The organism is Obesumbacterium proteus, assembly GCF_001586165.1.
GTDB classification, from domain to species: Bacteria; Pseudomonadota; Gammaproteobacteria; order Enterobacterales; family Enterobacteriaceae; genus Hafnia; species Hafnia protea.
Map to the genome: position 1 here is coordinate 1,438,071 of NZ_CP014608.1, position 115,343 is coordinate 1,553,413.

Annotated in this window: 89 protein-coding genes, 1 tRNA gene, 3 rRNA genes, 1 other RNA gene, 2 pseudogenes and 1 other annotated feature (2 of these 97 cut by a window edge); of the genes and pseudogenes, 55 read left to right on the forward strand and 41 right to left on the reverse strand. The window is 50.2% G+C overall.

Annotated features, from left to right (window positions below; all coding sequences use genetic code 11):
* Together sltY and trpR are read left to right on the forward strand one after the other, a co-directional pair.
* On the forward strand, positions 1-362 hold the 3' end of the coding sequence (gene sltY, locus DSM2777_RS06690) for a murein transglycosylase (RefSeq protein WP_061553497.1). Its footprint begins 1,567 nt before the window's first position; only the last 362 of its 1,929 coding nucleotides appear in the window; its start codon lies beyond the left edge, outside the window; it ends in the stop codon at positions 360-362.
* A gap of 94 nt (positions 363-456) precedes the next feature.
* Positions 457-783, forward strand: a complete 327-nt coding sequence (gene trpR, locus DSM2777_RS06695; RefSeq protein ID WP_040046167.1) for a trp operon repressor — start codon at positions 457-459, stop codon at positions 781-783.
* Positions 784-864: 81 nt separating this feature from the next.
* On the opposite strand, the gene yjjX is transcribed toward trpR, so the two are convergent.
* On the reverse strand, positions 865-1,398 hold the full coding sequence (yjjX, locus tag DSM2777_RS06700; RefSeq protein WP_025801167.1) for an inosine/xanthosine triphosphatase: 534 nt from the start codon (positions 1,396-1,398) through the stop codon (positions 865-867).
* 52 nt (positions 1,399-1,450) lie between these two features.
* Between yjjX and gpmB the strand changes: the two genes are divergently transcribed.
* A complete protein-coding gene (gpmB, locus tag DSM2777_RS06705; protein ID WP_061553498.1) occupies positions 1,451-2,098 on the forward strand; it encodes a 2,3-diphosphoglycerate-dependent phosphoglycerate mutase GpmB in 648 nt (215 codons plus the stop codon).
* Here gpmB and robA read toward each other — a convergent pair.
* Positions 2,095-2,973 carry an MDR efflux pump AcrAB transcriptional activator RobA gene (gene robA, locus DSM2777_RS06710; protein WP_046459226.1) on the reverse strand — a complete coding sequence of 293 codons (879 nt, stop codon included), beginning with the start codon at positions 2,971-2,973 and terminating at the stop codon, positions 2,095-2,097. The genes gpmB and robA overlap by 4 nt on opposite strands.
* A gap of 244 nt (positions 2,974-3,217) precedes the next feature.
* On the opposite strand from robA, the gene creA reads away from it, so the two are divergent.
* On the forward strand, positions 3,218-3,694 hold the full coding sequence (gene creA / locus DSM2777_RS06715) for a protein CreA (protein ID WP_061553499.1): 477 nt from the start codon (positions 3,218-3,220) through the stop codon (positions 3,692-3,694).
* Positions 3,695-3,767: 73 nt separating this feature from the next.
* Here creA and proS read toward each other — a convergent pair whose 3' ends face one another.
* The 6 genes from proS to metN form a co-directional block, all read right to left on the reverse strand.
* Positions 3,768-5,486, reverse strand: a complete 1,719-nt coding sequence (proS, locus tag DSM2777_RS06720; protein ID WP_025801171.1) for a proline--tRNA ligase — start codon at positions 5,484-5,486, stop codon at positions 3,768-3,770.
* 119 nt (positions 5,487-5,605) lie between these two features.
* Entirely contained in the window at positions 5,606-6,313 is a 708-nt protein-coding gene (gene tsaA, locus DSM2777_RS06725) for a tRNA (N6-threonylcarbamoyladenosine(37)-N6)-methyltransferase TrmO (RefSeq protein WP_061553500.1), read from the reverse strand.
* The gene (gene rcsF, locus DSM2777_RS06730) at positions 6,310-6,729 is read right to left on the reverse strand and encodes an Rcs stress response system protein RcsF (RefSeq protein WP_046459223.1); all 420 of its coding nucleotides are present in this window, start codon (positions 6,727-6,729) and stop codon (positions 6,310-6,312) included. Before rcsF ends, tsaA begins: the two co-directional genes overlap by 4 nt.
* A 115-nt stretch (positions 6,730-6,844) precedes the next feature.
* Positions 6,845-7,660, reverse strand: coding sequence for a MetQ/NlpA family lipoprotein (locus tag DSM2777_RS06735; protein ID WP_025801174.1), 816 nt, complete (start codon positions 7,658-7,660; stop codon positions 6,845-6,847).
* Between the two features lie 108 nt (positions 7,661-7,768).
* Positions 7,769-8,422: a methionine ABC transporter permease MetI gene (locus DSM2777_RS06740; protein WP_025801175.1), complete on the reverse strand. Its 654-nt coding sequence runs from the start codon at positions 8,420-8,422 to the stop codon at positions 7,769-7,771.
* Complete coding sequence (metN, locus tag DSM2777_RS06745) at positions 8,415-9,446, reverse strand: methionine ABC transporter ATP-binding protein MetN (RefSeq protein ID WP_061553501.1); 1,032 nt, start codon at positions 9,444-9,446, stop codon at positions 8,415-8,417. Before metN ends, DSM2777_RS06740 begins: the two co-directional genes overlap by 8 nt.
* A 191-nt stretch (positions 9,447-9,637) precedes the next feature.
* Between metN and gmhB the strand changes: the two genes are divergently transcribed.
* The 5 genes from gmhB to rrf all read left to right on the forward strand — a co-directional run bounded on the left by gmhB (position 9,638) and on the right by rrf (position 15,783).
* Positions 9,638-10,201, forward strand: coding sequence for a D-glycero-beta-D-manno-heptose 1,7-bisphosphate 7-phosphatase (gmhB, locus tag DSM2777_RS06750; protein ID WP_046459222.1), 564 nt, complete (start codon positions 9,638-9,640; stop codon positions 10,199-10,201).
* Between the two features lie 417 nt (positions 10,202-10,618).
* Positions 10,619-12,161 (forward strand): 16S ribosomal RNA (locus DSM2777_RS06755).
* A 138-nt stretch (positions 12,162-12,299) separates the two neighbouring features.
* Positions 12,300-12,375, forward strand: a tRNA-Glu gene (locus tag DSM2777_RS06760).
* Positions 12,376-12,637: 262 nt separating this feature from the next.
* A 23S ribosomal RNA gene (locus DSM2777_RS06765) occupies positions 12,638-15,547 on the forward strand.
* Between the two features lie 120 nt (positions 15,548-15,667).
* Positions 15,668-15,783 (forward strand): 5S ribosomal RNA (rrf, locus tag DSM2777_RS06770).
* The 16S, 23S and 5S rRNA genes sit together here with 1 tRNA gene alongside, the layout of an rRNA operon.
* Positions 15,784-16,253: 470 nt before the next feature.
* Here rrf and pssA read toward each other — a convergent pair.
* The 4 genes from pssA to trxC all read right to left on the reverse strand — a co-directional run bounded on the left by pssA (position 16,254) and on the right by trxC (position 21,696).
* Complete coding sequence (gene pssA, locus DSM2777_RS06775) at positions 16,254-17,609, reverse strand: CDP-diacylglycerol--serine O-phosphatidyltransferase (RefSeq protein ID WP_025801388.1); 1,356 nt, start codon at positions 17,607-17,609, stop codon at positions 16,254-16,256.
* A 147-nt stretch (positions 17,610-17,756) separates the two neighbouring features.
* On the reverse strand, positions 17,757-20,417 hold the full coding sequence (locus DSM2777_RS06780) for a bifunctional acetate--CoA ligase family protein/GNAT family N-acetyltransferase (protein WP_061553502.1): 2,661 nt from the start codon (positions 20,415-20,417) through the stop codon (positions 17,757-17,759).
* Between the two features lie 44 nt (positions 20,418-20,461).
* Positions 20,462-21,154, reverse strand: coding sequence for a tRNA-uridine aminocarboxypropyltransferase (locus DSM2777_RS06785; protein ID WP_061553503.1), 693 nt, complete (start codon positions 21,152-21,154; stop codon positions 20,462-20,464).
* A gap of 110 nt (positions 21,155-21,264) precedes the next feature.
* Positions 21,265-21,696, reverse strand: coding sequence for a thioredoxin TrxC (trxC, locus tag DSM2777_RS06790; RefSeq protein WP_025801390.1), 432 nt, complete (start codon positions 21,694-21,696; stop codon positions 21,265-21,267).
* A gap of 339 nt (positions 21,697-22,035) precedes the next feature.
* On the opposite strand from trxC, the gene DSM2777_RS06795 reads away from it, so the two are divergent.
* The gene (locus tag DSM2777_RS06795) at positions 22,036-23,151 is read left to right on the forward strand and encodes a tRNA/rRNA methyltransferase (protein WP_061553504.1); all 1,116 of its coding nucleotides are present in this window, start codon (positions 22,036-22,038) and stop codon (positions 23,149-23,151) included.
* 155 nt (positions 23,152-23,306) lie between these two features.
* Here the strand turns inward: DSM2777_RS06795 and arcA are convergent, their stop codons facing one another.
* A complete protein-coding gene (gene arcA / locus DSM2777_RS06800) occupies positions 23,307-24,023 on the reverse strand; it encodes a two-component system response regulator ArcA (RefSeq protein ID WP_004089205.1) in 717 nt (238 codons plus the stop codon).
* Between the two features lie 121 nt (positions 24,024-24,144).
* Here arcA and yjjY point away from each other — a divergent pair.
* The 6 genes and pseudogenes from yjjY to thrC all read left to right on the forward strand — a co-directional run.
* Positions 24,145-24,284, forward strand: a pseudogene (gene yjjY / locus DSM2777_RS24880) (YjjY family protein); the annotation flags it as partial.
* 415 nt (positions 24,285-24,699) lie between these two features.
* The gene (locus tag DSM2777_RS06805) at positions 24,700-25,386 is read left to right on the forward strand and encodes a tRNA/rRNA methyltransferase (RefSeq protein WP_061553505.1); all 687 of its coding nucleotides are present in this window, start codon (positions 24,700-24,702) and stop codon (positions 25,384-25,386) included.
* 241 nt (positions 25,387-25,627) lie between these two features.
* Complete coding sequence (gene thrL, locus DSM2777_RS25155) at positions 25,628-25,711, forward strand: thr operon leader peptide (RefSeq protein ID WP_071603088.1); 84 nt, start codon at positions 25,628-25,630, stop codon at positions 25,709-25,711.
* Positions 25,647-25,770, forward strand: a sequence feature (Thr leader region). (Overlaps the previous gene by 65 nt.)
* Positions 25,771-25,795: 25 nt before the next feature.
* Entirely contained in the window at positions 25,796-28,255 is a 2,460-nt protein-coding gene (gene thrA / locus DSM2777_RS06810) for a bifunctional aspartate kinase/homoserine dehydrogenase I (protein WP_061553506.1), read from the forward strand.
* Position 28,256: 1 nt separating this feature from the next.
* Positions 28,257-29,186 carry a homoserine kinase gene (thrB, locus tag DSM2777_RS06815; RefSeq protein ID WP_046459884.1) on the forward strand — a complete coding sequence of 310 codons (930 nt, stop codon included), beginning with the start codon at positions 28,257-28,259 and terminating at the stop codon, positions 29,184-29,186.
* A gap of 3 nt (positions 29,187-29,189) precedes the next feature.
* The gene (gene thrC / locus DSM2777_RS06820) at positions 29,190-30,479 is read left to right on the forward strand and encodes a threonine synthase (RefSeq protein WP_061553507.1); all 1,290 of its coding nucleotides are present in this window, start codon (positions 29,190-29,192) and stop codon (positions 30,477-30,479) included.
* Between the two features lie 50 nt (positions 30,480-30,529).
* On the opposite strand, the gene yaaA is transcribed toward thrC, so the two are convergent.
* Together yaaA and DSM2777_RS06830 are read right to left on the reverse strand one after the other, a co-directional pair.
* A complete protein-coding gene (gene yaaA / locus DSM2777_RS06825; RefSeq protein ID WP_061553508.1) occupies positions 30,530-31,309 on the reverse strand; it encodes a peroxide stress protein YaaA in 780 nt (259 codons plus the stop codon).
* Between the two features lie 132 nt (positions 31,310-31,441).
* Positions 31,442-32,875 (reverse strand): alanine/glycine:cation symporter family protein, encoded by a 1,434-nt coding sequence (locus DSM2777_RS06830; protein ID WP_061553509.1) that lies wholly within the window; start codon positions 32,873-32,875, stop codon positions 31,442-31,444.
* 462 nt (positions 32,876-33,337) lie between these two features.
* Here DSM2777_RS06830 and tal point away from each other — a divergent pair, with 462 nt between their 5' ends.
* The 13 genes from tal to DSM2777_RS06895 all read left to right on the forward strand — a co-directional run bounded on the left by tal (position 33,338) and on the right by DSM2777_RS06895 (position 49,434).
* On the forward strand, positions 33,338-34,291 hold the full coding sequence (gene tal / locus DSM2777_RS06835) for a transaldolase (RefSeq protein WP_025801399.1): 954 nt from the start codon (positions 33,338-33,340) through the stop codon (positions 34,289-34,291).
* A gap of 309 nt (positions 34,292-34,600) precedes the next feature.
* On the forward strand, positions 34,601-35,578 hold the full coding sequence (gene glaH, locus DSM2777_RS06840) for a glutarate dioxygenase GlaH (RefSeq protein ID WP_061553510.1): 978 nt from the start codon (positions 34,601-34,603) through the stop codon (positions 35,576-35,578).
* An 85-nt stretch (positions 35,579-35,663) separates the two neighbouring features.
* Positions 35,664-36,923 carry an L-2-hydroxyglutarate oxidase gene (gene lhgO / locus DSM2777_RS06845; RefSeq protein ID WP_061553511.1) on the forward strand — a complete coding sequence of 420 codons (1,260 nt, stop codon included), beginning with the start codon at positions 35,664-35,666 and terminating at the stop codon, positions 36,921-36,923.
* A 49-nt stretch (positions 36,924-36,972) separates the two neighbouring features.
* Positions 36,973-38,421 carry an NADP-dependent succinate-semialdehyde dehydrogenase gene (gabD, locus tag DSM2777_RS06850; RefSeq protein ID WP_061553512.1) on the forward strand — a complete coding sequence of 483 codons (1,449 nt, stop codon included), beginning with the start codon at positions 36,973-36,975 and terminating at the stop codon, positions 38,419-38,421.
* A gap of 73 nt (positions 38,422-38,494) precedes the next feature.
* On the forward strand, positions 38,495-39,778 hold the full coding sequence (gene gabT / locus DSM2777_RS06855) for a 4-aminobutyrate--2-oxoglutarate transaminase (RefSeq protein ID WP_061553513.1): 1,284 nt from the start codon (positions 38,495-38,497) through the stop codon (positions 39,776-39,778).
* Positions 39,779-39,920: 142 nt separating this feature from the next.
* A complete protein-coding gene (gabP, locus tag DSM2777_RS06860; RefSeq protein WP_061553514.1) occupies positions 39,921-41,321 on the forward strand; it encodes a GABA permease in 1,401 nt (466 codons plus the stop codon).
* 129 nt (positions 41,322-41,450) lie between these two features.
* The gene (gene csiR / locus DSM2777_RS06865) at positions 41,451-42,122 is read left to right on the forward strand and encodes a DNA-binding transcriptional regulator CsiR (RefSeq protein WP_061553515.1); all 672 of its coding nucleotides are present in this window, start codon (positions 41,451-41,453) and stop codon (positions 42,120-42,122) included.
* Between the two features lie 845 nt (positions 42,123-42,967).
* Positions 42,968-43,624, forward strand: a complete 657-nt coding sequence (locus tag DSM2777_RS06870) for an HAD family hydrolase (protein ID WP_040045428.1) — start codon at positions 42,968-42,970, stop codon at positions 43,622-43,624.
* Positions 43,621-44,208, forward strand: a complete 588-nt coding sequence (gene mog / locus DSM2777_RS06875; RefSeq protein WP_040045427.1) for a molybdopterin adenylyltransferase — start codon at positions 43,621-43,623, stop codon at positions 44,206-44,208. The genes DSM2777_RS06870 and mog overlap by 4 nt, the downstream gene beginning before the upstream one ends.
* Positions 44,209-44,373: 165 nt before the next feature.
* Positions 44,374-45,708 (forward strand): MFS transporter, encoded by a 1,335-nt coding sequence (locus DSM2777_RS06880; protein WP_046359712.1) that lies wholly within the window; start codon positions 44,374-44,376, stop codon positions 45,706-45,708.
* 212 nt (positions 45,709-45,920) lie between these two features.
* On the forward strand, positions 45,921-46,685 hold the full coding sequence (locus DSM2777_RS06885) for a transcriptional regulator NanR (protein ID WP_025801409.1): 765 nt from the start codon (positions 45,921-45,923) through the stop codon (positions 46,683-46,685).
* A 201-nt stretch (positions 46,686-46,886) separates the two neighbouring features.
* Entirely contained in the window at positions 46,887-47,786 is a 900-nt protein-coding gene (gene nanA, locus DSM2777_RS06890; protein WP_046359710.1) for an N-acetylneuraminate lyase, read from the forward strand.
* 154 nt (positions 47,787-47,940) lie between these two features.
* Positions 47,941-49,434 (forward strand): MFS transporter, encoded by a 1,494-nt coding sequence (locus DSM2777_RS06895; RefSeq protein ID WP_061553516.1) that lies wholly within the window; start codon positions 47,941-47,943, stop codon positions 49,432-49,434.
* Between the two features lie 93 nt (positions 49,435-49,527).
* Here the strand turns inward: DSM2777_RS06895 and satP are convergent, their stop codons facing one another.
* Positions 49,528-50,127, reverse strand: a complete 600-nt coding sequence (gene satP / locus DSM2777_RS06900) for an acetate uptake transporter (RefSeq protein ID WP_061553517.1) — start codon at positions 50,125-50,127, stop codon at positions 49,528-49,530.
* Between the two features lie 448 nt (positions 50,128-50,575).
* Between satP and dnaK the strand changes: the two genes are divergently transcribed.
* The 4 genes from dnaK to nhaR all read left to right on the forward strand — a co-directional run bounded on the left by dnaK (position 50,576) and on the right by nhaR (position 56,266).
* Positions 50,576-52,486 carry a molecular chaperone DnaK gene (dnaK, locus tag DSM2777_RS06905; protein WP_025801413.1) on the forward strand — a complete coding sequence of 637 codons (1,911 nt, stop codon included), beginning with the start codon at positions 50,576-50,578 and terminating at the stop codon, positions 52,484-52,486.
* A 121-nt stretch (positions 52,487-52,607) separates the two neighbouring features.
* Positions 52,608-53,738 (forward strand): molecular chaperone DnaJ, encoded by a 1,131-nt coding sequence (gene dnaJ, locus DSM2777_RS06910; RefSeq protein ID WP_061553518.1) that lies wholly within the window; start codon positions 52,608-52,610, stop codon positions 53,736-53,738.
* Between the two features lie 222 nt (positions 53,739-53,960).
* Positions 53,961-55,145: a Na+/H+ antiporter NhaA gene (gene nhaA / locus DSM2777_RS06915; protein WP_061553519.1), complete on the forward strand. Its 1,185-nt coding sequence runs from the start codon at positions 53,961-53,963 to the stop codon at positions 55,143-55,145.
* A 218-nt stretch (positions 55,146-55,363) separates the two neighbouring features.
* Positions 55,364-56,266 (forward strand): transcriptional activator NhaR, encoded by a 903-nt coding sequence (nhaR, locus tag DSM2777_RS06920; protein ID WP_025801416.1) that lies wholly within the window; start codon positions 55,364-55,366, stop codon positions 56,264-56,266.
* Positions 56,267-56,334: 68 nt separating this feature from the next.
* Here the strand turns inward: nhaR and rpsT are convergent, their stop codons facing one another.
* Positions 56,335-56,598 (reverse strand): 30S ribosomal protein S20, encoded by a 264-nt coding sequence (rpsT, locus tag DSM2777_RS06925; protein WP_008814663.1) that lies wholly within the window; start codon positions 56,596-56,598, stop codon positions 56,335-56,337.
* A 441-nt stretch (positions 56,599-57,039) separates the two neighbouring features.
* Here rpsT and ribF point away from each other — a divergent pair, with 441 nt between their 5' ends.
* The 5 genes from ribF to ispH all read left to right on the forward strand — a co-directional run bounded on the left by ribF (position 57,040) and on the right by ispH (position 62,826).
* A complete protein-coding gene (ribF, locus tag DSM2777_RS06930) occupies positions 57,040-57,978 on the forward strand; it encodes a bifunctional riboflavin kinase/FAD synthetase (protein ID WP_046460120.1) in 939 nt (312 codons plus the stop codon).
* An 85-nt stretch (positions 57,979-58,063) separates the two neighbouring features.
* The gene (ileS, locus tag DSM2777_RS06935; protein ID WP_061553520.1) at positions 58,064-60,913 is read left to right on the forward strand and encodes an isoleucine--tRNA ligase; all 2,850 of its coding nucleotides are present in this window, start codon (positions 58,064-58,066) and stop codon (positions 60,911-60,913) included.
* A gap of 11 nt (positions 60,914-60,924) precedes the next feature.
* Positions 60,925-61,416 (forward strand): signal peptidase II, encoded by a 492-nt coding sequence (lspA, locus tag DSM2777_RS06940; RefSeq protein ID WP_025801419.1) that lies wholly within the window; start codon positions 60,925-60,927, stop codon positions 61,414-61,416.
* Between the two features lie 5 nt (positions 61,417-61,421).
* Complete coding sequence (gene fkpB, locus DSM2777_RS06945) at positions 61,422-61,892, forward strand: FKBP-type peptidyl-prolyl cis-trans isomerase (RefSeq protein ID WP_038502460.1); 471 nt, start codon at positions 61,422-61,424, stop codon at positions 61,890-61,892.
* A complete protein-coding gene (gene ispH, locus DSM2777_RS06950) occupies positions 61,873-62,826 on the forward strand; it encodes a 4-hydroxy-3-methylbut-2-enyl diphosphate reductase (RefSeq protein ID WP_061553521.1) in 954 nt (317 codons plus the stop codon). The genes fkpB and ispH overlap by 20 nt, the downstream gene beginning before the upstream one ends.
* A gap of 86 nt (positions 62,827-62,912) precedes the next feature.
* Here the strand turns inward: ispH and xdhC are convergent, their stop codons facing one another.
* From xdhC to xdhA, 3 genes are read right to left on the reverse strand one after another with little or no spacing between them, the layout of a single operon-like run.
* Complete coding sequence (gene xdhC / locus DSM2777_RS06955; RefSeq protein WP_061553522.1) at positions 62,913-63,389, reverse strand: xanthine dehydrogenase iron sulfur-binding subunit XdhC; 477 nt, start codon at positions 63,387-63,389, stop codon at positions 62,913-62,915.
* The gene (xdhB, locus tag DSM2777_RS06960; RefSeq protein WP_061553523.1) at positions 63,386-64,264 is read right to left on the reverse strand and encodes a xanthine dehydrogenase FAD-binding subunit XdhB; all 879 of its coding nucleotides are present in this window, start codon (positions 64,262-64,264) and stop codon (positions 63,386-63,388) included. Before xdhB ends, xdhC begins: the two co-directional genes overlap by 4 nt.
* Before the next feature lie 2 nt (positions 64,265-64,266).
* Positions 64,267-66,552, reverse strand: coding sequence for a xanthine dehydrogenase molybdenum-binding subunit XdhA (gene xdhA, locus DSM2777_RS06965; RefSeq protein WP_061553524.1), 2,286 nt, complete (start codon positions 66,550-66,552; stop codon positions 64,267-64,269).
* 519 nt (positions 66,553-67,071) lie between these two features.
* Between xdhA and dapB the strand changes: the two genes are divergently transcribed.
* The 5 genes from dapB to kefC all read left to right on the forward strand — a co-directional run bounded on the left by dapB (position 67,072) and on the right by kefC (position 75,505).
* Positions 67,072-67,893, forward strand: a complete 822-nt coding sequence (dapB, locus tag DSM2777_RS06970) for a 4-hydroxy-tetrahydrodipicolinate reductase (protein ID WP_061553525.1) — start codon at positions 67,072-67,074, stop codon at positions 67,891-67,893.
* Between the two features lie 468 nt (positions 67,894-68,361).
* Complete coding sequence (gene carA, locus DSM2777_RS06975) at positions 68,362-69,534, forward strand: glutamine-hydrolyzing carbamoyl-phosphate synthase small subunit (RefSeq protein WP_061553526.1); 1,173 nt, start codon at positions 68,362-68,364, stop codon at positions 69,532-69,534.
* An 18-nt stretch (positions 69,535-69,552) separates the two neighbouring features.
* A complete protein-coding gene (gene carB, locus DSM2777_RS06980; RefSeq protein ID WP_061553527.1) occupies positions 69,553-72,777 on the forward strand; it encodes a carbamoyl-phosphate synthase large subunit in 3,225 nt (1,074 codons plus the stop codon).
* Positions 72,778-73,053: 276 nt separating this feature from the next.
* Positions 73,054-73,626 carry a glutathione-regulated potassium-efflux system oxidoreductase KefF gene (kefF, locus tag DSM2777_RS06985; RefSeq protein WP_025801428.1) on the forward strand — a complete coding sequence of 191 codons (573 nt, stop codon included), beginning with the start codon at positions 73,054-73,056 and terminating at the stop codon, positions 73,624-73,626.
* Entirely contained in the window at positions 73,619-75,505 is a 1,887-nt protein-coding gene (gene kefC / locus DSM2777_RS06990) for a glutathione-regulated potassium-efflux system protein KefC (RefSeq protein ID WP_025801429.1), read from the forward strand. The genes kefF and kefC overlap by 8 nt, the downstream gene beginning before the upstream one ends.
* A gap of 42 nt (positions 75,506-75,547) precedes the next feature.
* On the opposite strand, the gene DSM2777_RS06995 is transcribed toward kefC, so the two are convergent.
* Positions 75,548-76,162, reverse strand: coding sequence for a LysE family translocator (locus tag DSM2777_RS06995; RefSeq protein WP_061553528.1), 615 nt, complete (start codon positions 76,160-76,162; stop codon positions 75,548-75,550).
* Between the two features lie 161 nt (positions 76,163-76,323).
* Here DSM2777_RS06995 and DSM2777_RS07000 point away from each other — a divergent pair, with 161 nt between their 5' ends.
* From DSM2777_RS07000 to folA, 3 genes are all read left to right on the forward strand, one after another.
* A complete protein-coding gene (locus DSM2777_RS07000; protein ID WP_061553529.1) occupies positions 76,324-77,100 on the forward strand; it encodes a threonine/serine exporter family protein in 777 nt (258 codons plus the stop codon).
* Complete coding sequence (locus tag DSM2777_RS07005) at positions 77,100-77,564, forward strand: threonine/serine exporter (RefSeq protein WP_174521869.1); 465 nt, start codon at positions 77,100-77,102, stop codon at positions 77,562-77,564. Before DSM2777_RS07000 ends, DSM2777_RS07005 begins: the two co-directional genes overlap by 1 nt.
* Before the next feature lie 156 nt (positions 77,565-77,720).
* Positions 77,721-78,203, forward strand: a complete 483-nt coding sequence (gene folA, locus DSM2777_RS07010; protein WP_046457390.1) for a type 3 dihydrofolate reductase — start codon at positions 77,721-77,723, stop codon at positions 78,201-78,203.
* A gap of 69 nt (positions 78,204-78,272) precedes the next feature.
* Here the strand turns inward: folA and apaH are convergent, their stop codons facing one another.
* The 6 genes from apaH to lptD form a co-directional block, all read right to left on the reverse strand.
* The gene (gene apaH, locus DSM2777_RS07015) at positions 78,273-79,112 is read right to left on the reverse strand and encodes a bis(5'-nucleosyl)-tetraphosphatase (symmetrical) ApaH (RefSeq protein ID WP_046457391.1); all 840 of its coding nucleotides are present in this window, start codon (positions 79,110-79,112) and stop codon (positions 78,273-78,275) included.
* A gap of 17 nt (positions 79,113-79,129) precedes the next feature.
* Entirely contained in the window at positions 79,130-79,507 is a 378-nt protein-coding gene (gene apaG, locus DSM2777_RS07020; RefSeq protein WP_025801435.1) for a Co2+/Mg2+ efflux protein ApaG, read from the reverse strand.
* Positions 79,508-79,583: 76 nt separating this feature from the next.
* A complete protein-coding gene (gene rsmA / locus DSM2777_RS07025) occupies positions 79,584-80,396 on the reverse strand; it encodes a 16S rRNA (adenine(1518)-N(6)/adenine(1519)-N(6))-dimethyltransferase RsmA (protein WP_025801436.1) in 813 nt (270 codons plus the stop codon).
* Positions 80,389-81,396: a 4-hydroxythreonine-4-phosphate dehydrogenase PdxA gene (pdxA, locus tag DSM2777_RS07030; RefSeq protein ID WP_061555344.1), complete on the reverse strand. Its 1,008-nt coding sequence runs from the start codon at positions 81,394-81,396 to the stop codon at positions 80,389-80,391. The genes rsmA and pdxA overlap by 8 nt, the downstream gene beginning before the upstream one ends.
* Positions 81,386-82,684, reverse strand: a complete 1,299-nt coding sequence (surA, locus tag DSM2777_RS07035) for a peptidylprolyl isomerase SurA (protein ID WP_061553530.1) — start codon at positions 82,682-82,684, stop codon at positions 81,386-81,388. Before surA ends, pdxA begins: the two co-directional genes overlap by 11 nt.
* A 108-nt stretch (positions 82,685-82,792) precedes the next feature.
* Complete coding sequence (lptD, locus tag DSM2777_RS07040; protein WP_061553531.1) at positions 82,793-85,183, reverse strand: LPS assembly protein LptD; 2,391 nt, start codon at positions 85,181-85,183, stop codon at positions 82,793-82,795.
* A 159-nt stretch (positions 85,184-85,342) separates the two neighbouring features.
* Between lptD and djlA the strand changes: the two genes are divergently transcribed.
* On the forward strand, positions 85,343-86,176 hold the full coding sequence (gene djlA / locus DSM2777_RS07045) for a co-chaperone DjlA (RefSeq protein ID WP_061553532.1): 834 nt from the start codon (positions 85,343-85,345) through the stop codon (positions 86,174-86,176).
* A 55-nt stretch (positions 86,177-86,231) separates the two neighbouring features.
* Here djlA and DSM2777_RS07050 read toward each other — a convergent pair whose 3' ends face one another.
* From DSM2777_RS07050 to DSM2777_RS07075, 6 genes are all read right to left on the reverse strand, one after another.
* Positions 86,232-86,480, reverse strand: coding sequence for a putative Se/S carrier protein (locus DSM2777_RS07050; protein ID WP_061553533.1), 249 nt, complete (start codon positions 86,478-86,480; stop codon positions 86,232-86,234).
* Entirely contained in the window at positions 86,470-87,258 is a 789-nt protein-coding gene (locus tag DSM2777_RS07055; RefSeq protein ID WP_061553534.1) for an acyl-CoA dehydratase activase, read from the reverse strand. Before DSM2777_RS07055 ends, DSM2777_RS07050 begins: the two co-directional genes overlap by 11 nt.
* Before the next feature lie 10 nt (positions 87,259-87,268).
* Entirely contained in the window at positions 87,269-88,420 is a 1,152-nt protein-coding gene (locus DSM2777_RS07060; protein WP_061553535.1) for a double-cubane-cluster-containing anaerobic reductase, read from the reverse strand.
* A gap of 165 nt (positions 88,421-88,585) precedes the next feature.
* Complete coding sequence (rluA, locus tag DSM2777_RS07065) at positions 88,586-89,239, reverse strand: bifunctional tRNA pseudouridine(32) synthase/23S rRNA pseudouridine(746) synthase RluA (protein WP_046359736.1); 654 nt, start codon at positions 89,237-89,239, stop codon at positions 88,586-88,588.
* Between the two features lie 83 nt (positions 89,240-89,322).
* Positions 89,323-92,229, reverse strand: a complete 2,907-nt coding sequence (gene rapA, locus DSM2777_RS07070) for an RNA polymerase-associated protein RapA (RefSeq protein WP_061553536.1) — start codon at positions 92,227-92,229, stop codon at positions 89,323-89,325.
* A 230-nt stretch (positions 92,230-92,459) separates the two neighbouring features.
* Positions 92,460-94,814 (reverse strand): DNA polymerase II, encoded by a 2,355-nt coding sequence (locus DSM2777_RS07075; RefSeq protein ID WP_061555345.1) that lies wholly within the window; start codon positions 94,812-94,814, stop codon positions 92,460-92,462.
* A 914-nt stretch (positions 94,815-95,728) separates the two neighbouring features.
* Between DSM2777_RS07075 and DSM2777_RS07080 the strand changes: the two genes are divergently transcribed.
* Positions 95,729-96,496 (forward strand): DedA family protein, encoded by a 768-nt coding sequence (locus tag DSM2777_RS07080; RefSeq protein ID WP_046457399.1) that lies wholly within the window; start codon positions 95,729-95,731, stop codon positions 96,494-96,496.
* A 54-nt stretch (positions 96,497-96,550) separates the two neighbouring features.
* The gene (locus DSM2777_RS07085; RefSeq protein ID WP_156473623.1) at positions 96,551-96,838 is read left to right on the forward strand and encodes a hypothetical protein; all 288 of its coding nucleotides are present in this window, start codon (positions 96,551-96,553) and stop codon (positions 96,836-96,838) included.
* A 5-nt stretch (positions 96,839-96,843) separates the two neighbouring features.
* Here DSM2777_RS07085 and thiQ read toward each other — a convergent pair whose 3' ends face one another.
* From thiQ to thiB, 3 genes are read right to left on the reverse strand one after another with little or no spacing between them, the layout of a single operon-like run.
* Positions 96,844-97,539 (reverse strand): thiamine ABC transporter ATP-binding protein ThiQ, encoded by a 696-nt coding sequence (thiQ, locus tag DSM2777_RS07090; protein ID WP_061553538.1) that lies wholly within the window; start codon positions 97,537-97,539, stop codon positions 96,844-96,846.
* A complete protein-coding gene (gene thiP, locus DSM2777_RS07095; protein ID WP_046457401.1) occupies positions 97,536-99,140 on the reverse strand; it encodes a thiamine/thiamine pyrophosphate ABC transporter permease ThiP in 1,605 nt (534 codons plus the stop codon). Before thiP ends, thiQ begins: the two co-directional genes overlap by 4 nt.
* Positions 99,116-100,084 carry a thiamine ABC transporter substrate binding subunit gene (gene thiB / locus DSM2777_RS07100; RefSeq protein ID WP_418009393.1) on the reverse strand — a complete coding sequence of 323 codons (969 nt, stop codon included), beginning with the start codon at positions 100,082-100,084 and terminating at the stop codon, positions 99,116-99,118. The genes thiP and thiB overlap by 25 nt, the downstream gene beginning before the upstream one ends.
* 192 nt (positions 100,085-100,276) lie before the next feature.
* Here thiB and DSM2777_RS07105 point away from each other — a divergent pair.
* A non-coding RNA gene (locus tag DSM2777_RS07105) (sX9 sRNA) lies at positions 100,277-100,352 on the forward strand.
* Between the two features lie 93 nt (positions 100,353-100,445).
* Here the strand turns inward: DSM2777_RS07105 and sgrR are convergent.
* Positions 100,446-102,164: an HTH-type transcriptional regulator SgrR gene (gene sgrR / locus DSM2777_RS07110; RefSeq protein WP_061553540.1), complete on the reverse strand. Its 1,719-nt coding sequence runs from the start codon at positions 102,162-102,164 to the stop codon at positions 100,446-100,448.
* A 236-nt stretch (positions 102,165-102,400) separates the two neighbouring features.
* On the opposite strand from sgrR, the gene DSM2777_RS07115 reads away from it, so the two are divergent.
* Both DSM2777_RS07115 and DSM2777_RS07120 read left to right on the forward strand, forming a co-directional pair.
* A complete protein-coding gene (locus DSM2777_RS07115) occupies positions 102,401-103,579 on the forward strand; it encodes a sugar efflux transporter (RefSeq protein WP_061553541.1) in 1,179 nt (392 codons plus the stop codon).
* Positions 103,580-103,827: 248 nt separating this feature from the next.
* Positions 103,828-105,301: pseudogene (locus DSM2777_RS07120) on the forward strand (DASS family sodium-coupled anion symporter).
* A gap of 140 nt (positions 105,302-105,441) precedes the next feature.
* Here the strand turns inward: DSM2777_RS07120 and leuD are convergent.
* The 4 genes from leuD to leuA are packed head-to-tail and all read right to left on the reverse strand — an operon-like array spanning position 105,442 to position 110,155.
* A complete protein-coding gene (gene leuD / locus DSM2777_RS07125) occupies positions 105,442-106,044 on the reverse strand; it encodes a 3-isopropylmalate dehydratase small subunit (RefSeq protein ID WP_061553542.1) in 603 nt (200 codons plus the stop codon).
* Between the two features lie 15 nt (positions 106,045-106,059).
* Complete coding sequence (gene leuC, locus DSM2777_RS07130; protein WP_061553543.1) at positions 106,060-107,472, reverse strand: 3-isopropylmalate dehydratase large subunit; 1,413 nt, start codon at positions 107,470-107,472, stop codon at positions 106,060-106,062.
* A gap of 2 nt (positions 107,473-107,474) precedes the next feature.
* Complete coding sequence (leuB, locus tag DSM2777_RS07135; RefSeq protein WP_025800378.1) at positions 107,475-108,566, reverse strand: 3-isopropylmalate dehydrogenase; 1,092 nt, start codon at positions 108,564-108,566, stop codon at positions 107,475-107,477.
* 2 nt (positions 108,567-108,568) lie between these two features.
* Positions 108,569-110,155: a 2-isopropylmalate synthase gene (leuA, locus tag DSM2777_RS07140; RefSeq protein ID WP_046457407.1), complete on the reverse strand. Its 1,587-nt coding sequence runs from the start codon at positions 110,153-110,155 to the stop codon at positions 108,569-108,571.
* A gap of 783 nt (positions 110,156-110,938) precedes the next feature.
* Between leuA and leuO the strand changes: the two genes are divergently transcribed.
* The 3 genes from leuO to ilvI all read left to right on the forward strand — a co-directional run.
* Complete coding sequence (leuO, locus tag DSM2777_RS07145; RefSeq protein ID WP_061553544.1) at positions 110,939-111,892, forward strand: transcriptional regulator LeuO; 954 nt, start codon at positions 110,939-110,941, stop codon at positions 111,890-111,892.
* Between the two features lie 377 nt (positions 111,893-112,269).
* The gene (locus tag DSM2777_RS07150; RefSeq protein WP_046457410.1) at positions 112,270-114,072 is read left to right on the forward strand and encodes an AMP-dependent synthetase/ligase; all 1,803 of its coding nucleotides are present in this window, start codon (positions 112,270-112,272) and stop codon (positions 114,070-114,072) included.
* A 334-nt stretch (positions 114,073-114,406) separates the two neighbouring features.
* Positions 114,407-115,343, forward strand: the 5' portion of a protein-coding gene (gene ilvI / locus DSM2777_RS07155) for an acetolactate synthase 3 large subunit (protein WP_025800374.1). 782 nt of this gene lie beyond the right edge of the window; 937 of the gene's 1,719 nt are visible here — the first part of the coding sequence; the start codon lies at positions 114,407-114,409; the stop codon falls past the right edge of the window.

Consider the following 115,343-nt stretch of genomic DNA (forward strand, 5'->3'; position numbering starts at 1 on the left):
CTAAAACGGCTGAACACACGGCGCAAATGTTTAATTTGAGCAACTACGTCAACAGCAGCCAGCTGCTCGATCCTATTACCAATATTCAGATTGGCACCAGCTATTTGGAATATGTGTATCAGAGTTTGGGACGTAACCGTATTTTATCGAGCGCTGCTTATAACGCGGGGCCGTCTCGCGTGACTACGTGGCTCGGAAATACCGGCGGCCGCGTGGATGCAGTCGCCTTTATCGAGAGTATTCCTTTCTCGGAAACTCGTGGCTATGTGAAGAACGTCTTGGCTTATGATGCCTACTATCGTTACTTCATGAAGCGCCCAACCAAAATCCTGACCGATGCAGAATGGGGGCGCCGTTACTGATTTCTGTTCTGGATATCTTTGACTGCGCCAAGTTTATGGTATGCTGCCGTACTAGTTAATGAGTATTTTCTCACCAAGAGTATGGCAGCTAATCATGACAACGCGATCCCTGAATGATCCCGCGCTAAGCGCACAAGAAAATGATGACTGGCAACGTTTTGTTGAATTGCTACGGCAGGCGTTTGCCGAAGATTTGCAAGGCCCAATGCTACAGCTTTTTTTGACGCCGGATGAAAGAACAGCGTTGGCGACGCGGGTGCGAATTATCGAAGAGTTGATGAAAGGCGAGATCAGCCAGCGTGAGCTGAAAAGTCAGTTAGGCGCAGGCATTGCAACCATCACTCGCGGATCGAATAGTTTGAAAACAGCGCCCGCAGATCTGAAACAATGGCTAGAGCAGCAGCTACTGGCAGATAAGTAATACGGCGTTAGACAAATTGTTCTGCGATGGCTCGTTTGGGAGCCATCGTCAGACCGCTAGAGCATATAGCTAGTTGTATCGCTATTTTGTTTCTGCGCGCTTCTGGAAGATTTCATTATGAAAAGGGACCAGAGCTAAAACTAACGCTTGGTGATAAACACTGGTGCGGGTCAGTACGCCGTTGGTAAAGACACCGATAGCGCCTTCGCGACGGCCAATATCATTTGTGCCTGTGATTGCCTTCATTTCACTGCCTAAGGCTTTACCTTCTGCGATACCTTGCAGGATAGATTCCGGCAGCATCAGGCTCGCTGAGCGAGATTCTCCGCGCATATGATGATTCTCAATCGTCATCCATGCGAAAGTCATATTCTCTTCAATACCCGCTTCAACACCGACCCAAAAATCAGCTTCTGGGCAAACTTGGCGTGCACACATCACTCTATGACGTGAGCCGGTTCGCGTTTCGTGATTTCCAATGGGTTGTTCAGGTACTCCGCTATCAACTTCAATGCCTTCAATGCGATACTGGTCGGGACCAAAAACATCATCGAACGCCAGAGAAATAGCCTTAATTTTTGCGGGGTTGGTAGTTGCTGCTACAACATGGTACATATTATTTCCAGCTTCTTATTAGCGCATTTCTCGCAGTATACGGAAAAAGTACATGACACAGGTATATCTTACTCGCCACGGTGAAACCGAGTGGAACGCAGAACGCCGGATTCAGGGACAATCCAACAGCCCATTGACCGAGTTAGGGGAACTTCAAGCGCGTCAGGTTGCGGCACGTTTGAGCCAGATGGGGATCACGCATGTGATTGCCAGCGATCTGGGGAGAACTCGCCAAACAGGGCAGGCTATCGCTGATGCCTGTGGATGTGAGCTCATTCTCGATTCGCGCCTGCGTGAACTGCATATGGGCGTATTAGAAGAGCGCTTGCTCGATTCGCTTTCCCCAGCGGAGGAGAAGTGGCGTAAGCAGATGGTTGATGGTACGCCAGATGCACGTATCCCTGAGGGAGAAAGCATGGCTGAACTGGCCACGCGTATGCGTGCCGCGTTGAATAGCTGTCTTGATTTACCTGAGGGAAGTCAGCCCGCATTGGTGAGCCATGGGATTGCCTTGGGCGCGTTGTTAGGGACTATTTTAGGGTTACCGCCACACGCTGAGCGACGTTTGCGCCTGCGCAACTGTTCGTTATCGCGGGTCGATTATCAGCAAAGTCCTTGGCTGGCACCGGGGTGGGTCGTTGAAAGTGCAGGTGATATCCATCATCTGGATAGACCTGCACTTGATGAGATCCAGCGTTAATCTTCTTCGCGACGGGTCGGAATCAGATACTCGCAGCAGATATGTTTAGGCGGTCGCTGCGAGGAATCGTTCTGAGGATGGAAGCGCTCGATATCGTAACCTTTACGACGCACCAGATTTAGCGTTGGTAATGTGGTGCCGTAAAGGTTCAGGATAAATTCCTGGAATCCTTCAGCCGGGCCGTTATAGCAAAACTGGGCATATTCACCGCCGAGAAGAGTTATAGACTGCACTTCTTTCGTTACATCGGGCGGCAAATGCTCAATTTCTAGCGCGGTGGTATACAACACTTCTTGCTCGTCGTCTTTATCTAAACTTGGGCGAGAGTGGTGTAAGCCATACAGAACCGGCGGGATGTTTTTCACATCGTGCAGGAAATCGTGCCAGAATTGGCTACGCAGCTCGGTACGGACTTTGCTGATTTGCTCCAGCGTGCAGGTATAACATTGCGTGATACCTACCAAGGATATGCTAGGCAACGTTATAAACTCTGGTTGAATCAAATTGCTCAGGCCCAGACGAATCGGCGGGCACATTCCGTAAGCATGCCAATCTTCCGCGCGGCGATAAAGCGCAGGAGTTTGATTAAACTGCTTCTTAAAGGCGCGAGTGAACGTCTGCTGCGAGTCAAAACGGTATTGCAGAGCGATATCTAAAATTGGGCGACTGGTCAATCGAAGTGCGACGGCGGCCTTAGATAAACGGCGTGCGCGTATATAGGCACCGATGGCTTGACCAGTGACTTCCTTGAACATCCGTTGCAGGTGCCATTTAGAATATCCCGCTTTGGCTGCGACGTTATCGAGCGATAGTGGTTGGTCTAGGTGTCCTTCCAACCAGCTTAACAGGTCACGAATAATACTGGCCTGATCCATATAGCATCCTCAAAAGCAGTAATGATCGTATACAGCAACTAAACGGCATAATAGCAATTTTTTGCGCCTTAAACTTATATTAAGGTTTTTTCAGCGCAAAGAGTGCTATGCAGGTGTGAGCCGTGCTGTAAGATTTAGATCTTTTATATAGTATGGAATTGCGTTTGTTTTATTAATAACTGGCGTGATTATAATTATCCGAGGTACTTAGGTGAACAAATTTTTTGTAGGGTTATGTTTCACAATGACTGCGATGCTTTCTGCCGCTCATGCAGAACAGATCGGTTCAGTTGATACGGTGTTTAAAATTCTGGGGCCTGACCATAAAATTGTGGTTGAGGCATTTGACGATCCAGACATTAAAAATGTGACCTGCTACATCAGTCGAGCTAAAACCGGTGGCATTAAAGGCGGCTTAGGATTAGCAGAAGATACCGCCGATGCTGCGATCTCTTGCCAGCAGGTCGGGCCAATCGCAATAAGCGAAAAGATTAAGAATAAGAAATCTGATGGAGAAGTTGTTTTCCGTAAACGCACTTCATTGGTGTTTAAAAAATTACAGGTGGTACGTTTTTACGACCCTGCCCGCAACGCTTTAGTCTATTTGACGTATTCCGACAAAGTTGTGGATGGTTCTCCGAAGAACGCCATCAGCGCAGTGCCTATTATGCCTTGGGCTACTCCTGAGACGAGCGTTCCGGCTGCCGCTGCGGCACAGTGATTTAATGTTGAATCATCTAGTTACAAAAGGCCGACATTGCTGTCGGCCTTTTTTCATTCTCTAACTAACGGCTTTAGCGTTTGATTCGCGCCAGCAAGAAATCTTCGATTTCGCCGGTTTTAATCATTTGCTTATCGCCGCTGCGACGATGCTTATATTCAATTTCATCGCTGTCGAGATTACGGTCGCCGATAACGATGGTGTGCGGTACACCAATCAGTTCCATATCGGCAAACATCACGCCTGGACGCTCTTTGCGGTCATCCATAATCACGTCGATGCCTTTAGCGCGCAGGCTATCGTACAGAGATTCCGCCAAATCTTTCACGCGGAAAGATTTATGCATATTCATTGGCAGAATAGCAACTTGGAACGGTGCAATCGCGTCTGGCCAGATAATGCCACGGTCGTCATGATTCTGCTCGATAGCGGCAGCAACAACGCGTGTTACCCCAATTCCGTAGCAGCCCATGGTCATTAACTGATTACGGCCATCTTCGCCTTGGACAGTCGCTTTCAATGCTTCGGTATATTTAGTGCCAAGCTGGAAAATATGGCCAACTTCGATACCGCGTTTGATCAGCAAGGTGCCTTTGCCATCTGGGCTTGGATCGCCTGCAACCACGTTACGGATATCCGCAACCTGTGGCAACGGCAGATCGCGTTCCCAGTTGATGCCAAAGTAATGTTTACCGTCAATGTTTGCGCCTGCGCCAAAATCACTCATCATGGCAACGGTGCGATCAACGACGACTGGCACAGTCATATTAATTGGGCCTAAAGAACCTGGACCCGCGTTTACGACTGCACGAATTTCGGCTTCGGTTGCAAACGTCAGTGGGCTAGCAACCATTTCCAGTTTTTCAGCTTTCACTTCGTTCAGTTCGTGATCGCCACGAACCAACAGAGCAACTAACGCATGACCGCTCTCTTTGGTGGCATGAACCAGCAGAGTTTTAACGGTTTTTTCCACCGGCAGATTAAACTGTTCGGTTAATTCAGCGATGGTTTTCGCGTTTGGTGTATCAATGATACGCAGCTCTTCCGTTGGCGCAGCGCGTTCACCTTTAGGTGCCACGGCTTCAGCCAATTCGATGTTTGCCGCATAGTCAGATTCATTGGAGAAGATAACATCATCCTCACCGCTCTGTGCCAGCACTTGGAATTCGTGAGAAGCGCTACCGCCAATCGAGCCGGTGTCTGCTTGAACTGGACGGAAATCCAAATCCATACGGCTGAAGATTTTGTTATAAGCAGCAAACATCTTGTCGTAGGTTTCTTGCAATGATTCCTGAGAAGTATGGAAAGAATAAGCATCTTTCATCAGGAATTCACGCGAACGCATAACGCCAAAACGTGGGCGAACTTCGTCACGGAATTTGGTCTGAATCTGGAAGAAGTTCAGTGGCAGCTGCTTATAAGAGCTGATCTCATTGCGCACCATATCGGTGATAACTTCTTCGTGGGTTGGACCCAATACAAATGGACGTTCGCCGCGATCGACGAAGCGCAGCAGCTCAGGGCCATACTGTTCCCAACGACCGCTTTCCTGCCACAGATCCGCAGGCTGAACTACGGGCATGGACACTTCGATTGCGCCGGCGTTGTTCATCTCTTCACGGACGATGTTTTCAACTTTTTTCAGAACACGCAGACCGGTAGGCATCCAGGTATAAAGACCGGAGGCCAGTTTGCGGATCATACCGGCACGTAGCATCAGTTGGTGACTGATAACTTCGGCGTCGGCTGGAGTCTCCTTCAGAGTGGAGAGCAGATATTGGCTTGTACGCATGTGTATTGTTCCGTTAGAACGCAATATGTATCAGACCGTCGGGAAAGGCGGCCAAAATAAAGAAAAGTGGCTTAGTTTACCAGTGACGGCGAGTTGTCAAAAGAGAAGGGCATGAAATTCTAGACTGAATTCAGGTCGATCACTTCGGTTATGCCATTTTTCACCTGCCAACGCACGTTAAAATCGAGCAGATGCACGGCATAAATGCGATCTTCGCTCTCTCCCTTGCGGTAGGCCGGACGAGGATCCTGCGCTAGCACCTGTTGGATAAATCGTTGCAGATGAGGATAGCGCTGCTGGTGTTGCTGGATTTGCTGTTGGGCAACATCCGAGAAACTGACGTGCATATCTGCCAGAGGCGCGTCTTGAGCAAAACCGCCGCGAGCCTGAGGCTGGCTTTCAGCAAAAGGCAGGTAAGGCTTGATATCGATGATCGGCGTGCCGTCGACCAAGTCGAGGCTACCCAGCTTCAATATAACTTTGCCACCTTTAGTCTCTATAGATTTTAGTTCAACTAACGACATACCAATCGGATTCGGGCGAAACGTGGAGCGTGTGGCGAACACGCCCATACGTGCATTTCCCCCTAGGCGCGGCGGGCGAACCGTGGGGCGCCATCCGCCGTCCATCGTTTGATGAAAGACAAAAACGATCCACAAATGACTAAACGCTTCGAGACCACGTACCGCTTCGGGCTGGTTATAAGGCGCGATGAGCTCCAGCTCACCGCCGCCGTCCTCAATGAGCCCAGGCTGTCGAGGGATAGCAAATTTCTCTTTATACGGAGAGCGAATAAGCCCGATCGTATCGAAGGTAAACTGACTCATTGCTTGGAAACGTTTAACGCAGAGCCTTTACACACCGCTTGTTGATAGCAGCCTTGTACATCGGTGACCACTTGGCATTGATGTAGTAACACCGCATTGGCTTTCATGGTTGAAGCTTTAATCTGCATGCGCTTGCGCGCCGTGGCCAAATTCGGTGGTGAGTCTTGCTCTGTTGCTTGGCAAACACTGCCTGTTACTTCGCCTAAATCACGGAAAGGCTTACCTACCAAGTCTTCGGCATTGTCATACACTTTCACCGGACGCGGCTTTGGCTGAGTAGGCTTGGTGGTTTTTGTTGTGCTTACCTGTGTTTTTGCCGGTTCAACGGGCGTTGTATTTTCTGATTTTGAGTGCAGTAAAGAACAACCGGACAAAGCCAAAGTGGCAGCGAGCAAGCATAAAGGTAATGCACGCATAAATGTTTCCTGATTTTTATAAAAGTGGATGCTATTGAATCAAGGTATGGCAGAAATGACAAGACGGGCATTCGCCCGTCTTGAAGATATTACGTACTATAACTGCGAGAGGCAATTACCAGCCTTTAACTGCGCCGCCGTTAAAGATTTTATTGGCAGCGTTGTAAACTTCGTCAGATTGATAAGCCTGAACGAATTTCTTCACGTTCTCTGCATCTTTGTTGTCTTCACGAGCTACGATCAGGTTAACGTATGGAGAATCTTTATCTTCAACGAAGATACCGTCTTTGGCTGGAGTCAGGCCAATCTGGCTTGCATAGGTCGTGTTGATAACCGCCAGAGCAATTTGCGCATCGTCCAGTGAACGTGGCAGCTGTGGTGCTTCCAGCTCAACCAGCTTCAGTTTTTTCGGGTTCTCGGTCACGTCCAACACGGTTGGCAGCAAGCCAATGCCGTCTTTCAGTTTAATCAGACCCACTTTTTGCAGCAGTAACAGTGAACGGCCAAGGTTAGTTGGGTCGTTTGGTAAAGCAACCTGAGAGCCATCTTGCAGTTCGCTCAGAGATTTGATTTTCTTCGAATAGCCTGCAATTGGGTATACGAAGGTGCTGCCGACTGGAACCAGTTTGTAGCCACGATCTTTGATCTGCTGATCCAGATAAGGTTTATGTTGGAAAGCATTCGCATCAATATCGCCTTTGCTTAATGCTTCGTTAGGCAGTACATAGTCGTTAAATGTGACCAGCTCAACGTCCAGACCGTATTTATCTTTAGCAACTTTCTGTGCAACTTCGGCAACCTGCTGCTCTGCCCCGACAATAACGCCCACTTTAATATGGTTTGGATCTTTTTCTTCCTGACCACAGCCCGCCAGCGCCAGAGAACCCAGAAGTGCGCCAACGACAGCAATCGACTTAAACTTTAATGACATACCCTTATCCTTCTTTTGACTTGTTCTTGAGACATTGTTGTTGAGACGTTGTTTTTGAAACATTGGGTGGCGCACCATAGCGAGCGCCGTTTTTATTATTAGACTGCTTTATTTGCGGCTAACCGCTTTAACAATGCGATCGCCACTAAACTGGATCAGATACACTAAAATCACTAACAATACTAATACCGTATTCATCACGGTTGCGTTATATCCGATATAACCGTACTGATAACCAATCTGTCCTAGACCGCCAGCGCCCACTGCGCCGCCCATTGCAGAGTAACCCACTAAGGTAATCAATGTGATGGTTGCCGCATTGACCAAGCCTGGAAGTGCTTCCGGTAATAAGATTTTATTGATGATTTGCATCGGTGTTGCACCCATGGCTCGTGACGCTTCAATCAGTCCTGTTGGGATTTCTAATAGCGCGTTTTCAACCATACGAGCAATAAACGGTGCTGCGCCAACGGTCAATGGCACTAATGCTGCCTGCAAACCGATAGATGTGCCTACGATGACGCGGGTAAAAGGGATCATCCATACCAAGAGAATAATGAACGGTATGGAACGGAAGATGTTAACCAGTGCGGAAAGCAGGTTATACAGCTTGGCGTTTTCCCAAATTTGCCCCGGACGCGTTATATAAAGAAGCACGCCGACCGGAAGACCGATAACAAAACCAAAGAAGCCGGATACAAAGGTCATGACGACGGTTTCCCAAATGCCTCGGCCCATTAACCACATCATTGCCTCAGACATAACCCAGCACCTCTACTTTTACTTGATGATTCTTGAAAAACTCAATAGCAGATAACGCATCTGCGTCATCACCGTGCAGCTCAGCTAACATCACGCCAAATTTAACGCCACCGGCATAATCCATTTGAGAACTTAAAATACTGATATCGACATTAAAACGACGAACGGCCTGAGAGATTAACGGCGCGTCGACGGACTGACCGGTAAATTCAAGGCGCAACAGCGGTTGCGTATCAGGTTTGCGATCTGGCGTCATACGAGCAGCAAAATCGTCTGGAATATCTAAATGCAGCGTGGAGTGAATGAACTGCTGCGCCAGCGGTGTTTTCGGGTGAGAGAACACTTCGCCAACGGTGCCTTGCTCAATCAGTTGGCCATCGCTAATTACGGCTACCTGATCGCAAATGCGCTTCACGACGTCCATTTCGTGAGTGATCAGGAGAATTGTCAGACCCAGACGACGGTTAATGTCTTTCAGCAGTTCCAGAATTGAGCGCGTGGTTGCAGGATCAAGCGCGCTGGTGGCTTCATCACACAGCAGGACTTTTGGGTTGCTCGCTAATGCACGGGCAATTGCCACGCGCTGCTTCTGCCCGCCAGACAGATTCGCGGGATAGGCATCTCGTTTATCGCTAAGGCCGACCAGATCTAATAGTTCGCTGACGCGACGCGTGATTTCGCTGCGCGGCGTGTTATCTAGTTCCAGCGGCAGAGCGATGTTCCCTGCAACAGTTCGTGATGAGAGTAAGTTAAAATGCTGGAAGATCATGCCGATCTGACGGCGCGCTTTAGTCAGTGCGCTTTCGGAAAGCGCAGTCATATCCTGATCGCCAACCAAAACGGTGCCGCTGGTTGGGCGTTCGAGCAGGTTGACGCAACGAATCAGTGTACTTTTACCGGCACCGGATGAACCGATGACGCCATAAATTTGCCCGGCAGGGACGTGTAATGACACGTCAGACAGCGCTTTGATCTGGCGCTGGCCCTGCTGAAAAACCTTGGTGATATTTATAAGTTTAATCATTTTTATATTTTTACTTTTGGTGTTGCCCGTGGCAGATAAAAAGCAAACTTTGGGAAAGCCCAAAGTATTAAACTGGATGTTAAGGCGTCTAGACGTCCAAGTCAACAAGTGTCGAGTGCGCTAGAGACTCTCCCTTTCATGTAAATCGTGCGATACTGAGCGGCATCTAACGCCATAAGGAGTGAATATCTGTGGCCCAGCTTGTTCCCGCAATTTTTTTAGATCGTGATGGCACGATTAACGTCGATCACGGATATGTCCATGAAAGCGATAACTTCCAGTTTATAGATGGTGTCATTGACGCCATGGCTGAGCTGAAAAAAATGGGGTATGCCCTCGTACTGGTTACTAACCAGTCTGGTATTGCTCGCGGTATGTTTACCGAAGATCAGTTTATGCACCTCACCGAATGGATGGATTGGTCTTTGGCCGATCGCGGCGTTGATTTGGACGGCGTCTACTATTGTCCGCATCACCCAGAGGGAACGGTAGAAGAATTCCGTCAGGTATGTGATTGCCGCAAGCCGCAGCCAGGTATGCTGCTATCCGCTAAAGAAGAACTAAATATCGATATGAGCGCTTCTTATATAGTAGGTGACAAAATCGAAGACCTATTGGCGGGTGAAGCCGCTAGCGTGGGAACTAAAGTATTGGTTCGTACCGGCAAACCGGTCACACCAGAAGCCGAGGCCAAGGCGGATTTAGTGATTAAGAGCCTTGCTGACTTGCCAAAAGCGATAAAACAGCGGGTTTAGTGCACTAAATGGCTGAAAATAAGCCAAACAGAAAAAAAAATGTAATTAGGGGTTGTCAGCCCGCGAGAACTCCCTATAATGCGCCTCCATCGACACGGAACATGTGAATCACTTCACACCGTATCGGCGGTTTCGATAAGAAATCGCAAGAGAAAAAATCCTGAAATTTAGGGTTGACTCTGAAAGAGGAAAGCGTATTATACGCCACCTCGAGTTAGCAAGCTTAGTCTCCTAACTCACTGCTCTTTAACAATTTATCAGACAATCTGTGTGGGCACTCACAAGACAATATCTAACGTCCTCGGACGATAAAATATTAAAGTCTTGAAGAGTGACCAAGCAGTAATTCATTTAGTTGAATTATTACGAAAGTTAATTTTCGAGCATCGCTTAACTTGTTTAAGCAAATCAAGCTTTTAATTGAAGAGTTTGATCATGGCTCAGATTGAACGCTGGCGGCAGGCCTAACACATGCAAGTCGAGCGGTAGCACAAGAGAGCTTGCTCTCTGGGTGACGAGCGGCGGACGGGTGAGTAATGTCTGGGAAACTGCCTAATGGAGGGGGATAACTACTGGAAACGGTAGCTAATACCGCATGATGTCTTCGGACCAAAGTGGGGGACCTTCGGGCCTCACGCCATCAGATGTGCCCAGATGGGATTAGCTAGTAGGTGGGGTAATGGCTCACCTAGGCGACGATCTCTAGCTGGTCTGAGAGGATGACCGGCCACACTGGAACTGAGACACGGTCCAGACTCCTACGGGAGGCAGCAGTGGGGAATATTGCACAATGGGCGCAAGCCTGATGCAGCCATGCCGCGTGTATGAAGAAGGCCTTCGGGTTGTAAAGTACTTTCAGCGAGGAGGAAGGCATTGTGGTTAATAACCACAGTGATTGACGTTACTCGCAGAAGAAGCACCGGCTAACTCCGTGCCAGCAGCCGCGGTAATACGGAGGGTGCAAGCGTTAATCGGAATTACTGGGCGTAAAGCGCACGCAGGCGGTTGATTAAGTCAGATGTGAAATCCCCGAGCTTAACTTGGGAACTGCATTTGAAACTGGTCAGCTAGAGTCTTGTAGAGGGGGGTAGAATTCCAGGTGTAGCGGTGAAATGCGTAGAGATCTGGAGGAATACCGGTGGCGAAGGCGGCCCCCTGGACAAAGACTGACGCTCAGGTGCGAAAGCGTGGGGAGCAAACAGGATTAGATACCCTGGTAGTCCACGCTGTAAACGATGTCGACTTGGAGGTTGTGCCCTTGAGGCGTGGCTTCCGGAGCTAACGCGTTAAGTCGACCGCCTGGGGAGTACGGCCGCAAGGTTAAAACTCAAATGAATTGACGGGGGCCCGCACAAGCGGTGGAGCATGTGGTTTAATTCGATGCAACGCGAAGAACCTTACCTACTCTTGACATCCAGAGAATTTAGCAGAGATGCTTTAGTGCCTTCGGGAACTCTGAGACAGGTGCTGCATGGCTGTCGTCAGCTCGTGTTGTGAAATGTTGGGTTAAGTCCCGCAACGAGCGCAACCCTTATCCTTTGTTGCCAGCACGTAATGGTGGGAACTCAAAGGAGACTGCCGGTGATAAACCGGAGGAAGGTGGGGATGACGTCAAGTCATCATGGCCCTTACGAGTAGGGCTACACACGTGCTACAATGGCATATACAAAGAGAAGCGAACTCGCGAGAGCAAGCGGACCTCATAAAGTATGTCGTAGTCCGGATTGGAGTCTGCAACTCGACTCCATGAAGTCGGAATCGCTAGTAATCGTAGATCAGAATGCTACGGTGAATACGTTCCCGGGCCTTGTACACACCGCCCGTCACACCATGGGAGTGGGTTGCAAAAGAAGTAGGTAGCTTAACCTTCGGGAGGGCGCTTACCACTTTGTGATTCATGACTGGGGTGAAGTCGTAACAAGGTAACCGTAGGGGAACCTGCGGTTGGATCACCTCCTTACCTAAAGATAGCGTTAAGTGCAGTGTCCACACAGATTGTCTGATGAAATTAATGAGCAAGAGCACCTGTTGATGTTGTGAGTTTTAAGACTCATGCTGATACGAAACGAGAAAGTGAAAGCTTTGTCGGTATTTTCGTGTCCCCATCGTCTAGAGGCCTAGGACACTGCCCTTTCACGGCTGTAACAGGGGTTCGAATCCCCTTGGGGACGCCATTCCGATAATGAGTGAAAGACATTATCACCCGTTCTGATGAACGAAAAATCTTAAAGATGATTCTAACGAGTCGTGTTTAAGATATTGCTCTTTAACAATCTGGAACAAGCTGAAATTTGAAAGCTTAAGCAACTGTGAGAATGACTTCGGTCAAACACTGACACAGTTAGCATTAAGCAGTCTCTCAATTTTTTGCAATCTTGAATGCTGTCTTGAACCGGTTCGTAACCGTGTTCATTAAGAGACACCTTCGGGTTGTGAGGTTAAGTGACTAAGCGTACACGGTGGATGCCTAGGCAGTCAGAGGCGATGAAGGACGTGCTAATCTGCGATAAGCGTCGGTAAGCTGATATGAAGCGTTATAGCCGACGATTTCCGAATGGGGAAACCCAGTGCAATTCGTTGCACTATCGTTAAGTGAATACATAGCTTAACGAAGCGAACCAGGGGAACTGAAACATCTAAGTACCCTGAGGAAAAGAAATCAACCGAGATTCCCCTAGTAGCGGCGAGCGAACGGGGAACAGCCCAGAACCTTAATCAGCGTATGTGTCAGAGGAACGGTCTGGAAAGTCCGGCGATACAGGGTGATAGCCCCGTACTTGAAAATGCATATGTTGTGAGTTCGATGAGTAGGGCGGGACACGTGACATCCTGTCTGAATATGGGGGGACCATCCTCCAAGGCTAAATACTCCTGACTGACCGATAGTGAACCAGTACCGTGAGGGAAAGGCGAAAAGAACCCCGGCGAGGGGAGTGAAATAGAACCTGAAACCGTGTACGTACAAGCAGTGGGAGCCTCTTTTATGGGGTGACTGCGTACCTTTTGTATAATGGGTCAGCGACTTATATTTTGTAGCAAGGTTAACCGAATAGGGGAGCCGTAGGGAAACCGAGTCTTAACTGGGCGTCAAGTTGCAAGGTATAGACCCGAAACCCGGTGATCTAGCCATGGGCAGGTTGAAGGTTGGGTAACACTAACTGGAGGACCGAACCGACTAATGTTGAAAAATTAGCGGATGACTTGTGGCTGGGGGTGAAAGGCCAATCAAACCGGGAGATAGCTGGTTCTCCCCGAAAGCTATTTAGGTAGCGCCTCGTGAACTCATCTTCGGGGGTAGAGCACTGTTTCGACTAGGGGGTCATCCCGACTTACCAACTCGATGCAAACTACGAATACCGAAGAATGTTATCACGGGAGACACACGGCGGGTGCTAACGTCCGTCGTGAAGAGGGAAACAACCCAGACCGCCAGCTAAGGTCCCAAAGTCATAGTTAAGTGGGAAACGATGTGGGAAGGCATAGACAGCCAGGATGTTGGCTTAGAAGCAGCCATCATTTAAAGAAAGCGTAATAGCTCACTGGTCGAGTCGGCCTGCGCGGAAGATGTAACGGGGCTAAACTATGCACCGAAGCTGCGGCAGCGACACTTAGGTGTTGTTGGGTAGGGGAGCGTTCTGTAAGCCGTTGAAGGTGGCCTGTGAGGGTTGCTGGAGGTATCAGAAGTGCGAATGCTGACATAAGTAACGATAAAGCGGGTGAAAAACCCGCTCGCCGGAAGACCAAGGGTTCCTGTCCAACGTTAATCGGGGCAGGGTGAGTCGACCCCTAAGGCGAGGCCGAAAGGCGTAGTCGATGGGAAACAGGTTAATATTCCTGTACTCGGTGTTACTGCGAAGGGGGGGACGGAGAAGGCTAGGCTATCCGGGCGACGGTTGTCCCGGTTTAAGCGTGTAGGGGGAAAGCGTTGGTAAATCCGCGCTTTTATTAACCCTGAGGCGTGATGACGAGTCACTACGGTGATGAAGTAGTTGATGCCAAGCTTCCAGGAAAAGCCTCTAAGCTCTAGGTAACATTGAATCGTACCCCAAACCGACACAGGTGGTCAGGTAGAGAATACCAAGGCGCTTGAGAGAACTCGGGTGAAGGAACTAGGCAAAATGGTGCCGTAACTTCGGGAGAAGGCACGCTGGCGCGTAGGTGAAGTCCCTTGCGGATGGAGCTGAAGCCAGTCGAAGATACCAGCTGGCTGCAACTGTTTAATAAAAACACAGCACTGTGCAAACACGAAAGTGGACGTATACGGTGTGACGCCTGCCCGGTGCTGGAAGGTTAATTGATGGGGTCAGCCGCAAGGCGAAGCTCTTGATCGAAGCCCCAGTAAACGGCGGCCGTAACTATAACGGTCCTAAGGTAGCGAAATTCCTTGTCGGGTAAGTTCCGACCTGCACGAATGGCGTAATGATGGCCAGGCTGTCTCCACCCGAGACTCAGTGAAATTGAACTCGCTGTGAAGATGCAGTGTACCCGCGGCAAGACGGAAAGACCCCGTGAACCTTTACTATAGCTTGACACTGAACATTGAGCCTTGATGTGTAGGATAGGTGGGAGGCTTTGAAGTGTGGACGCCAGTCTGCATGGAGCCAACCTTGAAATACCACCCTTTAATGTTTGATGTTCTAACTCCGGTCCCTAATCGGGATTGAGGACAGTGTCTGGTGGGTAGTTTGACTGGGGCGGTCTCCTCCTAAAGAGTAACGGAGGAGCACGAAGGTTAGCTAATCACGGTCGGACATCGTGAGGTTAGTGCAATGGCATAAGCTAGCTTGACTGCGAGAGTGACGGCTCGAGCAGGTACGAAAGTAGGTCATAGTGATCCGGTGGTTCTGAATGGAAGGGCCATCGCTCAACGGATAAAAGGTACTCCGGGGATAACAGGCTGATACCGCCCAAGAGTTCATATCGACGGCGGTGTTTGGCACCTCGATGTCGGCTCATCACATCCTGGGGCTGAAGTAGGTCCCAAGGGTATGGCTGTTCGCCATTTAAAGTGGTACGCGAGCTGGGTTTAGAACGTCGTGAGACAGTTCGGTCCCTATCTGCCGTGGGCGTTGGAAGATTGAGAGGGGCTGCTCCTAGTACGAGAGGACCGGAGTGGACGCATCACTGGTGTTCGGGTTGTCATGCCAATGGCATTGCCCGGTAGCTAAATGCGGAAAAGATAAGCGCTGAAAGCATCTAAGCGCGAAACTTGCCTCGAGATGAGTCTTCCCTGAGACCTTGAGTCTCCTAAAGGAACGTTTAAGACTAAGACGTTGATAGGCTGGGTGTGTAAGCGTAGCGATACGTTGAGCTAACCAGTACTAATGATCCGTGAGGCTTAACCTTACAACACCCAAGGTGTTTTAAGACGCAGAGACGCGAAACTCAAAGAGTAGGCTTGTTGAACAGATTGGATTGACTGGTGAGCTGTAGAGATACGGAGCACGGGTTAATTAACAGAATATGCCTGGCGGCGATAGCGCGGTGGTCCCACCTGACCCCATGCCGAACTCAGAAGTGAAACGCCGTAGCGCCGATGGTAGTGTGGGGTCTCCCCATGCGAGAGTAGGGAACTGCCAGGCTTTAATTAAAACGAATAGGCCATCCGAAAGGATGGCCTTTTTGTTTTGTGTAAATTTTGTCGGTAAGCGTCTCGATAGAGTAGGACAACATCGTCGGGAACGATGTTGAACAATGCGCAGCGTTGGCCCGAAGGGCGCTGGGCAGGAAGCCCAGCGTAAACTGCCAGGCTTTAATTAAAGTAAAGAACCTCAGCCGAAAGACTGGGGTTTTTTGCTATGGGAAATATGAACTCGAATACATGAAGTGTATTTTTATAATGTAAGCATCCACTTATTATCGTCATTACCATTCTGCCTCTTAGGCTAATTAGATAGCAAGTCTCTTATATATTAATAATGAAAAGTCAGAGTGTTAATAGCATCTAGGTTATTTTCTAGCTGTTTTGATAAGTTGGAAAATGTATTTATCGCAGAATAAGCTAGACAATTTTAGATATAAAAAAACCTCCCAGAAGGAGGTTTTTATCTTATTAAAGAATTCGGCTTATTAGCCTATCAATACGAATTCTGCGCAGTCTTCTTATCAGCTTGCGGACTTTCAGAGGGTACTGCTGAATAGTTTCAAGCTCAAGATAGCTACGAACGACGTGAGTATTAGTACGGATGCACTCTAACTCTTTCTGACGTTGCTCATGCAGCTGATGCTTAGGATCGTGGATAAGTATTGCGTTCTCAAGATCGAGACGCCAAGCGCGCGGATTCAGGTTATTCCCCGTAATCAGCTGCCATTGATCATCAATCCACATGCCTTTTAAATGATAAGTATTGTCTTCATCTTTCCATAAACGAACGGTCAGTTGACCATTGTCGACGAAACGCTGTAAGCGGCTCATGAAACGACGAAGGTTTATTTCATAAAGATAAGGCAATGCGCCGATAATCTTGAACGGTTCATCTTCAGGAATATAGAAGTCATTTGCCTTCTTATCGCCGACAATAATTTCAACCTGCTTCCCTTGGCGTAATAAATAAATGATATTACGTACCAATAATGCAGGCATGTTGAAATAAGGTGTGCACAGCGTGACTTTTTCTTCAGTGCTGCACATTAAGTGATGAATCGTTTTATTCAGAACACTATGTTTGCCTAGCCCTGCTAATGGCGTCACTGCTAATTCATCGTTACCAGCAATTGCCGCAACATCATAACCACAGCTGCGTAAACCATGGCGGAACTGGCGTGTTTCATTACGGATTTCAGGACTTTTCGGACGATCGTCACGATCGAGTCGTTGAACCGCAGGATCGGTTAGAAGCTTATTCTGAATATAAGCTGACATGGTATCAGCTAAGCGGCTGTTCTGGATGAAGTGATAGCGGTCATAACGATACTTATCGTGGCGATGTAGATATACATCGTTCAGACTTGCGCCGCTGTAAATCACTCGGTCATCAACAATAAAGCCTTTAAGATGCAAAACGCCCAGCGCTTCACGGGTATTAACCGGAACGCCGTAGACAGGAACGGATACACCAGGATGCTGATCGGCCATAGCGCAGTACCAATCGGCGTTTGTATTTGTCGCCGCGGCGCCAATACGTCCACGTTGTGCACGATGCCAATCGACGAGAACGTAGATTTCTAAATCTGGATGCTGCTGCTTTGCGCTATACAAGGCATTGAGGACATCGCGTCCGCCGTCATCGTTTTCCAGATACAGCGCCGTGATATAGATACGGCGAGAGGCGTTAGAAATCGCGTCAATTAGCGCCAGACGAAAAGCCTCTGGCGTAAACAGCGTCTGAACATCCTCAACTGTCTGGGGAAGTTTTGGCAGTTGTGCAAGGTGTTGTTGATGTTTCGTTCGTTTAAATTTAGACAACATCACAGTGCGCTTCTTCTCTCATCATTGTGTAGCAAAACGCTACATACAGTTATATTAGCCTATGGAATCGGGCGATAATAACACTACTTTCCATCTATTGCGTATGTTTTGCCTCGATTTGTCGCCATCCTCTCAGCAAAATTGCGTTTAAGCCGGCAATGAATTGTTCAACGGCAAGCGCAAATTGACGATGCCGTCTTCAATTTGAAGATCGACTTGAAACCCCAGTTTTTTAGCGAGTCCAATCATTCCCTGATTGTTTGGCATCGTGATACCTACCAGCCTTTCAAGCCCATGCTGAGTTGAATAAGCGATCAACTTACCCAACAGCGTCTTTCCAAGCCCTAAACCGTTACTGTCTGAGCGAACCAATACGGCAAATTCACCTTCAAGATTGTCGGGATCGGATAGCGCACGCGTTACGCCAATGATGGCATCTTTGCCTTGCTCCTGAATAACGGCCACGAAAGCCATTTCGCGGTCATAATCGATTTGAGTCATCTTAGCGAGGTCTTCATGCGTAAATTCATTGATCTCGCTGAAGTAACGATAGTACAAATCTTCTTTGGTTACTTTCTGAATGAACTGCTGCAGCAAAGGTTCATCTTCAGGGAGGATGGGGCGCAGCAAGCAAGTCACCCCATTTCGCAATATCACTTGTTCTTCAAGGTGCTGAGGATATGGGCGTATGGCGAGCCTATTTTCGGCTAAACCAGAGAACGGAGTGAGCTGGAGTGATACGTCTAACAGCGTGAAATCTTCAGCCGAGGCTAGAACCGGATGGATATCTAACCGACTTATCTCTGGGCAGTCGACAATGAGATCGGAAACCTGCACCAGCAACTGACTAAGCCCGTCAATATTAAGTGGCTGCAAAGGACTTCGGCTACGGATTTTGCCGCCTTTGATCGCCTGCATAATCAGATATCGCGCCAAGGTCATATTCAGCGGAGGTAAAGCAACGGCAGCGTCGTGGTCTGGATTCCAAGCCCCTCCGCCTTCGCCCAGCATAATTAATGGCCCAAATACGGGGTCTTGTTCGACTAGCACTCGTAGTTCTTGAGCACCCGCTCGGTTAGCCATGCTTTGAACTAACAGGCCGTGAATGCGCGCCTGAGGAAAAGAGTGCTTCACGCGATCAATGATGGCATTTGCCGCTTGTTCTACTTCGGCGGCGTTGCGTAGGTAGAGCATAACTCCCTGCACATCCGACTTATGTGGAATATCAGGAGAGCGAAGCTTTAATGCAACCGGATAGCCAACCTGTTCGGCGATATGCACGGCCTCTGTGCTGTCGTTGGCAATCCATGTTGGCAATGTTTGTAAGCCGTAGCTGGATAGAATCGATCTGACTTCGTGCGTATCAAGGTGGTAGATCTCTTCTTTAAGTGCTTGCTGAATAAGGTCGTGAGCCTGAGTGGTGTTTGCGGTGAGATCGGTTGGTAAAGCCGGTGTTTCCATTAATTGGCGCTGATTGCGACGATATTCAACCATATGCATAAAGGCAGTAACCGCGCCTTCAGGCGTTCTGTAAGTCGGAATACCCGCTTCGCTAAATAACCTGCGTGCTTCTTGCGATGAATATTCGCCGCTCCAGTTAGTGAGCACAGAAATACGTTTGCCACGCGGATGCTGTTTTAGCGTTTGAATCACTATTTCGGCCGTTGTGGTCGCTGGTGCCGCTGCGCTCGGTGCATGGATAATCAAAACCGCATCATAGCTGTGGCTATCAAGTAACGTGTTGATGGCGGATTGATAGCGGGCTGGCGTCGCATCATCGCGAAGATCGATTGGATTCTGGAGATACACATCATCCGGCATCTTACTGCGTAACGCGGTGAGAGTGTCTTCATCTAAGGTTGCGAGCTTTCCATTACGCCGCAGGAGTTCATCCACCGACATGGCCGCAGGTGCCGCCCCATTGCTGACGATCAGGATTTTCTCTCCACGCAGTGGATGCATATGGCTGAGCGTTTCTACCGCAGAGAAAAGTTCATGCGTATCTTGCACACGCAATAGGCCTGCGCGTTGGATCGCGGCGTCATAGGCAACATCTAGCCCTTGTACGCTGTTGAGCAGCTGCTGAGCCCGCGGGCTGCGACCACTCTTGATAACCAGTATAGGTTTGTTTCGCGATGCGCTGCGTGCCGCTGACAGAAAACGTCGCGCATCATGCAGATGTTCTAAGTAAATCAAGATTGCGCTGGTCTTGCTGTCTCGAGCGAGAAAATCTAAAAGATCGTCCACGTCGATATCCAAGCTGTCCCCCAATGCGATAAAGAGGGAAAAGCCTATTTCTCGCTGTTGAGCCCAATCTAAAATCGTGTTTGAAACGGCTGCTGATTGAGAAATAAAGGCTAGTTTGCCGGGAATAATCGGCACCGGAGAAAAACTGGCGTTTATTTTTTGCCATGGGGCTAAAAGACCCAAGCTATTTGGCCCTAATAAACGCACGTTATGCTGCTGGGCACAGGCTTTTAACTCGGCAGATTGGGCGTTTGGCGACGAGAGCACAATGGCTGCTCGGCATCCTTTATCACCTAATGAGGCGATTATCTCTAGGTTGCGCTGCGCGTTGACGCACAGGATAGCCAAGTCTGGGGCAAAAGGCAGGGATTCGATATCAGCATAGGCCAGTACGCCGCATACGGCCTGATAACGAGGAGTCACGGGCATAATCGGCCCAGAAAATCCTACTTTAAGCAGGTTCTGCATCATTAGGTGGCCGTTACGCCCAACTTTATTCGATGCACCAATTACGGCGATAGACTTCGGACGTAACAACGATTCCAGACTGCGCTGACTCATAGCTAAAACTCCTTGCCGAAGCAGATAGCCTGAGTCTAATGCCCCTAGATATTTTCTGCAGTGACCTCTTCACGGTGATGAGGCTTGCCTAGCAAATATTGACGACGAAAATAGCTAAAGTGTTGTTGTAGCCCCTGAGCGGCTTCGTGATCGCCGGCGATATCTAATAGCGCAGCAGCGACTTCTGCGGTGCAGTGCTGCTCGTCACGGGCTGATTCTCGCAGCGTATAGTCACTCTCAAGCTTAGTTTCTAAAGAAAATACCGGAAACTTATTGAGATAAGGGCTTTTGCGGAACATCTTTGTCGCTTCACGCCAGGTGCCGTCGAGCATGATGAATAACGGAGGCTTAGCCAAACTATCCTGCGGTAAAGCTGATACGGCACGCTCAGGCGCATAAGAGCCGGGGAAAACCACATAAGGCTGATAGTTAGGATCGCTTAAAAGCGCCAGTAGTTCTGGATCAACTTCGGTTCTAGCCCATTGAAAAGCTGCTGTTTCAGGCAATACATCAGCAATCAAACGCCCCGTGTTGCTAGGCTTCATCGGCTCGGTATCATACATCATTAGACAAAAGCGACTTTTAGCCGATTGGGTAGAAATTGTGTCGCACAGGCAGCGAGTTTCAGGGAGTAGGCAACGCTGGCAGCGCGTTACGCGTCCTCCTCGAGTAAGGAAGGGTTTGGTCGCTTTCGCAAGACGTAGCTCGCGCAGGCGCAATACGGCGTTAGGGGACATCGACTTCTCTGATGAGGCAAAAGCGCTATTTTAAACAAGCGGACTTATAGGGTACAGCGGCGAAAGGGAAAAAAGAAAAGCCCAGCATCATGCTGGGCTTAGAATCGGGATTATGCTTTTGCAGCAAGCTGTTCATTCAGCCAGCTATCAAAAGGCGCTTTTGGCATTGCACCACTTAACATGTCTACCAACTGGCCATTTTGGTACAGCATAATGGTTGGAATGCTGCGAATGCGGAAACGTGCGCTAAGTTCCGGCTCTGCCTCGGTATTGACCTTCACGCAGCGGATCTGGCCTGCGCGTTCTTCTGCGACATCTTCAAATACCGGAGCAAAGCCCTGACACGGTCCGCACCATGGCGCCCAGAAATCAATAAGCACCGGTTGGTCGTCTTGCAGGATTTTATCCAGCGTGGCTGAAGTCGCATTAATGACTTCGCCGTCGAACAACTCATGACCGCAGCGACCGCATTTAGCCTGATCCTCAATGCGCTCTTCTGGTAAACGATTGGTAGTTTGGCAGGACGGACAAACGGTATTCATGGGCAACCTCGGTATTGGGATAAAGAATCCGCGCTTTTTTACTGTAAAAGCAACGTTAATGTTTAATTTATGTTAAGCATTATCGTGTATAGGGATATTAATCACAATCAGGTTTCTTCAATGGTTATAATAGATATCAGCTTTTGTCGAAGCTTATATACCCGTCGTACTTCAAGCTGCATGTGCGTAGGCTGCGCTTAATGACCCGAGTCACTTACCTGTGTAAGCCCATCGGGATACTTTCTCTTGCCGCCTTCCTGCAACTCGAATTATTTTGGGTATAGCTTAGTGGTCACACATCAGGTAATCTTCGCGCCCTGCGCGTTGGTGGAGATAGCAATGAACGATTCTTTTAATGGCAAAAATGGCAAGGTCAAAGTGATGTACGTCCGCAGCGAGGACGACAACAAAGACCGTGACCAAAAATCACGTCCGGAAGGTAAAGGGCGTCAAGGTGAACGAGGTGGTCGTCAGGGCCGTAGTGCTCAGGATGGAGACCGTCGCAACGATCGCCGTGGTGGCCAAGGCCGTAGCCAGGAAAACGATCGCTCTCGCCGTCCTGCTGGTGCGAGCCGCAGTGAAGGCCGTAGCGAAGGGCGTAATGAAGGCCCTTATGATCGTTCGCCTTGGAAAACGGTATCTCGTGCTCCAAATGAAGAAGATAAGCCAGATCATGGCGGTATCGCTGGTAAGAGCTTTATCGATCCTGAGCAGCTGCGTCGTCAGCGTGCTGAAGAAACCCGTGTTTACGGCGAGAATGCCTGTCAGGCGCTGTTTGCCAGCCGTCCTGATGCCATTGTCCGTGCATGGTTTGTTCAGTCTGTAACGCCACGCTTCCGTGAAGCGCTGCGCTGGATGGCAGCAAATCGCAAAGCCTACCACGTGGTTGATGATGAAGAGCTGGCGAAAGCCTCAGGCACCGAACATCACGGCGGCGTTTGCTTCCTGATTAAAAAGCGTAATGGCCTCGATGCTGCTACTTATCTGAAAACAGCTGCAGATACCGATTGTGTATTGGCGCTGGAAGATGTTGGCAACCCGCATAACCTCGGCGGCATCATGCGTACCTGTGCGCACTTTGGCGTGAAAGGTTTGATGGTGCAGGATGCTTCGATGCTGGAGTCCGGTGCCGCTGTGCGTACCGCTGAAGGCGGCGCTGAGCATATTCAGGCGATTGATGCAGATGGTTTTGACGGTGCGCTGGATGAGTTCCGCCGCGCAGGTTACATCATCGTGACGACTTCCAGCCATAAAGGTACGACACCGCTGACCAAGGCTTCATTGCCGAAGAAAATGGTGTTGGTATTAGGTCAGGAACGCGATGGTCTGTCTGAAACCGTGATGCAGAAAGGTGATTTAAGCTTGTCTATCGGCGGTACGGGGCAGGTCGAAAGTTTGAACGTTTCCGTTGCTACCGGTATTTTGCTGGCAGAATGGTGGCGTCAAAACGCGTAATGCGTTAGATGTCAGTCAGACTTCAAGCTGTATGAGAAAGCGGGGCGAGCCCCGCTTTTTTGTGCCTGTCATGTGTACATAAATAAAAATCGCTAAACGACAGATAAGCAAAAGGCCGGATTATCCGGCCTTTTTGTCTATATGCGAAGGAAAGATTACTCTTCCAGATCGCCACAGAAACGATAGCCTTCACCGTGGATGGTCGCGATGATTTCCGGAGTATCTGGCGTAGACTCAAAGTGCTTACGGATACGACGGATTGTCACGTCAACGGTACGGTCGTGTGGTTTCAGCTCACGGCCGGTCATTTTCTTCAGCAGTTCTGCACGGGACTGAATTTTGCCCGGATTTTCGCAGAAGTGCAGCATGGCGCGGAATTCGCTGCGTGGTAGCTTGTACTGTTCGCCGTTAGGGCTTACCAGTGAGCGGCTATTGATGTCCAGCTCCCAACCGTTGAAGCGATAGCTCTCAACCAGTTTACGCTCTTCTGTGCCGCCACCGAGGTTCATGGTGCGGGACAGCAGGTTGCGAGCACGGATAGTCAGCTCACGTGGGTTGAATGGCTTGGTGATGTAATCATCGGCGCCGATTTCCAGGCCAAGGATTTTATCCACTTCATTGTCACGGCCGGTCAGGAACATCAGCGCTACATTTGCTTGTTCACGCAGCTCGCGAGCCAACAACAGGCCATTTTTACCAGGCAGGTTGATATCCATGATAACCAGATTGATGTCGAATTCAGACAGGATCTGGTGCATTTCTGCGCCATCATTGGCTTCATGAACGATATAACCTTCCGCCTCAAAAATACTTTTAAGTGTGTTTCGAGTGACGAGTTCGTCCTCGACGATAAGAATGTGCGGGGTCTGCATGTGTTTGCTACCTAAAATTGCCAACAAAATAGAAATAGGGAAGTACAGTAGTCTTGATTCCTAAAACATCAAATCGAGAGTGTGGCTGTTTCGATGATGTAACAACATAGAGATTCAATAGACTAAGGTACGTAAACTCGTTCTTGATGCACTTTCCATCAACGTCAACAACATCGCTAGGTTGGTCAGGGGATGTTACTCCCTACAGCCCCGGTGGTGCCAAAAGCGGCGCACATCCTAACCCTATTAACAGCAATATAACAGCACACACCGCAATTGCCATCCAACAAAACTACGCTTTGTTGACATATATCAAATCCAATTGTAGCACGTTAACAGATTTGTGAAAAACACTTACAAGTATGTGAGCCTGATAATGAAGTTAAGTGAGTTTGTTCCTGATTAAGCTCGGGAAAATCTCATATCAGAGTAAAACTTTATTCTATATTTATGGAAAATTTAATTAATTGATTATAAGAATGAATTTATTGAATTAGTGCTAAATAGATTAGTCTTTGAGTGTTTTTTGATTAAAATGCCTTTTTCCTTTTTTATCTAATAGAAAAGTCCGTATTTTTGTTAAATAAATGTAACTTTACAGCTAATGGAAAAACCCTCGCGAGCAGGATAAAGTGTGCACCTGTTTATTATTAATTGTTAAAAATCGGGCATTTCTATGCAAATTCATATCGTACTGGTTGCTCCAGCCAGACCTGAAAATATTGGCGCTGCGGCAAGAGCGATGAAAACCATGGGATTTTCATCGTTACGCATTGTTGATAGCCAAGCATACCTAGAGCCGGCCGCTCGCTGGGTTGCTCACGGTTCCGCTGATATTCTGGATAATGCCCAGCATTTTGACACGCTAGAAGCCGCATTGGCTGATGTGGACTTCACGGTTGCCACTACGGCAAGAAGTCGTGCCAGATTTCACTATTACTGCTCGCCTTCAGAACTTACGAATATTTTGCATGAAAAGCAGAGTTGGACCTCCAACTGTGCGCTGGTCTTTGGGCGTGAAGAGTCAGGGTTATCAAATGAAGAGTTAGCCTTGGCGGATATTCTCACCGGCGTGCCAATGGTGGCGGATTATCCTTCGCTCAATCTTGGGCAGGCCGTGATGGTTTTCTGTTATCAGCTATCGTCATTAGTTCAAAACAGTGTGGAGCCTGAAGCACTGGCTGAAGAGAATCAGCTGGTGGCACTGCGCCAACGTGTGCATCGTCTGTTAGGAACGCTTGATGTTGCCGATGATCAAAAGCTCACCGACTGGCTCGATCAGCGCCTTGGATTGCTCGCTCAGCGTGATACTTCTATGCTCCACACCTTGCTGCATGACATCGAAAAAGTGCTGAAAAAATAGGCTGTCGAAGAAAAAAACTGAAAACGACGATTGCTCGGCAAAGGTGGATAAATTTCTCTTAGATAACGTGCGCTAAAAGTGTGACTCAGCGCACTTTTGCTGATGTGCTGTTTTTCTATAGATTTTTATGCTGTCGAGGTTATCGAAATGTTGCTGGTTAAAAACAGAATTTCGTTGACTTAGTTTTGCCTTTGCTTTAACCAATATAGGGCAGACACAAGAATTTATTGGACAGACAGAGATGCGTATTAGTTTTCATAACTACAGCCTGAACACCACAACAATTATTACCACCACCGATACGACATGTAACGGGGCGGGCTGACGCGTACAGAAAAAGAGAAAGAAAAAAGCCCGCACCTAAACAGTGCGGGCTTTTTTTTAAGCCTAATTCGGGAGAGTGTGACAAATGCGAGTGCTGAAATTTGGTGGTACCTCGGTGGCGAATGCAGATAGGTTTCTGCGCGTTGCTGACATATTAGAAAATAATGCCCAACAGGGGCAGGTTGCGACCGTGCTGTCTGCGCCGGCAAAGATCACCAACCATCTGGTCGCGATGGTGGAGAAAACCATTGCAGGGCAAGAGATACTGCCAAATATCAGCGACGCTGAGGCTATCTTTACCGATTTGCTAACGGGCCTGCAGCAAGCGCAGCCGGGCTTTGACGCGGGGCGTCTAAAGCAGGTGGTTGACGCTGAGTTTGCTCAAATCAAACAGGTTCTTCATGGTATCTCTCTGTTAGGGCAATGCCCCGACAGCGTCAATGCGGCAATGATTTGTCGTGGTGAAAAGCTCTCGATTGCCATTATGGCTGAGTTGCTCAAAGCGCGTGGCTATGGCGTAACCGTCATTAATCCGGTTGAAAAACTCTTGGCTCATGGCGGTTATCTTGAATCAACCGTTGATATTGCGGAGTCGACTCGGCGTATCGCCGCTGACCCGATCCCCGCCGATCATATGGTGCTGATGGCGGGTTTCACCGCGGGTAACGACAAAGGTGAGCTGGTAGTGTTGGGCCGCAATGGTTCTGATTACTCTGCTGCCGTACTGGCCGCTTGCTTACGTGCAGACTGTTGTGAGATATGGACTGACGTGGATGGCGTTTATACCTGCGACCCACGCACTGTGCCCGATGCCAGATTGCTTAAATCGATGTCGTATCAGGAAGCCATGGAGCTTTCGTATTTTGGCGCCAAAGTTCTTCACCCTCGCACCATCTCTCCTATCGCCCAGTTCCAAATTCCCTGCCTAATCAAAAATACCGCCAACCCTCAAGCGCCGGGAACGCTCATCGGACGTGAAAGTGGATCTGACGGCGTGCCGGTGAAAGGGATCACTAACCTGAACAATATGGCGATGATTAACGTTTCAGGTCCGGGGATGAAAGGGATGGTTGGTATGGCGGCGCGCGTGTTTGCCGTTATGTCACGCAGCGGTATTTCGGTGGTCCTTATCACGCAATCCTCTTCGGAATACAGCATCAGTTTCTGTATCCCGCAGGGCGAGCTGGATCGCGCACAGCGGGCGTTGAATGAAGAGTTCTATCTAGAGCTGAAAGACGGTTTGTTGGAAGCGCTGGATGTGACCGAGCACTTAGCGATTATCTCGGTGGTAGGCGATGGTATGCGCACCATGCGCGGTATCTCCGCAAAATTCTTCTCGGCTTTGGCGCGCGCTAATATCAATATTATTGCGATTGCGCAGGGCTCTTCCGAGCGCTCGATTTCCGTTGTCGTCAACAATGACTCAGCGACTACGGCTGTGCGCGTTAGCCACCAGATGCTGTTCAATACCGATCAGGTTATCGAAGTCTTCGTGATTGGTTCCGGCGGCGTGGGCGGGGCTCTGTTAGAGCAGATCCACCGCCAGCAGTCATGGCTGAAGAACAAGCATATCGATCTACGCGTTTGCGGCATTGCGAACTCTCGTGCGCTATTAACCAATGTGCACGGTATCGATCTGTCCCGCTGGCAGGATGAATTGGCCGATGCGAAAGAGCCGTTTAATCTTGGCCGCCTGATCCGTTTAGTGAACGAATACCATCTGCTGAATCCAGTTATTGTGGATTGCACGTCGAGTCAAGCCGTTGCCGATCAGTACGCAGATTTCCTCAGCAACGGTTTCCACGTCGTGACGCCAAACAAAAAAGCCAACACCGGTTCAATGAACTACTACCATCAACTGCGTCAGGCTGCCGCAGGATCACGCCGTAAATTCCTTTACGATACCAACGTAGGTGCGGGGCTGCCGGTTATCGAAAACTTGCAGAATTTGCTGAGTGCGGGTGATGAGTTGGTTCAGTTTTCAGGGATTTTGTCGGGCTCGCTGTCGTTTATTTTTGGCAAGCTTGAAGAGGGGATGTCGTTATCCGCTGCAACGCTGGAAGCGAAAAAGCTGGGCTATACCGAGCCCGATCCACGCGACGATCTGTCGGGGATGGATGTGGCGCGCAAGCTTCTGATTTTGGCGCGCGAAGCGGGTCACGTTATGGAACTGGATGATATCGACGTAGAGTCCGTGCTGCCTGCTGATTTCGACGCCAGTGGCGATACCGCATCATTTTTGGCGCGTTTACCTCAGTTGGACGATCTGTTTGCGGCACGCGTGGCTAAAGCGCGTGAGAACGGTGCGGTATTGCGCTACGTTGGACAAATTGTCGACGGTCGCTGTCAGGTCAAGATTGTTGAAGCCGACGGTAACGATCCGCTTTATAAAGTGAAGAACGGTGAGAACGCGCTGGCGTTTTACAGCCGCTATTACCAGCCAATTCCGTTAGTTCTGCGCGGCTATGGTGCAGGTAACGACGTCACCGCAGCCGGTGTATTTGCAGATTTGCTGCGCACCTTGTCATGGAAGTTGGGAGTTTAATATGGTTAAGGTTTATGCACCGGCCTCAATTGGGAATGTGAGTGTGGGGTTTGACGTGCTGGGCGCCGCCGTTTCGCCGGTCGATGGCCAGTTTCTTGGCGACTGCGTGAGCGTTGAAGCCGCAGAGGCTTTTAGCCTAACGTCTAAAGGCAGTTTTGTGAGTAAGCTCCCAAGCGATCCTAAAGAAAATATTGTCTATCAATGCTGGGAGCGTTTTTGCCAAGAGATCGGACAAGAATTATCGGTCGCCATGGTGCTAGAAAAGAATATGCCGATTGGTTCAGGGCTCGGTTCTAGCGCCTGTTCGGTGGTCGCGGCGCTGATGGCGCTTAATGAATTTGCTCAGCAGCCACTCGATCAAACTCAGCTCTTAGCGCTGATGGGCGAAATGGAAGGGCGTATTTCAGGCAGCGTGCATTATGACAACGTGGCCCCGTGCTACCTCGGTGGACTACAGCTGATTTTGGAAGAGAACGGTATTATTAGCCAAACCGTTCCCTGCTTTGATGACTGGTTTTGGGTTATGGCTTATCCGGGAATTAAAGTCTCGACCGCCGAAGCTCGAGCCATTTTACCGGCACAGTACCGTCGTCAGGACTGCATCAGCCACGGACGCTATCTGGCTGGATTTATACATGCATGCCATACCCGCCAGCCAATTTTAGCGGCTAAGTTAATGCATGATGTAATTGCTGAACCTTACCGTACTCGCCTGTTACCTGGGTTTGCTCAGGCTCGTCAGGCTGCTCACGACATTGGCGCTTTGGCCTGTGGAATTTCGGGCTCCGGTCCAACGCTGTTTGCCATCTGCGATCGCCAAGATACCGCGCAGCGTATGGCGCAATGGCTGCAAGAAAACTATCTGCAAAACGACGAAGGTTTTGTACACATTTGCCGTCTGGACAATGCAGGCGCACGACGACTGGGATAACGCATGAAACTTTATAATCTGAAAGATCATAACGAGCAGGTCAGCTTTGCGCAGGCAATTAAACAGGGGCTGGGCAAAAATCAGGGACTATTTTTTCCCTTAGAGCTTCCAGAATTTGAGCTCACTGAAATTGATAGCTTACTGAAGCAGGATTTCGTGACCCGCAGCGCGAATATTTTATCCGCCTATTTGGCGGACGAATTTGCTCCAGAGGTTATCTATGAACGCGTAAAAGCGGCTTTTGCGTTCCCTGCGCCGGTTGCACCGGTGGAACCGGACATCGCCGCGCTTGAGCTATTTCACGGACCAACGTTAGCGTTTAAGGATTTCGGCGGGCGCTTTATGGCGCAGATGCTACAGGAAGTGGCGGGCAATGAGCCTGTCACTATTCTAACAGCTACCTCCGGTGACACCGGCGCGGCGGTAGCTCACGCATTTTACGGCTTAGAGAACGTGCGCGTTGTCATTCTCTACCCTCAGGGGAAAATCAGCCCGTTACAGGAAAAACTGTTCTGTACGCTGGGCGGAAACATCCAGACGATTGCTATCGACGGTGATTTTGATGATTGTCAGGCCTTGGTGAAACAAGCCTTTGATGATGAAGAGCTTAAAAATGCGGTTGGATTGAACTCCGCTAACTCAATTAATATCAGCCGCTTGCTGGCTCAGATCTGCTACTACTTCGAAGCCGTAGCGCAACTGCCTCAAGAAGCACGCAATCAGCTGGTGGTTTCTGTACCTAGCGGCAACTTTGGTGATTTAACCGCAGGGTTACTGGCGAAATCGCTGGGCTTACCGATTAAGCGTTTTATTGCGGCGACCAACGCCAACGACACCGTGCCGCGCTTCCTTGCCACCGGTGAATGGCAGCCGCATAACACCGTGGCGACGCTATCGAATGCGATGGACGTTAGCCGCCCAAATAACTGGCCACGCGTTGAGGAATTATTCCGCCGTAAAATATGGCAGCTCAAAGAGCTGGCTTATGGGCACGTTTCTGATGATGTGACGCGCCAAACGGTGCGCGAAATGGCACAGCTTGGTTATATCTCTGAGCCTCATGCGGCGATTGCCTATCGTGTTTTGCGTGACACCTTACAGCCGGGAGAGTTTGGTCTGTTCTTAGGTACTGCGCATCCGGCGAAGTTTAAAGAAGTGGTGGATGAGATCTTATCCAGCGATCTGCCTCTGCCAGCCGAACTGGCAGAACGCGCCGATTTGCCTCTGCTTTCGCATCATATGGCGGCGGATTTCGTTCCGCTTCGCGCTTTTATGATGCAATGGGCAAAGTAACCGCTTGAAAATGAGTGATAAAAAAACCGGCGATAAGCCGGTTTTCTTTTTTACGCTTCGTGGCGTTTAAAAATCAGTTCGCTGCCTGATTTATACGGCTTCTCTTCTTCGAAGAAATACCCTTCCAAATTGAAATCTTTCAGCTGTTCAGGTTTGGTTAACTGATTCTGAACGATAAAGCGGCTCATCAGGCCACGCGCCTTTTTAGCGTAGAAACTGATGACTTTAAACTTGCCGCCTTTCTCATCCAAAAATACCGGCTTAATTAGCTGCCCGTCTAACTTGGCGGGTTTTACGGCTTTAAAGTATTCATCAGACGCAAGGTTAATCAGCACGTTATCGCCTTGTGCTTTCAACTGCTGATTTAATTTCTCGGTGAGCAAATCGCCCCAGAAACTATACAAATCATTGCCTTTGCCGTTATGCAGTTTAATGCCCATCTCCAGACGATACGGCATCATCAAATCGAGTGGGCGAAGCAAACCGTACAGGCCAGAAAGCATGCGTAGATGCTGCTGAGCAAAGTCGAAATCTTGCTCGCTAAAGTCTTCGGCTTGCAGACCTGTGTAGACGTCGCCTTTAAAGGCCAGAATAGCCTGACGTGCATTTTCAGGCGTGAAATTCGGCTGCCATTCGGCAAAGCGTGCGGCGTTCAACCCTGCTAGCTTATCGCTGATTTTCATCAGGCTGCCAATCTGCGCCGGTGTTAATTCACGGCAATATTCCATGAGCTCAGCAGAGCGATCGAGCAGTTCAGGTTGAGTAAAGCGCGTTGTTGCCAGCGGGCTTTCATAATCCAGCGTTTTGGCAGGTGAAATAATAATCAGCATGGATTGATCCTGTTATGAGAGTTGGCGACTAATGTAACAAATTTAATCTTGAGAGGGGATTAATCAGTGCGATAGGGGCATCGTATTATACCGACGCCCCCTAATTTTTCAGGGAACTACTTTTTCGGGGAACTACTCAGATTTCGGTTTATCCCAAATTCCTGGTTCAACCTGCTGCTGAATTTCAGGGTATTGGCTGATATCAAAGGTCGGCAAGCGTCCGATGCTTCGCTGGTGGTTATAATCTTTGGCCAACTTCAGCGCTACACCGGAGAGCAGTAAAATCGCGATCAGGTTAGTAATGGCCATCATTGCCATGGAAAGATCGGCCATTTTCCATACCAGCGGCAGTTCAGCGAGCGTACCAAACATCACCATGCCCAACGTACAGCAGCGGAACAGCATGAGTCCGGCGGGATGGTTGTGCTCGAGAAACACCAGATTGCTTTCGGCATACGAATAGTTGGCAATAATCGAGGTAAAACCAAAGAAAAAGATGGCGGTAGCGATAAAGATAGAACCCCATCCGCCCACCGAGGACGCCAGCGCTCGCTGGGTGAGTTCAATCCCGCTAATCGTGCCCGGCGCGTGGTCTAATGCGCCAGATGAAAGAATAATGGCCGCTGTGGCGCTACAGATAACCAGCGTATCGACAAACACACCGAACATTTGCACATAGCCCTGTGATGCCGGATGCGGCGGGTATGGCGTGGCAGATGCCGCGGCATTAGGCGCTGATCCCATACCGGCTTCGTTTGAAAATAGGCCTCGCTGAATACCTTGTGTCATGGCCTGTGCGATGCCGTACCCGACTGCGCCAGCGGCCGCTTCCTGTAGGCCGAAAGCGCTTTTGAATATCAGCAAAAGAACTTCGGGCATGCGGCCCAGATTATGCCCAACTACCCAGAATGCCAGCGCCAAATAGGCGATAGCCATAAACGGCACAATCAGTTCTGCCGTTTTGGCAATTGAACGTAATCCGCCAAAGATGATAGCGCCGCTGAGCAAAACCAAAGCGATGCCGACATAGAGTGGCTTCACGCCAAAGGCAACGGCGGTAGCCTGAGCAATGGAGTTAGACTGCACGGCGTTAAATACCAAACCAAATGCGATGATTAAGAAGATCGAAAATAGAACGCCCATCCACCGCATACCCAGCCCTTTCTCCATGTAATAAGCGGGGCCGCCACGGTAGTTTCCCTGATCGTCTTTGGTTTTGTATAACTGCGCCAAGGTACTTTCAATAAAAGAGGTAGCCATGCCAATCACGGCAACCACCCACATCCAGAAAATGGCGCCGGGCCCGCCTGCGGTAATCGCAATGGCGACGCCGGTTAAGTTGCCTGTGCCTACGCGGGCGGCAAGGCTGGTACATAGCGCCTGAAAGGAAGAAATACCTGAGCTGTCGGCCTTATTGCTGTTCTTTAAAACCGAAAACATATGGCCGAAATGTCGAAACTGAATGAAGCCGGTTCGGATCGTGAAAAAGATCCCCGTACCGATCAAAAGATAGATCAGCACCGATCCCCATAATATGTTGTTAATAAAGTTAATTAGATCCGTCAAAACGCTCTCCTAGTGTTCAATAACATGGCGTATATGCTTAAAAGCACAACGCAAATTTCACCGCGCCGATAATATTTTTATAGTGACAACTGGGCTTTGGTGTTGCGCAACTCGCGCAAATTTTGGGTCTGAAAAAACGGCAAGAATGTAACATAAGTTTGAAAAACGATGACGATTTATTCTCATTTCCGTCCGTGCACCGTTTTTATTGAAGCCGAAAACGGTTGCCTGCTGTTTCTGCGTTAGAACCAATAAAAGTGATAGGTTTTATGACGAGTTTAGTGCATTGCGCAACAGTGGATGCGTGTTATTATCAGCTACAGGCACGTCATAAACCGCCAACAGTTCATGCACAATGGCGTTATTCACTTGAGAATATCCGTGTTATAGCTCAAAAAGTGACAAGCAAAACCATTGCTGCATCAATTCTGGTTTTATGCACCAATAATGGAAACGCTAAAAATGACCGATAAACTGACATCCCTACGCCAGCTGACCACCGTTGTGGCCGACACCGGCGATATCGCTGCAATGAAGTTGTATCAACCACAAGATGCAACGACCAACCCTTCTCTGATTCTGAATGCAGCACAAATTCCTGAATACCGTAAGCTGATCGATGAAGCGATTGCTTGGGCGCGTAGCCAGAGCAGCGACAAAGCTCAGCAGGTTGTGGATGCTTCAGATAAGCTGGCCGTCAATATCGGTCTGGAAATTTTGAAACTGGTCCCAGGCCGCATCTCTACCGAAGTTGATGCGCGCATGTCTTACGACACCGAAGCTAGCGTTGCGAAAGCTAAACGTCTGATCAAAATGTATAACGATGCTGGCATCAGCAACGATCGTATCCTGATCAAACTGGCTTCAACCTGGCAGGGTATCCGCGCTGCGGAACAGCTGGAAAAAGAAGGCATCAACTGTAACCTGACGCTGCTGTTCTCCTTCGCTCAGGCGCGTGCTTGTGCTGAAGCCGGTGTATACCTGATTTCTCCGTTTGTTGGTCGTATCCTTGACTGGTACAAATCAAACACCGACAAGAAAGAATACGCGCCAAACGAAGATCCAGGCGTTGTATCCGTGACCGAAATCTACGAATACTACAAACAGCACGGTTATGAAACCGTGGTTATGGGCGCAAGCTTCCGTAACATGGGCGAGATTCTGGAACTGGCTGGCTGTGACCGTCTGACCATCGCTCCAGCGCTGCTGAAAGAGCTGTCTGAAGCTCAGGGCGACGTTGAGCGTAAGCTGAGCTACACCGGTGAAATCAAAGCGCGTCCAGCGCGTCTGACCGAAGCTGAGTTCTACTGGCAGCACAATCAGGATCCAATGGCGGTTGATAAACTGTCTGACGGTATCCGTAAGTTTGCCGTAGACCAAGGCAAACTGGAAAAAATGATCGCTGACCTGCTGTAATCAAGCCGCTCAGTTTATGAAACCAGCCTTATGGCTGGTTTTTTTACATTTAAATAACACTGGAATGTTCTCCGCTCGTTAGGTTTTAATTAAATTGTTTAATTTTCATTATCTTAAATAAACCTCTCTATTTATCCCCTCTTATAAATGTAAAATAATTGTGTATTCTTGATCACAAAAAATAAACATTTCTGCTTTTTTTATACGCAATTTTCCAAAATGTAGATATTTTTAAATTATGGCTACGAAATGAGCATGTCTGGAAATTGCTCTGCCGATATTAATTTTCTGCAATGAGGATACTTTCTGATGAATGCGTTAACCGCCGTAAAGCAGGATATCTCTGAAGCTAAAACCAAAGGGCAGGGCTTTACCGTTCGCCCGTCGGCACAGTCGCCACGCATGCTTGAACTCAATTTCGATGCCGCTACCACGCAACGTTTTTTAGAACTGGTGGCCGAATGGCCCGTGCAAGCGCTGGAGTACAAATCATTCCTGCGTTTTCGCGTGGCGAAAATCCTTGATGAACTCTGTGGCAACCAGCTTCAGCCGCTGCTGCTCAATACCATTCTGGCGCGAACTCAAGGTGCGTTGCTTATTGGTGCTGAGGGTATCGACCACGTCGAGCAGGCGGATGAGATGGTTAAAATTGCTACCGCGGTGGCGCATCTTATCGGGCGTTCCAACTATGACGCCATGAGCGGCCAGTTCTATGCGCGTTTTGTGGTTAAAAACGTGGATAGTTCAGATAGTTACCTGCGTCAGCCTCATCGCGTATTGGAATTACACAACGATGGCACCTTCGTTGATGAAGTGACTGACTATGTGCTGATGATGAAAATCGACGAGCAGAATATGCAGGGCGGCAATTCCCTTTTGCTGCATCTGGATGACTGGGAGTCACTCGATAAATTCTTCAGCCACCCGTTGGCGCGTCGCCCAATGCGCTGGACTGCGCCGCCAAGCAAAAATGTCACCCAAGATGTTTTCCACCCGGTATTTGATGTTGATGGGCAAGGGCGTCCGGTAATGCGCTATATCGATCAGTTCGTTCAGCCAAAGGATTTTGAAGAAGGTAATTGGTTGAGTGAGCTGTCAGATGCGCTCGAAGGCAGTCGCAATATCGTTTCGGTTCCGGTTCCGGTCGGCAAATTCCTTTTGATTAATAATTTGTTCTGGCTGCATGGTCGCGATCGCTTTACCCCACACCCAGATTTGCGCCGCGAACTGATGCGTCAGCGCGGATATATCAGCTATTCCACCTCGCACTATCAGGCTGGGCAATAAGCTTCGGCTTCATTTTTGATTAACCGAGCGTGCTCTTGTTAGAGCCAGAGAGCACGCAAGAGAGTCTGAGGAAGGAATGAGCCGGATGTATGACTTTGTGATCGTTGGCGGCGGCATCATTGGGATGTCGACTGCCATGCAGTTGATCGGCGTCTATCCAGATGCCCGCATTGCTTTGCTGGAAAAAGAGAGCGGCCCTGCGTGCCATCAGACCGGCCACAATAGCGGTGTGATTCACGCGGGGGTTTATTACACGCCCGGTAGTTTAAAAGCCAAATTCTGTTTGGAAGGTAATCGGGCGACCAAAGCCTTTTGTGATGAAAACGGCATTCGCTATGACACCTGCGGGAAAATGCTGGTGGCAACGTCCGAGCTAGAAATGCAGCGTATGCGTGCGCTGTGGGATCGCACTGAAGCCAACGGCTTAGAGCGCTACTGGTTGAGCGCGGAAGAACTGCATGAGCGCGAGCCCAACATCGTCGGGCTGGGCGGTATTCTGGTTCCCTCCAGCGGGATCGTTAGTTACACCGAAGTCACACAGGCAATGTCAGATCGTTTCCGTGCCGCAGGTGGCGAGATCGTCTATAACGCCGAAGTTACCGCGCTGCGGGAACATGCGCAGGGCGTGATCGTAACGACGACGGCGGGCGATTATGAAGGATCTAACCTGATCACCTGTTCAGGGCTGATGGCAGATCGTTTGGTGAAAATGCTGGGTGTCGATCCCGGTTTTATTATCTGCCCGTTCCGCGGCGAATATTTCCGTCTAGCGCCGCAGCATAATCATATTGTTAATCATCTCATTTATCCGATCCCCGATCCGGCAATGCCGTTTCTCGGCGTGCATCTGACTCGCATGATCGACGGCAGCGTAACCGTGGGGCCAAACGCCGTGCTGGCATTTAAGCGCGAAGGCTATCGCAAACGTGATATTTCACTGAGCGATACGCTGGAAATATTTGGCTCTTCCGGTATTCGCAGCGTGATGCGGCAAAACTTCAAATCCGGTCTGGATGAGATGAAAAATTCTCTGTGCAAAGGCGGCTATCTCAAACGCGTGCAAAAGTATTGCCCAAGCTTGACCAAACAGGATCTTCAGCCCTATCCCGCCGGTGTGCGTGCTCAGGCCGTTTCCCCCGATGGCAAACTGATTGATGATTTTCTGTTTGTGACCACCCCTCGCAGCATTCATGTCTGTAATGCGCCGTCACCAGCGGCAACCTCGGCGATCCCGATTGGCACGCATATTGTAGGCAAAGTTCAGGCGCTACTGGCAGGGCAAACCCATAACGGTCGCACCTTAACCTCGGCAATTAACGATAAATCGTCTTTGGCCACCGTATAAACGTCATCGAATAACAAAAGCTAATTTACTGATGAATAAGGAATTCGCTATGCAACTTAACGACCCAACGCTTTTTCGCCAGCAGGCTTTTATCCAAGGAAAGTGGTGTGACGCAGAAAGTAAGAAAACCATCGATGTGACAAACCCCGCTAATGCTCAGCTTTTGGGCACCGTGCCCAAAATGGGGGCAAATGAAACGCGCACGGCGATAGAAGCGGCGAATCAGGCGTTGCCTGCATGGCGTGCCTTAACCGCCAAAGAACGTGCGACGATCCTGCGCCGCTGGTTCGATCTCATGATGGCTAACCAAGACGATCTCGCCAAGCTCATGACGCTAGAGCAAGGCAAGCCGTTGGCTGAGGCCAAGGGTGAGATTGCCTATGCCGCCTCTTTTATTGAGTGGTTTGCCGAAGAAGGTAAACGCATTTATGGCGATACCATTCCAGGCCATCAGGCAGACAAACGCCTTATTGTGATCAAACAGCCGATTGGCGTTACCGCTGCGATCACCCCGTGGAATTTTCCAGCGGCAATGATCACGCGCAAAGCAGGACCTGCGCTTGCCGCTGGCTGCACCATGGTGCTCAAACCCGCGAGCCAAACGCCGTTTTCAGCATTGGCACTTGCTGAGTTGGCCCAGCGCGCAGGGATCCCAGACGGCGTATTTAACGTGGTGACAGGCTCGGCCAGCGAAGTGGGGAATGAGCTCACGGGCAACCCGCTAGTGCGCAAGCTTTCGTTTACCGGATCGACCGAAATTGGTCGTCAATTGATGCAACAGTGCGCTAAAGACATCAAAAAAGTCTCGCTGGAGCTGGGCGGAAATGCGCCATTCATCGTGTTTGATGATGCTGATTTGGATAAAGCAGTTGAAGGTGCGCTGGCCTCTAAGTTTCGTAATGCAGGACAAACCTGCGTGTGTGCCAACCGCCTCTATGTTCAGGATGGGGTTTATGACGCTTTTGCTAAAAAGCTACAGGCTGCGGTTGAAAAACTTACGTTGGGCGATGGCTTAGCGCAGGGCGTAACAACCGGCCCGCTGATTGATGAAAAAGCGGTGGCGAAAGTGAAAGAGCACATTGAAGACGCGCTGTCGAAAGGGGCTCGCATTATTACCGGCGGTCAGCCACATGAATTAGGCGGTAATTTCTTCCAGCCCACCATTTTAGTGGATGTTCCTGCGAGCGCTAAAGTTGCCAAAGAAGAGACTTTTGGCCCGCTGGCTCCGTTATTCCGTTTTAAAGATGAAGCCGATGTGGTTGCGCAGGCCAATGATACCGAATTTGGCTTGGCGGCTTATTTTTACGCGCGCGATCTCAGCCGCGTATTCCGCGTGGGCGAAGCGCTGGAGTACGGCATCGTAGGGATCAACACCGGCATTATTTCGAATGAAGTCGCGCCTTTTGGCGGGATCAAAGCCTCTGGCCTTGGCCGCGAAGGCTCGAAGTATGGCATCGAAGATTATCTCGAAATCAAATATATGTGCATCGGCTTGTAAATAGAACTGATCTTACTTTTTAACACCAACAGAGCGGCATCAGCCGCCTACCCGAACACTGAGAGGACACCTGATGAGCACAAATAAAGAACTGATGCAGCGCCGCAGTAATGCCATTCCACGCGGCGTGGGGCAGATTCATCCCATTTTTGCCGAGCGAGCAGAAAACTGTCGCGTATGGGACGTCGAAGGGCGCGAATATCTGGACTTTGCCGGTGGGATTGCGGTTCTGAATACGGGCCATTTGCATCCCAAAGTGGTCGCTGCGGTTGAAGCTCAGTTGAAAAAACTGTCGCACACCTGCTTCCAAGTGTTGGCCTACGAACCGTATTTAGAACTGTGCGAAATCATGAACAAGCGCGTTCCGGGCGATTTTGACAAGAAAACGCTGCTGGTGACGACGGGCTCTGAAGCGGTAGAAAACGCGGTGAAGATTGCCAGAGCTGCCACTAAGCGCAGCGGAACCATCGCTTTTAGCGGTGCTTATCACGGACGTACTCATTACACCTTGTCGTTGACCGGCAAAGTAAACCCTTACTCAGCGGGCATGGGCTTAATGCCTGGGCACGTATTCCGTGCTTTGTATCCTTGTGAATTACACGGCGTCAGCGACGATGATGCCATCGCCAGTATCCATCGCATCTTCAAAAACGACGCTGCGCCGGAAGATATTGCCGCCATCGTTATCGAACCGGTGCAGGGGGAAGGAGGATTCTATTCAACCTCACCTGCCTTTATGAAACGCCTGCGCGAACTGTGTGATGAGCACGGGATCATGCTGATTGCTGATGAAGTACAAAGTGGTGCCGGGCGCACCGGAACGTTGTTTGCGATGGAACAGTTAGGCGTTGCTGCCGATCTCACCACCTTTGCGAAATCTATCGCGGGCGGTTTCCCTCTCGCTGGCGTGACAGGCAAAGCCGAGATTATGGATGCCATCGCGCCGGGCGGACTGGGTGGAACCTATGCCGGTAGCCCCATTGCCTGTGCGGCAGCCCTAGCGGTGCTTGAAACCTTTGATGAAGAAAATCTGTTGCAGCGCGCCAACGATGTGGGGCAGAAGCTGAAAGATGGCCTGCTCAACATCGCTGAAATTCATCCAGAAATTGGTGATGTGCGTGGTCTTGGCGCAATGATTGCGATTGAGCTGTTCGAAAACGGCGATGTGCATAAACCGAATGCCAAACTGACGGCAGAAGTGGTGGCGCGGGCGCGTGATAAGGGGCTCATCCTGCTGTCATGCGGGCCTTACTATAACGTGCTGCGTATTTTGGTTCCGCTCACGGTGAGTGACGCGCAGATCAAACAGGGTCTGGATATTATCGCCGAATGTTTTACCGAGGCTAAGAAAAACTAAGCGCAACGAGGTGCTTGTAGTTATGCGAGTAGCACCCGTCATAAAGGAAGTCTGATGGCTAAATAATAACAATGCGCGTGCTCCGGCGCGGGAATGCCGGAGCGCTCTCCCTAAGTGCAAAACTTTCGAGAGGGTTCGAATTATGGGTCAGATTGCAGAAACAAACTCGCTGGGAGGCGGGCTGAAGTCCCGCCATGTCACCATGCTGTCCATTGCTGGTGTTATCGGTGCTAGCCTATTTGTTGGCTCAGGCGTTGCGATTTCACAGGCGGGGCCAGCGGTATTACTGTCTTATCTTTTCGCTGGTTTGCTGGTGCTGTTGATTATGCGCATGCTGGGTGAAATGGCGGTGGCGTCGCCGGATACCGGCTCCTTCTCAACCTACGCCGAACGATCTATTGGCAAGTGGGCAGGATATACCATCGGTTGGCTCTACTGGTGGTTCTGGGTTTTGGTGATCCCTTTGGAAGCCAATATCGCCGCTATCATTCTTAATTCTTGGCTCCCTGTGGTGCCTATCTGGCTATTTTCATTACTCATTACCGTGGCATTAACCGGCAGTAATTTGCTCAGCGTTAAAAACTACGGCGAGTTTGAATTTTGGTTGGCGCTGTGCAAAGTGGTCGCCATTCTGGCCTTTATCGTGGTGGGCACGATTGCCATCACCGGATTTTATCCGCATGTTCAGGTTAGCGGCGTATCTCGACTTTGGGATCACGGCGGCTTTATGCCAAATGGTTTTGGGGCAGTGATCAGCGCCATGTTGATCACCATGTTTTCTTTTATGGGCGCGGAGATCGTAACGATCGCGGCGGCTGAATCAGATACCCCAGACAAGCATATTGTGCGGGCGACCAACTCTGTGATTTGGCGTATTGCGATCTTCTATCTGTGTTCGATCTTTGTGGTGGTGGCGCTGGTGCCTTGGAACGCGCCGGAGCTGAAAACCGTGGGATCTTACAGCTCGGTGCTGCAACTGCTGCATATTCCGCACGCTAAATTGATCATGGACTGCGTGATCCTGCTATCGGTCACCAGCTGTTTAAATTCGGCGCTGTATACCGCTTCGCGCATGCTCTATTCACTGAGCCATCGTGGTGATGCACCCGCCTTCATGGGAAAAACTAACCGCAGTAAAACGCCTTATGTGGCGGTTTTATTGTCTACCGGCGCGGCGTTTTTGACGGTCATTGTTAACTATTATGCCCCCGCCAAGGTGTTTAATTTCCTGATCGCCAGTTCTGGCGCGATTGCGTTGCTGGTGTATTTAGTGATTGCGGTTTCTCAACTGAGAATGCGTAAGATCCTGTTAACACAAGGCAACGAGCTTAAGCTTAAAATGTGGCTGTATCCCTATCTGACTTGGACGGTGATCCTGTTTATCACCTTCGTGTTAGTGGTAATGATGTTTAGGCCAGAGCAGCGTATTGAAGTCGTTTCTACCGTACTGTTGGGGATTGCTATCATCTGCACGGTGCCGATTATGACTCGCTGGAAGGCGCTGTTTCAGTGGCAAAAACAGCCTCAGCAGAGTTTGAGGTAACGAAGGGGCTTGCTAATAATCTTGATGCGCCGGTTCGGTCAGTACTGAAACGGCGCATTTTCGTATAAGAGATCCTGCAACTTTGGTAGGTTATTCTTTTTGCTTAGTGGCTATTTGGGAGCTATGCCTATGACCGCCTCTTTACCTTATTCCACGTTTGACGGTTATCAATGGCTGAAAAGAGACATCATCCGCGGTATCTATCAGCCGGATGAAAAGTTACGCATGAGTCTGCTGACGAGCCGCTATGGGCTGGGCGTCGGCCCGCTTCGCGAGGCGCTCTCGCAGCTGGTGGCAGAACATTTGGTGACGGTGGTTAGCCAAAAAGGCTATCGCGTTGCCTCGATGTCGCAGGCCGAGCTGCTCGATATTTTCGATGCTCGAGCCAATATGGAATCGATGCTGGTGCAGTTGGCGATTGAGCGCGGCAAAGATGATTGGGAAGCGGAGATCCTTGCGCGTTCCCATATGCTTGCCAAACTAGAGGCCAGTGATGCCAGCGAAGATTTGCTGGATGAATGGGATCAACGTCATCAGGCATTTCATACGGCGATTGTTGCCGGATGCGGATCGCAATACCTGCTGCAAATGCGCGCCAGATTGTTTGATCTCGCGGCGCGCTACCGCTTCATTTGGCTGCGCGAAACCGTGCTTTCCGTGGAGATGTTAGAGAATAAACATCATGAGCATGATGAACTGGTGAAGGTGATTTTAGCCCGTGATGGAAAACGCGCCGGTGAACTGATGAGACAGCATTTGCTCACGCCGATACCGATTATTCGGGAGGCAATGCGGGGATAAGTGTTTTAGATATGGGGTAAGTTACATCCGCCTAAAATACTGAACTCCATATTTAAACTGTGCAGGCGTCCGAGGAAAGGTTGCTAGCGCAATCTCTCAATTATTCATGCTTGAATATTTTTATATTGGGGTAAGTTACGTCCGCCTAAAATCCCGAATTCTACCTGTGCATGGTGCAGACGTCCGTGTTAGGGGGCCAATCGCCGCCCCCTAACAACCCGGCTTGGCACCCCCTTCCAGCCCGCTACGCGGGTGCCCTCATTTCATCATTCCGGTCTTAACGGAACGAACGGCAATCGCCATCCTGGCTCCTCCGTTCTTTCGCCGACGTCCCTGTCGGCGAATCCTAACCGGCATGATTCACTCGGCTGTCCGGTAATGTGCCAGATAAGGTCAAACCCAAAAGACAAAAGACAAAAACTCTATCTGTTTTTAAGTTTAAGTTATGGCATTTAGAGCAGTGAAAACAGGATGTTTTCACGAGGGGAGGAGGCGCCAAGGATGGCGCATGCCGACCCGACGCGGAGATGGCGTCTCGGATAAAAGCGCGAGGATTGAAGGGGCGCGCGCTGGCGCCCCTCATCGGACGCCTTCATTGATGTATCAATGGAGTTCGGTATAAATCGGCGGACGAAACCTTACACCGTATTTGCATGCATGTTTAACGGACGAAATCTTGCACCGTAACCACATACACCTCTGGTGAATAGGCGAGAAAGGAATACCCTGTCATCACTCCTTGCCACCTCTCCCCCCACAGTTTATTCCGAATTTTTGATTCACAAACCAGACGGATCTACCGTAACTCTTATACTTGGTTAATCGTTCTCTAAGAGGAATTCGCTATGTGGAAAAAACAATTTGCCGCCGTTTTTCTGGATATGGATGGCGCTCTTTTGGATTCAGGTAACCATGCTCAGCAGGTGTGGATGCAGTGGGCGCAGCAGCACGGCATTGATGAGGCATTGCTGGGAGAACAGATTCATAGCCAACGCGTGCAGGAAATCGTGCGCCGTTTAGCTCCTCACCTTGATACCCTGCAAGAGGTGAATGCGCTGGAGGCGGCGCTGTTGCAAATGACTCAGCGTCATCAAAGCCAATTGCAGCAAGGCGTTTCTGAGCTGCTACAGGCGCTAGGTGAAACGCCGTGGGGCGTGGTGACACAGTCCCATCGTGCACGTGCAGAAGCACAGTTGCAGCAGGCCGGTATGCAGCGTCCACCGCTGATGGTGGGGGCTGAGCAGGTGTCGAGCGGTCGGCCAGATCCTGAACCGTACCTACTCGCCGCCAGTTTTTACGGCGTAGATCCGCGTGATTGCCTGGTGTTTGAAAGCGATGAGGCTGGAATTAAAGCCGCACAAGCGGCCGGAATGACGGTTATTGCTATCACCAATCGCCATCAACGACATCATTTACAGCGTGCAGATGTGGTTATTAGCGGCTGGCGTAGTATTATTCTGCATCCCCAGCGTCAAGGAATAGTCATAGAGGTAGTTGCATGAATGCATTGCGTATAGGTCTGGTCTCGATTTCCGATCGTGCTTCCAGCGGTGTTTATCAGGATAAAGGTATTCCAGCTTTACAAGAGTGGTTGGAGCAGGCGCTCACCACGGAGTTTACGCTGGAAACGCGGTTAATCCCCGATGAACAAGTCATGATCGAGCAGACTTTGTGCGAGCTGGTTGATGAAATGGGCTGTCACTTAGTGCTGACCACCGGTGGAACTGGCCCTGCTCGCCGCGATGTGACGCCGGATGCAACGTTAGCGGTCGCCGATCGCGAAATGCCGGGGTTTGGCGAACAGATGCGTCAAATCAGTTTGCACTATGTACCGACGGCGATTTTGTCGCGTCAGGTGGGCGTGATCCGCAAGCAGGCGTTGATCATCAATTTGCCGGGGCAGCCTAAGTCGATCAAAGAAACGCTGGAAGGCGTGAAGGATGAAAACGGTAAACCCATTGTGCATGGTATTTTCGCGAGCGTGCCTTATTGCATCCAGCTATTAGACGGTCCGTATGTGGAAACCGATCCGCGTGTAATAGCAGCTTTTCGCCCTAAAAGTGCGCGCCGCGAAACAATCGACTGAAATTGAACTCATTGCGGCATAAGATTCAGTACGACTAGCCAGTCACCCAGTAACGTTATATTAATTATTTTGCATTACAACTTTGTAACACGAAGCCGTGATGCCGGTTTATAACCACACAACATCGCAAAATAATATGAAAAATAACGTACTGGGCTGGATCTTATGGAACAAAATCATAATCGCCGTTTAAATCGGCAGGACTACAAGACTTTGACGTTGGCAGCCTTGGGCGGCGCGTTAGAGTTCTACGACTTCATCATTTTCGTGTTCTTCGCGGCGGTTGTCAGCGATCTCTTCTTCCCAGTCGATATGCCCGAGTGGCTGCGTCAAGTGCAGACCTTCGGGATTTTTGCCGCCGGTTATCTGGCTCGCCCGCTTGGTGGGATCATCATGGCGCACTTTGGTGACAAAGTCGGGCGTAAAAAAATGTTCTCTCTCAGTATCTTGTTGATGGCATTGCCAACGCTGGCGATGGGGATGCTGCCGACTTATCAAAGTATTGGTATTGCCGCACCGCTGTTGCTGTTGCTGATGCGCGTGCTTCAGGGAGCAGCGATTGGTGGTGAAGTGCCGGGCGCTTGGGTATTTGTGGCCGAGCATGTGCCGCGTAAACGCGTTGGATTTGCCTGCGGCACCTTAACCGCCGGATTAACCGCCGGTATTTTGTTGGGATCGCTGGTGGCAACTCTGCTCAATACGGTGATGAGCCAAGACGCTATTCTGGCCGGTGGCTGGCGTATCCCGTTCTTCTTAGGTGGGATCTTTGGCCTGTTTGCGATGTATCTGCGCCGCTGGTTACAAGAAACGCCGATTTTTGTCGAAATGCAGGCGCGTAAAGCGTTGGCCGAAGAGATGCCGTTGAAAACGGTGGTGAAAAATCACCGCACCGAAGTGGCTATTTCAATGCTGCTCACGTGGCTGTTGTCGGCCGGTATTGTGGTGGTGATCCTGATGACGCCAACCTATTTGCAAAAACAATTTGGCATTTCACCGGCGCTGGCGTTGCAGGCTAACTGCTTAGCGACGATTGCATTGACGGTGGGCTGCGTGATTGCAGGGCGTTTAATCGATCGTTTTGGCGCCAGCAAAACCTTTATCGTTGGCAGCTTATTTTTAGCTGTGTGCAGCTGGACGTTTTACCACTCGGTAGCCGCTGGCGTCAGCGCTGAGCACTTATTCCTGGGCTATGCGTTGGCGGGATTCAGTGTGGGTATCGTGGGCGCGGTGCCTTATGTCATGGTCAGAGCGTTTCCTGCCGAGGTGCGTTTTAGCGGAATTTCATTCTCCTATAACGTGGCCTACGCCATCTTCGGGGGATTAACGCCGATTTTTGTTACGCTAATCATGAAAGTGACGCCGATGGCTCCGGCATATTATGTGTTGGCGCTGTCACTGGTTGGATTGTTGCTGGGGCTCTATTTACAGCGTGATTTAAACAGCGAGGCTCATGCCGAAAATAAGCCGTTAGTGCCATCGGGGCACCAAGAACACAGCTAAATCACCATCGTAAACGCTCTGCCACCGTGGCAGGGCGTTTTTGCTTAGGGTGAACATCACGCTTTCAACATTCCTGCTTGCTTAGCCGCCTCATTTTTCCTATGTTATGATTCAAGCGAACTTTCTCTTCTCGGCCCAGTAGGTTTATTGAAATATCATAGACTTCCTGCGATTGGATTTATTACTGACGGAACCAGCCAGAACGTTAATTTATGAGCACATCAGACGATCGTCCTTTTGAAAAACCTGAAGCTATCGGGCATGCAATGCGCCGACGCCCAGTGCCTCGTAAAAAGCTGTCGGATGTGGTGGAAGAAGAGTTGGAGCAAATGATCCGTCGGCGTGAATTTGCCGAAGGTGAGCAGTTGCCTTCAGAGCGTGAACTGATGGCCTTTTTTAATGTGGGTCGTCCTTCCGTGCGAGAGGCGCTAGCTGCGCTAAAGCGCAAAGGGCTGGTGCAAATTAATAACGGCGAACGCGCCCGCGTTTGTCGTCCATCCGCAGATACCATCATTTCTGAACTTTCAGGCATGGCGAAAGACTTTCTCACCAAGCCTGGCGGTATCGCTCATTTTGAGCAGCTGCGTTTGTTCTTTGAGTCCAGCTTAGTGCGCTATGCCGCTGAATTTGCGACCGATGAGCAGATTGCGCGCTTGGGCAAGGCGCTGGAAATGAACAGCCAGTCGCTGGACGATAACGATCTATTTATTCGATCCGATATCGAGTTTCATCGTGAGCTGGCTGAGATCCCCGGCAATCCGATCTTCATGGTTATTCACGTAGCGCTGCTAGATTGGCTGATTGCCGCACGCCCAACGGTGTCGCTGGCTGAACTGCATGCCCACAACAATATTAGCTATCAGCAGCATATCGAAATCTATCAGGCGATCTGCAAGCGAGATCCCGACGCTGCGGATAAGGCTCTCAAATCCCATCTCAATAGCGTTTTTGCCGCCTATTACCCTGCCAAAAAATAACGATCTTTTTATTCCTCGCCGAGAATGACCTAAACGAGATCTTGTTCATCTTTAATCTTGAAAGAAGATCTTCTTCACTCGGCTTTATCTGAGATTGATCACATATCAAAGCGAATATCGCGCCAGTTCGTTTTTTAGGCTGGTATAACAGGTATAAAGGTATATCTTTGTGTGTATCAAATAAACAAATCAGAGGGTCTTATGTCGAAAAATCTCCATGGGGTGATGCCTGCGTTACTTACGCCGTTTAATCCACAACAGCAGTTGGATATTCCAAGCCTGCGCCGATTGGTGCAGTTCAACATTGCTCAGGGCGTAGATGGACTCTATGTGGGTGGGTCTACCGGTGAGGCATTTATCCAAAACTTGCAGGAGCGCGAGCAGGTATTAGAAGTCGTGGCGCAGGAAGCGAAAGGTAAGCTGACGCTGATCGCCCACGTGGGTGGGATCAGCACGCATGAAAGTCAAATATTGGCGGGCGCGGCAAAACGCTATGGTTTCGATGCTGTATCTGCTGTGACGCCGTTCTATTATCCGTTCAGCTTTGGCGAACATTGCGATCACTATCGCGCCATCATTGACGCGGCTGAAGGATTGCCGATGGTGGTGTATAACATTCCGGCATTAAGCGGCGTGAAACTTTCACTCGATCAAATCTCAACTCTGATTACCTTGCCTGGCGTTGCTGCGCTGAAACAAACTTCCGGTGATTTATATCAGATGGAACAAGTTCGTCGGGCGCATCCAGATAAAGTTATTTATAACGGCTATGATGAAATTTTCCTATCAGGGCTGTTAGCCGGTGCGGATGGCGGGATCGGCAGTACCTATAACGTGATGGGCTGGCGCTATAAAGGCATTATGCAAGCTCTCAAAGAAGGCAATATTTCTCAGGCTCAGTCGCTGCAAACCGAGTGTAATAAGGTGATTGATGTGCTGATTAAAGTCGGCGTATTCCGTGGGTTGAAAACCATTCTGCACTATATGGATGTTGTTGATACGCCGATATGTCGCAAACCTTTTGCACCGGTAGAAGAGCAGTATTTACCTGAGCTTCGCCAATTAGCCGCACAGCTGAGTGCAGAAAGAGCAGCACAATAACGCTGAACTTATTCTTATGCCTGTTAATTTCAATATGTGGGCCATAGGCTTCATCTTGAAATTTCAGGTATACCGAAAGAACTCTTACCCTACGATATAGAGCGCGGGCAATTTGATCGACTTTAAATAATTAGACCTGCGCCGGGAGTGCTTTATGAATAACACTACCCAAGATCTTCCGTGGTACCGACATATCAGCAAGTCACAATGGAAAGCGTTTTCAGCCGCATGGATTGGCTATTTGCTTGATGGTTTTGATTTTGTATTAATCGCTCTAGTATTAACTGAAATCCAAAGCGAATTTGGATTAACCACCGTAGAAGCAGCAAGTCTTATTTCAGCCGCCTTTATATCCAGATGGTTTGGCGGGTTATTATTAGGTGCTATGGGCGATCGCTATGGACGAAAATTAGCGATGATCACCAGCATCGTTTTATTTTCCGTGGGCACATTAGCCTGTGGTTTTGCTCCGGGTTTCACCACCATGTTTATTGCTCGACTCATGATTGGCATGGGCATGGCAGGTGAATATGGTTCCAGCGCAACCTATGTGATCGAGAGTTGGCCAAAACATTTGCGCAATAAAGCCAGCGGCTTTTTGATCTCTGGGTTTTCCATCGGTGCCGTTATTTCCGCGCAGGTATATAGCGTAGTTGTGCCTGTATGGGGATGGCGTGCGCTGTTCTTTATTGGCATTTTGCCAATTATCTTTGCGCTCTGGCTGCGTAAAAATATTCCTGAAGCAGAAGATTGGGAAAAGAAATTTGGTGATAAACAACCGGTAAAAACCATGGTTGATATTTTATACCGTGGCCCGCGTAAAGTGATGAACGTAATGATGACCGTGGTTGCATCGTTAGCGCTCTATTTATGCTTTACCGGAGATATTGGCAATCCATTTATTATCACGGTACTTGGTCTGATTTGCGCGGCTATCTTCATCAGTTTTATGGTGCAAAGCAGCGGCAATCGTTGGCCAACGGGCGTGATGCTCATGGTGGTTGTGTTGTTTGCCTTCCTTTACTCATGGCCAATTCAGGCGCTGCTGCCAACCTATTTAAAAACCGAGCTGTTATATGACCCGTCCACCGTGGCGCATATCTTGTTCTTTAGCGGATTTGGTGCAGCGGTTGGCTGTTGTGTCGGTGGTTTTCTCGGTGACTGGTTGGGTACGCGTAAAGCCTATGTCTACAGTTTGCTGCTTTCCCAGCTGTTAATTATCCCGGTATTTGCCATCGGTGGCGGAAGTTTGTGGACGCTTGGCATTCTGCTGTTCCTGCAACAAATGTTAGGGCAGGGGATTTCTGGGATTTTGCCTAAGCTGATTGGTGGATATTTTGATACTGAACAGCGCGCGGCGGGGCTTGGTTTTACCTATAACGTCGGGGCGCTAGGCGGAGCTTTAGCACCGATTCTTGGCGCAACGATAGCACAGCGTTTGGATCTGGGTACTGCGCTGGCTTCACTTTCCTTTAGCCTGACCTTTGTTGTTATTCTGCTGATTGGTTTGGATATGCCATCGCGCGTGCAGCGCTGGCTGAAGCCGGAAGGAATAAGAACGCATGATACGATTGATGGAAAACCATTTAGCGGCGCCATTGGGCGTACAGCAAAGAAAGTTTTAGCTGTGCCCGTTCCGCATAAGTAATTTCACATAAATTATGATGATAAAAAAAGCCCCGTATTGATTACGGGGCTTTTTGTTTTCTCGCGTTCTTTATATCAAGAAACGTACTGGAGATTACAGCTCAGCGGGGTGTGCGTTCGCTTTCGGGCATTTGCACTCGCCGATTGGCAGTACGGTGCGTCCAGCCTGTTCGTTGATCACTTCAGCCATGGCTAAGTAGATTGCGCTCGCGCCACACACGATGCCTTCAAAACCAGCAAAATGCAGAACCGCAGCGTTGCCGGTGATGTTGCCGTAGGCCAGCAGGAAGAACAGCACGGTCAGGCTCGCGAATACGAATTGCAGAACGCGGTTAGCGCCTAAAGTACCGAAGAACATGAACAGGGTGAAGATGCCCCACAGCGCCAGATAGGTGCCGAGGAAGCTTGCATCGCTGGCATCGGCCAGACCCATTTTTGGCAATAAGAGAATACCGACCAAAGACAGCCAGAAAGCGCCGTAGGACGTGAATGCGGTTAAACCGAAAGTATTGCCTTTTTTGTACTCAAGCAGCCCAGCTAAGATCTGAGCAAACCCTCCAAAGAAAACCCCCATAGAGATGATCACGGAAGTTAGAGGGAAAAAGCCTGCGTTGTGCAGGTTCAGCAAGACGGTGGTCATCCCGAAGCCCATCAGGCCTAAAGGACCGGGATTCGCCAACTTGTTGGTGTGCATAGAGCCTCTGTAATAAGAGAAGTTTAATGTAGAAACAAATAATCCAATGCAATTGACGTTGATATTTATATATTCAGCATCAATTAGTTAAGCATGGAAATTCATTGGTACGTGCCCGAGAACACAATGGTTTACGGCATTGTGGTTGTTTTCAACGATCGAGCGCGCGGCATAATAATGAGGAGTTAGAACATAAACAATGATCTTGTAGGTTAAAAAATCATATTTTTTTTAATCTCCCCCCTTGTTGTCCGCTTGAGCGACCCCATCTTACTTACAACGCAGTTGGTTACCGAGTAACCCTGTTTTAATTCAAGCTGTATGAGCCTTAGCCGCAACTTGAATGATTTAGGGAGTAGGTAGAAAAAAAGGCGGTTGAAAAGCAAAATATCGCCCCCACCTACGGTAGCAACGAGATTAATAACAAAATTCTTAGTGGAGATGTTCGATGGGCAAAATTATTGGTATCGACCTGGGTACAACTAACTCTTGTGTAGCTGTAATGGATGGAACTACCGCACGTGTGCTGGAGAACGCCGAGGGCGACCGCACCACTCCTTCTATTATTGCTTATACTCAGGACGGCGAAATTCTGGTTGGTCAGCCAGCAAAACGTCAGGCTGTGACTAACCCGCAAAACACTCTGTTTGCGATCAAGCGTTTGATTGGTCGTCGTTTCCAAGACGAAGAAGTTCAGCGCGATAAAGGCATCATGCCTTTCGGTATCGTAGGCGCTGACAACGGCGACGCATGGGTCGAAGTTAAAGGCCAGAAAATTGCTCCACCACAGATTTCTGCTGAAGTTCTGAAAAAAATGAAGAAAACAGCAGAAGACTTCTTGGGTGAGCCAGTAACCGAAGCGGTTATTACCGTTCCTGCATACTTCAACGATGCTCAGCGTCAGGCAACAAAAGATGCTGGCCGTATCGCAGGTCTGGAAGTAAAACGTATCATCAACGAACCAACCGCCGCTGCTTTGGCATACGGTTTGGATAAAGAAGTCGGCAACCGCACTATCGCCGTTTACGACTTGGGTGGTGGTACTTTCGATATCTCTATCATTGAGATCGACGAAGTTGACGGTGAAAAAACCTTCGAAGTTCTGGCAACCAACGGTGATACCCATCTGGGTGGTGAAGACTTCGACAGCCGTCTGATCAACTATCTGGTTGACGAATTCAAGAAAGAACAGGGCATGGATCTGCGCAATGATCCGCTGGCCATGCAGCGTCTGAAAGAAGCTGCTGAAAAAGCGAAAATTGAGCTGTCTTCTGCTCAGCAGACCGACGTTAACCTGCCGTACATCACTGCAGATGCGTCTGGTCCAAAACACATGAACATCAAAGTGACCCGTGCAAAACTGGAGTCACTGGTTGAAGATCTGGTTAACCGTTCTATGGAACCACTGAAAGTGGCTCTGAAAGACGCTGGCCTGTCTGTTTCTGACGTACAGGACGTTATCCTGGTTGGTGGTCAGACTCGTATGCCTATGGTTCAGAAGAAAGTTGCTGATTTCTTCGGTAAAGAACCACGTAAAGACGTTAACCCAGATGAAGCAGTGGCTATCGGTGCTGCGGTTCAGGGCGGTGTATTGACCGGTGAAGTTAAAGACGTTCTGCTGCTGGACGTTACCCCTCTGTCTCTGGGTATCGAAACCATGGGCGGCGTGATGACTTCTCTGATTGCGAAGAACACCACGATCCCAACTAAGCACAGCCAAGTGTTCTCAACCGCTGAAGACAACCAGTCTGCCGTGACTATTCACGTCATTCAGGGTGAGCGTAAACGTGCTGCGGATAACAAATCTCTGGGTCAGTTCAACCTGGATGGTATCCAGCCTGCACCACGCGGTATGCCGCAGATCGAAGTTACCTTTGACATCGATGCTGACGGTATCCTGCACGTGTCTGCTAAAGACAAAAACAGCGGTAAAGAGCAGAAGATCACCATCAAGGCTTCTTCTGGTCTGAACGAAGAAGAAATCCAGAAAATGGTTCGTGATGCTGAAGCTAACGCTGAAGCTGACCGTAAGTTTGAAGAGCTGGTACAGACTCGTAACCAAGCTGATCAGCTGGTTCATGGTACTCGCAAACAGTTGGAAGAAGCGGGCGATAAACTGCCAGCAGAAGACAAAACTGCGATCGAAGCTGCTTTGGCTGAGCTGGATACTGCAGCGAAAGGTGAAGATAAAGCTGACATCGAAGCGAAAATCCAGACTCTGGTTCAGGCTTCAAGCAAACTGTTAGAAATGGCTCAGCAGCAGGCTCAGGCCGGCGGTGCTCAGCAGGCAGATACCAGCGCTCAGAAAGATGACGACGTGGTAGATGCTGAATTCGAAGAAGTGAAAGATAAAAAATAATCGCCCTTAGCGGGCTAGGTAAAGGCGGTAGTGGTTAACCATTAAGCGTCGTTACTATTAACCGGCACGGGCGTCGAGGAAACTCAACGCCCGTGCAGTTATGTTAAGGGCAGGATAGAGAATGGCGAAAAGAGACTATTACGAGGTTTTGGGCGTATCCCGCGATGCGGAAGAGCGCGAAATCAAAAAGGCTTATAAACGCCTAGCGATGAAGTTCCACCCTGACCGCAATCAGGAAAAAGACGCTGAAGAAAAGTTCAAAGAGGTTAAAGAAGCCTACGAGATCTTAACCGATGCGCAGAAACGTGCAGCCTACGATCAATACGGTCATGCAGCCTTTGAACAAGGTGGTATGGGCGGCGGCGGCGGATATGGCGGCGGCGGTGCAGACTTCAGCGACATCTTTGGTGACGTGTTCGGCGACATCTTCGGCGGCGGTCGCCGTCAGCGTGCGACCCGTGGTGCAGATCTCCGTTACAACATGGAGCTGACGCTGGAAGAGGCGGTGCGCGGTGTGACCAAAGAAATTCGCATTCCAACTTTGGTTGAGTGCGAAATTTGTCACGGCAGCGGCGCGAAAAAAGGCACTGAGCCTGTCACTTGTCCAACCTGTCATGGTGCCGGTCAGGTACAGATGCGTCAGGGCTTCTTTACCGTACAGCAGCCGTGTCCACACTGTCACGGTCGTGGCCAGATTATCAAAGATCCGTGCAACAAATGTCATGGACATGGCCGCGTAGAGAAATCTAAAACGCTGTCGGTGAAAATTCCTGCGGGTGTTGATACCGGCGACCGTATCCGTTTAAGCGGCGAAGGTGAAGCCGGTGAGCATGGCGCTCCAGCGGGTGATTTGTACGTACAGGTTCAGGTTAAAGCACACCCAATCTTCGAACGTGAAGATAACAACCTGTTCTGCGAAGTACCAATCAACTTTGCGATGGCTGCTCTTGGCGGCGAGATTGAAGTTCCAACGCTGGATGGTCGCGTTAAGCTGAAAATCCCTGCGGAAACCCAGACCGGCAAGATGTTCCGCATGCGTGGTAAAGGCGTTAAATCTGTACGTGGTGGAAGTCAGGGCGACCTGCTGTGCCGCGTCGTGGTTGAAACACCGGTTAACCTGAACGAGAAACAGAAACAGCTGCTGCGCGAACTGGAAGAAAGCTTTGGTGATTCTTCGAGCGCGAATAACAGCCCACGTTCTAAAAGTTTCCTCGACGGTGTAAAGAAATTCTTCGACGATTTAACCCGTTAAGATTTTCTTTTAAAATAAGCAGTTAATAAAAATCCCCGCCTAATACGTGGGGATTTTTTTACATTAATGTGTGACGAATCTCACAAATAGCTCGGTTTTCCCTACGTTAATAGCACTTATAAACTACTTTTGCCGAAATAAAGTAATCCGTAAACTAACTGCATTAATTCGTTCTCTCGCCCATTATTAACGAATGTGTGTAAGGAGTTTCTGAGAGTGACTATGGTAACCCGTGCAATCCGCCAGTTTCTGCGCCTTGAGGCCGCTGGTGGCATTATTCTCATCATGGCCGCAATTGTGGCTTTAGTATTGGCAAACAGCCCACTGCACGATCTCTATCAGCAGTTCTTAAACTCACCGGTTCAGTTCCGTTTTATGGCGCTGGATATCAATAAAACGCTGCTGCTATGGGTGAACGATGGCCTGATGGCGATATTCTTTTTAGTGGTGGGGCTAGAGGTTAAGCGTGAACTGATGTGCGGATCGCTGGCCAGCCGCGAGCAAGCTATTTTCCCTGCTATTGCGGCGTTAGGTGGAATGCTGGCTCCCGCGTTGATTTATCTTGCGTTTAACCATGCCGATCCTGTGACCAGCCAAGGCTGGGCAATTCCAGCGGCAACGGACATTGCTTTTGCTTTAGGCGTTATGGCTTTGCTGGGGAATCGTGTCCCAACCAGCTTGAAGGTGTTTCTGCTGGCGTTGGCCATTATCGATGACTTAGGCGTTATCGTTATTATCGCCCTGTTTTATACCCATGAGGTTTCTTTGCCCGCGTTGGGTGTTGCCGCCGCGTCTATTGCGGTGCTGGGATATCTCAACTGGCGCGGCGTTGGCAAAAACTCCGTATATCTGCTTGTCGGTGCGGTGCTGTGGACTGCGATTCTTAAATCAGGTGTGCATGCCACGCTGGCCGGGGTGATTGTTGGCTTTATGCTGCCGATGAAAGCGAAAAACGGTAAACGTCCGGCGGAGAAATTAGAACACAGCCTGCATCCGTGGGTAGCGTATTTGATTCTGCCATTGTTCGCTTTTGTGAATGCCGGTGTATCTCTACAGGGCGTTTCGCTGGAAAATCTGACTGGCATTCTGCCTTCTGGGATTATGCTGGGCCTGTTTTTTGGCAAGCCGCTTGGGATCTTCCTGTTTAGCTGGGTAGCGGTAAAAATGGGCTTTGCTCGTTTACCCGAGAACATTAACTTCCAGCATATTTTTGCCGTTTCGGTGCTGTGTGGTATCGGCTTTACGATGTCTATCTTTATTGCTTCGTTGGCGTTTGCTGGCGGTGCGGCAGAGCTGGCAACCTATTCAAGATTAGGAATCTTGCTTGGGTCGACGGCAGCGGCTTTCGTGGGATACATGCTTTTGAGTCGCGTGCTGCCACGCCGAGCGGCTGTCGAGAATTCGTAGTTTTTCATAGGCGCTCTTGGTGAAAATGGAGCGCCTTTTGTAATCTGGCTCCCGTTGGGGAGGCTTCATCATAGGTGCTTAGCGGTTTTAGTGGCAAGATAAGCCATACGCCGCTGCGCCTTCTTGGTCGCACTGTTTGTGCTGCCTTTTTGATTTAAACACCGCAGCAATGTTCGCATCGTTTGTCACTATGCGGAAGGGAATAGGAGAGCACTATCGTGCGTCTGGCACATATCAATTTTAACCACCTGTATTATTTCTGGCAGGTTTGCAAAGAAGGGTCGGTGGTTGGCGCAGCTGAAGCGCTGTTTTTAACGCCGCAGACAATTACCGGGCAGATTAAAGCATTGGAAGAACGCTTGGGTGGAAAACTGTTCAAGCGCCAAGGCCGCGGATTAGTGCCTTCTGAGCTAGGACAGTTGGTTTTTCGTTATGCCGACCGCATGTTTATGCTTAGCCAAGAAATGCTCGACATTGTGAACTACCGCAAAGAATCCAACATGCTCTTTGACGTCGGCGTTGCCGATGCGCTGTCTAAACGCTTGGTCAGCCAAGTATTGGAAACCGCGGTTGCCGATCACGAGCAAATTCATTTGCGCTGCTTTGAGTCCACTCATGAAATGCTATTGGAGCAGTTGAGTCAGCATAAGCTGGATATGATTTTATCGGATTGCCCGGTGGACTCGAGCCAGCAAGAAGGGCTGTTCTCGGTAAAACTGGGCGAGTGCGGTGTGAGTTTCTATTGTCGTCAGCCGTTGCCTGAGCAGCCTTTTCCTGCCTGCCTTGAGCAACGTAAGCTGTTGATCCCAGGGCGCCGAACTATGTTAGGGCGTAAGTTATTAAACTGGTTCAATAGCCAAGGGTTGCAGGTGCAGATCCTCGGTGAGTTTGATGATGCTGCTTTGATGAAGGCGTTTGCTCAATTTCACGACGCTATTTTTGTTGCGCCGTCGATCTATGCGCAGGATTTATACGCGAACGACTCAGAAAACATCAAGGAAGTGGGGCGAATTGATAACTTGCAGGAAGAGTATTACGTGATTTTTGCTGAGCGAATGATTCAGCATCCGGCAGTACAGCGGGTTTGTAATAAAGATTTCTCAGCGTTGTTTAGCCGCTAGGCACCTTAGTCGAGACGTAAAAAAACCGGCCTAGGCCGGTTTTTTTCAAAGCTTTCAACGTAAAGCAATTACTGCATTGCGTTGATTTGCGCTACCAAGTTTGACTTATGGCGTGCAGCTTTGTTTTTGTGGATCAGGCCTTTACAAGCCTGGCGATCCACGATTGGTTGCATTTCGTTAAATGCGTTTTGTGCAGCGGCTTTATCGCCGGTTGCAATCGCCGCGTATACTTTCTTAAGGAAAGTACGCATCATGGAGCGACGACTAGCGTTGTGCTTGCGGCGCTTCTCAGATTGTACGGCGCGTTTCTTAGCTGATTTGATATTAGCCAAGGTCCAACTCCCAAAATATTCTATGAGGACAATTCAAAGGCCGAGAAATATGCCTTTTTAGCCCTCTGTTGTCAATGGATTTGTGCAAATAAGCGTCGCTTGTACGAACGACACTTTCGCGTTGTGATGGCGCGGGATTTTACCAGCTTTGTCCCTTGGAATACACCCTTTCGAGAGTTTTTTCCTGTGCGGTTGCTGATTATATCAGCGTTTGCAATAAAAGCGCAGGTTTATACCCCAGCATCTTGAAAGGCGATGAGGTGAGTAACGGATATGATTTTATCGAAAGACAAATAGAGTAGTAGAAATCATACGTTATGTATTTAACCGGCGGCTTATCTCCGGTATGGTGGCAGAATCCCTTTAAACTCTCTAATCGCTGGTTAACCTTAGTCTCTGTACAAGGTATAATCCGCCGATTTCCACTGTTTTGAGCCTGATATGGAGCTAATTCGCGGCATTCACAATCTACGGGCGCGCCACCATGGCTGCGTGCTGACGATCGGTAACTTCGATGGTGTGCACCGCGGTCATCAGGCCTTGCTGGCCCGTTTGAAGCAGGAAGGGAAGCGCTTGGGGCTGCCCGTCATGGTCATGATCTTTGAGCCCCAACCGTTAGAGCTGTTCAGCGCCGATAAAGCGCCAGCTCGCCTGACTCGGTTACGCGATAAATGTCGCTATCTGGCAGAAGCAGGAGTCGATTATCTCCTGTGCGTAAGTTTTGACCGTGATTTTGCGGCGAATTCAGCTCATGACTTTGTGAAAAAGTTACTCGTTGAAAAGCTCGGCGTAAAATATCTCATGGTCGGTGATGATTTTCGTTTTGGTGCAGGGCGTCAGGGCGACTATGAGTTGTTGAAACAGGCCGGAGAACAGTTCGGCTTTACCGTGACCAACTCTGACAGCTTTTGCGAAGGAAATAAGCGCATTAGCAGCACCGCCGTTCGACAGGCATTGCAGGAAGATAAGCTTGAACTCGCGGAAAGCCTTTTAGGCCATCCATACAGCATTTCTGGGCGCGTTGTGCACGGTGATGAAGTTGGGCGAACTATTGGTTTTCCAACCGCCAACCTACCGCTGAAACGGTTGGTTGCGCCGGTAAAAGGCGTTTACGCCGTTGATGTTTATGGGTTGGGAGCGACACCGTTGCCCGGTGTGGCGAATATTGGTACCCGCCCAACAGTCGCTGGCATACGTCAGCAGTTAGAAGTTCATCTGCTGGATACCACGATGGATCTCTATGGACGCCACATTGATGTGGTGCTCCGCGCAAAACTGCGCAATGAACAGCGTTTTGCTTCGCTTGATGCACTTAAGCAACAAATCGCCAATGATGTGGTGACGGCCCGAGAGTTCTTTGGGCTGGCGACACCGGTTTAATCTATATACATATGCCCGAGTCATAAAAGCTGCGTGAGCAGCTTATTGAGCCAAGGGGATAGCCGAAAACGGAACCGAGAATCGAATGAGTGATTATAAGAATACCCTGAACTTGCCGGAAACAGGGTTCCCGATGCGCGGCGATCTCGCCAAGCGCGAGCCTGGCATGCTGCAACGTTGGTATGAGCAGGATCTGTACGGGATTATCCGTAACGCGAAAAAAGGCAAGAAAACCTTCATTTTGCACGATGGCCCTCCTTATGCGAACGGCAGTATTCATATTGGTCACTCAGTAAACAAGATTCTTAAAGACATTATTATTAAGTCCAAAGGCCTGAGCGGTTTTGACTCGCCGTACATTCCTGGCTGGGACTGCCACGGTCTGCCGATTGAGCTGAAAGTTGAACAGCTGATTGGTAAGCCAGGCGAGAAATTCAGCGCCGCTGAGTTCCGTGCTAAATGCCGTGAGTACGCCGCCGAGCAGGTTGAAGGACAAAAAGCTGACTTCAAACGTTTGGGCGTGCTGGGCGATTGGGATCACCCGTACTTGACGATGGCGTTTGACACCGAAGCTAACATCATCCGTGCACTGGCTAAAATCGTTGATAACGGCCACCTGATGAAAGGTGCTAAGCCGGTTCACTGGTGCCCAGACTGTGGTTCTTCACTGGCTGAAGCTGAGGTTGAGTACTACGACAAAACTTCTCCGTCTATTGACGTGCGCTTTGCCGCGGTCAATAAGAACGAAGTGTTGGCTAAATTTGGCGTTAAAGAAGCCGAAGGCAACGTTTCCGTTGTTATCTGGACTACCACGCCGTGGACAATGCCAGCTAACCGCGCGGTTTCATTGCACCCTGAATTCGAATACCAGTTAGTTCAAGTTGACGGCGAGTGCCTGATTCTGGCAGCCGATCTGGTTGAAAGCGTCATGAAACGCGCCGGTATTACCTCTTGGATCGTACTGGGAAGCTGCAAAGGTGCCGATCTGGAACTGATGCGTTTCCAACATCCATTCATGGGCTTCGATGTGCCTATCGTTCTGGGCGAGCATGTTACGCTCGAAGCCGGTACAGGTGCAGTACATACCGCGCCGGGCCATGGCCCAGATGACTATGTCATCGGTCAAAAATATGGTTTAGAAACTGCGAACCCAGTGGGCCCGAATGGTTGCTATCTGAAAGGCACCTTCCCTGGTCTGGATGGTTTGTTTGTATTTAAAGCCAATGACGTAGTGGTTGAGCTGCTGAAAGAGCATGGCGCTTTGCTGCACGTTGAAAAAATGAATCACAGCTATCCATGCTGCTGGCGTCATAAAACGCCGATCATTTTCCGTGCGACCCCACAGTGGTTCATCAGCATGGATCAGAAAGGACTGCGTAAACAGTCTCTGACTGAGATTGATGAAATTGAACAGGTTGGCCTGAAAGAAAAAGGTCTGAGCGGCTGGATCCCTGCATGGGGTAAAGCACGCATCGAATCAATGGTGGCAAACCGTCCTGACTGGTGTATCTCTCGTCAGCGTACTTGGGGTGTGCCAATGTCGATGTTTGTGCATAAAGACACTCAGGAACTGCATCCACGTACCATCGAACTGATGGAAGAAGTCGCTAAGCGCGTTGAGAAAGACGGCATTCAAGCTTGGTGGGATCTGGATCCAAAAGATATTTTGGGCGCAGATGCTGACCAGTATGAAAAAGTGCCAGATACCTTGGACGTATGGTTTGACTCCGGTTCAACCAGCTTCTCCGTGGTTGATGCGCGCCCTGAATTCCATGGCAACACCGCCGACATGTATTTGGAAGGCTCTGACCAGCATCGTGGTTGGTTCATGTCTTCTCTGATGATTTCTACCGCGATGAAAGGCAAAGCGCCTTACCGTCAGGTACTGACTCACGGCTTCACCGTTGATGGTCAGGGACGCAAAATGTCCAAATCTATCGGTAACACCGTGAGCCCTCAGGATGTGATGAACAAACTGGGTGGCGATATCCTGCGTCTGTGGGTAGCTTCTACCGACTACACCGGTGAAATCGCGGTTTCAGACGAAATTCTGAAGCGTTCAGCTGACTCTTATCGCCGTATCCGTAACACCGCACGCTTCTTGCTGGCTAACCTGAACGGTTTCGATCCGAAACAGCACATGGTTAAACCAGAAGAGATGGTGGTTCTGGATCGCTGGGCGGTAGAGCGTGCGATGGAAGCACAGAAAGAAATTCTGGTTTCCTATGAAAACTATGATTTCCATGAAGTGGTTCAACGCCTGATGCAGTTCTGCTCGGTTGAGATGGGCTCATTCTATCTGGATATCATCAAAGACCGTCAGTACACCACCAAGGCCGACAGTATTGCGCGTCGTAGCTGCCAGACTGCGCTGTTCCACATCGCAGAAGCGCTGGTTCGCTGGATGGCACCGATCATGTCCTTTACCGCCGATGAACTGTGGGGCTACTTGCCGGGTGACCGTGCTGACTATGTCTTCACTGAAGAGTGGTATCAAGGCCTGTTCGGCTTAGGCAACGCAGAGTCTATGAACAACGAGTTCTGGGCCGAGCTGCTGAAAGTCCGTGGCGAAGTAAACAAGGTCATTGAGCAGGCGCGTAACGACAAGCGCGTAGGCGGCTCTTTGGAAGCCAGCGTGACGCTGTATGCGGATGACGATCTGATCGCTAAACTGAACAGCCTAGAAGATGAACTGCGCTTCGTGCTGATCACCTCTGCGGCTCAGGTTGAACCATTGGCAAATGCACCGGCAGACGCCGTACAGAGCGATGTGCTGAAAGGTCTGAAAGTTGCGCTGAGCAAGGCTGATGGCCAGAAATGTCCTCGCTGCTGGCACTTCTCTACCGAGATTGGTCAGAATGCTGAGCATCCAGACCTGTGCCCACGTTGCATTACGAACGTTGCCGGTCACGGCGAAAAACGTAAGTTTGCATAATGGCTGACGCGATGAAACGACCAATAATGTCTACGGGACTGCGCTGGCTTTGGCTGGTGCTTGTCGTGTTAGTGATTGATTTAGGCAGCAAGTATTTAATTTTGCAGGACTTCGCCTTAGGCGAAACCAAAGCACTGCTGCCATCGCTAAATCTGCACTATGCACGCAACTACGGCGCCGCTTTCAGCTTCTTGGCTGACAGCGGTGGCTGGCAGCGCTGGTTCTTTGCCGGTATCGCCATCGCTATCTGCGTGGCGTTGTTAGTGATGATGTATCGCTCTCGGGCGACACAAAAACTCAATAACATCGCCTATGCGCTGATCATCGGTGGGGCACTGGGCAATCTGTTTGATCGTCTGTGGCATGGTTTTGTTGTTGATATGATCGACTTCTACGTGGGAGATTGGCATTTTGCCACCTTCAACCTCGCTGACTCGGCGATCTGTATTGGCGCAGCATTCATTGTTTTGGAAGGTTTCCTTCCCGCGAAGAAAAAGGGATAGCAGGTATGACTCAGCAAGTGCAAAGCAACAGCGCCGTGTTAGTGCATTTTACCTTGCAGCTAGAGGATGGCACGCAGGCCGAGTCAACGCGTAGCAGCGGCAAACCTGCGCTGTTCCGGTTGGGCGATGGCAGTTTATCCGATGCGCTGGAAGAGCACTTGCTGGGACATCAGGCGGGCGATAAGTTTCAGTTCACCTTGCAGCCGCAAGACGCGTTTGGTGAAAATAGCCCCGATCTGGTTCAGTTCTTTACCCGCCGTGATTTCGCCGACGTTGGCGTGCCGGAAGCCGGAACCATTATGATGTTCACTGGCCGAGACGGCAGCGAAATGCCGGGTATCGTGCGTGAAGTTGCCTGTGATTCAGTGACCGTTGATTTTAACCATCCGCTTGCGGGACATCCGGTAACCTTTGATGTAGAGGTGTTGGAGATTGACCCGCAGCAGGGAGACGTTGATGCAAATCCTGCTGGCTAATCCGCGCGGCTTCTGCGCGGGTGTCGACCGAGCCATTAGTATCGTAGAACGTGCGCTAGAGATTTACGGCGCGCCGATTTATGTTCGCCATGAAGTGGTGCATAACCGCTATGTGGTCAACAGCCTGCGCGAACGCGGTGCCGTGTTCATTGAAGAAATCAGTGAAGTGCCCGATAACACGATTCTGATTTTCTCGGCTCATGGCGTTTCCCAAGCCGTTCGCGCTGAGGCTAAAGCCCGTAATCTCACCATGCTGTACGATGCGACCTGTCCACTGGTCACGAAAGTACATATGGAAGTTGCGCGTGCGAGCCGTAAAGGAACCGAGGCCATTTTGATTGGCCATGCGGGGCATCCGGAAGTTGAAGGCACGATGGGCCAGTACAACAATCCTGAAGGTGGGATGTATTTGGTTGAGTCGCCGGAAGACGTTTGGAAGCTACAGGTGAAAAATGAAAATAACCTGTGCTTTATGACTCAGACCACGCTTTCCGTTGATGATACGTCGGACATTATCGATGCGCTGCGTGAGCGGTTCCCTAAGATCGTCGGGCCGCGTAAAGATGATATCTGCTATGCCACTACCAATCGTCAGGAAGCCGTGCGTAATCTTGCTAGTGAGGCCGAAGTGGTGCTGGTGGTGGGGTCGAAAAACTCATCCAACTCTAACCGCTTAGCAGAACTGGCACAGCGTGCTGGGATCCCCGCATTTTTGATCGACTCGGCGGAAGATATTCGCGAAGAGTGGCTGAAAGATGTGACGCGTATCGGCGTCACCGCCGGTGCTTCAGCCCCTGATATCTTGGTTCAAGACGTGATCAAACGCCTCCAAGCGTTAGGCGGCGAAGGCGCCGTTGAGATGCAAGGACGTGAAGAAAATATCGTCTTTGAAGTGCCTAAAGAACTGCGTGTGGATGTGAAGCAAATCGACTAAACGCTTGGCTGAATCAAACGATGATGAGATGGGATACCGAAAGGTATCCCATTTTTTTATATCCGACAGGTGCCCGCGCTCGGACGTTAGCTATCACTACAGGCTTCTACCGCACGGATCACCATTTGATAGCCAGTGCAGCGGCATAGGTTTCCAGCTAATCCACGACGAATTTCTTCATGAGTTAACGGGCGGGACGGATGCTTGGCGAGCAGCGCCGTGGTTGCCATTACCAGACTCGGCGTGCAGAAACCACACTGTACGGCTCCGGCATCAACGTAGGCCTGCTGTACCTGAGAGAGTCGGCCATTTTTGACCTCGCCTTCGGCGGTGCGGATGCATTTTCCATCGGCCCATACGGCGAGATATAAACAGCTATCGGTTGCGACGCCGTCGATAAGCACGGTGCAGGCGCCACATTCTCCTACACCGCAGCCCTGTTTCACGCTCGTTAGCCCTTCATCTCTAAGAAGCTCCATCAACGACAGCGCGGGAGAAATCGTAAAGGGGTAACGCTTCCCGTTTATTTCACATTCAATATCAACCCAATGCTTACGGTTCATGCGATTTTTCCTCCAGCGCGTTCAACGGCGAGTGAAATAGCGCGTTGAGCTAAAGTGCGAATGAGATGCAGGCGGAATGATTTCTCGGCGCGCCATGATGAACGTGGGGAAACATCCTGAGCCACGGCTTCACTGATAGCTGCCAGCGTCTGTCGACTTAGCGGCTGGCCAATGGCGCTTTGTTCGGCATGCGGACAGCGAATTGGCGTTGGTGCGGCAACGCCATAGGTGAGACGGAGATCGGTGAAGCGCCCTTGAGCGATGCGGCATACCGCTGAACAGCCAATCGTGGCGATATCCATTGCGCCGCGCATGGCGTATTTAATGTAGCTGCTGCCAATATTTTGGTAGTACTCGGGGGCAAAATGGAAGGCAACGACAATTTCGCCTTGCTGTAGCGCAACTTTTCCGGGGCCAGTGTGGAAACCTTCGATAGAGCGCCGATAACAACCGTGGGCGGTCGCAATTTCTAGCTCTGCTTTCAGCGCCAACGTGGGGGAAGCTGAGTCTGCGCTTGTTGCGCCGTTGCAGATATTGCCGCCATAGGTCGCAACGTTACGCACCTGAGGGCCCGCTATTGTTGCCGCTGCTTCGGCAAGCAGTGGCAGATGTTGCTGAATGAGCGGATGTTCAATGAGTTCGGTAAAGGTGGTTGCTGAGCCGATGCGTAAATGATGATGGCGATCGATAGCGATCCCCTTTAATTCCGGTAAATCATGAACATCAACGATGTGGCGATATTTAGGATTCAGGTGATGAAGCTGGATCAGCACATCGGTGCCACCGGCCAAAAGCCGCGCTTGTGGGTATTCGGTGAGTAGCTCACAGGCATGTTGTACGCTGCGAGCACGGTAGTAGTTTTCGATGTCGTACATGATTACTCCCTGATGAGTCCGGCCTGAACGAATTCCGCAAACAGCGTTTTAGGCGTGATGGGCAGCGTGTTGATGGAGACGCCGGTTGCCATACGAATAGCGTTTCTAATTGCGGGAGCGGGCGAGATAATCGGTGGTTCGCCGAGCGCCTTGTGCCCGTAGGCAGACTGGGGCTCATAGGTTTCAACAAATGCGCAATCCAGATCGGGCAGATCCATAATGGTGGGGAATTTATAATCCAGCAGGTTTGGATTACGGACCACGCCGGTTTTTTCATCAATGATCATCTCTTCAAATAAAGCCCAGCCGATCCCCATGCCCATTCCGCCATGCACTTGGCCTTCGGCAAGCTGTGGGTTAAGGATTCGGCCTGAGTCATGCAGGTTGATAATCTTGTTGATGGTGACTTTGCACAGTGGAATATCGACGCTGAGATCGACAAACGTGCAGCCAAAAGCCGGTGGGTTAGTGGTGGTTTTATGGGATATTTCAGCCAGCAGCTGGGCTCCGATTTCCTGATGATAATAAGCATGCATCGAAACCTCCGCCACGCTCATGAGCACCATTTCAGGTTGCGCCGCCATCACCACATTTCCGTTGAGTAATGTGAGTCCCCACTGCGGCTGGTGACTAATTAATTCAGCATGAGCCAGTATTTTACTGCGTAATTCGCTTGCCGCCTGCATCACCGCAGGCGCGGCAACATAGCTCTGTCGAGACGCAAATGCGCCGGGGTCGTAGGCCGTGATATCGGTGTCTTGGGTGGATATCACGCGAATATGTTCAAAGGGAATACCTAGCGTTTCAGCGGCCATCTGGGCGAAAACGGTATCTGAACCTTGGCCGATCTCTGTGGCGCCAATTTGCAGATTTACCGTGCCGTCTTGGTTGAGCAACATGCGGGCTCCCGCAATTTCAACGCCAACAGGGTAGGTATTAGAGCCGTAGCTAAAACATGCGACGCCGACGCCGCGGCGCAGATCGCCTGTTTGATTTTTACAGGCGGCCTTACGGGCGTTCCATTCGAACAGTTCGCGTCCTTTCTCAAGGCATTCAACAAGCCCCGCGCTATAAATCTTTTTGTGGTTAACCGGATTGATATCACCGCTGCGTGCCGCATTCAGCAAACGCACATCGACGGCGTCGAGAGACAGCTTTTCTGCCGCGTCATCTAATAAACATTCCAGTGCAAAAGCCACCTGCGGTGCGCCATAACCGCGCATAGCACCTGCGGCGGGATAGTTCGAATAATGCGTGAGAGCCGAATAGCCGAAGGCGCTACGGGGATAGAGATAGCTGATTTTGTTGGCACCGGCGGAGGCGATGGAATGCCCGTGCGAAGCATAAGCACCGGTGTTCGACAGCACGTTTAACTGATAGCCCGTTAAAATACCGTCGTGATTAAGTCCCAGTTCCGCGTCGATACTGAAGGCATGACGCGTGCGGGAAGCAAAAAAGCATTCTTCGCGGCTGAGTTCGACCTTCACCGGAATACCGCCCATCTTTTGGGTGAGAAAGGCGGCCATCGGCTCTTCGAGTACGTCCTGTTTATTGCCGAAGCCACCGCCGATATAAGGTTTGATCACGCGTATGTTTGACCACGGCATACCCAGAGCTTGAGCGACCGTGCGGCGCACGATCTGCGGGATCTGGGTGCTGGAGACAATCACAATATGATCTGGCTGTTCCATATAGGCAAAACAGGTCACGCCTTCCATATGACAGTGCTGGATCACCGGTGTTTGAAAATGCGCGGAGAGCTGAAAATCAGCCGATGAGATTGCTTCTTTAGGCTGGTTAGCGCTGATTTCACTTTTTTTCAGCGTATTGCCTTCTGGATGAATGAGCGGTGCGTCTGGTGCTAAAGCGCCCTGTGCGGTGGCTATCACCGGCAGCTCTTGATATACCACTTCAACCAGCGCGGCGGCACGTTCTGCGGTTAGCGCATCACGTGCGACCACAATCGCGACTCCATCGCCATAATGGCGCACATGTTGGGTGAGTAGCTGACGATCGGCAACGTCTCGTTTAGCGGGCTCCAACGACCAAGCATGTCCTGCGGTGGGAAATCGTAATTCAGGTACGTCCTGATAAGTAAATACGGCTTCAACACCGGGCAAAGCCAGTGCCGCATAAGTATCAATGGCCGTGACATAGGCATGGGCGAGAGGGCTACGTACATATTTGGCGTAACGCATGCCGTGCATTTGATGATCGTCGGTATAGCGAGCGTGGCCGGTAACCTTTGCTTCAGCGTCCACCCGCTTGAGTGGGGATCCTAACGACATAGCTTTCTCCTTAGAGGAGCGTGGGATTTTTAATTTGAATGAATAGTCGAAATTTATAAACCAACGCTAAAGCAGCAAGATGTACGCCATAGGGCGTTGAGTCGTAAGGTGATTGGTGGAAACGTGAGGAGGATCGAGCGTTTTATCTTAGATGAAGCAAACGGTGTGATAGCCGAAGGTCGCATGACTGCGATGACGAAGGGATAACTATCAAAATGGGAAAGTTAGTATCAAATTGAGACTGAGGTTATCGTAATGAAATGCTTCGTCTCGTGGCGCTAACTAATTGGTTTTGCATGATTATGCGGGCGCTGCTTTTTTGTTCTTAATGTGAGTCGAAACGTTTTATCAGCGCGTAAAACTGATGATGTTCGGCGCTAATCGCAAATTTCTAATTACCGTGTATTTACTCTGGCAGTGAGAGGGAAGAGTCGTTAACCTGAAACTAACATTAAAAGCCTTTGGCTATCTTGCTGAGTGAAATTAGCTGAGTGAAATTAAATAATTAAGAGAGGGAAGATGTCTAATTCTCATATCCGTGTTGCTATTGCCGGCGCTGGTGGCCGCATGGGAAGACAATTAATTGCTGCGGTGGCAAACGTTGAAGGCGTGGTGCTCGGTGCTGCTTTTGAGCGTGAAGGTTCTTCATTGCTAGGTGTCGATGCTGGTGAATTAGCGGGTATTGGCCAAACAGGCGTAAAAGTCAGCTCAAGCCTACAAGATGCCGCAGCGGGCTTTGATGTTTTAATCGACTTTACGCGCCCAGAAGGCACGTTAGCGCATTTAGCATTCTGCGTATCTCAACGCAAAAATATGGTGATTGGTACCACTGGATTTGATGATGCGGGTAAAGCTGCAATCAACAAAGCGGCTGAATCTATTGGTATTGTGTTCGCTGCCAACTTTAGCGTTGGGGTTAACGTGATGCTCAAACTGCTGGAGAAAGCGGCAAAAGTGATGGGCGATTATACGGATATTGAGATCATTGAAGCCCATCACCGTCATAAAGTTGATGCACCGTCAGGCACGGCTTTAGCCATGGGAGAAACCATTGCTCAGGCGTTAGGGCGCGATCTGAAGGAGTGCGCGGTCTATGCCCGTGAGGGATATACCGGAGAGCGCGATCCTAAGAGTATAGGCTTTGCCACTGTTCGTGCTGGCGATATTGTGGGTGAGCACACCGCGATGTTTGCTGATGTGGGAGAACGAATCGAGATTACTCACAAGGCATCAAGCCGTATGACGTTTGCCAGCGGCGCTGTACGTGCTGCTGCATGGGTAGGCAACCAGCCTATTGGTCTTTACGATATGCGTGATGTTCTTTCTCTCAATGAACTCTAAGTAAAATCAGAAGAAATTGAGTTTTAAGTTGTTTTTTTAAATAAAAAATCCAATGGATAACAGCATGTTATCCATTTTTTTTATTTAAAATTAGGTTTAGTGTGTTTTTTGTTTTGAATGGCTTGTTAGTCTCTTTATTTTACTTTTTATTAACCTTGATTGAAACTGTGATTGACCTTTGCAGAGGAAAATTGCATCATAAACGTATTGCCGCTAATCCACGACACTGGCAACCGTTTTCTATTTCTAGTTAATGCCTGTTTTTATCGTCTTCGCAGTAAAAAACCTCCTTAAGCCTTAAAAAATACAAAAAAATCATCTTTTCAGGTAGACAAGCATTCACCACGTCTTTAGAATGCGCGCAATTTGCCGGAAATTAGTCAAGAAGGCAGTTTTTTGCATTGATTTAGATCGAATGATCTGCATTAATATGCAAATAATGTGACTGAATATTCTTTGGAGGGTGTTTTGATTAAGTCAGCTATATTGGTTCTGGAAGACGGAACCCAGTTTCACGGTCGGTCGATTGGTGCAGATGGATCGGCGGTGGGCGAGGTGGTCTTCAATACGTCAATGACCGGTTATCAAGAAATCCTCACTGATCCTTCCTATTCCCGCCAGCTAGTCACTCTTACTTATCCCCATATCGGCAACGTCGGCACTAACGCCTCTGATGAAGAATCCTCCGCTGTTCATGCTCAAGGCCTGATAATTCGCGATTTGCCTCTGATTGCTAGCAACTACCGCAGCACCGAATGCCTCTCTGATTACCTCAAACGTCACAATGTTGTGGCTATCGCCGATATCGATACCCGCAAACTGACGCGTTTACTGCGTGAGAAAGGGGCTCAGAATGGTTGCATCATCACCGGTAGCATTGACGGTACTCAGCCAGACGTTCAACTGGCGCTGGAGAAAGCGAAAGCATTCCCAGGCTTAAAAGGCATGGATCTGGCAAAAGAAGTTACTACTCGAGAATCTTATTCTTGGACGCAAGGCAGCTGGACGCTGATGGGCGATTTGCCCGCGGCGAAAGAAGAGTCAGAGCTGCCATTCCACGTTGTTGCCTATGACTATGGCGTGAAACGTAACATCCTGCGCATGCTGGTTGATAGAGGCTGCCGCCTGACCGTGGTTCCGGCGCAAACGCCAGCGGAAGATGTGTTGAAGCTCAATCCCGATGGCATCTTCCTATCCAATGGCCCAGGTGACCCAGAACCGTGCGATTACGCGATTCGCGCCATTAAAACCTTCTTAGACACAGAGATCCCAGTATTTGGTATCTGCTTGGGCCACCAACTTCTGGCGCTGGCAAGCGGAGCCAAAACCATCAAGATGAAGCTTGGCCATCACGGCGGCAACCATCCGGTGAAAGACCTCGATAAAGACGTTGTGATGATTACCGCTCAAAACCACGGTTTTGCCGTTGATGGCGACAATCTGCCAGATACGCTGCGCGTGACGCACAAGTCCCTGTTTGACCATACGGTTCAAGGGATCCACCGCACGGATAAAGCGGCGTTTAGCTTCCAAGGTCACCCAGAAGCAAGCCCAGGGCCGCACGATGCTGCGCCGCTGTTTGACCACTTTATCGATTTGATTCAGACCTACCGCACCACTATGACAAGAACAGCCAAATAATCAGGAGCAATAAATAAAATGCCAAAACGTACTGATATAAAAAGCATCCTGATTCTGGGCGCAGGTCCGATTGTTATCGGCCAAGCATGTGAATTTGACTACTCGGGTGCTCAAGCGTGTAAAGCGCTGCGCGAAGAAGGTTACCGCGTCATTCTGGTGAACTCGAACCCCGCCACCATCATGACTGACCCAGAAATGGCCGATGCGACCTATATCGAGCCGATTCACTGGGAAGTGGTGCGCAAAATCATCGAAAAAGAGCGCCCTGATGCCGTTCTGCCTACCATGGGTGGACAGACCGCGCTGAACTGCGCGCTTGAGTTAGAGCGCGAAGGGGTACTGGAAGAGTTTGGCGTAACTATGATCGGTGCGACCGCCGACGCTATTGATAAAGCCGAAGACCGCCGTCGTTTCGATATTGCGATGAAGAAAATTGGCCTCGACACCGCACGTTCAGGCATCGCTCACACCATGGAAGAAGCCTTAGCCGTCGCGGCTGACGTTGGTTTCCCATGCATTATTCGTCCTTCATTCACCATGGGCGGCACCGGTGGCGGTATTGCGTATAACCGTGAAGAGTTCGAAGAGATTTGCGAGCGCGGTCTGGATCTTTCGCCGACCAAAGAGCTACTGATTGATGAGTCGCTGATTGGTTGGAAAGAGTACGAGATGGAAGTGGTGCGTGATAAAAACGACAACTGCATCATCGTTTGCTCGATTGAAAACTTCGATGCGATGGGCATTCATACCGGCGACTCCATCACCGTTGCTCCGGCCCAAACGCTGACCGACAAAGAATATCAAATCATGCGTAACGCCTCAATGGCGGTGCTGCGTGAAATCGGCGTAGAAACCGGTGGTTCTAACGTGCAGTTTGCGGTGAACCCGAAAAATGGCCGCCTGATCGTCATTGAAATGAACCCGCGTGTTTCGCGCTCTTCGGCGTTGGCGTCCAAAGCGACCGGCTTCCCGATTGCTAAAGTCGCAGCCAAACTGGCGGTGGGTTACACCCTTGATGAGCTGATGAACGACATCACCGGCGGTCGTACTCCTGCCTCGTTTGAGCCGTCTATCGACTACGTCGTGACCAAAATCCCTCGCTTCAACTTCGAGAAATTTGCAGGCGCAAACGACCGTCTGACTACGCAGATGAAATCCGTCGGTGAAGTGATGGCGATTGGTCGCACTCAGCAAGAGTCTCTACAGAAAGCCCTGCGTGGTCTGGAAGTCGGCGCTGCGGGCTTCGATCCTAAAGTGAGCCTCGATGACCCAGAAGCGTTAACCAAAATCCGTCGTGAACTTAAAGATGCTGGCGCTGAGCGTATTTGGTACATCGCCGACGCTTTCCGCGCAGGTCTGTCCGTTGACGGCGTGTTCAACCTAACCAACATCGACCGCTGGTTCTTGGTGCAAATCGAAGAATTGGTGCGCTTGGAAGAGCAGGTTGCGGAAGTGGGTATCAATGGCCTGAGCCATGCGTTCTTACGCCAACTGAAACGCAAAGGCTTTGCTGATGCCCGTTTGGCGAAGCTGGCTGGCGTGGCAGAAACTGAAATTCGCAAACTGCGCCACAAGTACAATCTGCACCCGGTTTATAAGCGTGTGGATACCTGTGCGGCAGAATTTGCCACCGATACGGCCTACATGTACTCAACTTATGAAGAAGAGTGCGAGTCGAATCCAAACAGCGATCGTCCGAAAATTATGGTGCTGGGCGGCGGTCCAAACCGTATCGGCCAAGGTATTGAGTTCGACTACTGCTGTGTACATGCGTCCCTCGCGCTGCGTGAAGACGGTTACGAAACCATCATGGTGAACTGTAACCCTGAAACCGTTTCAACCGACTACGATACCTCTGACCGTCTGTACTTTGAGCCGGTTACGCTAGAAGACGTGCTGGAAATTGTGGCGGTAGAAAAACCACAGGGCGTTATCGTGCAGTACGGCGGTCAAACCCCGCTGAAATTGGCTCGTGCATTGGAAGCCGCTGGTGTGCCGGTTATCGGTACTAGCCCAGATGCGATTGACCGCGCTGAAGACCGTGAGCGTTTCCAACAGGCCGTTGTGCGTCTTGGCTTAAAACAGCCAGCTAACGCCACGGTTTCAACCATCGAGCAGGCCATTGAGAAGGGCGCTGTCATCGGTTATCCGCTGGTTGTTCGCCCATCCTACGTGCTGGGTGGCCGCGCGATGGAAATCGTGTATGACGAAATCGACCTGCGCCGTTACTTCCAAAATGCAGTGAGCGTGTCTAACGATGCACCGGTGCTGTTGGATCACTTCCTTGATGATGCGGTTGAAGTTGACGTTGATGCCATCTGCGACGGTGAGCGCGTATTAATCGGCGGCATTATGGAGCACATTGAGCAGGCGGGCGTTCACTCCGGTGACTCTGCATGTTCACTGCCAGCATATACGCTGAGCCAAGAAATTCAGGACGTGATGCGCGTACAGGCGGAAAAACTGGCGATGGAGCTCGGCGTTCGTGGTTTGATGAACGTACAGTTCGCGGTTAAAGATAACGAAGTGTATCTGATTGAAGTGAACCCGCGTGCCGCACGTACCGTACCATTTGTGTCTAAAGCGACGGGTGTTCCGCTGGCGAAAGTCGCGGCGCGTGTGATGGCAGGCCAAACGCTGGCACAGCAGGGCGTAACTAAAGAAGTTATCCCGCCGTACTACTCGGTGAAAGAAGTGGTGCTGCCGTTCAATAAATTCCCTGGCGTTGACCCAATCTTAGGGCCTGAGATGCGCTCTACGGGGGAAGTAATGGGCGTTGGCCGCACCTTTGCGGAAGCTTTCTCTAAAGCGATGCTGGGCAGCCAGTCTAAGGTGAAAACGCCGGGGCGTGCGCTACTGTCTGTACGTGAAGGCGACAAACACCGCGTAGTTGATTTGGCGGCAAAACTGCTGAAACAAGGCTTCGAGCTGGATGCGACCCACGGCACGGCTATCGTGTTGGGCGAAGCAGGCATTAATCCACGCTTGGTCAACAAAGTGCATGAAGGGCGTCCGCATATTCAAGACCGTATCAAAAACGGTGAGTATTCCTATATCGTGAACACCACCGCAGGTCGTCAGGCGATTGAAGACTCCAAGCTGATTCGCCGCAGCGCGCTGCAATACAAAGTGCATTATGACACCACGCTGAACGGTGGTTTTGCTACCGCGATGGCGCTGAATTCCGACCCAACCGAGCAGGTAACGTCGGTGCAGGAAATGCATGCGCGCTTGAAAGGGTAATATCGGCACCAAAAATTTCTGAGTTGAAACGCTAAGCCTGACTTCGGTCAGGCTTTTTTTTGGCTAAGTTTTTGTTCATTCCAAAAACTTGAGCAACTTGTTAAAAATTTTCGGATTTTATTTGTTTTTAAAACTGTCATGCTATGTCGTAGAAAATTCCCTAAGTTTTTTGATGCCTTAACCGATTAATATTCCTGTTAGCACCTCTTGCATTGCTGCCATGACATCAATATTTGGGTCTAAGATAAATTAAGGCTTTCGCACAACGAGAAACGCATGATCCTGATTATATACGCCCATCCTTATCCTCGGCATTCCCATGCCAATAAGCGTTTGTTAGACGCCGTTATCGATATTCCTGAGGTTGAAGTTCGCTCACTGTATGAGCTCTACCCTGATTTCAATATTAACGTTGCTGCCGAGCAGCAGGCGTTGAGTCAGGCCGATCTCATTATCCTGCAACACCCGATGCAGTGGTACAGCATGCCTCCGCTGTTGAAGCTGTGGATCGATAAAGTTTTGGAGCATGGTTGGGCATATGGACATAACGGCAAAGCGTTAGAAGGAAAAGACTTTATGTGGGCGGTCACCACCGGCGGCAACGATCACCATTTCGATCTAGGTGACCATCCGGGCTTCCCGATTCTTTCTCAGCCGATTCAGGCCACGGCAGTTTATTGCGGCATGAACTGGCTGCCCTATTTTGCTGAACATAATACGTTTTCATGTGATGAGGCCGCGTTGGCTCGAGCCAGTGAAAGCTATCGTCGGCGTTTGATCAATTATATTGCGCTTCATCCGCAGGCAGAATTACCGGCCTCAGACGTTGAGGAGCCTGCACATGGATAACCACGGCATGATGATTGAAGGGCTGATTTATCTCGGCTCTGCGGCGCTGTTTGTGCCGATTGCGGTGCGCCTTGGTTTGGGATCGGTGCTGGGATATTTGATCGCTGGCTGCATTATTGGTCCGTGGGGACTAAAGCTAGTTTCTGATGCGGAGTCTATTCTGACTTTTGCTGAAATCGGCGTGGTGTTGATGCTGTTTGTGATTGGCCTTGAACTTGATCCTAAGCGCCTTTGGACGCTGCGCGCCTCGGTATTCGGCGGCGGTAGTATCCAAATGATCGGCTGTGGGCTGGTATTAAGCCTGTTCTGCTATTTACTGGGGCTGAGTTGGCAGGTCGCTATCTTGATTGGTTTAACGTTGGCTCTCTCTTCTACCGCAATTGCGATGCAGGCGATGAATGAGCGCAACTTGACCCCGTCACCGATTGGCCGCTCCTCCTTTGCCGTTCTGCTATTCCAAGATATCGCTGCGATACCGCTGGTGGCGATGATCCCTCTGCTGGCAAGCAGCGGAGCAACCACCACCATGGGCGCATTTGCGCTGTCGGCGGCGAAGGTGGTTGGCGCTTTGGCTATCGTTATTTTACTCGGGCGTTATGTGACTCGCCCATTGCTGCATTTTGTCGCGCGTTCAGGCATGCGTGAAGTTTTCAGCGCCGTGGCATTATTCCTTGTGTTTGGATTTGGCGTGCTGCTAGAAATGGCCGGTATGTCGATGGCGATGGGCGCATTTTTGGCGGGTGTTTTGCTGGCCAGCTCCGAATATCGGCACGCGCTGGAAAGCGATATTCAGCCGTTTAAAGGCCTGTTGCTGGGGCTATTCTTTATCGGCGTGGGAATGTCGATCGATTTTGGCACCTTGTTTAGTCATCCGTTGTTGATTGCGACGCTGCTGTTCGGGTTCTTAATCCTAAAAGCGGCTTTGCTGTGGCTGGTCGCGCCGATTTTAGGCGTACCGCGTAAGCAAAGAACGCTGTTTGCGGTGTTGCTAGGGCAGGGGAGTGAATTTGCATTCGTAGTCTTTGGCGCGGCTCAAATGGCCGGTGTTTTGCCCGGTGAGTGGGCAAAATCACTCACGCTGGCGGTTGCGCTTTCTATGGCGGTAACGCCGATCCTGCTGGTGATATACACACGCATGGAGAAAAACGTTAAACAGGATGAACGCCCGCAGGACATTATTGATGATGATAATGCCAGCGTGATTATCGCTGGTTTCGGCCGATTTGGGCAGATTGCAGGTCGTTTACTATTAGCCAACGACGTGCACACGGTCGTGTTGGATCACGACCCCGACCATGTCGAAACGCTGCGTAAATTTGGCATGAAAGTATTTTACGGCGATGCAACCCGCGTGGATCTGCTGGAGTCGGCGGGTGCCGCCAAGGCAAAAGTATTGATTAACGCCATTGATGACGTGGATGCCAACCTGCAATTGACCGAGCTGGCACAGGAACATTTCCCGCATTTGAAGATTGTTGCGCGTGCGCGCGATGTCGATCACTACTATCAACTGCGGCAGCGCGGCGTAGAGTTCGTTGAACGTGAGCTGTTTGAAGGATCGCTACGTGTAGGGCGCAATGTGCTGGAACACTTGGGCTGCGGGGCCTACGAGGCTCGCGAAAAGGCCGATATTTTCCGCCGTTATAACCTACGTATGCTGGAAGAAACGGTGCCAAATTACGAGGATGCCGAATTCCGTCTTGCCAGTTTGCAGCGGGCTAAAGAGATGCTGAGTCAGGCAATTGAACAGGATAAGGCGCGTTTAACCATCGCTCAGCAAAGCGGCTGGCGCGGAAGTATTGACGGCAAATCTCCCGATCTTGATCCGATGGTCACCATCCACGAAGAGGATGTGCCGGAACTGCAAAAAGACGCATAATGTTTTCGCCCTCTTTCATGCATGGAAAGAGGGTGTTTAGCCCTAGCTCAAGGCGACTTTCAGGCCTAATCCGATCAGCATCACACCTAAAAGACGGTCGATAATCTTTTGTGCTTTTGCCAGCGCGAGACGAACAGGGGCGCTTTGAATCAGCACAACCAACATTGGCCACCAAATGAAAGATAAACCTAAAATTATCCCCGCATACCACAGTTTTTCACCCACGCCTGAGTTAACCTCTAATACCTGAGTGAACACCGCCAGAAAGAACAATGTCGCCTTAGGATTGAGCAAGTTACATAAATAGCCTTGCAAAAATGCGCTTTTGAGACTGACGTCCTGAGGCGTTTGGTTATCGACATTTATCTTGCTGCCGCCACGAGAAAAGAGGGCATGAATGCCAATCCAAACTAAATAGGCAGCACCGGCATATTTCAGAATATTAAACAGCCACGGAGTGGTGGTGATCACCACGGCCAGACCGGCGACACAATACGACATGTGAGTTGCCACGCCGCCGATGACGCCAAGTGCGGTCATCATGCCAGCCTGACGTCGGTATCGTGAGGCATTTTTGATCACTAAGAAGAAATCGGGGCCGGGCGATAACATGCCCAGCGTTGCGATAGACGCTACAAACAGCGTGGTTTCAAACATGATGAGATCCGTGGTGAGCGAGAATATGACGAAATCATAACGCCATGATGAGGCAAGTGCATCAGCTCTATTGGGGTTATTGAAGCAATATGATAAGAATATGAAAGCACTATTTTTAAGCGAAAAATGAACGTATAACAACCAAAAAATCAGGAAAAACCATGGATGTGGATTCTCATAAGCAGAGGGAAATTACCCGACTCTGTATACAATGTGCCCTTTTTTTGTTGCAGCACGGTGCTGAAAGCATGCTGGTCGAACAGCTTTCATCTCGATTAGGTGTTGCACTTGGTGCTGAAAGCGTTGAAAGCTCAATCTCGGCAAATGCAGTCGTATTGACGACGATTATTGGTGGTCACTGCATGACGTCAACGCGCAAAAATGTGGATCGCGGGATCAATATGCACGTTGTGACTGAAGTTCAGCACATTGTGATTATGGCTGAGCACCACTTGCTGGATATCAAAGACGTGCATCGGCGTTTTGAGCATATCAAGCCGCTGCGTTATCCGCGCTGGTTGCTGGTTTTAATGGTTGGACTGTCCTGCGCTTGTTTCTGCAAACTCAACGGTGGCGGCTGGGATGGCTCTCTGGTGGCATTTGTTGCCAGCGCCGTGGCGATGTATGTGAGACAGGTGCTCACCCAGCGCCAAATGCATCCACAGATTAATTTCTGTATCACCGCTTTTGTTGCCACCTCGGTGTCGGGGTTACTCATCCAATATGATCCATTTAAAGAAACATCCACTATCGCAATGGCGGCGAGCGTTTTACTGCTGGTGCCCGGTTTTCCGCTCATCAACGCTGTGGCAGATATGTTTAAAGGACATGTAAATACCGGCCTGGCGCGCTGGGCAATGGCGTCGTTGCTGACGCTAGCGACCTGTATTGGTGTGGTGCTGGCAATGTCGCTGTGGGGGCTTAGAGGATGGATATAATCGATTTATTGTTCGCATTGCTGCAGGACATGGCTTTAGCCGCAGTCCCTGCCGTGGGGTTTGCGCTGGTATTTAATGTCCCCGTTCGTGCGCTGCGCTACTGTGCATTACTCGGTGCCATCGGGCATGGTTCACGCATGTTAATGATGCATTTTGGAATAAATATCGAATGGGCAACCTTAGGCGCTGCGATATTGATCGGTGTGCTGGGGATTCAGTGGTCGCGCAGGCTACTTGCTCATCCGAAAGTGTTTACCGTCGCCGCCGTGATACCCATGTTTCCTGGGATCTATGCTTACACGGCGATGATTTCCGTGGTGAAAATTTCGCACCTCGGCTTTAGCGATGCGTTGTTTGAAACCATGGTCACCAACTTTCTAAAAGCGTCATTTATTGTCGGTGCGCTTTCCATTGGCCTGTCTCTTCCGGGGCTGTGGTTATACCGCAAACGTCCAAGCGTCTAGTTTGTGTGAGTTTAAGAGGCGAAAAATCGAAGTAGAAATGCTGTTTTATCTGAGAGTTAGTTTAAGTGTGCGTAAATGACTCTATCTGGCTATCGACACCTGCTAACCCTTTACTTATAGTGTGCGCAATTTTTCTACTTGATAGGATCGACCAACATGTATATTAGCCTAATTGCTGCGCTTGCAGCAGATCGTGTTATTGGTATGGAAAACGCGATGCCGTGGCATTTACCGGCCGATCTCGCGTGGTTTAAGCGTAATACGTTAGATAAGCCCGTCATTATGGGACGTAAGACGTTTGAATCTATTGGACGTCCTCTACCGGGGCGTCACAATATCGTATTAAGCAGCCAGCCGGGCAATGATGACCGCGTGACCTGGGTGTCTTCACCCGAAGCCGCTATTGCGGCTGCCGGTGATGTTGAAGAGGTGATGGTTATCGGTGGTGGCAGTATTTATTCTCAGTTCCTGCCGCTGGCTCAACGGATGTATTTAACGCACGTTGACGCTGAAGTTGGCGGAGATACCTACTTCCCAGACTATGAACCCGACGAGTGGGAAACCTCGTTTAGCGAGTTTCATGATGCAGACAGCGCAAACTCTCACGGTTACTGCTTTGAGATCTTGCATAAGCGCTAAGTAACTGCGTGATAAAAAAAGCCCGCATATGAATGCGGGCTTTTTTGTTTTGAAATCATTGAACGCTAATTATGCGGACTCTTCTATCGATTTAGGTCGTAGAGAAGGTTGGGTGAAATACTGTTTGTCTTCCCAACGAAGCAGGGTTAAATCACCACCCCAGCAGCATCCGGTATCCAGCGCGTAGACCTGCGGTGGAGTGCCTTTTCCTTCCAGTGATGCCCAATGCCCGAAAGCGATTGAGTAGCCCTCATCCAATACTTTGCTAGGCAAATTAAACCATGGTTTCAGCGGTGAAGGGGCTTCGCCCGGCGCATCTTTGCAGATCATATCCAGTTCGCCGCCTGGGAAACAGTAACGCATACGCGTTAAGGCGTTGGTTGAAAAGCGCAGGCGTTGCAATCCGGTAAGGCCATCCACCCAGCTGTTTGGCATATCGCCATACATCGCGTTTAAAAACAGCGGATAGCTGTCGCTGCTGAGCACGGCTTCAACTTCACGCGCACAAACCTGAGCAGTCTCAATATCCCATTGAGGGCTGATTCCTGCGTGCGCCATAACTAGTTTAAGTTTGTTATCGACTTGAAGTATTGGCTGGCGACGTAGCCAGTTAATCAGGCTATCTGCATCCGGTGCATCGAGCAGCGGAGTAATTTTATCTTTCGGCTTGTTGCGGCTAATACCTGCGTACACGGCAAGAAGATGCAGATCGTGATTACCTAGCACCATCCGAACGCTATCGCCCAACGACTGAACATAGCGGAGAACCTCCACCGAGTCTGGGCCACGAGCAACCAGATCGCCGGTTAACCACAGCGTATCTTTAGCCGGATCAAAATCAACCTGCGCCAATAAAGCACGAAGCTCTTCATAGCAACCGTGGACATCGCCAATCAATAATGTAGACATAGATGAGTCAGTTTTGCTCAGTTAATGAGTGTCGGGATAGCTAAACGAAATACGGGTATGGCGATACGAAACTCCTGACCAGCATGATCGATCATTTCATAATGTCCTTCCATGGTGCCGCAAGGCGTTTCAATAATGGCTCCGCTGGTATATTGGAACTCATTATTAGGCAGAATGAGCGGTTGTTCGCCAATCACGCCTTCGCCCTGAACTTCAGTTTGACGCCCGTTACCGTTGGTAATCAGCCAGTAACGTCGCAGGAGCTGTACATTGAATCGTCCAAGATTCCTAATGGTGATGGTATACGCGAAAACAAAACGCTCTTCATCGGGAAGAGACTGGGTTTCAGCATAGGCACTTTGTACCTGAATACACACACGAGGTGAATCAATCATGATGTATGGCTCCCGTTATGACGTTGTCAGCGAGACCTATACCCTCGCCGTTAAACAGAGAGGGTATATTGCACAACTATTCTGCTGATTTCTCACACAGCCAGTTGGCGAGTTTGCAATAGTTCTCGACAGAGATGTTCTCTGCACGCTGAGCAGGATCGATACCCAGCTCGGTCAATTGTTCTGGGGTGAACAGATGGCCCAAACTATTGCGCACGGTTTTGCGACGCTGATTAAAAGCTTCTGTGGTGATACGGCTAAGCACGCGGATATCTTTGACCGGATGCGGTATCGTCGCATGTGGGATCAAACGAACCACGGCGGAGTCAACTTTTGGTGCTGGACGGAACGCCGTTGGCGGAACTTCCAGTACAGGAATAACCTGACAGTAGTATTGCGCCATAACGGTCAAACGACCATAGGCTTTACTGTTCGGTCCGGCAACCAAACGATTCACCACTTCTTTTTGCAACATGAAATGCATGTCGCTGATAGCTCCAGTATAGGTGAATAGATGGAACATCAACGGCGTTGAAATGTTGTAAGGGAGATTACCAAATACGCGTATTGGTTGACCCAGTTCGCGTGACAGCTCACCAAAATCAACGGTCATCGCATCTTGCTGACGAATGTTAAGTTTGCTGCTGATAAATGGATGAGTTGCTAGTCGTGCGGCTAAATCACGGTCGAGTTCGATAACCGTCATCTTGTCCATGCGGTCGGCAACAGGCTCGGTTAAAGCACCTAAGCCGGGGCCGATTTCAACCACGGCTTGGCCTGGCATTGGATGGATAGCGGACACAATGCTGTCGATCACATACTGATCGGTCAGGAAGTTTTGTCCAAAACGTTTACGAGCCAGATGGCCTTGGTGAACTCTGTTATTCATTACTGTTATTTATCATTTTAATAGCGAGATTTAATGCTGTTCTGAAACTACCCACATCAGCGATGCCAGTAGCAGCCAGATCCAGCGCGGTGCCGTGATCGACGGAGGTGCGAATAAACGGCAGCCCCAAAGTAATATTCACAGCGCGGCCGAAGCCTTGGTATTTTAACACCGGCAGGCCTTGATCGTGATACATCGCCAAAACGGCATCGGCGTGCTCCAGATATTTAGGCTGGAATAGTGTATCAGCGGGCAGGGGCCCAATCAGGTGAATACCCTTTTGACGCAGTGACTCAAGCGTCGGAATAATCACATCAATTTCTTCACGTCCCATATGGCCGCCTTCGCCCGCGTGGGGGTTTAGGCCACAGACGTAAATTTGCGGTTCATCAATACCAAATTTGGTACGTAAATCGTGATGGAGGATCGTGATAACTTCAGTGAGCGTCTGTGGCGTAATCGCCGCAGGCACATCAAGTAGTGGAAGATGAGTGGTGGCTAATGCAACACGCAACTCTTCCGTCGCCAGCATCATCACCACGCGATCGCGATGGCTACGTTCGGCGAAGAACTCGGTGTGGCCGGTAAAAGGCACACCCGCGTCATTAATAATGCCTTTATGCACGGGGCCGGTGATGAGCGCCGCGAATTCACCGCTCAGGCAGCCATCGCACGCTCGCGCCAGCGTTTCAACCACGTAGGCGCCATTATTAACATCAAGATGCCCAGGCAAGGCTTTGCTGTGCAGCGTAATGGGTAAAATGGTCAGCGTTTTTTCTGCTTGCGGCTGTGCGGGGACATCAGGCTGATATTCTCGCAACGTCAACGGCAGTTGCAATAATGCGGCGCGTTCAAGCAACAAAGCCGGATCGGCGCACACTACCAGCTCAGCAGGCCAAGCCTGTTGAGCGAGAGCGATAACCAAATCCGGCCCCACCCCGGCAGGTTCACCGGGGGTTATAACGACACCAAACGTGTCATGTGTATGATTACTGGGCATTGCTACCATCAATAATTTTTACATAAGCGCTGGCACGCTCTTCCTGCATCCAAGTCTGTGCTTCTTCCGCAAACTTGCGGTTGAACAGCATGCGATATGCGCGATCTTTCTGTGCATCATCGGTGCGGTCAACTTGGCGCGTATCCATCAGTTGAATCAAATGCCAGCCAAATGAAGAGTGAACCGGTGCGCTTAATTCGCCTTTTTGCAGCTTCATTAACGCATCGCGGAAAGCAGGATCGTACATGGTTGGAACTGCCCAACCGAGATCGCCGCCTTTCAGCGCGGAACCTGGATCCTGAGAAATAGCACGAGCGGCTTCATCAAAGGTGATCTGCTTATTCTTAATCTGCTGGGCAACTTCCTGCAGTTTTGCACGAGCCTGATCGTCGGTCATAACCGGAGAAGGACGCAGCAAAATATGGCGAGCGTGAACTTCGGTAACAGACACATTAGCCTGACCGCCACGAACGTCATTCACTTTTAGGATATGGAAACCAACGCCGGAGCGTATTGGGCCAATGATGTCACCTTTTTTAGCCGTTTGCAGTGCAGCCGCAAACAGTGAAGGCAGCTCCTGAATTTTTCCCCAGCCCATTTGGCCGCCTTTCAGCGCCTGAGAGTCTGCGGAATAACTTACTGCCATCTTGCCAAAATCAGCACCCTTGTTCAGTTGGTCAGTCAACTGACGAGCCTGTTGTTCTGCGTCGTCAACCTGCTGCTGAGATGGATTTTCCGGCAGAGCAATCAGGATGTGGCTGAGATTAAGCTCGGTATCAGCACCGTTCTGCGATCCCACTTGTTTAGCCAAAGCTTCAACTTCTTGTGGAAGAATCGTTACGCGGCGGCGAACTTCATTGTTACGCACTTCAGAAATCAGCATCTCTTTGCGGATCTGCTCGCGATAGGTTTTATAGTTAATCCCATCAGCGGCCAAACGGCTACGCATCTGATCCATCGACATGTTGTTTTGCTGAGCGATGTTACTAATCGCACGATCGACGTCAGCATCGGTCATATTGATGCCCATCTTTTTCGCCATCTGCAATTGGATGTTATCCATGATCAGACGCTCGAGGATCTGGTGACGTAACGTGGCATCATCAGGCAGTTGCTGACCGGCTTCACGCGCGTTCAGTTTTACGGATTGCATCAGACCATCGACGTCACTTTCCAGCACCACACCGTTATCAACCACAGCGGCTACTTTATCAACGACTTGAGGGGCTGCAAACGCAGTGTTGGCACAGAATGCCACACCGAGGATCAGCGTTCTCCAGTTCTTCATACCTTTTCCATTTGTCCAATCCGCATCGCTGCGGGTTAATGTCAAAACTCTGCTTTTACTAATCGAGCTACAACTAGGTAGTGATTAGACCACAAAAATCGCAAAATGTTAGAAAGCACGCTGGTAAGGCAAGATACCTTTTTGCAGCATGTCTGCCGTACCCAAGCTGTAATTCGTGCCCAATCCACGCAGTGCGAAGGTGAACGAGAACTTGTTGTCGTACTTACTGTTTGGCTGAGAGGCGGTAGAATCCCAAGAGGTGATTTTACGCTCGTAGTTTACACCAACAGACCAACAACAGGTGTTGTACTGTAGGCCAACCAGAGAATCCGCGGTTTGATTGGCGTTGGTATCGTAGTAGTACGCCGCCACTAACGCCCAGCGATCGGCGACAGGGATACTTCCCGTTGCGCCCACTTGGCTAATCCCTTGGTTATACAGATCGTTATTGGCATAACGTGGGATCATCGCGGTGACATATTCAGGGCTGGCGTAACGGTAGTTCAACTGAACCATCGTTTCGGCATCCTTACGATATTCCATCACTGCATCGCCCAGCGCGACGCTATTTAGACGGGTGTCATACTGCAAACCGCCACGGATACCCCAATGGTCGGTAATTTTCCAATAAGAATCACCAGCCCAAACAAGGCTACCGGTGTCTTTATCTTTATCGGTAGACAGCGTTTCATCACCGGTGCGTGAGCGTTCGAAGTAGTAGATCTGCCCCAGAGAGGCGTTAAAGCGTTCTACCAACGCATCATCATAGATACGCGTGGTTAAGCCGGTAGACATCTGGTTAGCTGAGGCAATACGGTCTAGACCACTATAGATACGGTCACGGAACAGACCGGTATAGTCCATCTGCAACAGCGTCGAGTCATAAACGCCGATATCGCTTTGATCGCGGTAAGGGATATACAGGTACTGAGCGCGTGGCTCCAGCGTCTGGGTGTAGCCTTCCGCCCAGTCCATATCCCGATCGAACGTCACTTTACCATCGACTTTGAACTCTGGCATAACGCGGTTTACCGAGTCTTTAAGATCGCTAAAGTTGCTGTTGTTATCTGGCAGAGTTTGTTGGTAGTGCGTTGCCAACAGCTTAGTTTCGGTATTCACACTGGCCCAGCCGTTTGACCACGGAAGATCAAGGGTCGGTTCGAAGTGATAACGATCGGCTTCAGGCTGAGTATCACTTTCGTTGGTAAATTTAACGGCTTGACCATACAAATGCAGGTCAAACGGACCGATATCGTTTTTATAGTAATTCAAATCTAGCTGTGGCTCAGCGCGGTATGCGTTTGTATTACCGGCATCAGCAAACACCTGGAACTGCGTGGTGGATAACCTTGCGTTCCAGTTTTGCTCGGCGTAGCCCACGCTGAACTTCTGCGTTGCGTAGCCATCGGTGCTGGAGCCGTGGGTCGAATCCAAATCGTTAAAGTAGTAAGGATCACTCACTTTGGTGTAGTCGACGTTGAATCGCCACACCTTGTCCATTACGCCGTTGTGTTGCCAGTAGAACAACCAGCGTTTTTTATCTTTTTCCGCGTCAGAGATATTATTTTTATCCAGACGATCGTCAGCGTACTGTTTATCTTTGTCTAACCAGTCCAGCTCCATCAAACCGGTACCCGCGACGGTCAGATAGCGGAACTCGTTCTGCAATTGCAGACCGCGGTTTTCCATGTAGTGTGGCGTAATGGTGGCATCGACCTGAGGGGCGATGTTCCAATACCATGGCAGACTAAATTCAACGCCATCGCTGCTGGAGTATTTAAAATCGGGAAGCAAGAAGCCGGAGCGACGTTTGTCACCGATTGGGAGCTGCAGATAAGGGCTATAGAAAACCGGAACTCCGCCAATTTTAAAGCGCGCGTTCCAAATTTCTGCCACTTCTTCCTGCCGATCCTGAATGATTTCAGAACCAGCAACGCTCCAGCTATTATCGCCCGGTAAACAGGACGTAAAGGTCCCATTCTCTAAAATGGTGTAACGGTTCTCGGCGCGGGTTTTCATTAAATCCGCGGTGCCTCGACCTTGGCGGCCTACGAACTGATAATCACCCTGCCACACATTAGTGTCTTTGTTATTCAGATTTGACCACGCGTTCGGGCCTTTCAGTTTGACCTGATTATCTGAATAGTTAACGTTGCCGGTTGCAGTGACCGTGCGCAGCGGATCGGGCTTATCTTTAAGAAACTTCTGATCGAGCTGAACCTGATCGGCTGTCAGCGTACTATTACCCTGCTCAATGTTCACGTTTCCGCTGAACACCGCATTATCTGGATAATTTGCGTCGCTTTTATCGGCTTGAATATGCACCGGTAAATCATTTGGATTGCCGGATACCAGTGGTTTGTTATACATAGGCACGCCGAGCAAGCATTGCTCAGCAAGATCGGCCAGAGCGTTCTGGCTATAGAGTGCCGACCAAACCAAGGTGGCAACCAGTGTTGGAATACTTTTTTTCATACGCGGTTTCAGAAGTTCCGTCATCAGAGGCGTCGAGCAGCGAACGCTCAGAGACTATATCACCCCTTAGCGTTGCGCTAGTGTTAAATTGACGCATTCTTGGTTGCTGTCGTTAGGCGTCAGAATAAATGACAGGTATGATAAAGCAAATTATGTCCCTCGGCATGATGAATTGAGGACGATATGCAGTATTGGGGTAAATTAATCGGATTAGTTCTTGGTCTAATGTCAGGAACGGGCTTTTGGGGCGTCGTGTTAGGGCTACTTATTGGCCACATGATAGATAAGTCGCGTCAGGTGAGAAGTAGTGGCTACTTTTCTAACCAGGCGCAGCGACAGTCTCTATTTTTTAGCACGACGTTTCAGGTGATGGGGCATTTAACCAAGTCGAAAGGGCGTGTAACCGAAGTCGACATTCACGTTGCCAGTGCGCTGATGGAAAGAATGCAGCTGCACGGTGCGGCACGAACGGCGGCTCAGCAGGCGTTTCGCGAAGGCAAGCAGGCCGATTTTCCCCTGCGTGATAAGCTGCGGGAATTGCGTAGCATCTGCTTTGGGCGTGTCGATCTCATCCGTATGTTCTTGGAGATCCAGCTACAGGCCGCATTTGCCGATGGTTCTCTGCATCCGAATGAGCGTGCGGTGCTGTATGTGATCGCCGAAGAGCTTGGTTTCTCGCGTATTCAGTTTGATCAGTTCCTGAGCATGATGGAGGGCGGACGCCAGTTTGGCGGCGGCTACCAACAGCAAGGAGAGTATCAGCAGCAAGGCGGATTCGGTGGCTATCAGCGCCAAAGTGGACCGACGTTGGCGGATGCTTGCAAAGTGCTAGGTGTTAAGCCGAACGACGATGCCACGACGATCAAGCGTGCGTACCGCAAGCTGATGAGCGAGCACCATCCAGATAAGCTGGTGGCGAAAGGTTTGCCGCCGGAAATGATGGAAATGGCCAAACAGAAAGCGCAAGAAATTCAGGCTGCTTACGATTTAATTAAGAAGGAAAAAGGGTTCAAGTAATCCTTTAGCCGAGAAAAAGCCCGCAATAATTTATTGCGGGCTTTTTTATGTCGATTTACGCGTCTAGCGAGACAGCGTGATACGTCTCACCCTCGCAGCGAAAAATCGCCGATGTTTCCCCATCAACCCACCATTGTGATAATTCAGGCTTGGGGCAGCATAGCCGAATACTCAACCCGCAGCCGCTTCTCAGCTGGCGTGGAATATCTGCAACCTTAAACGCCACGTTTTGTGCCTGAAGCCGTTTTTTCAAACGCACCACACCTAGCGTGCTGTGGAACAAAAAAAGGTATTCATCCTCCATGCATGCCTCTCTTTTTCTGGCGGGCACCGACCAGCGCAGCGCCTAATGCTCCCGCAAACTGAGCATCAGGATGCGTTTTTACCTCGGTGCCCAGTGCTTCACTAAGATGAAGGCGAAACGCGTCACAATGGCTTACGCCGCCGGTAAATAAGATCGTCGGACGCACGCCGAGTCGGCCAATAAAGTTGGCGCTGCGACGTGCCATGGCATAAACGATGCCGGATAAAATAGATTCAGGCGCTACGCCAGCAGAGCGCAGGCTGATAACTTCTGACTCGGCGAATACCGTACACATGCTGGAAATGGGATGTGGAGCTACACCCGCAACCAGTTTATCCAACAAGCTGACCTCGGTGCCTAACGTGTGAGATATCACTTCGAGAAAGCGCCCGGTTCCTGCGGCACACTTATCGTTCATCAGAAAGTCAGTGAGGCTTCCATCTCTATCTAGATGAATCACTTTGCTGTCTTGCCCACCAATGTCGATAACCGTATGAGCGGTAGGGCACAAAAAACGCGCGCCTATGCCATGGCAGGTAATTTCTGTCACCTGCTTATCGGCGTAGTCCACCGAGGCGCGTCCGTAGCCGGTGAGCGTGAGCATGGGACGCTCACTCAGGTCTGCACTCAGCTGTGACCATGCCTCATCGATGGTGTCCTGCGGGCGAAACGACGTGGGCCCGAGAAAACGACGCAGGATCTCACCGCCGTTAGCGTGGCTCATTAAGATCCCTTTGGTCGCCGTAGATCCAGAATCTATGCCAATACTTAAACTCACGCGCTGCTCCTTACATCATTTCGATAAACGCACTCACGCGAGTATTTAGTTGACCAATATCTGAGTTGGAATAGTCTGTTTCGATCGCCATGTAAGGGATATCATGCTGCTGGCGCACATGCCGTTTAATGGCGAGAGACTCCACCGCATAGGTATGGCAGGCCTGAAGAATAACGTCGATAACGCCGTCGGCCTGATACTCGTCAATCATCTGGCTAAGCAGATTCAGGCGCTGGGTATTGGGGGAAATGCAGGAGCAGCCAATTGCCAGATATTTATCGGTTAATGCGTCGTACACGTCGCCTTCTTCGCTAACCTGCATCTCAGTGGCTTTCGCACCGGTGCAGTTTTCATAACCCACCACCCAACCACCGTTTTCTTCAATGGCACGAACCACTTTTTCCGCCGCGCCGCCGATTGGACAGCCGGTAATCAAAATGCGAGGGCGTGGCTCAAGGCGTTTGCCTTGCTGGTATTCCTGCCGCACTTTTGTCGTTAAGGCATTGAGTTCGTCGATCAGCGCATTTTTATCGAATTTGAAGGTGGCGCCGTACACGACCTTAAGGATTTCCACTCCAGATAGGGCGGGAGGGTTTAGCTGGCCCAAACAATAAAAAGAGGACAAGGCTTCACGCTCTTGGTTTTTTAGCGCAATAGCTGCACGTAGATCGTGCTCGCTAATTTTACGGCCAAACTGCTGTTCGAGCGCAACCTGCAACCGCAAAATCTCAGCTCGCCATAGCGCACGTGAAGCGTCATCGCTGGCGCTATTAGGCAGTTGCATGACATGTACCGGTTTGAACTCAGCCATGTACTCATACATTTTTTTCTTTCCGTCGCAGGTGGTTTCTCCCACAACCAGATCTGAAAAATAGAAATAGGGACATTTATCCGTTTTGCCAAAACCGTAGCTGCTCTTGATGAGCGGGCAGAGGTTGCGCGGCAGATCTTTCTCTGCTTCTTCAATGGTTTCATCGCTGGTTGAGCAAAGTGAAACCACCACCGCACCTGCGGCCAAGGCAATTTCTTGCGGCATAAAGGTGCAGTAGGTACCCACCAGCGGAATGTTTTGTTCTTTAAGTTCTAAAACGGTGAGAAATCCCTGACGGCGTGCGTCGGAAAAACTATCGAAAATGGCGGGTAATTCATTGATGAGTGACATGGCTATTCCTTCCCCGGACCCGGGCGAACGATTATTTAGGGTTTAGACAGAAAACCTACGGCCACGGTGTGCCGTAGGAAAACTAAACGATCGCAGGGGACTATAACCTTAAGAAGGTAATGGTTATAGGAGGTGGCTCACAGAGCCACCTTATTGGGAAAGGTGTTAGAAATCAGGCTCGCAGCTAAAATGCATCGCGGTGCCAAACTCAGGATGGGTGATCCGTAGCTCTTGAGCGTGCAACTGAAGGCGCGGAGCCATCGCTTTGGCCTCGGGATGTGCGTAAAACTTATCGCCGAGAATAGGATGACCCAGTGCCAACATGTGTACGCGTAGCTGATGTGAACGACCGGTGATGGGTGTGAGTTTCACTCGCGTGGAACCATCGGCATCGCGGCTCAGCACCAGATAACCGGTTTGCGCCGATTTTCCGTGCTCAAAGCAGACTTTCTGCTTAGGTCGATTTGGCCAATCGCAGATCAAAGGCAAATCAATCAGGCCTTCATCATGCTCCATATGACCCCAAATTCGGGCGATATAGCTTTTCTTCGGCTCGCGTTCGCGGAACTGACGCTTAAGCTCGCGTTCGGCGGCTTTCGTCAACGCAACGACGATAACGCCGCTGGTCGCCATATCTAACCGATGCACCGATTCCGCTATGGGGAAATCAGCCTGAACGCGGGTCATCACGCTGTCTCGGTGCTCTTCAGCACGCCCCGGAACAGACAGTAATCCACTTGGCTTGTTAACCACGATGATATGCTCATCCTGATATAAAACATGCAGCCAAGGCTCGCGTGGGGGATGGTACTCCCCCAGCGGCGGCGTTCCCCCCGACAGCGCAGGATCTACGCCGCCGGCGACCGGATTGATCAGGGTATTATGGAGCACGGGAGTCGTCATTATTGATGAGACACCACGATGAGGCGAATCGCATCCAAACGCCAGCCCGCTTGATCCAAGTTCTCTAACACCTGACGGCGGTTGAATTCCAGCGTTTCCAGCTCGTCGTCGCGAATGTTCGGGTTAACGGCTTTCAAGGATTCCAAGCGTGCCAGTTCGGCGCTGAGCTTTTCATCAGCTTCACGTTTTGCTTCGTTGATGAGCGCGGTTGCCTGCTCGCCAATCAGCGCCTCGCCCGCTTGCAGCATAGCGTGAACGTTCGGCTGAACGGCGTTCACCAGCTTGCTTGAGGTGTGGCGGTTGATGGAGTTCAACTGGCGGTTAAAGCTCTCAAACTCAACCTGAGCGGCTAAGTTGGTGCCTTTCGCATCCAACAGCATACGTACCGGCGTTGGCGGCAAGAAACGGGTCAGTTGCAGGTGTTTCGGTGCCTGAGCCTCTACCACGTAAATGGCTTCTAACAGCAGCGTGCCAACCGGCAATGCCTTGTTTTTCAACAAAGAAACTGCGCAGCTACCGGTATCGCCAGACAGGATCAGATCCAAGCCGTTGCGAATAATCGGATGTTCCCAGCTAATAAACTGTGCATCTTCGCGTGACAGCGCCTGTTCACGGTCGAAGGTGACGGTACAGCCATCCTGCGGCAGACCAGGGAAATCTGGCACCAGCATGTGTTCTGACGGCGTCAGGATGATCATGTTGTCGCTCTGATCGTCCTGATTGATGCCTACGATATCAAACAGATTCAGCGCAAAGTTAACCAAGCCAACGTCGTTATCCTGATCGGCAATGGCTTCAGCTAGCTCTTGCGCTGCTTGGCCGCCGTTAGAATGCATTTCTAACAGGCGGTCGCGGCCCTGTTCCAGTTGGGCTTTCAGGGCATCGTGCTGAGCACGGCACTCTTTGATGAAATCATCAAAGCCTTCCAACTGAGACGGTGCAGCCAAATAGCCCAACAGCGTTTGATAGCTGCTGTCATAGATGGTGCGTCCGGTTGGGCAAGTATGCTCAAAGGCATCCAAACCTTCGTGATACCAGCGAACCAAGACCGACTGCGCGGTGTTTTCTAGGCAAGGAACGAAAATCTTGATGTCGTGGTTCTGGCCAATACGATCCAGACGGCCAATACGCTGTTCCAGCAGATCAGGGTTGAACGGCAGATCGAACATAACCAGATGGTGAGCGAACTGGAAGTTACGTCCTTCAGAACCGATTTCGGAACACAGCAATACCTGCGCGCCATCTTCCTGCGAAGCAAAATAGGCCGCCGCACGGTCGCGTTCAATAATGGTCATGCCTTCGTGGAATACCGCACCGCGAATCGCTTCGCGCTCGCGCAGTACCTGTTCCAGATTGACCGCGGACGCCGCCTGAGCGCAAATCACCAGCACTTTCTCATCGCGATGCGACGTTAAGAAATTCATCAGCCATTCCACGCGTGGATCGAAGTTCCACCACGTGGCATTTTCGCCTTCGAATTCTTGATAGATACGCTCTGGATACAGCATATCGTTGGCGCGCGCTTCAACCGTTTTTTTGCTGCCCATAATGCCGGACACTTTAATGGCGGTTTGATACTGCGACGGCAATGGCAACGTAATCTGATGCAGTTCGCGCTGAGGGAAGCCTTTCACGCCCTGACGGGTGTTACGGAACAGCACGCGGCTGGTGCCGTGGCGATCCATCAGCATTTTGACCAGCTCGTTACGGGCGTCAACGCTGCCGGTGCCGCCAGCGTTAGCCGCTTTCAGTAATGGCTCAATATCTTGCTCGGCGATCATTTCGCTCAGCATATTGAGCTCTTCGTTGGTCAGATGACCATCGTTGAGCAACAGCGTCACCGCGTCAGCGACCGGACGATATTTCTGCTGCTCGCTGACAAACTCTTGATAGTCATGGAAACGGTTTGGATCGAGCAGGCGCAGACGAGCGAAGTGGCTCTCTTGGCCTAATTGCTCTGGGGTGGCGGTTAACAGCAGCACGCCAGGAATATGCTCGGCCAGTTGCTCGATCACTTGGTATTCGCGGCTTGGGGCATTTTCGCTCCATGCCAAATGGTGTGCTTCGTCGACCACTAACAGATCCCATGCGGCATCTGCCATTTGTTCTAAGCGCTGGCGGTTGCGGCGCACAAAGTCCAGCGAGCAAATTACCATCTGTTCGGTTTCGAACGGGTTGGTCGCATCCTGCATGGCTTCAGCGTAGCGGGCATCGTCAAACAGCGAGAAACGCAGATTGAAGCGACGCAGCATTTCCACCAGCCACTGATGTTGCAAGGTTTCTGGAACCACTATCAGGATACGCTCAGCGCGACCCGCCAGCAGTTGCTGATGGATGATCATCCCTGCTTCAATGGTTTTACCCAAGCCCACTTCATCGGCGAGCAAAACGCGAGGCGCGTGGCGCTGACCCACTTCATAAGCGATGTGCAACTGATGCGGGATCAGGCTGGCGCGCATACCGCGCAGGCCGCTCCACGGCAGACGGAACTGTTCGCTTTGATATTTACGCGCACGGAAACGCAGCGCAAAGCGATCCATACGGTCGATTTGCCCGGCAAACAGGCGGTCTTGAGGTTTGCTGAAGGTCAGTTTGCTATCGAGCAATACTTCGCGCATCACAACGTTAGCTTCTTCAGTATCCAATCGGGTGCCGATATACGTCAGCAGACCATTTTCCTCTTTGACTTCATCTATCTTTAACTGCCAGCCATCGTGGCTGGTGATAGTGTCACCCGGATTAAACATGACGCGGGTAATTGGGGAGTCATTACGTGAGTAAAGGCGGTTTTCGCCGGTCGCAGGGAAAAGCAATGTCACCATGCGGGCATCGATCGCCACAACGGTTCCTAATCCTAATTCGCTTTCCGTATCGCTGATCCAGCGTTGACCTAAGGTAAATGGCATAGATTATCGACTCAACTTTTATGTATTGAACACTGATGATTGAACAACTACTGCATGGGCAGCAGGCGCTGCCGTGGGTAAGTGATTTTCACTTGGCCTACATTATTAGCGATAGCGGGCCGCTTCGTTGCTTGAATCAAGCAATGAAGTAAATGTTTTAACTGAGGGAAGGGCGCTATGTTAAAGGATGAAGGCGCTTTCGTCACCCCCCAAACATGGAATTGTCTTAACTAAAATAACCCGAGCTGGCCGGCGACCAGCGTAGTGAAGTCATCCTGCATGAACGGCAAAATAGCATCGGCAACCGGTTGTAGCTGACGTGAAAGGTAATGATCGTAGTCGATAGGCGCACGTTGGCGCTCTAACGGTTCAGGGCCTGCGGTCGTAATCACATAGCTAATCCAACCGCCGTTTTGATACTGCAGCGGGCGATTAAGCTCACGATTATAGTCATCGGCAATTTTCGCCGCGCGAGCATGAGGAGGAACATTACGCTGATATTCACTCAGTTTGCGTCTTAGCCGTTTGCGGTAAACCAAGCGGTCGTCAAACTCGCCCGCTAGCAGGCGTTGGGTGTAATCGCGGATAAACTCTTGGTAAGGCTGATTTTTAAATATACGTGCATACAGCTCTTGCTGAAATTGCTGCGCCAGCGGCGTCCAATCGCTACGCACGGTTTCCATGCCTTTGTACACCATGTCTTCGCCTTTCAGACCCGCATAGCGTTTTTTACTGCCAAGTTCGGCACCGCGAATGGTCGGCATTAAAAAGCGTCGATAGTGGCATTCGTATTCCAATTCTAACGCGCTGTCTAAGCCATATTCGGCTTTCAGGTGATCTTTCCACCACTGATTTATGAGGGCGATCAGGCGTTGTCCGATAGCTTCGGCCTGTTTTTCATCGTGCGCATGATTGAGCCACACAAAGGTTGAATCCGTATCGCCGTAGATCACGGGATAGCCCTCTGCTTCAATCAATTCTCGCGTGCGGCGCATAATCTCATGGCCACGCATCGTAATGGATGAGGCGAGGCGTGGATCAAAAAATCGGCATCCGCTTGAACCCAGTACGCCGTAAAACGCATTCATAATAATTTTGAGCGCTTGGGAAAGCGGGGCGTTTTTTTCGCGCTTAGCGGCCTCGCGGCCCTGCCATATTTGGCTCACGATATCCGGTAAACAGTGTTGTTCACGAGCAAACCGCGCACCGCGAAAACCGGCAACGGAATGCTCATCGTCAGGCTGGCGTAGGCCTTCGATAAGCCCCACGGGATCGATGAGGAAGGTACGAATAATCGAGGGGTACAGGCTTTTATAATCCAGCACCAGTACAGAATCATACAAGCCGGGGCGTGAATCCATCACGAAGCCGCCAGGGCTAGCTTCTTCGGGTAAATCGCCCTGATTCGGTGCGACAAAACCGACGCGGTGCATGCGTGGTAAATAAAGATGCGTGAATGCGGCAACCGACCCGCCGTTGCGATCGGCATTTAAGCCTGTGACCGTGGCGCGTTCGAGCAAAAACGTCATCAGATGGGTATGCTCGAATATGCGGGTGACGAGTTCGCAGTCTTTCAGGTTGTAGTGCGCCAGCGCGGGCTTATCTTCGCGAAATCGCCGGTCGATCTCAGACATCCGGCTGTAGGGATCGTCCATCGCCTTACCTTCTCCCAACAGCGTTTGAGACACATTTTCTAAGCTAAAAGAGGGAAAGTTCCAGAATGCACTTTTTAGGGCCTCGATGCCGTCGATGATTAGGCGTCCGGTGGCCGCGGCAAAAAAGTGTCCTTGTTTAAAGCCATGCTCACGCCACTCTAGCGCATCGCCACCTCGGCCTAAACGCAAGGGAACGCCGTAACGCTCGGCGTGTTTTTGCAGCACGCGCAGATCAAACTGGATCAGATTCCAGCCAATAATGGCATCCGGATCGTGCTGTGCCATCCACTGGTTTAAGGCTTCGAGCAACAGTGGCCGACTGTTCACATAAACCAGATCGAAATCCAGCTGGCTAGCATCCCCATTTTCAGGGCCTAACATGTACACCACGCGCTGGCCGCAGCCATGCAGACCGATGGAGTAAAGCTCGCCGTGCATCGTCGTTTCGATATCCAGCGATACCAGCTTAAGCGTCGGGCGGTAGCTCGGATTCGGTTTTAGCTGCGTATTGCGCCAAACGCCTTTTGTATCCTGCTGGCCTGAAAACCACACCGGCGCGCAGATAAAACGCTCCATCAAATAGCGATCTGGCGGGCGGATATCGGCTTCATACAGCGTCATGCCTTGTTCCTTGAGCGCTTTCTCAAGGTTCATTAATTGACGATAGCTACGGCAATAAATCCCCACGACGGGGCGCTGATGGAAATCCTTCATCGGCAGCGGTTTTATTTCAATATGGCGCTCATTTTTCAGCACTGTTTCTGCCTGCGGCAGCTGTTCCGCAGGTAAAAACGCGACGGCCTGCTGCGGCGCAATAGAGACTTTCTGCGGGCCATTATCGGTTGCCAACCACAGCTCCACCGACACGCCAGCCGGTGTATCCCGCCAATGACGGGTGAGGACGAAGCCTTGCTGTGGGGAATTTTCCATCGCGGTGATTTTTACCGATAAGGTTGCTGGGAACATAGCTAGTATGAGTATTTATACAGTGGTTGTCTATTATTAGGCTTAAGGCTACGTGTGGTGATTGTTTATGATGGAGTGGTGTAAGGTTTCGTACGCTTATAGGCATTGAACTTCACAGTGACATTGTGCAAGCGTCCGAGCAAGGCGGCTCAGTCGCCGCCGCCTTGCATCCAGGCTTGGCACCACCTTCCAGCCCGCTGCGCGGGTTCCCTCTCTACAAACTATGGGTTTAACCGCACCGTCGCAGAGGCGCTCCCGGCGCCCCTACGACTCTCGCCACATCCCTGTGGCTCGTGCTGACCCGTCGTTTTTCGTTCGGCTGTACGGTAACGTGCCGGAAAAGGTCAACAGCCATAACTAAAAGCTAAAAAATCCAAAGCTAAAAGAGTTGATGGGCAATGTTATCTTTTGACGTTGACCTGATGTGGCACGTTGTCCTTCAGCTGAATTGAGGAATGCAGGTTAGGATTCGCCGACAGGGATGTCGGCGAAAGAACGGAGGAGCCAGGATGGCGATTGCCGTTCGTTCCGTTAAAACCGAAATGACGAGATGAAGGAACCTGCGTAGCAGGCTGAGGGACGGTGCCGAGCCGGGTCGCTAGGGGGCGGCGGTGAGCCCCCTAGCACGGACGCCCGCACGATATTGAGATTAGCACCGATGCGTTAGGCGTACGTAATATCACACAGCACCTATATAAATGAGCTGCGTACTTAACATCACACTGTAACTATAAAGCCGCTATCCCCAAAATCCCCACCATTACCTATACTCATTAAGTTACTCATTTGTAAATAAACGTTTATCCCCGCAATGATAGGTTGACGGCAAACGGTCGGCTCCGCAAAATCGCTGGCTCATTATTTCCGGTGGAAGAATTATGGAAGCGTACCTGCAACACTTGGTGACCCAATCGGTAACCTACTCTTTGATCGCCGTGTTTTTAGTGGCGTTTTTAGAGTCTTTAGCATTGGTCGGGCTGCTTTTACCAGGTACGGTAATGATGGCAACGCTGGGCGCATTAATTGGCAGCGGACAGGTGAATTTCTACTATGCGTGGGGCGTGGGAATTCTGGCGTGTTTTGCCGGTGATTGGATTTCCTATTTTATTGGCCGCGCTTTCAAAGAGCCGCTTCATCGATGGTCATTTATCAAGAAGAACAAAGCGCTGCTCGATAGAACCGAACATGCGCTCCATCGCCATAGCATGATGACGGTGCTGATTGGCCGTTTTGTTGGCCCAACGCGGCCGGTTGTACCGATGGTGGCGGGCATGCTGGCGCTGCCGCCACGCAAATTTATTCCACCCAATATTATTGGCTGTATCACGTGGCCGCCGATTTATTTCCTACCAGGGATTTTAGCCGGTGTCGCGATTGATATACCGGCAGGTAGTGGCAGCACGTTATTTAAAGTGTTACTGGCGCTGGTGGTGGTTTCGATTTGGGTTGCGGCATGGCTGAGCTGGCGCTGGTGGCGAGAGGGCAAACGCTCGGCGGATAAACTCTCTCAGTGGCTTACACCGCTGCGCCTGCGTATTGCAACCGTTGCCATGTGGATAGCCGCCGTCGTGAGCTTTGTGCTGATGCATAACCATCCGCTGATGCCAATTTATCGTTCACTGCTGTGGAAGGTGGTGCAGTTTTAGTTACGTGGGTAGATTCGTTGAAGTGTATGGAGAGCGAGCTAATCGATGGAGGTGATGATGAAAACTATAACGGTAATTTTATTGTTTTTGGTATTTAGCAGCTATTCATTTGGCAAGGAAAACAATGAACCTTCAGATATCGCTGAATTTACTATCACCGCCGAGAACTGTGAACATTTTGCAGGTGAGTGGGATAACTCCCTTCCCGAAGAAAATAAGAAGATGATTGAAAAATCAATCGCTCAATATTGCGGTAAAGCAAAAAAAGACCTACCTGAGTTAAGAAAAAAATATCAAAACAATAAAGATATTACCGAAATTTTATCGAGCTATTCATTTTAAAGACGCTACCGCCCCAACAACGCCGCAGCCGCCGGATCTTTTCCATCTAACAGGTCTTGAGTGGTGCCGTCATAGGCAATGCGTCCATCGGCAACTAACAGGGTACGCGTAGCGATGCGTGCGGCGTCATCGAGATTATGTGACACCATGAGCAGGGTGAGATTTTGCTCTGCACAAACCTGATCTAATAGCTGTAGCATTTCCCCTCGCAGTGCGGGATCGAGCGCGGAGAAAGGCTCGTCGAGCAGTAAAATAGGCTGGTCGCGTAACAAACAGCGTGCCAGTGCGGCGCGTTGGCGCTGACCGCCGGAAAGCTGCGATGGCAATCGCGGTAGGCAATCAAGAATACCCACCTGCTGGGCAATTTCATTCAGGCGCTTTTTCTGTGCGCCATTTAGGCGTAATCCCGCATCTAACCCCAATCCTAGATTTTGCTCAATACTGAGATGAGAGAACAAGTTGTTCTCTTGGAACAGCATCGATACCGGACGTTTGGACGGCGGCGTATGGGTATGATCCACGCCAGCTAACATGACGACGCCTTTATCAGCCATCAAAAAACCAGCAATCAAGGCAAGCAGCGTACTTTTTCCCGCACCGCTCGGGCCCAAAATGGCCACGCGTTCTCCGGCAGAGATGCTAAGTGAAAAACGCATCGGCTGATGCTCATAGATATAAGTGAGATCGTTCAGCGTAATCATGATTTATCTCGCCCCGGAAGACGTTCCAGCAGAGTGAAAAGTAAGAAGCACAGGATCAGTAATAACAGCGCGGTGACCGCACCATCTTGGCTGCGATAGGCCCCGATTTGCTGATACAGGTAGAAAGGCAGCGTGCGGAATTGCTCGTTGCCAAACAGCGCAACTACGCCAAAATCGCCCAATGACAGCACGCAGGCAAACGCCATGGCTTGAGAGAGCGGGCGTTTAAGCGCACGCAGTTCAATCAGCCTTAATCGGTTGAATCCCTGAATTCGCAGCGACAGACAGAGCGGATTGTAGCGCTCGGCCAAATCGCGCATGGGGTTTTCTAACACTTTGAGCGCGTAAGGAATGGCCATTAACGCGTTGGTTAAAATCACCAGTCCGTAGGCCGATTGCGGAATACCAATGGTATCGGTGAGCAGTAAAAAGAAACCTGTTGCGAGCACGATACCGGGCATGGCTAATATCAGCATTCCGGTCAGTTCCATGCCTTGTCCTAGCCAGCGACGCTGGCGTAGCAGAAGTTCACGGCTGCTCCATAGCAGCATCATCGTCAGCGTTACGGCCAGCAGGCCTGCGCCTAACGCAATTTTGAGCGAGGTGAATGTGGCCTGCCATAGCACGGGCTGAGTCAGTACGCTGGCAAACGCATGATTTGCGCCGTCTGCTATCACCGCGAGCAGCGGGGGAAGAATAAGCAACAGCGCGCAGAAAATCACGCAGCTATCCAGCAACCGCGCCGCCACGTTATCGACGGGGTTACGCCATTTCAGCGCTCGCGTATGGCCGACAGGCAGAATGCCGCTAAGCTTTTGACTCAGCAAAACTAAACCCAAACAGCACAACAGTTGCAGTATGGCCAGCAGCGCGGCGCGGCTGAGATCGTAGTCGTAGCTTAAAGCCTGATAGATTGCCAGCTCGATGGTGGTTGCCTGCGGGCCGCCGCCGAGAGAAAGTACGGTGGCAAAGCTGGCGAAACACAGCATGAATATCAGCGCGCCAGCGGGCAGAATTTGGCGGCGTAGGTAAGGCCATTCGACAAAACGGAACTGTTGCCAACTGCTCATGCCAAGCTGCGCAGCCAGCTGGCGCTGTTCGGTCGGGATATTTTCTAAGGCTTGAAGTAACAAACGCGCCGCGAGCGGCAGATTAAAGAAAATATGCGCCAGCAAAATGCCCTGTAAGCCATAGGGGGAAAAAGTGTAATCAAGGCCAAGGAACTGACAAATTTGTGCCAGCCAGCCCTGTCTGCCGTACACGCTGAGGATCCCAAAGACCGCGACCAGCACGGGCAATACCAGCGTCATAGCGCACAGGCGCAGCAATAGCTGACGGCCTAAAAAGCGACGGCGAAACAGCGCTCGAGCTAGCAAAATGGCCGGTAGAACAGAGCAAACGGCAGAGAGAAATGCCTGCCAGAAGGTAAAACGAATAACGTGCCACAGATAATCGTCTTGCCACAGGCTACGCCAATCCGACTCTGGCGCATGACGCCAGAGTGAACCAAATGACGCCGCTGCGATGGCAATAATTACCATCGCAGCGAACAATCCAGGGATTAACCAGAAAGGAATTAACGGCTGACGGCGGCTTGCCATGAGCGGATCCATGTTGCGCGGTTTTGAGCCACTTCGGCAGGCGTGAATTCTAAGGCTTTTGCTGGAACCTTCAGCTGTTCAAAACCCGCAGGCAGCGTGGTTTTAATCACCGGATACATCCAGTTGCCGGTTGGCATTTCGTTCTGGAAAGCCGGAGTGGTAATGAACTGCATAAATCTCTGTGCCAGCTGTGGCTGCTTGCTACCGGCGAGCTGAGCCGCAACTTCTACCTGTAAGTAGTGGCCCTCGCTAAATTCGGCGGCTGCGTAGTTATCTTTTTTCTCTTCGATAATGTGATACGCCGGCGACGTGGTGTAGCTCAATACCAAATCCGCTTCGCCTTTCAAGAACAGGCCGTAGGCTTCACTCCATCCCTTGGTCACCGTCACGGTTTTCTTTGCCAGTTTTTGCCAAGCCTGCGGAGCGTCGTTACCGTAAACCTTTTGCATCCAAAGCATTAAGCCTAATCCCGGCGTGCTGGTGCGCGGATCTTGATAGATCACTTTCCATTTTTCAGGGCCATCGACCAGCTGTTTCAAACTGGTCGGCGGGTTTTTCAGCGTGTTTTTGTTATAAACGAAAGAGAAGTAGCCGTAGTCATAAGGCACAAAGGTTTTATTCTGCCAGCCACCAGGAACGGTGAGCGACTGAGTATCGACTTCGCTAGGCACAAACAGGCCGGTTTTCTCGGCGGCTTGCACTAAATTATTGTCCAATCCCAACACCACATCGGCGCTGCTTTTTTTGCCTTCCATTCGGACTCGGTTAAGTACCGAAACGCCGTCTTCCAGCGCCACAAGCTTCAGCTCGCAGCCACACTCTTTTTCAAACGCCGCTTTAACCTTCGGGCCAGGGCCCCATTCAGCGGCAAAAGAATCGTAGGTATAAACAGTGAGAACAGGTTTATCAGCGCTGTGAGCCAAAATAGGTGCGGCGATCAGCATTAAGGCAGGAATCAATCGTTTCAACACTTTGCACTCCGTGAGTTAAGTCAGGTCGCAAAGGTCTTTGAGCAAGCGTGGGTACACTCTCAAATCCCTCCGCCGGTGTTAGCCGGATCAGGTTCGACGGGTTTCTCTCAGCAAAAACGTGCTGCGCAGGCGTTGATCCGATGTCGGGCAGTGCTCAGAATCCTCACATACTTTGTGTATGCTCCGGTTCTTCCGCGCTGGCCGACACCAGCTGAACGCAGCTCGCGACGTTTTTAGATCGGCGATGGAAATTGCCGGTCTATTTTTTTGCACCCCGTTGAGAACAGGGCGCTATTGTAAAGAGAGCATCTGTTATTAGAAAGGATTAATAACGTTACCGAGGTTTTTCACAACCGGTTGAAACGGTTAATTCATGCACATGACTGTCGGAGGGAAGCTCCGGCGGGGAGAACCACGCGGATTTGAAATCGAACCAGCCGAGCGTATTCATGCGCACGCCGCGCATGCTGTGCTGTCCGTGGAGTTTTAGCCAATGGTGGAACAGGGGATGAAGCTGATGTTCTTGCACCAAGCGTTGGCACCATTCGGCCATGGGCAGGGCATTGTTGCGCCATCGGCTGGCGTCTTGCTGTAAATCACCGCTGAGGCAGTGCTGGAGCAAGGGAAGTTCATAGAGCATTGAAAAAACAGAAAACTCTAACGGTAAATAGAAGTTGGCACTGCCGACCCAGAGATCGCTTTGCGCATCGCCTTCGTGCCAGCGGCTGTAGCTGATCTCCTGCATGGTGAGCTCAACGCCATATTCGGCCAGCAACGGCTTAAGCGCTAAATAGATCGCGTGGAATTCGGAATGTTTGGTGTAGACCGTTAATGTTAGATGAGTCAGATGCTCCGGTTTCTTATTTTCACTGATCAATAAATTATGGTGCCAGCGTGGCAGGATGCCGTAGGCCGGTGACCAGTAACGCTGATGAATTTTTCCTGCTTTATTGAGCAGGGCAATCGGCGTCATGACCTGACAGAGCCATTCGCGCACCGCCGGATCGGAGGTTAACGGCGAACGTTGGTCGAACAGCATAAAGTAGCAGCCTTCTTCCAAGCGGCTTTCCAGCTCATCTTTCCCCGTATCGTCGGATTGTAGCTGCACGCCTGCGTGTACCAACTCTTCCGAAATTTCAGGCAGAACCCAGATGTTAACTTCGTCAATCAGCGCACGGAAACCAAAGTAGTCGTCGTAGGCACGGATTTTCAGCTGCGTCTGCGTGTTACGCACCACCTGATAAGGGCCAGTGCCGATAGGCGAGCGCGTGAAGTTGGGTAGCGATTGCCATTCGTGCGGCAGGATCATGGCGCTGACGCTGCCCAGCAGCCAAGGTAGCCATGCATCGGGCGTGCTTAAATGAATATCGATGACGTAAGGGTTGGGGGAAGTGATGGTTTTTAGGTGCGAAAATAACGGCTGATCGCGTAAACGCTCGAGCGATTGGATCACGTCGATCATTTCGAGTTCGCGCCCATGGTGAAAACGGATCGCGGGACGTAGATAGAAACGCCAGTGCAGAGGCGTAATCGCCTGCCAGTGATGAGCCAAATCGGATTCTAGTTCCCCATTTTCCTCATTTAGCTGGGTAAGCCCGCTGAAGATCTGCCGCGCCAGATGGGTTTCAGAGCGGCGCATTGGCGTACCGGGAAGCAGGTTAAACAGCGGACGATAGTAAAGAATACGCAGAATATGCTTACCCTGACGGAAGCTACGGCCTAGCTGGGAGAGTAGCATTTGGCGAACTGAACTGCGGTCGCCCACCAGTTGAACCAGTTGCTCAATGTGATCCTGTTCCAGCAACTCCTCTGCGCGCAGCTGCTGTACCTGAAGGCCGGTTGACTGGAACGTTAGCGTTGAGCGTTTTCCTCGGCCAGACTCGGCCTGCCAATGCAGCCAACCTTGCTGTTGCATCGAGTTTAATAAGGTTCTGACATGACGACGTGAACAGCTCAGCGTTTCTGCGAGGTCGCCCAGCGTGGTTTCCGCTGACTGGCCTTTGAAGCTTTGCCATAAACGTATGAACTGATGTTGTAAGCGCGATGTCGCCATAAAAGAGGAACCTTTTTAGGTAAAGCTATCAATTTTTCTTTCCCTATATTACGCAGATAATTTCAGCAGATGAAAGAGAAAGAGGTGAGTAATCATTTGTCTCTCCGACATCAAAGAGTGTTTCTGAGTAATGGTGCTTTTCACCGAGCAGCAGGTTTGCCTGCTGGTTTTTTTATATCCGCGTTCTGTTATCGTACAACACGCCGTATTTGCTCATGCCAGCTTAGGAAATCAGGATGACCTCTTTGTTGACTGCCCGCCGCCGAATTAACCCTATCTACGCTGCGTTTCTTATCGTTGCTTTCTTGACGGGGATTGCGGGTGCGCTTCAGGCTCCCACGCTTAGCCTATTTTTGACGACCGAGGTTAAGGTTCGTCCGCTGTGGGTTGGGCTGTTTTATACCGTCAATGCGATCGTGGGGATCGCGGTAAGTTTCCTGCTGGCGAAACGATCCGATCGTCAGGGCGATCGCCGTAAGCTGATTATGTTTTGCTGCGCTATGGCGGTTGGAAACTGTCTGCTATTCGCTTTTTGCCGCAGTTATTTGCTGTTGATTTCCGCTGGGGTATTTTTAGCCGCGCTGGCGAATACGGGAATGCCGCAGATTTTTGCCTTGGCACGTGAATATGCCGATCGCTCGGCAAGTGAAGTGGTGATGTTTAGCTCGGTGATGCGTGCGCAGCTTTCTTTAGCATGGGTTATCGGTCCACCGCTGTCGTTTATGCTGGCGCTGAACTATGGCTTTACGTTTATGTATCTGATTGCCGCCGGCGTATTTGTGTTGGCAATCGTGCTGGTGGCGCTAATGTTACCGTCAATGCCGCGCACCGAAAGCGTGGGCGAAGCGGTTGTTATCCCGACCAACGCGTTTGGTGACAAGAATGTGGTTTTGCTGTTCATCTCCTCGATGCTGATGTGGACCTGCAACACCATGTATATTATTGATATGCCGCTGTATATCACGCAAGATCTTGGCCTGCCTGAGAATTTGGCGGGTCTATTGATGGGTACCGCTGCGGGTCTAGAGATCCCTGCCATGATTCTCGCAGGCTATTACATAAAACGCTTTGGTAAACGCAACATGATGCTGTTTGCGGTGGCGGCCGGTATCTTGTTTTATGCGGGTTTGGTGCTGTTTAAATTTAAACTGGCGCTGATGGTGTTACAGCTGTTTAACGCCGTTTTCATTGGCATTATTGCCGGTATCGGCATGCTCTATTTTCAGGATTTGATGCCGGGTAGGGCGGGCAGCGCGACCACGTTATTTACCAACAGTATTTCAACCGGCGTGATTATGGCGGGCGTTCTGCAAGGCGCATTAGCTGAAACCGTGGGGCATCATGCGGTTTATTGGCTGGCGGCGGCGCTGGCGATTGTGGCCTTAATTCTGTGCTCTCGTGTTCGAGAGGCTTAGTGTGACAACGGGGGGATCGTCTAGACATTGCGATCCCATTTAACTGCTAAGAAAATAACCAATTTGTCGTTTTTTGATACCGCGCAACGCCTTAGCTGAGCTATTCATATAGCGTTAATGCAAGTGCATAGGTATTACCTGCAAACAAAATATTTCAATTCACTTTGCCTGCGCACTAAACTCCTCTGCTTTTATTTATCTCCAACGGTACGGAGATGCCGACTCACCTAGGAAGAGTTGATAATAATATGGGTAAACTAACACCGCTTAAGCCTATACCTTCTCTAATTTCCATCGCAATCGCCCTGATTATCTGGTTTGTCATTCCCGTGCCTGAAGGCGTGAGCCCCAATGCTTGGCATCTGCTTGCGCTATTTGTGGGTACTATCGCCGCTATTATCGGTAAAGCGATGCCGATTGGCGCAGTATCGATAATTGCTATCGCCTTAGTTGCGCTGACGCAGGTGACCAATCCGGGCAAACCCACCGCGGCTTTGGATGACGCGCTGAGTGGCTTTTCCAACCAGCTGATTTGGTTAATCGGGATTTCCATCATGATATCGCTCAGCCTGAATAAAACCGGGCTCGGGGCGCGAATCGGTTACTATTTCATTTCGTTATTTGGTAAGAAAACCCTAGGAATTGCCTACGCGTTGGCATTGGCCGAAACCACTTTAGCGCCGGTGACGCCAAGTAACACCGCACGCGGCGGCGGTATTATTCACCCTATCATGAAGTCTATTGCCGACAGTTTTGGCTCGAAGCCAGAACCGGGCTCCACGCAGAAGATTGGTCGATATCTGGCGCTGGTGAACTACAACATTAACCCAGTGACATCGGCGATGTTTATTACCGCCACGGCGCCAAACCCCTTGATTGTGAATTTATTGCTGAAAGGCACTGGCTCAACGTTTGAACTCACGTGGTCAATGTGGGCGATTGCCGCGTTGGTGCCGGGGATCATTTCTCTGTTGGTGATGCCGTTGATTGTTTACTGGCTCTATCCGCCAACCATCAAGCGAACGCCCAATGCGCCGCGCTTTGCCAAAGATAAGTTAGCTGAGCTTGGGAATATTTCGTTGGCAGAAAAAATTACGCTGGGGGTATTTGCGTTATTGCTGTGCCTTTGGGCGGGGATCCCTGCATTTCTTTTCGGCAGCGAGTGGGCGGTTAACCCAACGACGGCGGCGTTTATCGGGCTGGCGATCCTCTTGGCGACCGGCGTTTTGAGCTGGGACGACGTGCTAAAACACAAAGGTGCGTGGGACACGGTGGTGTGGTTTGCCGCGCTAGTGATGATGGCAACCTATTTAGGCAAACTGGGCTTGATCAGTTGGCTTTCACAAAGCGTTGGTAACGCGATTTCTCACCTCGGTATGGGATGGGTAGGGGGGGATGATCCTGCTGACGCTGGTTTATGTCTACTCGCACTACTTCTTTGCCAGCACCACGGCGCATATTACGGCGATGTTCGCCGCATTCTTCGCCGCGGGTCTGGCGCTGGGCGCGCCACCGGCCTTATTAGGCTTAGTGCTGGCGTTCTCTTCATCATTGATGATGTCATTGACGCACTATGGTACGGGCACTGCGCCGATTATCTTCGGTTCAGGCTACGTAACTCTGGGGGAGTGGTGGAAAACCGGATTTATTCTCAGCGTAGTGAACCTGCTGATTTGGATTGTGATCGGGAGTTTGTGGTGGAAGTGGTTGGGATATTGGTGATGAGTGAATTTTAGTCCCTCCTCCCAGCCTCTCCCTAACCTTCCCCTTGTAAGAGGAAGGAGCAGATCAAGATAACATCTCGAAACGGTTCCCTCCCCTGCGAAGGGGAGGGTTAGGGTGAGGTAAGTATAAGAACTAAACTAACGCAAAAATTCCGGCAATTTTTCCTCATAAGCGGATATAGCCGCTTCGTGTTGTAGCGTTAATCCAATGCTATCCAAGCCATTCATCATGCAGTGGCGACGGAAACTGTCTAGCTCAAACTTATAGGTTTTGTCTCCCGCATGAACGGTTTGCGTTTCCAGATCGACGGTAAACGATATTCCGGGATTGGCTTTGACCTGTTCAAACAATTCATCGACTTCGGATTCGCTTAATGTGACGGGCAGCAGCTGATTATTAAATGAGTTGCCATAGAAAATGTCTGCGAAGCTGGGTGCAATCACCACTTTAAAGCCGTAATCGGTTAATGCCCACGGGGCGTGCTCGCGTGATGAACCGCAGCCGAAGTTTTCACGCGTCAACAAGATGCTTGCGCCTTTGAATGCAGGCTGGTTCAGGATGAAGTCAGGGTTAGGTTGCTGGCCTGCATCGTCTAAAAAACGCCAGTCGTTGAACAGATGCTGACCAAAACCGGTGCGGGTCACTTTCTGTAAAAACTGCTTAGGAATGATCGCATCGGTGTCGATGTTCGCGGCGTCTAAAGGAACAACGATGCCGCTGTGCTGAATAAATTTAGCCATGGGTAGTGCTCCTTATCAGACCGCTGCGGTCGCTAATTCACGAATGTCGGCAAAATGCCCGCTCACGGCGGCGGCGGCGGCCATTGCAGGGCTGACCAGATGTGTGCGGCCACCGCGACCTTGGCGACCTTCAAAGTTACGGTTGCTGGTGGATGCGCAGCGCTCGCCTGGATTCAGACGATCGTTGTTCATCGCCAAGCACATTGAGCAACCCGGTAAGCGCCATTCAAAACCGGCTTCGATGAAAATTTTGTCCAGACCTTCAGATTCAGCCTGTGCTTTCACTGGGCCCGAGCCCGGTACCACAATGGCCTGTACGCCGTTGGCAACTTTACGCCCTTTGGCGATAGCCGCCGCGGCACGTAAATCTTCGATGCGTGAGTTGGTGCATGAGCCGATAAAGACTTTGTCGATAGCTACATCGGTCAGCTTAACGCCGGCTGCCAAATTCATATACGCCAGCGCTTTTTCTGCCGAGGCGCGTTCCATTGGATCGCTAAATGATTCAGGTGCAGGGATTGGCTGGTTGATGGCAATCACCTGACCTGGATTTGTTCCCCAAGTAACCTGAGGGGTGATGTCGCTGGCGTTCAGTGTGACGGTGGCGTCAAACTGTGCGCCCTCATCAGACTTCAGCGTGCGCCAGTATTCCACGGCTTTGGCCCAGCTTTCGCCTTTTGGCGCAAACTGACGGCCTTTCAGATAATCAAAGGTCGTTTCGTCTGGTGCGACTAACCCCGCTTTTGCGCCCATTTCGATGGCCATATTGCACAGCGTCATGCGGCCTTCCATCGACAGGGCTTCTACGGCTTTGCCGCAGAATTCCACCACGTGTCCGGTTCCACCGGCGTGACCTATTTTGCCAATCACGGCCAGCACAATATCTTTAGCTGTTATGCCTTCCGCGGCGTCGCCAGCAATTTCAATTTTCATGGTTTTTGCACGGCCTTGTTTCAGCGTTTGGGTCGCTAAAACATGCTCGACTTCAGAAGTGCCGATACCAAAGGCCAATGCGCCGAATGCGCCATGGGTTGCGGTGTGAGAATCGCCGCAAACAATGGTGTTACCCGGTAATGTCATGCCTTGTTCTGGGCCGATGACGTGAACGATACCTTGGAAAGGATGGTTCAGATCGTATAACTGCACGCCAAATTCTTTGCAGTTTTTCATCAGCTCTTGCATCTGGATACGAGCCATATCACCGCAGGCGTTAATATCTTTGGTCTGCGTAGAAACGTTGTGATCCATCGTGGCAAAGGTTTTGCTGGTTTGGCGAACAGGACGACCCATCGCACGCAGCCCATCAAACGCCTGTGGTGAAGTGACTTCGTGCACCAGGTGGCGGTCGATATACAGCAGCGGCGTTTCGTTTTCAGCTTCGTAAACGACGTGAGCATCAAACAATTTTTGGTATAAGGTTTTCGCCATGATCAGGCCTCCTGTGCGATAAAGCGGGCAATTGCATCGCCCATCTCTGAGGTTGAAATCGCTTTACCATCACCCGCTAAATCGCTGGTGCGGAAGCCTTGCTCTAATGCTTTATTAACGGCCTGCTCAACGGCATTAGCCGCATCGTCTGCATTCAGGCTGTAGCGCAGCAGCAGGGCAAATGACAGGATTTGAGCAATAGGGTTGGCAATGTTTTTTCCTGCGATATCCGGCGCAGAGCCACCCGCAGGTTCATACAGACCGAAACCTTGTTCATTCAGGCTGGCAGAAGGCAGCATGCCCATTGAGCCAGTGATCATGGCGCACTCGTCAGACAAAATATCGCCGAAGATGTTGGAGCACAGCATGACGTCAAACTGCGACGGATCTTTAATCAGCTGCATGGTCGCGTTGTCGATATACATATGATTCAGCGCGACGTCTGGATAGTCTTTACCGATCTCAGTAGCAATTTCGCGCCACAAAATCGAGCTTTGCAGCACGTTCGCTTTATCAATGGAGGTGACTTTGCCACGACGTTTGCGTGCGGCTTCGAAGGCGATACGTGCGATACGCTCGATTTCAAAACGGTGATAAACCTCGGTGTCAAAAGCACGCTCATGCATGCCTTGGCCTTCGCGGCCTTTCGGTTGGCCGAAGTAGATCCCGCCGGTTAATTCACGCACGCACAGGATATCGAAGCCGCGCGCCGCGATATCGCTGCGCAGTGGGCAAAACTCTTCTAATCCTTCATATAGGCGTGCTGGGCGCAGATTGCTAAACAGTTTGAAGTGTTTACGCAATGGCAATAATGCACCGCGTTCAGGCTGCTGTGCGGGCGGCAGATTTTCCCATTTTGGGCCACCGACGGAGCCAAACAAAATCGCGCTGGCTTGTTCGCAGCCTGCAATGGTAGCCGCAGGCAAAGGTGTGCCGTGCTTGTCGATAGCTGCGCCACCGACGTCATATTCGCTGGTAGAAATTCTCAGGCCAAAGCGTTGGCGCACGGCGTCGATGACTTTGTATGCCTGCGCCATAATTTCTGGACCGATGCCGTCTCCGGGTAAAACGGCAATGTGATGTGTTTGGCTCATAATTAGATCGCTTCCTGATTAGAATGAGAAGGTGATGTTTGTGTTTGATGGATGCGCTGTTTTTCTTTTTCGACCTGCTGCGCACGCCAGATGTTATTCAGAACGTTAATCAACGCCTGAGCGGAAGATTCTACGATGTCGGTCGTAATGCCGACGCCGTGGAAGCGGCGTCCGTTGTAATTCGCGACAATATCAACCTGACCCAGTGCGTCTTTGCCTTGGCCTTTCGCTGACAGCTGATATTTAACAATATCGATGTCGTAGCCAGCGATACGGTTGATGGCTTGATACACGGCGTCGACAGGGCCATTGCCGGTGGCGGCTTCTGCGCTGATTTCTCCGCCGATGTTTAATTTAACCGATGCGGTTGCCATCACGCTGGTACCCGACTGCACGCTGAAGTAATCCAAGCTGAAGTGCTCAGGCTCTTCCTGCTGTTTATTAATAAACGCCAGCGCTTCTAAGTCGTAGTCGAATACCTGTCCTTTTTTGTCAGCCAGTTTCAGGAAGGCATCGTATAAGGTGTCCAGATTGAAGTCGGTACCTTCCTGATAACCCATCTCTTCCATATGATGTTTCACGGCAGCGCGGCCAGAGCGAGAGGTCAAATTCAGCTGAACCTGATTCAAACCGATCGATTCTGGGGTCATGATTTCGTAGTTTTCACGGTTTTTCAGTACGCCGTCTTGGTGAATACCGGAAGAGTGCGCAAAAGCGTTGGAGCCCACGATAGCTTTATTACCAGGGATAGGCATATTGCACATTTGGCTGATGAACTGGCTGGTGCGGTAGATTTCTTGATGACGAATATTGGTATGCACGCCCAGCATTTCGGAACGCGTGCGGATGGCCATGATCACTTCTTCCAATGCGCAGTTGCCTGCTCGCTCGCCAATACCGTTGATGGTTCCTTCAACCTGACGAGCACCGGCCTGAACCGCCGTAATAGAATTGGCTACCGACATGCCTAAATCGTCATGACAGTGAACGGAAATAATCGCTTTATCAATGTTAGGTACGCGCTCATACAGATTGGTGATGATGCCACCAAATTGATAAGGCGTGGTGTAGCCGACGGTGTCGGGAATATTGATGGTGGTAGCACCGGCCTTGATGGCGGCTTCAACGATGCGGCACAGATTGTCTAACGGAGTACGGCCCGCATCCTCGCAGGAGAACTCAACGTCATCCGTATAGTTACGCGCACGTTTCACGGAATGCACCGCCATTGCCACGACATCCTCAAAGGATTTTTTCAGTTTTGACTCAACATGCAGCGTTGAGGTGGCCAAAAATACATGAATACGGAAGGCTTCAGCGACACGCAATGCTTCAGCGGCGACGTCGATATCTTTATCTACACAGCGTGCCAAACCACAGACTCGGCTGTTTTTGATATTACGCGCAATGGTTTGTACCGATTCAAAGTCACCTGGGGAGGATACTGGGAAGCCAACCTCCATCACGTCAACGCCCATGCGCTCTAATGCCATGGCGATTTGCATCTTCTCTTTGACGCTCAGGCTGGCTTGTAATGCTTGCTCACCATCGCGCAGCGTGGTGTCGAAAATAATCACTTGTTGGCTCATGCAGGTTGCTCCTCAATCGTTCTTATTTGTCGCGTTGCGCTGCTTTTGGTGTAAAAAAAAGCCCGCGCATTTGCGCGGGCTTTCTTGTGTTTGGTTGGAATCAGTTTTGATTACCGCCCACAGGCTCACCGCGCATGCTGGATGCGAGAAGGAGGAGGCTGAGGAGACGAGTAGTCTGGATCATGTGATTCCGCTCTTAATCTGGATGAATAATTTCAATGCTTAAAGTGATACTGGATAGCCAAAGTCTTGTCAACGGCTATTTCAGTAGGTGAAAAAAACTCATACACAATGGGCATAGTGATTAATGTTCTTCTTATCAAGTAATACAGGATTGTGAGGTGTCTCTGAAATTTTAATGAAACATTAGCGGGCTAATTACGATGAGGGTGTTCTATAACTTAGTTAGTTTTGATGATAACTAATTGGATGGGAAGCGTATTTTATAAAATATACATCCTTATTATTCTTTGTTAGTTAACTATTGCTTCCTTGAATTTTAAGTACAACTAAATCATTAATCACTAGAATGCATTGGTGTTGAATGAATGACAGGTTGATGAGTGATTAACCGCTTGTGTGTCATTTTAATTCTAAATAAAACAATTTATTTTTACCGCGTGTTTATTACTGAATTTATTTTTATAGCTAGGGATAGCGTTTAAGAACTCCCAGACTGGACGGCTGATTGTATTTAAGTTTTCGGCTGTTTTCATATCTTAATTAATTCGCGATTTTATTTTCCAATTGCGATGCTGAAATATAATTTATATTAGGTGATGTATGTCAGTACAAAACGAGGTTATGTCTTTGGCCGAAAATGGAAGTACAGAACTGGTTCAACTCAGAAACGTTGACCTTAATTTGCTGACTGTCTTTGACGCGGTCATGCAGGTGCAAAATATCACGCGTGCGGCCCATGCTTTGGGCATGTCTCAGCCTGCGGTAAGTAACGCCGTTGCTCGACTGAAGATCATGTTCAACGACGAGCTCTTTATGCGCTATGGCCGTGGTATCCAGCCAACGCATCGGGCATATCAGCTGTTTGGGTCGATTCGCCAAGCATTGCAGATCGTACAGAATGAACTCCCTGGAGCAGGCTTTAATCCGCTGGTCAGTGAACGTGTATTTAATGTGGCGATTTGTAGCCCATTAGATATTCGACTAACCGCAAAGCTGTTTAATCAAATTAAAGAGAGCGCATCTCACGTTCAGTTACATTTAAACTCATCGGTAAATGAAAATATTGAACGTAAATTACGCTATCAAGAAAAAGATTTCTTGATCAGCTATAGCCATTTTGAAAGTGAAGAATACTCTTGCGAGCCTCTATTTAAAGATGAGTTCGTTTTAGCCGTATCCAAGAACCATCCAAGAATTAATAATATGGTCAGCTATCAGCAGCTCTTGGTTGAGCAACATGCTGTTGTTGGTTTGAATTTATTCTCATCACTGAGTCGTAGTTATTATGAGGCAAGTGAACTGGCGCGTTGTGTTGCATATCAAGGTACCGATATGAACAGCGTATTGAGCGTGGTATCGAAAACTGAAATGGTGGCCATTGCCCCACGCTGGTTGGTTGAGGACTATGCTGAACACTTAAATCTTTCTGTCGTGTTACTCAGTGATTTGGAAAGAGAACGTACTTGTTACCTGAGCTGGCACCATGCCGCAGAACGCGATAGCGGTCATCAGTGGATGAAAGCGGTACTGAGCGATTTCGGCAGTAAGTTTTAAACCTCACGCTTAATAAAATAAGTTAATAAAGAGAGAGCATTGGGCTCTCTCTTTCTATATCTGGAGTTATCTGGGACTTGTCGCTGCGGCAGTGATTTATAGATGCCTACGGCGATTTTATTAGTTTTTTATATTATTTTGAATTCTTTTCATTTGTCGCAAACTGACCCCATATTTACATTATCCTCTGTCATAGCTTGATGGAAAATTATTCAAGAAACCCATCTTTGCTCACCTTTTTACGTTTAATAATCGTTGACCCTTTGGCTAGAACAGGTAGACTTCGGCGAAAAGAGCGCACAGCTGTAAGCTGAATAAGATTTTTCACTCATATCTTACTGCGACATCCATTCCGATAAATTCAATGAACTTCTTCTATGATCAATGAGTTAAATAAATACCATCTGGTTAAACGAATTCAGCAGCAGATCAAAACCATACCGCAGCGTGTTGCGCTACGTGAGTGGTCTGCTCAAGGCGAAACTTCATTTACCTGGCAACAGGTAGGGCGTCGGGTTGAGAAACTCGCGCTAGCCTTGTGCGCTTTGGGTGTTGATGTGCAGGATCGCGTGGCTATCTTTGCTCACAACTCAGTTTCTTGGACTTTAGTTGATCTGGCGATTTTACATCTGCGAGCGATTACCGTTCCGGTGTACTCGACAAACACCGCAGGGCAGACCGCCTTTGTGCTTAATGATGCCGATGTGCGTATTCTGTTTGTTGATGGCCAATCTCAATATAATGCTGCGTTGGCGCTGCGTGGTGTTTGTCCGCAGTTAGAACGCATTATTGTTATGTCAGACAGCATTGACATGCAGGGCTGTGACATTGCCTGCACGCTTGATGATTTTGCCGCTAGCGCGCAAGAATCTTATTTGCCGCAGCTGGCCGAACGAATTGCTCAGGCTGATATGAGCGATCTGTTTACGCTCATTTATACCTCCGGCACCACCGGTGAACCAAAAGGTGTGATGTTGAATTACACCAATATGGGGGCGCAGCTTCGCCTGCATGATGAGCGTTTAACCGTCACTGCCGATGATGTTTCTCTCTGCTTCCTGCCGCTTTCTCACGTATTTGAACGTGCGTGGAGCTTCTATGTGATGCACTCTGGAGCACAGAATGTATACCTTGGCGATACCAATCAGGTTCGCGAGGCGATGCAATCGGTGAAGCCTACCGTTATGTGTGCTGTTCCGCGTTTTTACGAAAAAATCTTCAGCGCCATCCATGAAAAAGTGGCTCAGGCGAAGTGGCACAAGCGTGCCATGTTCAAGTGGGCTATTTGGGTGGGGGAAAAATGTTTCCTGACCGAGCGTACTGGGCGTAAACCAAGTCCTGCGCTGGCCGCCATGCATAAGCTGGCTGATAAGCTCGTTCTCAGCAAACTGCGAGGAATTTTAGGTGGGCGAGTGCGTTTTCTGCCTGCTGCTGGTGCAAAGCTGGATGATAATGTCATCCTATTTTTCCAAGCGTTAGGTGCCAATATCAAATACGGCTATGGCATGACAGAAACCTGTGCCACGGTGTCTTGCTGGGAAGAGAATGATTTCCGCTTTGGTTCTATTGGTAAACCTTTACCTGACGTAGAAGTCCGTATCGGTCATGAAAATGAAATCCAGGTACGTGGTCCTATCGTCATGTGTGGCTACTTTAATAAACCGTTGGAAACCGCCGCGACCTTTACTGAAGATGGCTGGTTAAAAACCGGTGACGCAGGGGCATTAGATGAGAATGGTAATTTGTTTATTACCGAGCGTCTGAAAGACTTGATGAAAACCTCTAACGGTAAATACATTGCGCCGCAGATGGTTGAAGGTACCTTAGCGCAGGATCGTTTCATTGAGCAGGTTGCGGTTATCGCTGACGCGCGTAAGTTTGTTTCTGCGCTGATCGTTCCGTGCTTTGAATCTTTGGAAGAGTACGCTAAGTCGATCAATCTGAAGTATCACGATCGTTTAGATCTGCTGCGTCATAGTCATATCGTTGAGATGTTTGATTTACGCCTGCGTGAAATGCAGAAAGGCTTAGCCAAGTTTGAGCAGGTTAAACGGTTTACTCTGCTGCCAGAGGCCTTCTCCATGGAGCAGGGCGAGCTGACACCCACGCTTAAACTACGTCGCAAGATCATTAACTCTCGCTATCAGCTGGAAATTGAATCCATGTATTTGGAACGATAGCGGTAAATTGATTTTGCTTAACGGCCAGTACTTTTACTGGCCGTTTTCTTTTCTGAAACTCCCCTCGCTTATTTTGGCCTGAGAGAATGATTTAGTTCTGTAATTTGGCTGGCCGCAGCGATAAGCGCGGAGCTCATTCCATGACTCTCAGCGTTTTATTCCTGAAAAATGGCTGAATACAGCAAGGTTATCACTTCCCCGTTTTTTCCCACCGGTTTGTCGTTTGCGCACTTGTTATTCCCACGTTAAGGTAATGAATCAAACACAACACACAAAAAAACAGGGATCCACCCTGAATATGATACCTACGCAAAGTCAGCCTGGAGGCAAACCCATGGAGATGTTGTCAGGAGCCGAGATGGTCGTTCGATCGTTAATCGATCAGGGCGTAAAGCATGTATTCGGTTATCCGGGCGGGGCCGTTCTTGATATTTACGACGCCCTGCACACGGTTGGAGGAATTGAACACGTCCTCGTGCGCCACGAGCAGGGTGCAGTGCACATGGCCGATGGATTTGCGCGTGCAACCGGAGAAGTAGGCGTGGTGCTGGTGACCTCAGGTCCCGGAGCAACAAATGCCATTACCGGTATTGCGACCGCTTATATGGACTCGGTTCCGATGGTGGTTATTTCGGGTCAGGTTGCTACGTCTCTGATTGGTAACGATGCTTTTCAGGAGTGCGATATGGTCGGGATTTCACGCCCGGTGGTGAAGCACAGCTTTTTAGTGAAGCATACTGAAGATATTCCAACCATTATCAAAAAAGCATTCTATTTGGCCTCGACAGGGCGTCCGGGGCCCGTCGTCGTTGATTTGCCTAAAGACATCATGAATCCGGCGATCAAACTGCCGTATTCTTATCCTGAAAACGTAAAAATGCGCTCGTATAGCCCGACTCTACAAGGGCATCGTGGCCAGATTAAGCGCGCACTACAAACGTTGTTGGCGGCGAAACAGCCGATTATTTATGCCGGTGGCGGTGTGATTAGCTCAGGTTGTCATGAGGAGCTGCGTCAGCTAGCCGAGCGCTTGAATATTCCAGTGACAACATCTTTGATGGGCTTGGGTGGCTTCCCAGCATCTCACGCTCAAAGCCTCGGCATGCTGGGTATGCATGGCACTTACGAAGCCAATATGGCGATGCACAACGCTGACGTTATTTTTGCCGTCGGTGTGCGCTTCGACGATCGTACCACCAATAATCTGGCTAAATACTGTCCTAATGCGACAGTGCTGCATATCGACATCGATCCTACCTCGATCTCCAAAA

What these genes read in the sequence shown, in the direction of transcription:
- trpR (WP_040046167.1), top strand. Translation starts at nt 457, where the DNA reads ATGACAACGCGATCCCTGAATGATCCCGCGCTAAGCGCACAAGAAAAT.
- yjjX (WP_025801167.1), bottom strand. Translation starts at nt 1,398, where the DNA reads ATGTACCATGTTGTAGCAGCAACTACCAACCCCGCAAAAATTAAGGCT.
- gpmB (WP_061553498.1), top strand. Translation starts at nt 1,451, where the DNA reads ATGACACAGGTATATCTTACTCGCCACGGTGAAACCGAGTGGAACGCA.
- robA (WP_046459226.1), bottom strand. Translation starts at nt 2,973, where the DNA reads ATGGATCAGGCCAGTATTATTCGTGACCTGTTAAGCTGGTTGGAAGGA.
- creA (WP_061553499.1), top strand. Translation starts at nt 3,218, where the DNA reads ATGACTGCGATGCTTTCTGCCGCTCATGCAGAACAGATCGGTTCAGTT.
- proS (WP_025801171.1), bottom strand. Translation starts at nt 5,486, where the DNA reads ATGCGTACAAGCCAATATCTGCTCTCCACTCTGAAGGAGACTCCAGCC.
- tsaA (WP_061553500.1), bottom strand. Translation starts at nt 6,313, where the DNA reads ATGAGTCAGTTTACCTTCGATACGATCGGGCTTATTCGCTCTCCGTAT.
- rcsF (WP_046459223.1), bottom strand. Translation starts at nt 6,729, where the DNA reads ATGCGTGCATTACCTTTATGCTTGCTCGCTGCCACTTTGGCTTTGTCC.
- DSM2777_RS06735 (WP_025801174.1), bottom strand. Translation starts at nt 7,660, where the DNA reads ATGTCATTAAAGTTTAAGTCGATTGCTGTCGTTGGCGCACTTCTGGGT.
- DSM2777_RS06740 (WP_025801175.1), bottom strand. Translation starts at nt 8,422, where the DNA reads ATGTCTGAGGCAATGATGTGGTTAATGGGCCGAGGCATTTGGGAAACC.
- metN (WP_061553501.1), bottom strand. Translation starts at nt 9,446, where the DNA reads ATGATTAAACTTATAAATATCACCAAGGTTTTTCAGCAGGGCCAGCGC.
- pssA (WP_025801388.1), bottom strand. Translation starts at nt 17,609, where the DNA reads ATGTTGTCTAAATTTAAACGAACGAAACATCAACAACACCTTGCACAA.
- DSM2777_RS06780 (WP_061553502.1), bottom strand. Translation starts at nt 20,417, where the DNA reads ATGAGTCAGCGCAGTCTGGAATCGTTGTTACGTCCGAAGTCTATCGCC.
- DSM2777_RS06785 (WP_061553503.1), bottom strand. Translation starts at nt 21,154, where the DNA reads ATGTCCCCTAACGCCGTATTGCGCCTGCGCGAGCTACGTCTTGCGAAA.
- trxC (WP_025801390.1), bottom strand. Translation starts at nt 21,696, where the DNA reads ATGAATACCGTTTGTCCGTCCTGCCAAACTACCAATCGTTTACCAGAA.
- DSM2777_RS06795 (WP_061553504.1), top strand. Translation starts at nt 22,036, where the DNA reads ATGAACGATTCTTTTAATGGCAAAAATGGCAAGGTCAAAGTGATGTAC.
- arcA (WP_004089205.1), bottom strand. Translation starts at nt 24,023, where the DNA reads ATGCAGACCCCGCACATTCTTATCGTCGAGGACGAACTCGTCACTCGA.
- DSM2777_RS06805 (WP_061553505.1), top strand. Translation starts at nt 24,700, where the DNA reads ATGCAAATTCATATCGTACTGGTTGCTCCAGCCAGACCTGAAAATATT.
- thrL (WP_071603088.1), top strand. Translation starts at nt 25,628, where the DNA reads ATGCGTATTAGTTTTCATAACTACAGCCTGAACACCACAACAATTATT.
- thrA (WP_061553506.1), top strand. Translation starts at nt 25,796, where the DNA reads ATGCGAGTGCTGAAATTTGGTGGTACCTCGGTGGCGAATGCAGATAGG.
- thrB (WP_046459884.1), top strand. Translation starts at nt 28,257, where the DNA reads ATGGTTAAGGTTTATGCACCGGCCTCAATTGGGAATGTGAGTGTGGGG.
- thrC (WP_061553507.1), top strand. Translation starts at nt 29,190, where the DNA reads ATGAAACTTTATAATCTGAAAGATCATAACGAGCAGGTCAGCTTTGCG.
- yaaA (WP_061553508.1), bottom strand. Translation starts at nt 31,309, where the DNA reads ATGCTGATTATTATTTCACCTGCCAAAACGCTGGATTATGAAAGCCCG.
- tal (WP_025801399.1), top strand. Translation starts at nt 33,338, where the DNA reads ATGACCGATAAACTGACATCCCTACGCCAGCTGACCACCGTTGTGGCC.
- glaH (WP_061553510.1), top strand. Translation starts at nt 34,601, where the DNA reads ATGAATGCGTTAACCGCCGTAAAGCAGGATATCTCTGAAGCTAAAACC.
- lhgO (WP_061553511.1), top strand. Translation starts at nt 35,664, where the DNA reads ATGTATGACTTTGTGATCGTTGGCGGCGGCATCATTGGGATGTCGACT.
- gabD (WP_061553512.1), top strand. Translation starts at nt 36,973, where the DNA reads ATGCAACTTAACGACCCAACGCTTTTTCGCCAGCAGGCTTTTATCCAA.
- gabT (WP_061553513.1), top strand. Translation starts at nt 38,495, where the DNA reads ATGAGCACAAATAAAGAACTGATGCAGCGCCGCAGTAATGCCATTCCA.
- gabP (WP_061553514.1), top strand. Translation starts at nt 39,921, where the DNA reads ATGGGTCAGATTGCAGAAACAAACTCGCTGGGAGGCGGGCTGAAGTCC.
- csiR (WP_061553515.1), top strand. Translation starts at nt 41,451, where the DNA reads ATGACCGCCTCTTTACCTTATTCCACGTTTGACGGTTATCAATGGCTG.
- DSM2777_RS06870 (WP_040045428.1), top strand. Translation starts at nt 42,968, where the DNA reads ATGTGGAAAAAACAATTTGCCGCCGTTTTTCTGGATATGGATGGCGCT.
- mog (WP_040045427.1), top strand. Translation starts at nt 43,621, where the DNA reads ATGAATGCATTGCGTATAGGTCTGGTCTCGATTTCCGATCGTGCTTCC.
- DSM2777_RS06880 (WP_046359712.1), top strand. Translation starts at nt 44,374, where the DNA reads ATGGAACAAAATCATAATCGCCGTTTAAATCGGCAGGACTACAAGACT.
- DSM2777_RS06885 (WP_025801409.1), top strand. Translation starts at nt 45,921, where the DNA reads ATGAGCACATCAGACGATCGTCCTTTTGAAAAACCTGAAGCTATCGGG.
- nanA (WP_046359710.1), top strand. Translation starts at nt 46,887, where the DNA reads ATGTCGAAAAATCTCCATGGGGTGATGCCTGCGTTACTTACGCCGTTT.
- DSM2777_RS06895 (WP_061553516.1), top strand. Translation starts at nt 47,941, where the DNA reads ATGAATAACACTACCCAAGATCTTCCGTGGTACCGACATATCAGCAAG.
- satP (WP_061553517.1), bottom strand. Translation starts at nt 50,127, where the DNA reads ATGCACACCAACAAGTTGGCGAATCCCGGTCCTTTAGGCCTGATGGGC.
- dnaK (WP_025801413.1), top strand. Translation starts at nt 50,576, where the DNA reads ATGGGCAAAATTATTGGTATCGACCTGGGTACAACTAACTCTTGTGTA.
- dnaJ (WP_061553518.1), top strand. Translation starts at nt 52,608, where the DNA reads ATGGCGAAAAGAGACTATTACGAGGTTTTGGGCGTATCCCGCGATGCG.
- nhaA (WP_061553519.1), top strand. Translation starts at nt 53,961, where the DNA reads ATGGTAACCCGTGCAATCCGCCAGTTTCTGCGCCTTGAGGCCGCTGGT.
- ribF (WP_046460120.1), top strand. Translation starts at nt 57,040, where the DNA reads ATGGAGCTAATTCGCGGCATTCACAATCTACGGGCGCGCCACCATGGC.
- ileS (WP_061553520.1), top strand. Translation starts at nt 58,064, where the DNA reads ATGAGTGATTATAAGAATACCCTGAACTTGCCGGAAACAGGGTTCCCG.
- lspA (WP_025801419.1), top strand. Translation starts at nt 60,925, where the DNA reads ATGAAACGACCAATAATGTCTACGGGACTGCGCTGGCTTTGGCTGGTG.
- fkpB (WP_038502460.1), top strand. Translation starts at nt 61,422, where the DNA reads ATGACTCAGCAAGTGCAAAGCAACAGCGCCGTGTTAGTGCATTTTACC.
- ispH (WP_061553521.1), top strand. Translation starts at nt 61,873, where the DNA reads ATGCAAATCCTGCTGGCTAATCCGCGCGGCTTCTGCGCGGGTGTCGAC.
- xdhC (WP_061553522.1), bottom strand. Translation starts at nt 63,389, where the DNA reads ATGAACCGTAAGCATTGGGTTGATATTGAATGTGAAATAAACGGGAAG.
- xdhB (WP_061553523.1), bottom strand. Translation starts at nt 64,264, where the DNA reads ATGTACGACATCGAAAACTACTACCGTGCTCGCAGCGTACAACATGCC.
- xdhA (WP_061553524.1), bottom strand. Translation starts at nt 66,552, where the DNA reads ATGTCGTTAGGATCCCCACTCAAGCGGGTGGACGCTGAAGCAAAGGTT.
- dapB (WP_061553525.1), top strand. Translation starts at nt 67,072, where the DNA reads ATGTCTAATTCTCATATCCGTGTTGCTATTGCCGGCGCTGGTGGCCGC.
- carB (WP_061553527.1), top strand. Translation starts at nt 69,553, where the DNA reads ATGCCAAAACGTACTGATATAAAAAGCATCCTGATTCTGGGCGCAGGT.
- kefF (WP_025801428.1), top strand. Translation starts at nt 73,054, where the DNA reads ATGATCCTGATTATATACGCCCATCCTTATCCTCGGCATTCCCATGCC.
- kefC (WP_025801429.1), top strand. Translation starts at nt 73,619, where the DNA reads ATGGATAACCACGGCATGATGATTGAAGGGCTGATTTATCTCGGCTCT.
- DSM2777_RS06995 (WP_061553528.1), bottom strand. Translation starts at nt 76,162, where the DNA reads ATGTTTGAAACCACGCTGTTTGTAGCGTCTATCGCAACGCTGGGCATG.
- DSM2777_RS07000 (WP_061553529.1), top strand. Translation starts at nt 76,324, where the DNA reads ATGGATGTGGATTCTCATAAGCAGAGGGAAATTACCCGACTCTGTATA.
- folA (WP_046457390.1), top strand. Translation starts at nt 77,721, where the DNA reads ATGTATATTAGCCTAATTGCTGCGCTTGCAGCAGATCGTGTTATTGGT.
- apaH (WP_046457391.1), bottom strand. Translation starts at nt 79,112, where the DNA reads ATGTCTACATTATTGATTGGCGATGTCCACGGTTGCTATGAAGAGCTT.
- apaG (WP_025801435.1), bottom strand. Translation starts at nt 79,507, where the DNA reads ATGATTGATTCACCTCGTGTGTGTATTCAGGTACAAAGTGCCTATGCT.
- rsmA (WP_025801436.1), bottom strand. Translation starts at nt 80,396, where the DNA reads ATGAATAACAGAGTTCACCAAGGCCATCTGGCTCGTAAACGTTTTGGA.
- pdxA (WP_061555344.1), bottom strand. Translation starts at nt 81,396, where the DNA reads ATGCCCAGTAATCATACACATGACACGTTTGGTGTCGTTATAACCCCC.
- surA (WP_061553530.1), bottom strand. Translation starts at nt 82,684, where the DNA reads ATGAAGAACTGGAGAACGCTGATCCTCGGTGTGGCATTCTGTGCCAAC.
- lptD (WP_061553531.1), bottom strand. Translation starts at nt 85,183, where the DNA reads ATGACGGAACTTCTGAAACCGCGTATGAAAAAAAGTATTCCAACACTG.
- djlA (WP_061553532.1), top strand. Translation starts at nt 85,343, where the DNA reads ATGCAGTATTGGGGTAAATTAATCGGATTAGTTCTTGGTCTAATGTCA.
- DSM2777_RS07050 (WP_061553533.1), bottom strand. Translation starts at nt 86,480, where the DNA reads ATGGAGGATGAATACCTTTTTTTGTTCCACAGCACGCTAGGTGTGGTG.
- DSM2777_RS07060 (WP_061553535.1), bottom strand. Translation starts at nt 88,420, where the DNA reads ATGTCACTCATCAATGAATTACCCGCCATTTTCGATAGTTTTTCCGAC.
- rapA (WP_061553536.1), bottom strand. Translation starts at nt 92,229, where the DNA reads ATGCCATTTACCTTAGGTCAACGCTGGATCAGCGATACGGAAAGCGAA.
- DSM2777_RS07075 (WP_061555345.1), bottom strand. Translation starts at nt 94,814, where the DNA reads ATGGAAAATTCCCCACAGCAAGGCTTCGTCCTCACCCGTCATTGGCGG.
- DSM2777_RS07080 (WP_046457399.1), top strand. Translation starts at nt 95,729, where the DNA reads ATGGAAGCGTACCTGCAACACTTGGTGACCCAATCGGTAACCTACTCT.
- DSM2777_RS07085 (WP_156473623.1), top strand. Translation starts at nt 96,551, where the DNA reads ATGATGAAAACTATAACGGTAATTTTATTGTTTTTGGTATTTAGCAGC.
- thiQ (WP_061553538.1), bottom strand. Translation starts at nt 97,539, where the DNA reads ATGATTACGCTGAACGATCTCACTTATATCTATGAGCATCAGCCGATG.
- thiP (WP_046457401.1), bottom strand. Translation starts at nt 99,140, where the DNA reads ATGGCAAGCCGCCGTCAGCCGTTAATTCCTTTCTGGTTAATCCCTGGA.
- thiB (WP_418009393.1), bottom strand. Translation starts at nt 100,084, where the DNA reads ATGCTGATCGCCGCACCTATTTTGGCTCACAGCGCTGATAAACCTGTT.
- sgrR (WP_061553540.1), bottom strand. Translation starts at nt 102,164, where the DNA reads ATGGCGACATCGCGCTTACAACATCAGTTCATACGTTTATGGCAAAGC.
- DSM2777_RS07115 (WP_061553541.1), top strand. Translation starts at nt 102,401, where the DNA reads ATGACCTCTTTGTTGACTGCCCGCCGCCGAATTAACCCTATCTACGCT.
- leuD (WP_061553542.1), bottom strand. Translation starts at nt 106,044, where the DNA reads ATGGCTAAATTTATTCAGCACAGCGGCATCGTTGTTCCTTTAGACGCC.
- leuC (WP_061553543.1), bottom strand. Translation starts at nt 107,472, where the DNA reads ATGGCGAAAACCTTATACCAAAAATTGTTTGATGCTCACGTCGTTTAC.
- leuB (WP_025800378.1), bottom strand. Translation starts at nt 108,566, where the DNA reads ATGAGCCAAACACATCACATTGCCGTTTTACCCGGAGACGGCATCGGT.
- leuA (WP_046457407.1), bottom strand. Translation starts at nt 110,155, where the DNA reads ATGAGCCAACAAGTGATTATTTTCGACACCACGCTGCGCGATGGTGAG.
- leuO (WP_061553544.1), top strand. Translation starts at nt 110,939, where the DNA reads ATGTCAGTACAAAACGAGGTTATGTCTTTGGCCGAAAATGGAAGTACA.
- DSM2777_RS07150 (WP_046457410.1), top strand. Translation starts at nt 112,270, where the DNA reads ATGATCAATGAGTTAAATAAATACCATCTGGTTAAACGAATTCAGCAG.